Genomic DNA, 115343 nt, shown 5'->3' on the forward strand with positions numbered 1-115343 from the left:
CGTTGCCAACCGCTCAAGAATGGGTAAAAAAATTCAAGGAGCCGAAGGAAAAGGCTAAATCTAAAAAAGTAGACGCCTATTTAATTCCGTTAGAATCGCTACAAATGGTAATGAACCAGCAAATCGATGCTGTTCGTGCCTACAAAGGAATTAATACAGCTGGCGAGGAAACCTTGATGTTGGTAGGAACAGTATTGAATGCTAAAACAGGGATTTTTGAAGATGTTTTTCCAGAAAATGCAGGAGTAGCTAAAACTTTAGGAGATGAGCCAATTGTTTTCGATGGTGGTCGTCCATGCCCTCCTTTTGGAGATCCAGAGAGTCCAATGAATAATTAAGATGGTTGATTTTTTTCTTTATTTAGCATATGGTATTTTATTGCTAAATTTGAGTTTATTTGCCATTAGCTTTTTCAAAAAAGAAAAGGTTAATGGCTTTTTCTTGTTCTATTTGTTATTTGTCACAATCATACAGTTAAGTATGGAAGCATTGTATCATTTGCATATAAAAAATTTATTTTTGATGAATTTATTTTTTATTGGGCAAATGATTTTGTTGGGTTTTTTTTATGGTTCTTTAACTTGTTTGAAAGTGCAAAAAAGGGTAATTTATTGCACAACAGCTTTGGTTTTAACTGGCATAGGAATACAGAGTTGGCTCGATTCTGAGCAATTTTTTCAGTATAACTTGTTCGTTATAGTGATTGCTAATTTGAGTGTCATTGTGTTTGCTGTTATACATTTGTACAATATGCTTACCACCGTAAAGAAATATTACTATTTTACTATTGGTCTTATTATTTACTTATTAGCGAGTACCATGGTTTTTGTAGTTGGAAACATCAATGCTAAATTGAGTAATGAATTCAAGTTTTTACTTTGGATTTTTAATTCAGTCTTAATTGTAATTTACTATTTATTTATTTTGTACGAATGGAAGGTGAGTTTTCTACAAAAAAAAAATGCAATAACATACTTTTATATGAAGTATAAGCAATAGTTAATCGTAAAAGCACTATTTTTGACGGTCTAAGAACATAAATTAAATACCACCTAGTGCATGACATCAGCTTCCATTTCTGAAAAAGAGATTGTTTTGGTTATTCTATACACCTCTTTCTTTTTTATGATTTTGGCGGGGATCATTATAGTGTTCTTCTATTTTTCCAGAAAAAAAATTATCCAAAAAGAAATTGAAAAAAAGGATACTGAAATTGCGCACCAAAAAAAGCTATTAAAGGCAGTAATCGAAACGCAAGAAACAGAGCGTAAGCGTATCGCACAAGATTTGCATGATGATATTAGTTCAAAATTGAATGTGGTAGCGTTGAACGCACATTTGTTAACCACTCCTAATCTTTCGGCTATTGAATTGGAAGAAATTAAAACCAATGTTATTACCTTGACCGGAAAGGCTTTGGAGAATTCAAGGAAAATTGCGCATGATTTGTTGCCCCCAGTGCTGGAAAAGTTTGGTTTGGATGCAGGCGTCGAGGAATTGTGTATGGATTTTAGCTCCACCAAAGGCGTACAAGTGGAGTATACTAACGAAGTGACTTTTGAAGAGTCTGATATTCGTAGGCAATTGCATGTGTTTCGAATTTTGCAAGAACTCTTAAATAATTCCATTCGTCACGGTAAAGCTACCAAAATGACCATTAGTTTTAGGCCCGATGGTCAATACGTTAAGTGTTTGTATACCGACAATGGTATTGGTTTTGATGAAAGCTGCGAAGAACATCAAAAAGGGTTGGGATTAAAGAATATTGAAAGTAGAGTTTCATTTTTAAATGGGAGTTTGTCTTTTCATTCTGAAGTGAACAAGGGAGTAACCGTAGAAATTATTTTTTAGCGATGAGTCAAGATATTAAAATTGTATTGGTAGATGATGAAGAATTGTTCCGAAAGGGCTTAGCGTTCATTTTAGGGCGTGAGCCTAATTTCTCTATTCTTCATGAAGCATCCAATGGACAAGAATTGATTTCTTTTTTAAGATCAACGGAGGTCCTTCCTGATATTGTGATTACAGATTTGAAAATGCCTGTTGTTAATGGAGTAGAAGCCACAAAAATCATACATAGAGAATTTCCGGATGTGAAAATTATAGCTTTGACGAGCTATGATACCAAGTCGTTTGTAGCCAATATGATTGATATTGGAGCGGTGTCGTATATGTTAAAAAATGCCTCCCCTGCAGAATTGGTTTTCACGTTGAATGAAGTCGCAAGTAAAGGATTTTATTATTCAGATTATGTTCGCAAGGTGATAAAAGAAGTGGTGTTGTCAGGTAGTAAGTTAAAAAGCCCGTTGGATAAAAGTTTGCTGTCGGATCGAGAGCTTGAAGTATTGCGATTAATTTGTAAGCAAAAAAATGCACATGAAATAGGAGAGTATCTTTTTATAAGCCCAAGAACGGTAGAGGGGCACCGTACGAATTTGTTATTAAAGACCGACTCCAGAAATGTAGCCGGCCTTGTTGTGTATGCTTTACAAAATGAATTAGTCAAATTGGACTAAACTAATTTGGTTAATTGCTCAGTAAAAACTGAAAGGATAGTACATAAAATGCGATCAACAAAATAGTCAAAAAGCAAATAAGTATTTTTTTAAAGGTGCCTGAGTTTTCCACGTGCTTTGGGGTTTGGTTATTATAGTTAACAGTATATTTCATAGGTTTTTCTTTTACTTTTCAAAAATAGTTTGTTTCATTAAATTGATAATAAGTAGTTTTACGTGTTTCTTATTTACTCCTTATTTTTTTGAAAAACAGAAGACTTTTGTTGAAATGGGATACTTTGTTTTTTAGGTATAAAATAGGATAGATCACTTCTTTAATCACTTCGAAATACAGTCGTTGCTATGAATGCTAAATATTTCTATAGTTTTATTTTTTTTACAATCTCAATTGTTGCCAATGCAGGTTTTATCTTGTTACCTATGGATGAATTTTCTCAGCAAAATCATCTAAAAGCTTATGGGATTACGTATTGGTGTTTGGATAAAGACTACAAAGCCAGTTGGTTGCTTAATTACAGAGGAGGCTCTTTTTTATTGCCCGATGCGCCTGAAATCCGTAAAGAATGTAAAATACGCGGGGTGAGTTTCGAATTGATTTCTGATACTGAAGAAGTGGAATTACTAAAACAAATAGCTAGTCCATCTCAAAACACAGAATCTGTTTTGTTAGAAAAAGCGCCTAAAATTGCCGTTTATACCCCTAAGGGGAAACAGCCTTGGGACGATGCTGTAACATTAGTGCTTTCGTATGCTGAGATTCCGTTCACGGCAGTATATGATGAGGAAGTTTTAACGGATCAATTGGTTTTGTATGATTGGCTGCATTTGCATCATGAGGACTTTACGGGACAATACGGGAAATTTTATGGTGCCTATAAAAATACACCTTGGTACATTGAGCAAAAAAAAGAAGCTGAGCTATTAGCCAAAAAATTAGGGTATGCTAAAGTCTCGGATGAAAAAGGTGCGGTGGCTCAAAAAATTAGTCATTTTGTGATTGGTGGTGGATTTATGTTTGCTATGTGTTCTGCTACCGATAGTTTTGATATTGCTTTAGCTGCCAATGGAATTGATATTTGCGAAACCATGTTCGATGGGGACGCAAGTGCATCCAATTATCAAGCTCAGTTGAATTTTGAGCGTTCTTTTGCTTTTAAAAATTTCACTTTGGAGCGTCGACCTGAACAATATGAGTTTTCTAATATCGACATGACAGGTAGACGAAAAATTCCAATGGAAAAAGATTATTTTACCTTGATGGAATTTTCTGCAAAATGGGATCCTGTACCTAGTATGTTGTGCCAAAATCACACTCAATTAGTCAAAGGATTTATGGGACAAACCACCGCTTTTGATGCCGAGTTGGTCAAATCAAACATTCTTGTTTTAGGAAGTTGTGAACTTAATGGTGAAGCCCGATACATTCATGGACAAAAAGGGAAAGGTATGTTCACTTTTTATGGTGGGCATGATCCCGAAGATTTTCAACATCAAGTGGGTGATCCAGCTACTGTACTCGATCTACATCCCAATTCACCCGGCTATCGATTGATTTTGAACAATGTATTGTTTCCAGCAGCCAAAAAGAAAAAATTGAAAACCTAATTTTTTGTTTTATATGTGAGCGTTTTATAGAATCCTTATTTGCAGGGTTTAATTCATTCTTTTTTACGTGTTTGTCAGGGATACTTCAGAAAGAGGATTTGATCTTGAAAAATGAAAACGATATAGTGACTATCAATTACTTATAACTGAGTAGGATTGGTTTTTTAGTTGTATTTTGGGGTACTTGCCTTGAAAATGTTTAAATTTGGATTTGAATAGTAAAGGGATCTATTCCAAACATAGATTCTGAATTTTAATCTTAAATACATATAAAATGTCACGTATTTTTTTAGTTCTGTTTTTATTTATTACCTATTTAAGCTCAGCACAAACTCCACAAAAAAAAGAAATTAACGATCAAGCACAAACTTGGATAAGTCTTAATACGGTACTAAAATTTAATGACCGTTGGGGAACAATGAATGATTTTCATATTAGGCGTACGGATTTTGCAGATAAAGAAAATTTTTATTTTGCAAGAACGGGGATTACGTATAGTCCGTATCCAAAACTTACTCTCGCTGCGGGTTATGCTCACTTGTGGCTTGCGCCTTCAAAACCGGAATGGTCTAATTTTGCCGACGAAAACAGAATCTTTCAACAAGTATTATATTCATCCAAAATCGGAAACGTTAGTATGTTACAACGTATTCGTAATGAACAACGTTGGCAAGATAAAATGGTAAATGATAGAGCTGTAGACACTCGGTTTACTAATCGTATTCGTTATTTGTTAAGTTTTACAATTCCCGTATTTAATGATAAAAAATTACCTTCCTTAGTTGTAGCAGACGAACTTTTAATGCATTTTGGAAAAGAAGTAGTTTATAATTCAATGGATCAAAACCGTATTTTTATCGGGATTCGCCAAAATATCAATCCCAAATGGAGTTATGATTTTGGATACATGAACGTGATACAACAAAAATATAGTGGTTATCAATATGACTCTAATCACACGCTTCGTCTTTTCTTTTACTTTACAGGAAATACCAAAGATATTTTTCATCATGACCATGCCTCAGGTGACGAGTAGTTGATTTAAGAAAGTAAAATACTATAACTTTATAAAAAGCTAATGTTTAAGATTAAACATTAGCTTTTTTTGTTTTACTTTTGTAAAGTATACATTGTCAGGTAATTGTGTTTTTTTTTTGTTTTTGATAACTTTTGACGTGCTTATGTTAACTAAATAGGTATATTATATTAATTTAAGTTAAAAAATATTTAAATTATGCTTTATTGTTATTTTTTGGCTTAAAAATTGATTTTTTGTTAAATATGTTTTATAATTTTACATTTTAATTTTAAACAATCTTAATACTTTTTTAATATGAAATCAACAAGATTAGAACATGACTTTTTAGGAGAATTAGAGATTCCAAATGATTTGTATTACGGGTTCAAACGTTTAGAGCGGTTGAGAATTTCAACATTACTGGAATTCCAATATCTAAAGAGCCTTTATTTATAAAAGCCCTAGGCTATGTGAAAAAAGCTGCGGCATTAGCTAACAAAGACTGTGGTGTTTTAGATGCTACAATTGCTGAGGCTATTTGTTATGGAAGTGATCAAGTAATTGCTGGTAAATTTGATCAAGAATTTGTTAGCGATTTGATTCAAGGAGGAGCTGGTACTTCTGTTAATATGAATGCTAATGAGGTAATTGCTAATATTGGTTTAGAATATTTAGGTCATAAAAAAGGTGAATACCAATTTTTGCATCCTAACAATCACGTTAATTGCTCGCAATCTACTAATGATGCTTATCCATCTGCTTTTCGTATTGCTTTATACCTAAAAATGGAAAGTTTTATAGCGTCACTTTCTGAATTGGAAAAATCATTCACCGCTAAAGGAAAAGAATTTAATAGTGTGCTAAAAATGGGACGTACCCAATTACAGGACGCTGTTCCTATGACTTTGGGTCAAGAGTTTCATGCTTATGCCACTACAATTAGCGAAGATATTAAGCGTCTAAAAGAGGCTCAAAGTTTAGTGCTCGAGATTAATATGGGAGCTACGGCCATTGGGACTAAAGTGAATGCACCAGAAGGTTACCCAGAATTATGTGTAAGTTATTTAGCCAAAGAGGTAGGTATTCCTTTGTCATTATCACCAGATTTAATTGAAGCTACTGTAGATACTGGCGCCTATGTTCAAATTATGGGAACCATGAAAAGAACAGCAGTCAAAGTGTCTAAAATTTGTAATGATTTACGATTGTTAAGTTCAGGGCCACGAACTGGTTTTAATGAAATTAATTTACCAGCAAGACAACCAGGTTCTTCTATTATGCCAGGAAAAGTAAATCCAGTAATTCCAGAAGTAGTAAACCAAACGTGTTTCTATGTAATTGGTCAAGATTTAACCGTTACTATGGCAGCTGAGGCAGGACAATTACAATTAAACGTGATGGAGCCTGTAATCGCCTTTGCTATGTTTACCTCTTTGGATTACTTAACTAAAGCCATTCATACTTTAATTGATAAGTGTATTGTTGGAATTACAGCCAATGAGCAACACTGTTATGATTTAGTGATGAATAGTATTGGTATAGTAACGCAGCTCAATCCAATTTTAGGGTATGAAGAAAGTGCAAGTATAGCGGGAGAGGCTCTTAAGACAGGCAAAAGCGTACACCAAATTGCTGTAGTAGAACGCAAATTAATTACTCAAGAAAAATGGGATGAAATCTATTCTATAGAAAATTTGATTAATCCAAGGTTTATTAACGCATAAGTTAATCTTACTTATTTTACAAATATAAATTTATTATGATGAAAAAAATTATTTCAATTGTATATGTTGCAATTTTGACTTTCTCTATTGCAACGAATGCTCAAAAAAATACAGATAAAAATGCACCAAGAATTATCATTTTAGCAACGGGAGGAACCATTGCAGGATCAGGTGAATCAGCTACTAAAGCAGCCTACACTGCAGGAAAGGTGCCAATTGATGATTTGTTAAATGCTGTTCCAGACATTCACAAATACGGAAAAATTTCAGGAGAGCAAATTGCACAAATTGGAAGCCAAGACATGAACGTGGTGACTTGGTTGAAATTAGCGAAAAGAATCAATCAAATTTTTAAAGATAATCTAGCCGATGCAGTAGTGGTAACTCATGGAACGGATACACAAGGTGAAACGGCTTACTTTTTAGATTTAACTGTTACGTCTGACAAACCTGTTGTTCTTGTTGGAGCAATGCGTCCTTCTACTGCTATGAGTCAAGATGGAAATCGTAATTTATTGGATGCTGTAATGGTAGCAGCCAACCCAAAAAGTCAAGGCAAAGGAGTAATTGTAGCTATGGACGAAAAAGTCTTCGATGCTAGAGATGTTACTAAAACAAGTACCACCAATTTAGAAACGTTTAGATCTACCAATTTTGGTCCAATTGGTTTGATATACGATGGTAAAGTTAGCTACTACTACCAGTCATTACGTAATCCCTCCAAAAAATTTGATGTCAGTAAATTGAATGAACTTCCAAAAGTAGAAATAGTATACGGTTATGCTGATGCTAGTCCTGAAACAGTTTCTAATTTGTCTACTATTCCCGCTTTAAAAGGATTAGTGTATGCAGGTATGGGAAATGGTAATTTTGGGGAACCTGTTGGAAAAGCCCTAGCGGATATTTCTAAAAAAGGAGTAGTGGTATGTCGTTCTGCTAGAGCAAATTCAGGAAGAATCACTTTAGAAAATGAAGTAAATGATGCTGAATTAGGCTTTGTAGTAGCCGATGATTTAAACCCACAAAAAGCAAGAGTTTTATTGATGCTTTCTTTGACTGAGACTTCAGATCGAGCTAAAATTCAAGATAATTTTTTTGAATACTAGAATCCAAATTTTTAAGAATCAAATTAAAAAACACCGTGTATGTTTTGGATAGAGTTTAGCATTCTTATAGCAATGATCCTTATCGGATCACAAATGAAAGGAATTGGTCTTGGAGTGATGGGAATGGTAGGTCTTTTTATCTTTATTACCTTTTTTAAAATGACTCCCACCAGTCCTCCCATAGATGTTATGCTCATCATAATGGCAATAGTAACCACGGCTGCAACCTTGCAAGCCTGCGGCGGATTGGACTATTTGGTAGGAATTGCAGAAAAAATTATTCGAAGCAATCCTTCCAAGATTATTTTTATTGGTCCACTCAGTGTTTTTATTCTATGTCTTTTTGCGGGTACCTCACACATTTTGTATTCCTTGTTACCAATTATTTCAGAAGTATCAGCTAAAAAAAGAATACGTCCAGAACGTGCTTTAAGTATCTCTGTAATTGCTTCTCACATGGCGCTTACCGGAAGTCCGATGAGTGCGGCAACAGCTGCATTAGTTGTAATTCTTGGCTACGAGGGAGTATTACTCGATATTATGGCAATTTGTATTCCAGCCTGTATAATTGGAGTTTTAGCAGGCTGTTTTTTCGTTTTAAGAAAAGGAAAAGAGCTCGAAGAAGATCCTATTTTTATTGAAAAGATGAAAGATCCGATTTTTGCCAAAAGTTTGGAAGTCGACTCAGAAACACATCACAGGGTGTTGAAACCGGGTTCTAAAACTTCTGTACTACTATTCTCTTTAGCAATAATTTTTATTGTAGTGTCGGGTTCAGTACCTAGCTTGATTCCGAATTTTGGAGGAGATATAGCTTCTATTGTTATAAATGCCAATGGTAATTTGAGTATGGTAACGGTCATCTGTATAATAACACTTACAGCTAGTGCCCTGATGATGCTCGCTACGAAAACTAGTTCTTCGGAGGTTGCTAAATCAAGCCTCTTTACTTCAATGGCCACCGCGACTATTTCGGTTTTTGGAGTGGTTTGGATGAGTTCAACCTTTATGAAGTATAATAGCGAAATGATTCAATCAACATTAGGTCAAATTGTAACCGACCATCCATGGACATTCGCCATTGCTGTCTTTATTATGGGAGCCCTCATGTTCAGCCAGGCCGCAGCAACAAAATCGATGATGCCTCTCGGTTTGGCATTGGGAATGTCGAATCCTATTTTAATTGCCATTTTCCCAGCGGTAAATAGTTGTTTTGTGTTACCTGGATATCCAACTTTGTTAGCCGCGATTGACTTTGATCGAACCGGAACTACAAAGATTGGAAAATACGTAATTAATCATAGTTTTATTGTTCCAGGAATAGTAGTAACCGTGGTATCGATAATTGTCGGGTTCATACTTGGCTATTTTATATTGTAAAATTTAAATTTTAAAATTTTGAAAAAATCTTTTATTTATTTCATCTTGGTTTGTATGCCATTTATTGCATTAGGCCAAACAGATCAAATAGGCAAGCAAACAAACGAAGGTGTTCTTTCAAATCGAGACACCATACGATCAATAATTCCAATAAAAAAACAATCGTTGTTAAGGGATGTCGATGTGATTTTTAACACTAGAGTGGCTTTCAATAGTGGTTTTTTAGATGGAAGCCATGCAGGGTCAAAATTCAATTACGATCAATTACGTCTTGAAATTAAAGGAAAAATTCATGAAAAAGTCTCTTTTAGATTCCGTGATAGATACACTAGAGAACCTATACCAGGAAATCTTGATAATATGAGTAGATCTGTAGATATGGCTTTTGTAAAGGTTGATCTTTCTCCAAGAACCAATTTTACTATCGGTAAAATGTGTGCCGATTGGGGAGGATACGAATTTGATTTTAACCCAATTGATATTCTTACCTATAATGATATTATCGAAAATGCCGACAACTTTTTAGTAGGGGTTGGAGTGGCTCATACTTTTGCTGATAAGAAAAATTCATTATCGTTTCAAATCTTAAACTCAAGAACGAAAACTTTTCAAGAACAATACGGGGCAACAGCACCTCCAGATATAACGCCTTCTAAAGCGCCTTTAGCTTTCGTGGCCAATTGGAGAAGTAGCTTTTTTGATGGTAAATTAGAAACTACCTATAGTTATAGTTTCTTTAATGAAGCCAAAAATTCTCATATGAATTATTTTGCTCTTGGAAACAAGTTTACTGCAAATAAATTGGTACTTTATTATGATTTCCAATACAGCAAAGAAAATATTGATCGTAAGGGCATTGTGTCAAATATCATTAGTAGTCAATACCAATATGCTGCGCAAGACGCGACATATCTTGAAAACTGGCTGCGTGCAGAATATCTAGTGGCTCCAAAAGTGAATTTGCTTTTGACAGTGATGAATAGTAATCATTCTTGGGAAGGGAATCCCGATGCTAACGGATGTTCGAAACTTTCAACTAGTTATGGGATTATTCCAACCGTTCAGTTTATGCCCTTCAAAGATCATAATATTCGATTTTACCTAGCCTATACCGCTAGAAAATTTAATTACACGAAATATGCCGAAACTACCTTTGGGGTAAAAGATTACTCTACGGGACTGTTAGGAATTGGGTTAGTAGCACCGTTGTTGGTGTTGTAGTATTTACTGCTGTAACGGTGTAAAACTAGAATAGGTTTGTGTTTTTTTGGAGGAAGTAATCGTTTTTTTTCCGGTACTGTTGTGGTGCCATAAAATGGTTCTTTTTTAACCCGTTGGGTGAAATTACCAAATAAGCGTGAGTTTGAGGACTATTTTTTATGCGGAAAAGAGCAATATAAATGACATTTGGTTTGTCAGGTTGAGCGCAGTCGAAACCTTTCTTAAACAAAAACGTCAGTTCGAGTGTTTTTTAATGAAAGTTTATCTTGTTCTAGATATATTTTTATTAAAAAACACTCGAACTAATTAAAAAAAGCTTCAAAAAACTAATTTCACCCAACGGTTTTTCTTAATATTAGATTATGAAAATTCAATACTTCATAGTGCTCTTGTTTTTTTGGTGGTGCAATTCTGGCTATGGTCAACAAATTCAAAAACAAACTACAGAAGGTGTTTTGTTAGTACCTGACTCTTTACGTTCCATTATTCCTATTAAGAAGCAAGGTTTATTGAAGGATACAGATATAATTTTTCATACTCGCTTTGGGTTAGATTCCTATAGTAATAATGCAGAGCATACGCTAACCAACTTCAAAGGCAGTCAATTGCGGATAGAATTTAAGGGGAAAATTCACGAAAAGATCCATTTTCGCTTTAGAGAACGATTCACGCAAGAACCGATTCCTGGCAATTTAGATAATATTAGCACAGCAGTAGATATCGCTTTTCTCAAAATCGACGTGACACCTAGAACACATCTAACAGTGGGAAAATTATTTGCAGATTGGGGCGGATATGAATTTGATTTTAATCCCTTGGATATTATGCAGTACAACGATATTCTACAAAACTCAGATGCATTTTTAGTTGGAGCGGGGATTGGGCATACGAATGCCAATAAACAGCATTATTTTTCCTTTCAAGTACTCAATTCTAGAACAAGAACTTTTGAAGAAATTTACGGACAATACATTCCACCGGGTATTCAGCCTGTAGCAAATCCTTTGGCTTTTGTTGGTAATTGGCGCGGGAGCATGTTTAAGGGAAAATGGCAAACTACTTATAGTTATAGTTTTTTTAATGAAGCATCAGCTGCTGCCAAAATGCATTATTTTGTGCTAGGGAATAAGTTGCAATGGGATAAGTTCTTATTGTATTATGATTTTCATTATTCCCGTGAAGGATTAGATCGAAAAGGAATCATTTCTAGAATAATAATACCAAAGTACAATTATGCTGCAACAGATGTTCGATATATCGAAAATTGGATCAGAGGTGAATACTTAGTTACTCCAAAACTAAGTTTTATACTCACTCTGATGAACAGTAATCATCGATGGAATGATAATCCAGATCCCGAAGGTAACCAATTGTTGTCGAGAAGTTTTGGATACATTCCAACGGTTGAATATTTGCCTTTCAAAAATTTGAATTTGAGATTCTTTGCTTGTTTTGTTGGTCGAACATTTAACTATACTTCCTATGCTGAAACTACTTTTGGAGTCAAAGATTATTCCACCGGACAATTCAGCATCGGAGTTGTAGCTCCTATAAATGTGTTGTAACTTTCAATTTGGAAGGAGAAAAATAGAGCTATGGGGGGTAACTTAAGTTCATAAGAAGTTCTTTTTGTTTTTAGAAATGAAATAAAGTTCTATTTCAGGAATGCCTTTTGTTATTCTAGAGTTTAAATTAGTAACGAATTAATCATGAAAGTATGGAAAGAGTATCGGGTTATGACATTTTACGGAATCCTAAGTTAAACAAGGGGACAGCCTTTTCAATGGAAGAAAGGGAAAAATATAATTTAATTGGCTTACTTCCTGAAGCGATAGAAACTATTGATAATCAAGTTGAAAGAGTGCTTAATCAGATAAGTAGGTTAAACAAACCGATTAATAAATACATTTTTTTGATGCAATTGCTCGAAAATAACGAACGATTGTTTTTTAAAACGGTTTCAACTGCCCCGAAGAAATTCTTACCTATTGTTTATACACCCACTGTTGGTGAAGCTTGTCAACATTTTGGACAAGTTTCTAGACGACCCGAGGAATGTATATTTCAATTGAGCAAAAAAATAATATCAAAGAAATTATTAAAAATTGGCCTGAAGAGGATGTGCGTTTCACTGTTGTAACAGATGGAGGGCGTATTTTAGGTTTAGGAGATTTAGGTATTTATGGAATTGGTATTTCAATAGGTAAGTTGATTTTGTATACCAGTTGTGGAGGAGTTCCTCCAGAATATACTTTGCCTATAGTACTTGATGTAGGAACAAATAATGAGGAGTTCTTAAATGATCCTTTATATCCTGGATTAAAAAGAAAAAGAGTTAGAGGAAAAGAGTTTGATGATTTTGTGGCAGCATTTGTGGCAGCAGTCAATGAAGTTTTTCCTAAAATATGCATTCAGTGGGAAGATTTTCCCGGGGTAGATGCCATTCGTATTTTGAATACGTTCAAAAATAAAGTGTGTACTTTTAATGATGATATTCAAGGAACGGCAGCTGTAGCAACGGCAGGTTTTATTGCTATCAGTCGATTAACTAGCAAAACGTTCAAAGAGCAACGTTTCTTGTTCTTAGGAGCTGGAGCCGCTGCTTTTGGAATTGCTGATATGTTGACAAATAAATTCATAAAAGACGGCTTATCTAAAGAAGAAGCTTTAAATCGAATCTGGATGTTTGACATCAATGGTCTTATTGTAGAAGAAAGAACAGATTTGTTAGAACACCAATTACAATTTGCTCATAAAGGTAAACTATGTACCAGTTTTGCAGAAGCAGTTCTTTCTGTAAAGCCAACCGCCATTATTGGGGTGAGTACTGTGGGAGGAGCTTTTAATCAAGAAGTAATTGAAAATATGTCTTTGGTGAATGAAAGACCGATCATTTTTCCTTATTCCAATCCAACCTCACATTCTGAATGTACGGCAGAACAAGCTTACAAATGGAGTAAGGGCAAGGCTATTTTTGCGAGTGGTAGCCCTTTTGAGCCAGTAGAATATGAAGGAAAGGTTTTCTATCCTGGACAAGGTAATAATATTTACATCTTTCCAGCACTTGGCTTAGCCGTTTTTGCGACCGAAGCCAAAAGAGTTACTGATGATTTGTTATTGGTTGCCGCAGAGGCGGTTGCAGAACAAGTTGCTATCGAAGATTTTGAAAAAGGCTTAATTTATCCTAATATTTCAGATATTTTAGAAGTCTCTTTGAATGTTGCGGTTAAGATTACAGAAGAAATTTTCAATGCTGGTTTAGCTACTGTAGAGCGTCCAGAAAATATTAGAGAATTCATTAAGACTAAGATGTATGTCCCTCAATATTAAAGCAAGTTATGACGCAAATACGGAAACAATAGGACTTCAGGGTCTTGAGTCTGTTATGAAATCATTGATTTTGTAATGGTTTTGACAAAAAAACATTTGCCGAGGTAAATGTTTTTTTTCTTTTCATCTCTCTTTTCGTTTTATATAAATCAAAAAGTTAGTGAATCGCATATTCTTTTACAATTGGAACTAGTATATTTTTTTTGGGAATAATTCTATGTTTTCATTCTAAGGAACTAATTGCTTCTAAAAAAATTATAAGTAATGAAGAAATACTTTATTTATATCGTATTGTTTTTTTGTCCAATTTTAGCAATTGGACAAGTTGAACAAATGGGACAAATGGAAAAACAATCAAATGAAGGGGAACAGTTTGTTGTTGATTCTGTTCAATCTTTGTTTGCTGTTTCAAAACTGACTTTGCTACGGAATGTTGATTTTATATTTAATTCTCGTTTCGCTTTTGGCAGTAACTTTTTAGATGGAAATCATAACGTATCAAAATTTAATGTGGATCAATTTAGATTTGAAATTAAAGGAAGGATTCATGATAAAATCCGGTTTAGATTTCGGGATAGATTTACTCGAGAATCCGAAATTGGTAATCTTGATAATGTCAAAAGATCTATAGATTTGGCTTTTGTAACTGCTGATTTAACTCCAAGAACCAGTATTTCTATCGGAAAGTTAGTGGCCGATTTCGGGGATGGGAGTTTGATATGAATCCAATTAACATATTGGCATACAACGATATTGTGGGGAATTCGGATAATTTTTTAGTTGGAGTCGAAATTTCACATTCTTTCAAGGATAAAAGTAATGCTCTTTCTTTTCAAATTTTAAATACTAGAACAAAAACTTTCGAAGAACAATATGGTGAAACGGCTCCACCTAATATTGCTGCTTTAGACTATCCCTTGGCATTTGTGTCGAATTGGAGGGGCAGTTTCTTTAATAAAAAAATTGAAACTACCTATAGTTATTCTTTTTTTTACGAAGCAGATGGGGTTAGCATGAATTATATTGCTCTAGGAAATAAATTTAAATCAAAGAATTTTATTTTGTATTATGATTTTCAATACTCTCATGAAGGGTTGGATCGTAGAAAAATTGTGTCTAACATTATCAATAGCCAATATCCATATGCTGCTGAAAAGGCGCTTTACATCGGACATTGGATGAGGGCTTGTTACTTGATTAAACCAAAAATTAATTTACTTTTAACGCTGATGAATACCAATTTTTATTGGGAAGGCAATCCTGACCCTATTGGAGAATCTAGACTAGCTTCCAGTTATGGTGTAACGCCAACAGTTGAATATTTGCCTTTTAAGAATCTTAACATGAAATTTTATGTAGGTTATGTCGCTAGAAAATTCGAGTACACCAGCTATGCTAAAACGGCTTTTGGCGCAAAGGATTATACAAGTGGTATGCTGAGTTTTGGGATTATTGCGCCATTATTAGTATTGTGATTGGTATGGCTAGCCTCGTAATAAAATCGAATCATTTGATTCTATTGTTTGCACAATTTGAATAGGAATGGGCTTTAGCCCATTCACTAAAATAAGTTTCGTATTCGGGGCTTTAGCCAAAATCTTCCACTTTAATTTAAAACGATAGTAAGCCAACAAAGGGAAGTCAATTCCAAAAAGTCATAAAAAAAACCCGAACAAATGTTCGGGTTTTTCTATATAAGTAAGTAATCTAAATTGAGTTGATAAAACGTTTATTTTACTTTATTAAGTATTGCTTTGAAAGCTTCTGGGTGGTTCATCGCTAAATCTGCAAGAACTTTACGGTTCAATTCGATATTGTTAGCTTTTACTTTACCCATGAATTGTGAATAAGACATTCCTTCTAATCTAGCTCCAGCGTTGATACGTTGAATCCACAAAGCGCGGAAATTTCTTTTGTTCACTTTTCTATCGCGGTAAGCGTAGCACATTGCTTTCTCAACCGCATTCTTAGCAACTGTCCAAACGTTTTTACGTCTACCAAAGAAACCTTTGGCTTGCTTCATTATTTTTTTTCTTCTTGCTCTTTTAGCAACTGAATTTACCGATCTTGGCATAATTTTACTGTTTTTTTGTAGCAGGCGTCCTGAATTGAATCAAAGGAACTTAAGGCCATACTCCAAGGTTATTAAATTTGTTTTAACCTAAAGAATTCTGTAAAGCAATAGTCTTAATATTTAATTCTCAAGACTTGATACTTTTATTAGATAATTCTTAATTGTTGTTTGATGCTTTTCATATCTGTAGTGTGAACTAGCGCTGAGTGAGTCAAAGCTAATTTACGTTTTTTAGATTTTTTAGTCAAGATGTGACTTTTAAAAGCATGCTTTCTTTTAATCTTTCCAGAACCAGTAACTTTGAAACGTTTTTTGGCGCTAGATTTGGTTTTCATTTTAGGCATTTTTTCCTAGATTTTTAATTTATTCTTACTTACTTATTTTTCTCTTCCAAGTCCTCCCCGAAGGGTAGAGTGCTAGGAAGCTTATATGGTCTATCCTTTTTTTGTTCCCCTCCTTTGGAGGGGCTAGGGGAGGCTTTACTTTTTCTTCTTCGGCGCAATGAACATGATCATTCGCTTTCCTTCCAATACAGGCATAGCCTCTACTTTTCCAAATTCTTCTAAATCAGTAGCCAATCTCAAAAGTAAAATTTGCCCTTGATCTTTGTAAATGATAGAACGTCCTTTAAAGAATACAAATGCTTTTAATTTAGCTCCTTCTTTTAAGAATTTCTCAGCATTTTTTCTTTTAAATTCGTAATCATGCTCATCAGTTTGAGGACCAAAACGGATTTCTTTAACCACAACTTGAGAAGACTTGGCTTTTAAAACTTTATCTCGCTTCTTTTGCTCGTAGATAAACTTCTTATAATCCATGATCTTGCAAACTGGTGGTTCAGCATTTGGAGAAATTTCAACTAAATCCAATTCAAACTCATCTGCAAGACGTAATGCTTCGGATAATTTAAAAACACCAGGTTCTATATTTTCTCCTACTAGTCTTACTTCTTGTAACCCACGAATATTGTTGTTTATTCTGTGAGCATCCTTTTTCTCTACTCGAGGTTGGTAACCTCTGTTGCTTCTTATTGCTATGACTTTATAATTTAAGTTAAACTGTAAATACTTTTAATGTTTTGCTGATTTCTTCTTCAACAATAGCTGCAAATTCCTCTATTGTTACGCTTATATTTCCTTTGCCTTCTTGACCGTGACGGCGGATCGAAATGGTGCCGTTTTTCTCTTCTTCCTCACCTACAATTAACATAAATGGGGTTTTCTGCATTTCGGCATCTCTGATTTTCTTTCCAATAGTCTCGTTTCTATTGTCTAGCAGGGCGCGAATTTCGTGATTTTCTAGCAGATTTAAAACTTTTTTTGCATAATTTTCATATTTCTCACTCAAACACAAGATTATAGCCTGTTCCGGCATTAACCAAAGAGGGAAATTTCCTGCTGTGTGTTCTAGTAGAATAGCAATGAATCTCTCCATAGAACCAAAGGGGGCTCTGTGAATCATTACAGGTCTATGTAATTCGTTATCAGAACCTTTGTAAGTCAATTCGAAACGCTCTGGTAAGTTATAATCAACTTGAATTGTTCCTAATTGCCATTGTCTACCCAAAGCATCTTTGACCATGAAATCCAATTTTGGACCATAAAAAGCAGCTTCACCATATTCAACAACAGTATTTAGTCCTTTGTCTTTGGCGGCATTGATAATGGCATTTTCTGCTTTTTCCCAGTTTTCGTCACTACCAATGTATTTTTCTCTATTTTCTTTATCGCGCAAAGACACTTGAGCAGTAAAGTTTTCGAATCCTAATGAGCCAAAAACGTAGAGAACTAAGTCAATTACTTTCTTGAACTCTTCGTCCAGTTGTTCTGGAGTACAAAAGATATGAGCATCGTCCTGAGTAAACCCTCGAACACGAGTCAATCCATGCAATTCTCCACTTTGCTCGTAACGGTAAACTGTTCCAAATTCTGCATAGCGTTTTGGTAAATCTTTGTAAGACCACGGGCGTACATTGTAAATCTCACAGTGATGAGGGCAGTTCATTGGTTTTAGTAAGAACTCTTCTCCTTCTGCTGGGGTGTTGATAGGTTGAAAACTATCGGCACCATATTTAGCATAGTGTCCAGAAGTCACATACAATTCTTTTTGTCCAATATGTGGAGTTACTACTTGCTCGTAACCTGCTTTTTTCTGTGCTTTTTTCAAAAATTGTTCCAAACGATCTCTTAGTGCAGCTCCTTTTGGTAGCCACAACGGTAAACCTTGTCCTACTTTCTGTGAAAAAGCGAACAACTCTAGTTCTTTGCCTAGTTTTCTGTGGTCACGACGTTTTGCTTCTTCAAGAAGTTCTAGGTATTCAGTTAACTCTTTTTGTTTTGGGAATGAAGTACCGTAAACACGTGTCAATTGCTTGTTTTTTTCATCACCTCTCCAGTAAGCACCGGCGACACTCATGATTTTTACCGCTTTAATAATGCCGGTATTTGGAATGTGACCTCCTCTACATAAATCTGTAAAAGTGGCATGATCACAAAAAGTAATGGTGCCGTCTTCTAGGTTGCTAATCAATTCTGTCTTGTATACATTGTTTTTGTATACTTCCAATGCTTCCGCTTTGGTCACGGCGCGCATTTTAAATTCATGTTTTTCTTTCGAAATTGCTAACATGCGGCTTTCGATAGCTTTGAAGTCGGCTTCAGTAATTTTGCTGTCGCCAAAATCCACATCATAGTAAAAACCATTAGCAATTGCAGGTCCAAGAGTCAGTTGAATGCCAGGAAACATTTCTTCTAGTACTTGCGCCATTACGTGCGAAGTCGAGTGCCAAAATGCTTTTTTACCCTCAGCATCATCCCAAGTATATAAAATAAGACTCCCGTCAGTGGTCAGTGGCGTGCTCGTTTCAATAGTGGTGCCTTCAAAAGATGCCGAAATGACATTTCTTGCAAATCCCTCACTAATGTTTTTGGCAACCTCCATTGGAGTAGTGCCTGGCGCAAACGCTCTAATCGACCCATCGGGTAAAGTAATATTAATCATTGTTCTTTGTATTTTAGGAATGCAAATATAAACGTTTACCAAAACACATACAATATAAAGGACTTGTTTCTTTTTCAGGAGCTATTTCCGGCTGTCCGCTATATCTCTTAGGGCGAACCCCGCCCCAAGAGGATGCCGCTCCCATCCGGGCTAGGGCATTTGTACTCACAAGAGGTTTCTGTCTTTGTTTTCACATATAATCTATACTTTATGCTTTGTTCTGAAATTTCACAATGAAGTTTAAGTTGCTATTTTGTCATTCCGACAAAGGAGGAATCACATAGTGCAATTAAGTAGTGTGGTTTTTAGATTGTATTTCTGTTTATTCCTAATGTATCTTGCGGTGTCTAGTAACTCTCGAGGCTGTCCATCAGGATAAGCTGGTGTGTTTGTTGTAGAAAGGTGTTCTGTATTTCTTTGTTATATTTAATGTATTGTTCTTTATTGCAACATATATAATGTATGGATAGTGTATGAAGACACTATATATAGTATGTATACAATAATGGAGTAATTAGTTTTACTATATATAAGGATTAATTAACTCCTGAATGTTTTCAATACGTCCTGTAAACAGAGTAAGAACAGGGTATAATATGCGCAAAATGGGGCTTTAAGAGTAGAGTGTCTGTAGTGAACCATTTTTTTGGGACGCTAATGTTTGTGTTAACTAATGATTATCAGTGATTTATTGGGTTAATAGAAAATAAATCAAAAAAAGTTTCAAAAAGGGCTTGTTTAAACGAAAAAAGGGTCTACTTTTGCACCCGCAACAACGGCAACGTTCTTTTAAAAACTGGCAAGCGATTGATACAAAAGAAAAGAGATTTTCAAAAATAAAAATCAAAAAAAGCTTGTGAGAAATAAAAGAGTTATTTACCTTTGCACCCCGCAAAACACGGGAAGTTCCTTGAGAGATTGATAAGAGAGAGTGATTTAAGAGAGATAAAAATCTCAAAAAAAACTTCATTTTTTTCTTGCCAGTTAAAAAAAGAATTTCTACTTTTGCACCCGCTAATCGCGACAACGAAAAGCGCAGAAAACAAGAAGAATACGTTCCTAGACATATTGAATTGACAGCCGTCTTATTGAAAGATAAGACAAAGAAAAAAAGAGTAAGATAATCGAGAGATTAGAATAAACACCGATAGAATTGGATTCGCATAAAAATAGCTTAATTTATTAAGCGCACAATATACGATGAAGAGTTTGATCCTGGCTCAGGATGAACGCTAGCGGCAGGCTTAACACATGCAAGTCGAGGGGTATAGTTCTTCGGAACTAGAGACCGGCGCACGGGTGCGTAACGCGTATGCAATCTACCTTTTGCAGAGGGATAGCCCAGAGAAATTTGGATTAATACCTCATAGTATGTGAGAATGGCATCATTTTCACATTAAAGTCACAACGGCAAAAGATGAGCATGCGTCCCATTAGCTAGTTGGTAAGGTAACGGCTTACCAAGGCAACGATGGGTAGGGGTCCTGAGAGGGAGATCCCCCACACTGGTACTGAGACACGGACCAGACTCCTACGGGAGGCAGCAGTGAGGAATATTGGACAATGGGCGCAAGCCTGATCCAGCCATGCCGCGTGCAGGATGACGGTCCTATGGATTGTAAACTGCTTTTGTACAGGAAGAAACACTCCCTCGTGAGGGAGCTTGACGGTACTGTAAGAATAAGGATCGGCTAACTCCGTGCCAGCAGCCGCGGTAATACGGAGGATCCAAGCGTTATCCGGAATCATTGGGTTTAAAGGGTCCGTAGGCGGTTTAGTAAGTCAGTGGTGAAAGCCCATCGCTCAACGGTGGAACGGCCATTGATACTGCTAGACTTGAATTATTAGGAAGTAACTAGAATATGTAGTGTAGCGGTGAAATGCTTAGAGATTACATGGAATACCAATTGCGAAGGCAGGTTACTACTAATGGATTGACGCTGATGGACGAAAGCGTGGGTAGCGAACAGGATTAGATACCCTGGTAGTCCACGCCGTAAACGATGGATACTAGCTGTTGGGCGCAAGTTCAGTGGCTAAGCGAAAGTGATAAGTATCCCACCTGGGGAGTACGTTCGCAAGAATGAAACTCAAAGGAATTGACGGGGGCCCGCACAAGCGGTGGAGCATGTGGTTTAATTCGATGATACGCGAGGAACCTTACCAAGGCTTAAATGTAGATTGACCGGTTTGGAAACAGACTTTTCGCAAGACAATTTACAAGGTGCTGCATGGTTGTCGTCAGCTCGTGCCGTGAGGTGTCAGGTTAAGTCCTATAACGAGCGCAACCCCTGTTGTTAGTTGCCAGCGAGTCATGTCGGGAACTCTAACGAGACTGCCAGTGCAAACTGTGAGGAAGGTGGGGATGACGTCAAATCATCACGGCCCTTACGCCTTGGGCTACACACGTGCTACAATGGCCGGTACAGAGAGCAGCCACTGGGTGACCAGGAGCGAATCTACAAAGCCGGTCACAGTTCGGATCGGAGTCTGCAACTCGACTCCGTGAAGCTGGAATCGCTAGTAATCGGATATCAGCCATGATCCGGTGAATACGTTCCCGGGCCTTGTACACACCGCCCGTCAAGCCATGGAAGCTGGGGGTGCCTGAAGTCGGTGACCGCAAGGAGCTGCCTAGGGTAAAACTGGTAACTAGGGCTAAGTCGTAACAAGGTAGCCGTACCGGAAGGTGCGGCTGGAACACCTCCTTTCTAGAGCCTTAGTGTTAGCGTAAAGCACGCTAAGGAAAAAGAAGAAGATTTTAAAGGTGCTATGACACCGATTATATTACTCTTGCTGTTAATTTAAAGAAATTGAATAAAGAATTAAGTAAAAAACAGAGTCTCGTAGCTCAGCTGGTTAGAGTACTACACTGATAATGTAGGGGTCGGCAGTTCGAGTCTGCCCGGGACTACTATTTACACTTAATTAGGAAATTCTAGAGGTTGAAATCCTTTTTTTTTGGAATTTGGAATTTAAAAATTTGGAATTTTACAAAAAATGGGGGATTAGCTCAGCTGGCTAGAGCGCCTGCCTTGCACGCAGGAGGTCAACGGTTCGACTCCGTTATTCTCCACAAGATAGTATCAAGATGATAGTATCAAGAATTAAGACAATAAGGTCTTAGTACTTAATACAGAATACTTAATACTTATTTAAAGTTCATTGACATATTGAGATAAGAAATAATAAAAAGTAGAAAGCAGTTTTCTCTGATTTATTAGAGAAGCGAAAAAAAACGGTCATAATTAATTTTATGATTGGTACAATAAGCAAAATAAGGGCGTATGGGGGATGCCTAGGCTCTCAGAGGCGAAGAAAGGCGTGATAAGCTGCGAAAAGCTACGGGGATTGGCACACACGAATTGATCCGTAGATACCTGAATGGGGCAACCCACTATGTTGAAGACATAGTACACCGATAGGTGGGCAAACCCGCTGAACTGAAACATCTAAGTAGGCGGAGGAGAAGAAAACAAAAGTGATTCCGTAAGTAGTGGCGAGCGAACGCGGATTAGCCCAAACCAATGTTGTTACGGCAATGTTGGGGTTGTAGGACCACGAGATTTCTTGCATAAAGAATTAGAATCTACTGGAAAGTAGAGCCAAAGAAGGTGATAGCCCTGTATAAGTAATGAATGTAAAGGATAGTGGTATCCTGAGTAGGGCGGGGCACGTGAAACCCTGTCTGAATTTGGCGGGACCATCCGCTAAGGCTAAATACTCCTGAGAGACCGATAGTGAACCAGTACCGTGAGGGAAAGGTGAAAAGAACCGTGAATAACGGAGTGAAATAGATCCTGAAACCATACGCTTACAAGCGGTCGGAGCCCTTTCGTGGGGTGACGGCGTGCCTTTTGCATAATGAGCCTACGAGTTAACGTTGCTGGCAAGGATAAGTGGTTAAGCCACGGATCCGTAGCGAAAGCGAGTCTGAATAGGGCGCTTTAGTCAGTAGTGTTAGACGCGAAACCGTGTGATCTACCCATGGGCAGGATGAAGCGCTGGTAACACAGTGTGGAGGTCCGAACCGGTTGACGTTGAAAAGTCTTCGGATGACCTGTGGGTAGGGGTGAAAGGCCAATCAAACTCGGAAATAGCTCGTACTCCCGAAATGCATTTAGGTGCAGCGTTATTTTAGTTATATAGAGGTAGAGCTACTGATTGGATGCGGGGGCTTCACCGCCTACCAATTCCTGACAAACTCCGAATGCTATATAATGATTGATAACAGTGAGGGCTTGGGTGCTAAGGTCCAAGTCCGAGAGGGAAAGAACCCAGACCATCAGCTAAGGTCCCCAAATATATGTTAAGTTGAAAGAACGAGGTTTGTCTGCCCAGACAGCTAGGATGTTGGCTTGGAAGCAGCCATTCATTTAAAGAGTGCGTAACAGCTCACTAGTCGAGCGGACGAGCATGGATAATAATCGGGCATAAACATATTACCGAAGCTATGGATTTACAAGCAATTGTAAGTGGTAGGGGAGCATTCTAACAGGGTTGAAGGTGTGTCGTAAGGCATGCTGGACTGGTTAGAAAAGAAAATGTAGGCATAAGTAACGATAATGCGGGCGAGAAACCCGCACACCGAAAGACTAAGGTTTCCACAGCTATGCTAATCAGCTGTGGGTTAGTCGGGACCTAAGGCGAACCCGAAAGGGACAGTCGATGGCCAACGGGTTAATATTCCCGTACTACTGATTACTGTGATGGGGTGACGGAGTGATGAAAGCGCCGCGAACTGACGGAATAGTTCGTTGAAGTACCTACCTATAAGCTGCGCAGGCAAATCCACGCGGCTTGGGGAAATACGATAGTACTCGGAGACTTCGGTCAAAGAGATAGTGCGCCTAAGGGCTTCCAAGAAAAACCTCTAAACTTCAGGTAATTAGTACCCGTACCGTAAACCGACACAGGTAGTCGAGGAGAGAATCCTAAGGTGCTCGAGAGATTCATGGCTAAGGAATTAGGCAAAATAGACCCGTAACTTCGGGAGAAGGGTCGCCCCGAGTAATCGGGGCCGCAGTGAAGAGGTCCAGGCGACTGTTTATCAAAAACACAGGGCTCTGCAAAATCGTAAGATGAAGTATAGGGCCTGACACCTGCCCGGTGCTGGAAGGTTAAGAGGAGATGTTATCTTCGGAGAAGCATTGAATTGAAGCCCCAGTAAACGGCGGCCGTAACTATAACGGTCCTAAGGTAGCGAAATTCCTTGTCGGGTAAGTTCCGACCTGCACGAATGGTGTAACGATCTGGACACTGTCTCAGCCATGAGCTCGGTGAAATTGTAGTAACGGTGAAGATGCCGTTTACCCGCAGTGGGACGAAAAGACCCTGTGCACCTTTACTATAGCTTAGTATTGACCTTGGATAAATGATGTGTAGGATAGGTTGGAGACTGTGAAGTGGCGTCGCTAGGCGTTGTGGAGTCATTGTTGAAATACAACCCTTTGTTTATCTGAGGCCTAACTCTCGATAGAGAGGACATTGCTTGGTGGGTAGTTTGACTGGGGTGGTCGCCTCCAAAAGAGTAACGGAGGCTTCTAAAGGTTCCCTCAGTACGCTTGGTAACCGTGCGAAGAGTGCAATGGCATAAGGGAGCTTGACTGAGAGACATACAGGTCGATCAGGTACGAAAGTAGAGCATAGTGATCCGGTGGTTCCGCATGGAAGGGCCATCGCTCAAAGGATAAAAGGTACGCCGGGGATAACAGGCTGATCTCCCCCAAGAGCTCATATCGACGGGGGGGTTTGGCACCTCGATGTCGGCTCGTCACATCCTGGGGCTGGAGAAGGTCCCAAGGGTTGGGCTGTTCGCCCATTAAAGTGGCACGCGAGCTGGGTTCAGAACGTCGTGAGACAGTTCGGTCTCTATCTACTGTGGGCGTTAGAAATTTGAGTGGATCTGATTCTAGTACGAGAGGACCGAATTGGACAAACCTCTAGTGTATCTGTTGTCCCGCCAGGGGCACCGCAGAGTAGCTACGTTTGGAAGGGATAAGCGCTGAAAGCATATAAGCGCGAAACCCACCACAAGATGAGATTTCTTTTAAGGGTCGTGGGAGATGACCACGTTGATAGGCTATAGATGTAAAGGCAGTAATGTCATAGTCGAGTAGTACTAATAACCCGTAAGCTTATGTACACCTTTTTCCCGAGAGCGAAAGCTCTCGGGAGAGAACTTTCTCCTTTCGACTTCGCTCAAGGCAAGTTGAAACTTTTTATATTCTTTATCTCAGTATGTTAAGATATTATGTAATGTTAATCAGTACAAACTGGTTACCCATTGCAAAACGACCTTAAGGTGGTTATTGCGGCGGGGCTCACCTCTTCCCATTCCGAACAGAGAAGTTAAGCCCGCCTGCGCAGATGGTACTGCAATTTGTGGGAGAGTATGTCGCCGCCTTTCTTTAGAAAACCCTTCATCAAAAGTGAAGGGTTTTTTTATAACTACTCCTAAAAGTAGGGTACCTTAGCTCAGATGGTAGAGCAATGGACTGAAAATCCATGTGTCCCTGGTTCGATCCCTGGAGGTACCACTAGTTGCTCGGATGGTGAAATTGGTAGACACGCTGGACTTAAAATCCAGTGAACAGCAATGTTCGTGCGGGTTCAAGTCCCGCTCTGAGTACAAAAACAAAAAAAACTCCATTAGAGAATATCTAATGGAGTTTTTTGGTTGTAACAATGCCTATAAATAGGCCCATTGTAGCTCCTTAACCCCGATAGCAGCGGTATCCTTGCTTGGGCGAATAAAGCCCAAGCAAGATTTAGAGGATAGCGGGAACCCTATTCACTGAAAATGCCTTTTGTGGGGGTTACTTATTACTTTTATGTATTTTGTATTCAATATTTTTGTTTACCTAATATTTTATTAACTATATTCATTTATTTTTGCTAAAAAAATAATTATGAGAAAGTTTTTTACATTTTTTTGTTTGTCCTTGTTCTTACAAAGTTATGGACAGCAAAGGCCTAAATTAGTGATTGGAGTAGTTGTGGATCAAATGAAAGCGGAATATTTGGATCGGTTTTATGATGATTATTCGCAAGAAGGCTTTAAACGTTTGATGAATGAGGGGTATTCATTTCATAATATGAATTATAATTATGTGCCCACCTATACAGCACCTGGTCATGCTTCGATTTATACTGGGGCTACACCTGCTACACATGGTATTATTGGTAATGATTGGTATATTCGAGAAACTGGAAAAAATAAATATTGTACGGACGATGCTTCTGTAAAAACATTAGTTATTGGGGCAGAAAAAGAAGGTATGATGTCTCCTAAAAACTTGTTAGCAACTACTGTAACTGACGAATTACGAATGGCTACTAATTTTAGAGGTAAAGTTATTGGTTTGAGTATTAAAGATAGAGGTGCTATTTTGCCTGCTGGGCATTTTGCAAATTGGGCTTTTTGGTATAGTAAGTCTGGCGATTTTATTTCAAGTTCTTTTTATGGAGAGAAAATGCCTGACTGGGTAACTAAATTTAATAGTGAGAAACATTATATGCCGTATATTGAGAAGGGGTGGAGTTTGTTAAAACCAATTGATAATTATAATGAAAGTCTTTCTGATGATAATCCTTATGAAGGCAGAATTGATAAAACAAAGCCTCCAGTTTTTCCTTATGATTTAAATAAATTGTATAAGGAATCTGGTGCGGATATTCTTAGAACGACTCCATTTGGTAATGATTTGTTAGCAGATCTTGCTTTGAAAACCATAGAAAATGAAGGTTTGGGGAAAGATAATATTACTGATTTTTTAACGGTAAGTTTTTCTTCTACAGATTATATTGGGCATACTTTTGGTCCAAGATCCATTGAAATTCAAGATACGTATTTACGTTTGGATTTGACCTTAGCAAGAATGTTAACATATCTTGATAAAAATATAGGTAAAGATAATTATTTACTTTTTTTAACTGCTGATCATGCTGCAGCTGAGAATCCAATCTTTTTGAGGGATAATAAGTATGATGTGACCAATGTTCCTTCAAAAGAAACGTTGAGAGCATTGGAAAAATTTTCTATAGATACTTATGGTGCAAATTTAATATTGAATTATTCTAATTTTAATATCTATTTGAATCGTGATATGTTGAAAGCAAAAGGATTAGAGCTTACTAGTGTTAAAAATACATTTAAGTCTTTTGTTTTAGGTTTTTCTTCGATTAAACGAGTTTATACCGACGATGAAGTTCTAGCATCTTCAGGAGGAGATTATTATTTAGATTTTATTTTTAGAGGTTTCGATCCAAAACAGAATGGAGATTTAGTGCTTGTTCACAAAACGGGTTACATGGAGTATAATGAAACAGGTACTACTCACGGCACGCCTAACAGTTACGATACAAACGTTCCTTTGTTGTTTTATGGTTGGCATATAGCCAAAGGGGAGTCTTATAAAAAAGAAAATATCACCTCTATAGCTCCTACTTTGTCTAAATTACTCAAAATAACTTTCCCTAATGGTACCGAAGGACAGGTATTAGAAGAAGTACTAAAGACTAGATAAAGTCATTTTAAGAAAAAAAACTCCTGAACTTTTTTTAGTTCAGGAGTTTTTTTTAAAAATTATTTTCAACTTCTGCAGCCTGTAGCATTAGATAGTGGAGATCTGTATTCTTTATAAAGGGTGATAGAAGTTCGCTTCCTGGGCCATACATGGCTAGCTCAGTATAATCTGCGGAATGATCTGTACTAATCCATCCTACAGAATTTCTTTTCTTTTGAATTTCTCCCAACGCTTTTAGCGGTAAATGCCTTGCATTATATAAACCTTCTTCAGTTTTTATGTTAGTGTAGTAGCTTAAGATTTCTTTGGCTTCGTCTTCATTTAAAACAAATTTATTAGCGTATTCAATTCTGTCGATTACTTGTTTTACACTAGTTTCTTTGCCAATACCATTTAAAATCCAGTCATTGGTTTGTGTATAATTTTGAATGGTGTCAAATTGAGCATTAGCTTCTTTTCCATAAACAATACCAGGGTTGGCATTTCCGTGATCTGTTGTAATAATTACTAACGTGTTTTTGTCTTTTTCAGCAAAATCCATAGCTACTTTTATAGCTTCATCGTGAGCAACTTGATCATAAATCAAGCCAGTAACATCGTTTCCGTGTGCAGCCCAATCTACTTTTCCAGCTTCAACTTGAAGTACAAATCCTTTTGGGTGATTTTTCATTCTGTCAATTGCTTTTTGTGTCATTTCTGCCAAAGTAGGAATGTTTTTCACAAGCTCTTTGCTACTTTCTCTATCTTTTGAATAAGGAAGTCCTTCTTTGTCAAATACACCTAAAATAGGTTGGTTAAGAGTGCATTTTTCTAATTCTGATTTATTAGTAACGACGGTAAATCCTTTTGCTTTAAATTCTTTATAAAGGTCTATTTTGTCTTTGCGAATTTCTGCAGAAAAGTAGTTGTCTCCTCCACCTAACATAACATCGAATTTTAAATCCAAATACAGTTCAGCAATCCCTTCTTGGCTATTTCTGCTTTTGGAGGCAATACAAAATCCTGCTGGTGTGGCGTGAGTAATAGGAACGGTTGTCACACAACCTGCCATTTTTCCTGCTTTTTGAAATTTTTGCCAAATAGGTAAGTATTCCTCCCATTAACTCCAATATTTAACGACCCATTCTTTACTCTGAAACCACTTCCCCATGAAGAGCTTGCAGCGGCAGAATCAGTTACTATTGACGAGGCAGAAGCCATATCCATCATGGCACGGCTCACTTTTTTGTCTTTATACAATTGTAGCCAATTGCTTCCCTTTCCTGTTTTTCTATTTAAGTAGATGTCGGTCATGTTTAGTGTGCCGATACTCATGCCGTCACTAACAATAACAATAATATTTTTTGCTTTCTTGTTTTTATGAAAGTCTTTTAAATCAAGCTCATTGGCAGTACTTTCAAATGGATTGATTAATGTAGTTCCTAATGCGAAAAGCGATCCGTTTTTGAAGAAATTCCGTCTATTCATGTGTCATTTTTTTTAATCAAATCAAATGTAAATAATTTAATTTTTGATTAGGTTAAGTTTTATTTAAAACTCGACCCCTTAAATAAAAAAATCCCATTTTGAAATGGGATTTTAAAATTAGATTGTTGTTTCCGTTGTCAATGGAATTTGATTTTGAAGTAAATCTTCAAATTTTTCATGAGCACGAATCAAGTGTCCTTTTCCATGTAACCACAAAACTTCGGCGGGTTTGTATCGGGAATTATAGTTGGAAGACATCGAGAAGCAATAAGCTCCAGCATTGTGGAAAGAAAGAATATCTCCCTCTTTTATTTCAGCGATTCTTCTATTGTTTGCAAAAGTATCTGTTTCACAAATGTAACCTACAACAGAATAGAAACGTTCTTTTCCTTTTGGATTAGAAATATTTTCGATATGATGTTGAGAACCATAAAGCATTGGTCGAATTAAGTGGTTAAAACCACTGTCAATTCCTGCAAAAACAGTAGAAGTAGTTTGTTTTACCACATTTACTTTGGTTAAGAAAAATCCCGCTTGACTTACTAAAAATTTCCCAGGCTCGAAGATTAAGGTTAAATCCTTGCCGTATTCTTCGCAAAAAGCATTGAATCTTTTGGATAATTTTTTGCCTAATTCCTCAATATCTGTCTCAATATCGTCTTTTTTGTAAGGAACTTTAAAACCACTTCCGAAATCTAAAAATTCAAGGTTTTTAAAATTTCTCGCTGCATCAAAAAGAATTTCAGCAGCATACAAGAACACTTCGATATCCAAAATATCTGATCCTGTATGCATATGTATCCCTACAATATTCATTTTTGTATTTTCTACGATACGAACCAAATGAGGCATTTGATGTATCGAAATTCCAAATTTACTGTCTATATGTCCTACAGAAATGTTAGTATTACCTCCCGCCATGACGTGAGGGTTGATACGAATACAAACCGGAACATTTGGATGTTTGGTACCAAATTGTTCTAATATAGATAAATTGTCAATGTTGATTTGAACACCTAACGCATTTACTTCTTCGATCTCTTCTAAAGACACTCCATTTGGTGTATAAAATATTTTTTCGGGCTCGAATCCAGCGTGCAACCCTAATAAGACTTCTTGGATGGATACAGTGTCCAATCCAGAGCCCATGTCTTTCAATAATTGTAAAATAGCTACGTTTGACAATGCTTTCATGGCATAATTTATGCGAAGTTTATCAACTTTTGAAAAAGCTTTGGTTAAGCGGTTGAACTGAGATTGAATTTTTTCAGCATCATAAACGTATAGCGGAGTGCCAAATTGTTCGGCCAATTGAAGTAAGTCTTTTCCTTGCATTGTCTTTTATTTTTGTGCAAATTTATTACAGTTTATTATGGTAGCCAAATATATAACGAATTATAACATAATATAACAAAATGTTTTAAATTTACGCAAAGTCTGTTTTTATACGATTTTTTATAACAAAAAAAATCCCTTGGCTTTTGGATAATAGTCAAGGGATTTAAAAAAATGGTTCGTTTATAAACTAGGCAAATCGCCATTGCCTTTTGTAGGCAAATTGGTGTATCCCATTAAAAATAAATCAACTTCTCTTGCGGCTTCACGACCTTCTGAGATAGCCCAAACAATCAATGATTGTCCTCTTCTCATATCACCGGCGGTGAAAATATGAGGAACATTAGTTTGGTAGTTATTGGCTTTGAAGTTACTTCTCATATCCAATTCTAGACCAAGTTGTTCTGCTAAAGTTTTTTCGGGTCCAGTAAACCCTAAAGCGAGTAGTGCTAAATCGCATGGCCATATTTTTTCAGAACCTTCTTTTTCGATTAATTCCGGACGCTGTCCAGGAACAATTTTCCAAGCTACTTCTACTGTCTTTAGGGCAGTTAGCTCTCCTTTTTCGTTAGCAATAAATTCTTTAGTATTAATCAACCAGTTTCTATTACAACCTTCTTCGTGTGAAGAAGAAGTTTTTAATTGTAATGGCCAAAACGGCCATGGTGTAGATTCGCTTCGACCTACTGGAGGTTTTGGCATAATCTCAAAGTTAGTTACTGATTTTGCCCCTTGTCTGTTTGATGTTCCAACACAGTCAGATCCTGTATCTCCGCCACCAATAACTATAACATCTTTTCCAGTAGCTTTAATTTGGTCTTGGATTTCTTCGCCGTATAAAACTTTAGTTTGTTGCGTTAGAAAATCCATGGCTTGAACAACTCCTTTACTATCAGCTCCTTTGGTTGGTAATCCTCTTCTTTCTGTGGCTCCTCCACAAAGTACAACAGAATCAAAACTTTTTAATTCTTCTACCGAAAAGTTGACACCCACATTTACATTGGTTTTAAAAACGATACCTTCAGCTTCTAAAACAGCAACACGACGATCTATTATTCCTTTCTCTAATTTGAAATTTGGAATTCCGTAGCGTAACAATCCGCCAATAGCATTATCTCTTTCAAAAACAGTTACAGTGTGTCCTGCACGATTGAGTTGTTGTGCAGCCGCTAAACCAGCTGGTCCAGAACCTATAACAGCAACTTTTTTACCAGTTCTAACTGCTGGCGGTTGTGGTTTAATCCATCCTTCGGCAAAACCTCTTTCAATAATATTTTTCTCGATATTTTCGATGGCAACGGGTTCTTTGATAATACCAAGAACACATGATTTTTCACATGGTGCAGGGCATAATCTTCCTGTAAATTCAGGAAAATTATTCGTTGATTGCAATATTTCTAAGGCACTTTGCCATTCTTCTTGATGTACCATATCATTGAAATCTGGAATTAAATTCCCCAATGGACATGAGCTATGGCAAAACGGGATGCCACAATCCATACATCTTGAACCTTGTTCTTTTATTTTATCTTTTGGTAATGTAATTGTAAATTCATTATAATTTGTAACGCGTTCTTCAACAGCAACGTTACTTTCATCGGCTCTACTATATTCTTTAAATCCTCCTATTTTTCCCATGACTATTGTGCTATTAATTCTTCAACTTCCTTTTCTGCTGCAATACGTTGTAATGCTTTTTTGTAATCTGTAGGCATTACTTTTACAAAATGCTTGACTTGGTTGTCCCAATCTGTTAAAATTCTCTTAGCTAATGGACTACTTGTGTATAAAGAATGATTTTTTATCAAACGTTTCATTTTTGCGATATCTTCTGCTTCTAATGGGTCAAAAGCTACCATTTCCATATTGCAAAGGGTTTGGTCGAATTTCTTATTTGGATCATAAACATAAGCGATACCTCCACTCATACCAGCAGCGAAGTTACGTCCGGTTTTGCCTAGTACCACGACAGTCCCTCCAGTCATGTATTCACAACCGTGGTCTCCAATGCCTTCAACCACTGCAGTTGCTCCGGAGTTTCTTACACAGAAACGTTCTCCAGCCATACCATTAATATATGCTTCACCAGTAATAGCTCCATAAAGTGCTACGTTACCTATGATGATATTTTCTTCAGGTTTAAAAGTTGCTGTTGGTGGCACTTTAATAATTAATTTACCTCCAGAAAGTCCTTTACCTAGATAATCGTTACAGTTTCCGTGGATTTTAAATGATAATCCATTGGTAGCAAAAGCTCCGAAACTTTGTCCAGCAGAACCCGTAAAGTCAACTAAAATAGTATCTTCTGGTAGTCCTTGTGCACCGTATATTTTTGATATTTCGTTACTCAAAATTGCTCCAACTGAACGATCCGTATTTTTGATGTCAAAGGTTACTCTTGTTCTTTCTTTTCTATAAATAGAAGGAATCGCAGCTTTGATAATATCAAAATCTAATACATGCTCTAATTCATGATCTTGAGGCATTGTATTGTGGTTAGGAACTGTTTTTGCTTTTTCTGGTTTGTAAAGAATAGTTGATAAATCCAATCCCATAGCTTTGTAATGTGTAATGGCTTTGTTTACATTCAATTTTTGAGATTGTCCTACCATTTCTTTCAATGTTCTAAAACCTAGCTGAGCCATAATTTGTCTTAATTCCTCTGCAATGAAGTACATAAAATTAATAACATGTTCTGGAGTACCTTTGAAGTTTTTACGTAGTTCAGGATCTTGAGTTGCAATACCTACAGGGCAAGTATTCAAGTGACAAGCACGCATCATAATACAACCTGAAGCTACTAATGGAGCAGTGGCAAAGCCAAACTCTTCAGCTCCAAGTAAAGCGGCAATAGCAACGTCGCGACCAGTTTTTAACTGTCCATCACACTCTAAAACAACACGGCTTCTTAAATCATTTAGGATTAAAGTTTGTTGGGCTTCAGCCAAACCTAATTCCCACGGGATTCCAGTATGAGTTAAGGATGTTAATGGTGCAGCTCCTGTTCCTCCATCATAACCTGATATTAAGATGACATCAGCTTTTGCCTTAGCAACACCCGCAGCTATGGTTCCAACTCCAACTTCTGATACTAATTTTACATTTACTCTAGCTTCACGGTTGGCATTTTTTAAATCGAAAATTAATTGTGATAAATCTTCAATAGAATAAATATCGTGATGTGGAGGTGGAGAAATTAGTCCAACATAAGGTGTGGAATTTCTGGTTGCAGCAATCCAAGGTACTACTTTTTCACCTGGTAATTGCCCACCTTCACCTGGTTTAGCTCCTTGAGCCATTTTTATTTGAATCTCTTTGGCATTGGTCAAATAATTAATCGACACTCCGAAACGACCTGAAGCCACTTGCTTGATAGCACTATTTCTTGAGTCACCATTCAATTCTTTTTGGAAACGTTTAGCGTCTTCTCCACCTTCTCCAGAATTACTTTTACCGCCAATTCTGTTCATAGCAATCGCTAGATTTTCGTGTGCTTCTTGACTTATAGAACCATATGACATGGCGCCTGTTTTGAATTTTTTTACAATTTCAGTCCAAGGCTCTACTTCGTCAATAGAAATAGGATCCAAATTATTGAATTCAAATAATCCACGAATAGTCATCAAATTAGCACTTTGCTCATTGACCATTTTAGAATATTCGGCATAACTTTCTGGGCTATTCAAACGAACGGCTTGTTGTAGTTTTGAAATGGTCGTTGGATTAAACATATGTTTTTCACCATTTCGTCTCCATCTGTAAATACCGCCAATTTCGAGCGGTAGCAAGTTGGCTACTTTTGAATTTGGGAATGCTTTTTGGAAACGCTTTTTCACTTCTTTTTCTACTTCCATTAGTCCGATACCTTCGATACGAGAGGGAGTATAAGGGAAATATTTAGTCGTAAATGATTTGTTTAAACCTAAAATCTCAAAAATTTGTGCCGCTCTATACGAGTGTAGCGTAGAGATTCCGATTTTATTCATAATTTTTAGAATTCCTTTTCCGATAGCTTTGTTGTAATTTTTTATAGCATACTCGGCTGTAATTCCAGTAATATTGCCTTCGTTTACCTGATTTCGGATAATTTCATTTACCATATAAGGATTGATGGCACTTGCACCATACCCAAACAATAAAGCAAAATGATGTGGCTCACGTGGTTCAGCAGACTCGATCACGATACCAAACTTAGAGCGAACTTTAAGTTGGTTTAAAGTGTGATGAATGTAGGAACATGCCAGTAACATTGGGATTGGAGCCATGCTTTGGCTTACGCCACGGTCAGAAAGAATGACAATATTACTGCCTTCTGAAACGGCCTTGAAAGTGGCTTGTACACATTTTTCTAAAGCGCGCTCTAAACCATTGGCACCTTTTTCAATTTTATATAAGGTAGAAATGGTAACCGATTTGAAATCATCATGCTCAATACTTCTAATTTTATCTAAGTCCTCTTTGGAAATAATTGGATTTTGAATTTTTAGCTTTTTACATTGTTTGCCTTCAATTTCAAAAATGTTATAATCTCCTCCGATGGCTAAACTGATATCGGTGATGATCTCTTCACGAATTCCGTCTAAAGGTGGGTTAGTAACTTGAGCAAATAATTGTTTGAAATAGTTATACAAAAGTTGTGGTTGATCTGATAGTACTGCCAACGGAGTATCATTCCCCATAGAGCTGATCGCTTCGTTTCCGAGGCCTGCCATTGGATTAATGATAGTTTTTAGATCTTCAATGGTGTAGCCAAACATGCGTTGTCTGGTTTCAAAATCTAAATGCTCAACAGGAGTTGCATTGTTGGTGTAAGGAATACTGGCTAATTGTATCAAGTTTTCATCCAACCATTTTTGGTAAGGACGTTTAGTAACTATGGAATGTTTTACTTCGTCATCCTCGATTATTCTTCCTTCGTTCATATCGACCAAGAACATTTTTCCTGGTTCTAAACGACCATGTTGAATTACATCTTCAGGTTTGATATCGAGTACGCCAATTTCTGAAGACATGATTACGAAACCACTTTTGGTCAAAGTGTATCTTGAAGGACGCAGTCCATTTCTGTCCAATAAGGCTCCAATAACGTTTCCATCAGTAAATGGTATAGAAGCAGGACCGTCCCAAGGTTCCATAATACAAGAATTGTATTCATAGAATGCTTTTTTCTCAGCACTCATGGTTTGATGTTTTTCCCAAGCTTCTGGAACCACCATCATCATCACTTCTGGAAGGGTACGACCCGTCATTAAAAGCAATTCTACCACCATATCCATAGAAGCAGAATCGGATTTTCCTTCTAAGATAATTGGGAATAATTTTTTTAGATCGTCTCCAAAAATATCACTTTTCATTAGCTCCTCACGGGCTCTCATTCGACTTACGTTTCCTCTCAAGGTGTTGATTTCACCATTGTGACACATATAACGGAAAGGTTGTGCAAGTTCCCAAGACGGGAAAGTATTGGTAGAAAAACGTTGGTGTACTAATGCTAAACGAGTAACTAAGTCGTCGTCTAATAAGTCAGTATAATAACGGCTAATGTCTTCTGGCATTAACAGTCCTTTATATATAATAGTTGTTGTAGAAAAACTTGAGAAGTAAAACATGTGACTCTCAGAAGTTTTTGAACCTCTAACTGCATGTTCTGCTATCTTTCTAGCGGCAAACATTTTGGCATTGAATTGTTGTTCGGTCAAGCACAAGCCATTTTTGCCCACAAAAACTTGTTTTACTGTAGGTTCCTTTTCTGCAGCGATTTGTCCTAGATTCGTTACATCAACAGGAACATCTCTCCATCCAAGGATTTCTAATTTTTGATCTGAAATTGCTTTTTCGAAGGTGGTTTTGCAAAAATCAACTTGATTTGAGCTTTTAGGTAGAAAAACCATTCCTACCGCATACTCTCTAGGTTCAGGGATAGTGAAGTCACATACTTTTTTAAAAAAAGCATGCGGAATATCAAAAAGAATTCCTGCACCATCACCGGTTCTTCCATCTGAGCTTACCGCACCACGATGTTCTAACTTAATTAAAATGTCTAATGCTTTGTGAATAATGTCATTGGATTTGATGCCGTTCAAATTACAAATGAATCCTGCACCACAATTGTCGTGTTCAAATTCGGGCAAATAAAGGCCTTGTTCTTTAACTTTCATGCTTGCTATTTTTTTTTCAAAATTAAGTATTTGTTGAATTAAATATTCTAAAATGCTGGTTTTGTCTTGTTTTTTGTGGTAAAATTAAAAAAATGTAGAATAATTGATAAAAAGGATTTTTTAAGTGCTTTCCATTTGTAAAATGATAATTTTTATTACTCAACAACGTAAAAATAGGTCTTAAAATCTTGTTTTTCCCGCTAAAATGGGGCAAGACAAATAAATATCACAAATTTTAAAGTAAGCTTTATATTTTTTCAAAAACAGCGTAGAAAAGTCTTTCCTTTTTTTGTTTTTTTTAACTTAAAAATAAATATTTTTTTTTAAGTTATATTTTATATTTTTGTCGCACTTTGACTCTAGAACGTTTTCTGAGTTTTGTAAAATCCTATACATTATGAACATACACGAATATCAAGGAAAAGAAATTTTAGCAAGCTACGGCGTACGAATTCAACGCGGAATTGTAGCGAATAGCCCTGTAGAAGCTGTTGCTGCTGCAAAACAATTAACTGCCGAAACAGGTACAAGTTGGTATGTTGTTAAAGCTCAAATTCACGCCGGTGGACGTGGAAAAGGTGGTGGTGTAAAACTTGCCAAAGGCTTAGACAAAGTAGAAGGAATTGCTAGCGAAATCATCGGGATGCAATTGATTACGCCTCAAACTTCTGCCGAAGGTAAAAAAGTACACAAAGTGTTAATTGCTGAAGATGTATATTATCCAGGTGAAAGCGAAACTTCTGAGTTTTATGTTTCTGTTTTATTGAACAGAGCTACTGGCCGTAATATGATTATGTATTCTACAGAAGGTGGAATGGATATCGAAGAAGTTGCTGAGCATACTCCTCATTTAATTTTTACTGAAGAAGTAGATCCAGCTGTTGGTTTGCAAGGTTTTCAAGCAAGAAGAATTGCTTTTAACTTAGGGCTTTCTGGAAATGCTTTCAAAGAAATGGTGAAATTCATCGATTCTTTATATAATGCTTACATTGGTTCAGATGCTTCGATGTTCGAAATTAACCCTGTGTTAAAAACATCTGATAATAAAATTATGGCTGTTGATGCTAAAGTAAATATCGATGATAATGCTTTATACAGACAAGCTAAATATGCTGATATGCGTGACATTCGTGAGGAGAACCCAATCGAAGTTGAAGCAAAAGAAGTAGGTTTAAATTATGTAGACCTTGACGGAACTGTTGGATGTATGGTAAACGGAGCTGGTTTGGCTATGGCAACTATGGATTTGATTAAGTATGCTGGTTTTGAGCCTGCAAACTTCTTAGACGTAGGAGGAACAGCTGATGCAAAACGTGTAGAAACAGCTTTCCGTATTATCTTAAAAGATCCAAACGTAAAAGCAATTTTGATCAATATTTTTGGTGGAATTGTTCGTTGTGACCGTGTAGCTCAAGGTGTTGTAGATGCTTACAAAAATATGGGTGACGCTATAAAAGTGCCAATCATTGTACGTTTACAAGGAACGAATGCTGCTATTGCAAAAGAATTAATTGATAATTCTGGAATGCCAATTCTTTCTGCAGTTGAGTTTCAAGAAGCTGCTGACCAAGTTAAAGCTGCATTGTCTTAATTTACAATCTAGTTATATATTGAAAAGCCTGTTCAGTTATTGGAGGCCACTGAAAAAGTACTTTAAGGAATAAAAGCGATAATTAAAGGAGTAGAAAGCTTAGCTTTCCTGCTCCTTTTTTATTATATTTAGCTGTAATTTTAATATTTTTTAAGTGTTAGTACAGCAACAAACAATACGATTCAGCGAGCATTCTACATTGTATGATTTAATCGTTCCAAAGGAAAATATTTTAAGAAAGATCAATGATTTGATTGATTTTTCCTTTATTTACGACGAGTTATTGAATAAATACTGCGCCGATAATGGGCGTATGGCAGAAAGTCCTGTTCGTATGTTCAAGTATCTGCTTCTTAAAACAATTTATACCGTTTCTGATGTTGATGTAGTAGAGCGTTCGCGTTACGATATGTCCTTTAAATATTTTTTGGACATGAATCCAGAAGACGATGTTATCAATTCTAGTTCGTTGACAAAATTCAGAAGACTGCGTTTAAAAGACACCGATTTATTAAATCTATTGATAAACAAAACGGTAGCCATCGCTATTGAAAAAGGTATCATCCGTTCGAGGTCTATTATCGTTGATGCCACACATACTTTATCAAGATCCAATCCATTTTCAGCTATCGATGTATTGAGAGAACGTTCAAAACTTCTTCGAAAAACAGTATACATCTTTGACGACCAATTCAAAGAACGTATGCCTGAAAAAAATACCGATAATGATTTAGAAAAGGAACTAGCTTATTGCAAAGACTTAGGAAAACGTATCGAAAATGAGCCATCGATAAGTTCAATACCCGCTGTGAAAGAAAAATTAAATCTGCTAAAAGAAACCCTAGAAGATACTCAAGAAAATTTAACGCTATCAAAAGATACCGATGCAAAAATAGGCCATAAATCTGCCGAGAGCTCCTTTTTTGGATACAAGACCCATTTGGCAATGACCCAAGAACGCATCATTACAGCGGCCGTAGTTACATCAGGAGAAAAAGGCGATGGACCGGAATTGCCTAAACTTTTAGAAATTAGTCAAGAAAACGGAATTGATGTTGACACCATTATTGGCGATGCGGCTTATTCTGGAAAAGAAAACCTAAAAATAACAAGTGAACAAAACATTAAAATAGTAGCAAAACTAAATCCATCGATAGCACAAGGATTTAGAAAAGATGAAGATAAATTTGACTACAATAAAGATGCTGATAGGTTTGTTTGCCCAGCAGGACATATGGCAATACGAAAAGCACGAGGGGGAACCAAAGATGTCGGGGCAAATCAAGTAGATACTTATTATTTTGATATCAAAAAATGCAAGTCTTGTCCTTTAAAAGAAGGTTGCTATAAAGATGGAGCCAAAACAAAAACGTATTCGGTATCTATAAAATCAAAATTACATCAAGACCAAATAGATTTTCAAGAAACAGAATATTACAAGGAAAAAGCAAAACATCGATACAAGATAGAGGCTAAAAATAGTGAGTTAAAGAATGTACATGGTTATGACAGAGCACTATCGTACGGTATAGACAATATGCAAATGCAGGGTGCAATGGCTATTTTTACAGTCAATTTAAAAAGAATACTGAAATTAATGTAGCAAATCAAGTCTACTTCCAGATTCATCTAAAATGAACTTAGATAAATCGAAATGTAGCCACAATAAAATCTCAAATAAAATTAATCAAAAAGAGAAAACGCTTATAAAAGGAAGGTAAAATTCCAATTATAAGCGTTTTTTTATTGTCTAAAAACAATGCCTATCAAATTCGACGAGGTTTTTCAGTGGCCTCAGTTAATGGACAGGCTTTTTTATTGGCTTTAATTTGAGCTTTATACTATGAAAATACATTTTCCTTTAGCTTATAAAAGTTGTATCACAGCAAATTCACAAATTTTAAAATAGTGATAATGGAATAATTTGCGAATTTGAGGTAAAAATTTGGAATCCAGTTTGTTGTGGTTTAGTTTTCGATGTTTTGAAGTTCATCCGATTCGTAAATGGTGTAGCCTTTTACGTTGGATTGTGCCAAAAGATATAAGGCTCTGGCAACTGTAGAGCTTTCTATTGGGCGGTATTTTTTTAAGCTCCCTAGGAGTAGGAAAGAAAAACCTTTAGAGAAAAAAGCACCTATTTTTTCTCCTAATCTAAATTCAGAGCGATGACCTAATAATAAGGAAGGTCTAACAATGACAGTGGTTTCAAAATTTGCTTTGGCTAATGCTGCTTCCATTTCTCCTTTTGTTTTTAAATAGAAGTTGTTCGAGTCTTTGTTGGCGCCCAAAGAGGAAACAATCAGAAATTGCTTTATGTTATTCGTCTTTGCAATTTTTGAAAATCCAATAGGATATTCGTAATCTACTTTTCGAAAGGCAGATTGACTGCCCGCTTTTTTGATGGTAGTACCAATGGTGCAAAATACATCATCGCCTTTTACCAAATGTTGATAGGCTTCGGGTGCATCAAAGTTGATGATGTGTTGCTCTAGTTTGGGATGTAATTTTCCGGAATCTCTTTTTACAAAAATTAGTACCTTTTCGTAATGCTCACTTGTTACAAGCAAATCGACAAGTTGGGAACCAATAAGACCGGTGCTTCCAATAACGAGGGCCGTTTTCATTTTGACTTATTTTTTATTTTTCCCGTAATTGAATTTTACTTTTTCAACCACTTGTATTTTGTCATTTCCCTTTGGAAATTGTTTTTTGAAAGGTTTTTTTGCCGCCGGTTTCTTTTTAGAAGGACTTTCGTCTCCTCTTCCTCTTTCTTCGTCTTTTGCTTTTGGTTTGAATTCCGCTCTTTTTGAATCTCCTTCTTTTACAGGAATTTGAGCTTTGTGTTGGGCTAAAACTTCGGTTGGTACTTTTGGGTTTTCTTTAGTGCCACGTAAATGGATGACTAGTCCATTGAGGAAATTACGCAATACTTGATCACCGCATTCTACATAATTGGGATGTTTTTCGTCACGGAAAAAGGCGCCTAATTCTGATTTTGAGATTCTGAAATCTACTAATTCTAAAATTTCAACTATTTGGTCATCACGAAGCATCAAGGCTACACGTAATTTTTTGAAAATATCGTTGTTTGTCATCTTTTTAATTTTTTACAAAGGTACAGTTTAAAAATAGAGAGACGGTATATTCGAGTCTGAATTCAGGCTGCTCTCTCAAAAAAATGAAGATGCATTGCTATAATTATCATTAATTGGCTGCTTTTTTTTAACATTTAAGGCATATAAGTTCCTATAATTTTTGGCGTGTTTTATAGGAATAAAAATAGAAGGGCATATAAGGAACACAGGTGAATCGGTATGGTTTTTAATTTGAAAAGTCTTAAGGTTGGAGTCTTTAAGTATTTCAGACTAAAACTATGAATTTATGTTTACAAGAAGGCAAGATGTTCTCTTTTAGCCCCGGTAGTAGCGGCATCCTTTGCTTTTTTTCTTTAGAAAAGCAAAGATATAGCGGATGACGGGTCCTATGATGGCATAAAAGCCTTTTTTTCTACTCCTAAAACCTATGAAAAGGAATTTAAAACTTGAACTAGTTGGTCAAGGTCTTCTTTTTGATGATTGGCCGAAATGACGATTCGGTTCAAGGTTTTTTGGTCTGAGGGATAATCAAAATGGGTGATTACGATTTTGTTTTGCAACAATATATCGTAGCTCTTGTTCCAATCTAAGTAAATGGAAGGATAGTTTGCGGTGAAATTGATTTTGGGATTGGGTTGTAAATGTTGAGCGAGATAGTTCAAATTGTTCCGTAATTTTTGAAGTTGCTGTTGTACTAAATGCCCAGTTTCTGCAATGGTTTGTACATAGGCAGGATTCATTCCAGCGGCTGCGACGAAGGTGTCGTAATTTTTGATTTCTTGAATAAAATTGGAGTCACTAGCAATTACCCCGCCTGTTAATCCAAACGCCTTGCCAAGTGAGGCGACTAAAATTTTGTGTTTGACGTTTGAATTCGTGATGCTAGAGTAAATTCCTGAGCCGTTTTTGCCAAGGATTCCGATAGAGTGGGATTCGTCTATGACCAAAGTGATTTCTTTGTGAGAGGGAATGCTATCGAGAATTTTTAGGTTTATGGGTTGGGTTTCAAATGATGGTACGGCATCTGTGAGCAGGGTAATTTTTTCTTTTTTTGTGTCTAAAATTCTAGGGTTTAATTGATTGTTTATAAATAGAGGAAGACTGTCTTTTCTTTGAATGGCAGGATGCGAATTTGGGAAATGGTAAAAAACATCTGTACTTGTGCTTAAAAAATCTATAGTTATTTTGCCTGCTAGCATTCCTGATGAAACGGTAACTACAGCATCGGCCTGAATGAATTGCGCAAGGTGAGTTTCGCCAGTGTCGTAGGCGCTCAATTGGACGTTTGCGTTTCTTGAACTTCCGTATGCGGTGCCCCAACGCTGGATATTTTTGAAGATAATTTCTTGAAATTCGGGTAAAGTTGGCAAACCAAGATAAGCCGTTCCACCAAAATAGCGGAAGGTTTCTTGGTTGATTTCGATTATACGATTAGGGAATTTATGGACTTTCATACCAATTATAAAAGTGTCACCCCAGTTCCGTTTCCGTCTGGGTAATCAATTTTGCCGTAAGTAATGGTTACTCCTGTGGCAATATCTTTATCTAATAGTAGCGCTCCGTCCATATCTACATAATCTAGCAGTGGTAATAGATGAGCAATGGCCGAGATACCTACTGTAGATTCGGTCATACAACCTACCATAGTTTTTAGCCCCAGTTTTTTGGCTTCTTCTAGCATACGTTTACCAGGAGTAAGACCGCCACATTTTACCAATTTGACATTTACGCCGTGGAAATGGTTATGGCATTTGGCAACATCGGATTCGATAATACAGCTTTCGTCAGCAATGATGGGTAAAGCGGAGTGTTTGAAAACTTCTTTATGTGCTTCCCAATTATCGGCTTTCATAGGTTGTTCCAAGAATTCGACGCCGAGTTTTTTTAAAGCTACGGAATTAGAAATCGTTTCTTCAACACCCCAACCGCAGTTTGCATCGATTCTGAAGATGGCGTCTGTGTGTTTTCGTAATTCGGTTACAATTTCGATGTCTTCTTGGGTGCCTAATTTGATTTTATAGATGGGCCAAGGGAGTTCTTTCATTTTGACGACCATTTTTTCAATAGAAGCAATGCCGATGGTATAATCTGTTAATGGATTTTTATCGGTAGTAAAATTCCAAAGTTCATATAGTTTTTTGCCTTTTTTGCGAGCATATAAATCATTATAAGCCAAGTCTAAAGCGCAAAGTGCAAACATATCGTCTTTTAAATAAGGATGTACTTTATCCCAAAATTCTTCGGGAGTTTCTGTTGTTGTGTTTTCTATCAATGAACGAATGTTTTCCAAATCCGCGCGCATCATCGGAACGGTGGTGTGGTAATAGGGATTGGAAGTTGCTTCGCCAAAACCAGAATGGCCATCACTTTGGAGTTCTACAATTAGTGAAGGTTGAAAATCGATAGATTCTCTAGAAATGGTGAAGGTGTGTTTTAGTTTGAGGTTGTATTCGCGAAGGATTAGTTGCATAACATAAATTTTTTATTGTTCTAAAAAAGGATTAGTAGCCCAACCAAAGTAAGGCTTTTACAAAACCATCTCGCCATAATTTTTCGTTGTGTTGGCCACCTTTTATGATGGTCTTTGTGTTCAAATGTTTACAGGAACAACGCTTGGTGTTGATGATGTTTTCCATTGTATTCAAGTCTTTGACCATACTGTCATCGTCACCTTCTTTATCTCCACAAAGGAAATAGTATTTTGCTTTTATCTTTTGAGTTTGTTCTGTTAATGCGATAATATCCTTTCTGTTAATCCAAAACGCAGGAGAGAAAACGCCTGCTTTGCCAAAAACTTCTGGATACTTTAGCGTAGCGTAAAAAGCAGTCAATCCACCCAAGGAGCTGCCAATTATTAGTGTGTGCGTTTTGTCGGTTTTGGTACGGTATTTTTTGTCGATGCTTGGTTTTAATGTGTTGACAATAAAATCTAGGTATTGATTTGCTTTTCCGCCGCCATATTTTTCGTGCGAATAGGGTGTGAGCTCTTCTAGTCGTTTTTCGTTACCGTGTTCAATGCCTATAACTATTACTTGTGCACTTAGACTGTCTAATTTTTCATCAATATTCCATTCGCCACTGTAGGCTGTTTTGGCATCAAATAAATTTTGAGCATCGGGCATATAAATCACGGAATATTTCTTCTTGGAAGTGCTATAGTTTTTGGGTAAGTAGAGCCAGATTTTTTTTGTCGTTTGCAACTCTGGAGATACAATACTAAAAGTACTTACTTGAGCAGAAGCAGTGGTTTCCTGTGTCCATCCTTTCGCCAGAAGAAAAAAGAAGCAAAAAAATAGGATTGTTTTTTTAGACATAATTGAATTTTGTGGATACATTTAAAAACAATAATTTAGCTAAAAATAAGAAATTGATGAATAGTTTTGAAGAAAAAAGAAGTTTACTTTTAGAAATGATAAGTTTTTCTGTGATCGATGGGAAATTACATCATCGCGAGTTTGGCTTTATCCGAATAGTAGCAAAACAACTGGGATTTACTAAAGAGCAGTATGCTGATTTGTTTCATCAAGAGTTACCTCATTTGCCCATTAAATCAGAATTTCAGCGTATTCAACAATTTTATAGATTAGCACTACTTATGCATAGTGATGGTGTTTTGCATCATAAAGAGTCGGTGGCTATTTATCAAATAGCCATTGATATGGGGTTAAATCCAGGAGCTACCAAACGAGTTTTGCAAATGATGCAGGAATCTCCTAATGCTATGATTGATGCCAAAGCATTGTTAGGAATGTTTCAAGAACAACACAATTAAGAGAGTTTCTCTTGTAATGCTTTAATTTCATCGCGGAACTTGGCAGCCTGCATAAAATCTAAATCTTTTGCGGCTTTTTCCATCGCTTTTCGTTTTTCACGAATTAATTTTTCCAATTCTGGTTTTGAAAGATAAGCCGTGTCTGGCTCTGCTGCTTTTGCAATAGTATGGCCTAATTCGTATTCCACCAGTGGATTTTTAGTAAAAGCACTGTCTATTTTTTTATCTAAAGCTTGCGGAACTTTATTGTGTTGGGTGTTGTAATTGATTTGTTTGGTACGGCGATAATTGGTTTCATCAATTGTTTTTTGCATACTCGCAGTAATTTTATCGGCATACATAATCGCTTTTCCGTTTAAGTTTCTTGCTGCACGACCAATGGTTTGGGTGAGTGAACGATGGCTTCTAAGAAACCCTTCTTTGTCGGCATCCAAAATAGCAACCAAAGACACTTCAGGCAAATCCAATCCTTCTCTCAATAAATTGACTCCAATCAATACGTCAAATAAGCCTTTTCGTAAATCTTGCATAATTTCGATACGCTCCAATGTATCTACATCTGAGTGAATATAGCGACAACGAATCGAAACTTTAGTTAAGTATTTAGCCAATTCTTCGGCCATTCTTTTGGTTAAAGTAGTAACCAAAACACGCTCATCTAACTCACAACGCACTTGTATTTCTTCGATTAAATCATCAATTTGATTCAAACTTGGACGAATTTCGATAATGGGGTCTAGTAAACCTGTTGGTCGAATGATTTGCTCTACATAAACACCATCGCATTTTTGCAATTCATAATCCGCAGGTGTTGCTGAAACATAAATGACTTGATTTTGCATTGCTTCAAATTCCTCGAATTTCAAAGGTCTGTTGTCCATTGCTGCGGGAAGTCGGAAGCCATATTCTACCAAGTTTTCTTTTCTAGAACGGTCACCACCATACATAGCTTGTACTTGCGACAAAGTCACGTGGCTTTCATCGACTACCAATAAAAAATCATTCGGGAAATAATCCAATAAACAGAAAGGTCTTGAGCCCGCTTCTCTTCCGTCAAGGTAACGAGAATAATTTTCAATTCCAGAACAATAGCCCAATTCTCGAATCATTTCTAAGTCGAAGTTGGTGCGTTCTTCAAGTCGTTTGGCTTCTAAATGTTTGCCTATTTCTTTAAAATAATCCACTTGCTTGACTAAATCTTGCTGGATTTCCCAAATGGCATTTTGTAGCACATCTGGCGAAGTCACGAACATATTGGCGGGATAAATCGTCAATTTTTCAAAGCGTTCAATGACTTGGGAGGTTTTGGTATCAAAGCTTTCTATTTCTTCGATTTCATCACCAAAAAAATGAATTCTGAAGGCATCATCGGCATAACTTGGGTAGACTTCAACCGTATCACCTTTAATTCTGAAATTTCCTGGGGTAAATTCGGCTTCGGTTCTAGAATACAAACTTTGCACTAAACTGTGTAGCAATTTAGTTCTTGAAATCATTTGGTTGACTTCGATGGCAATTACGTTCTTTTGAAATTCCACTGGATTTCCAATACCATAAATGCAAGAAACCGAAGCGACCACTATAATATCTCTTCGTCCAGACAATAAAGAAGAAGTCGTGCTCAAACGCATTTTTTCTAACTCTTCATTGATAGACAAATCTTTTTCTATAAAAACTCCCGTAACAGGCATAAACGCCTCGGGTTGGTAATAATCGTAATACGACACAAAATATTCCACCGCATTGTTTGGGAAAAACTGTTTGAATTCCGAGTACAACTGTGCGGCCAACGTTTTGTTGTGCGCCAATATCAGCGTTGGTTTTTGAACTTCTTGAATGACGTTGGCAACCGTAAATGTTTTTCCAGACCCAGTCACACCCAACAGCGTCTGAAAAGGGTCGCCCGCCACAATTCCTTGCGCTAATTTTTCTATCGCTTGAGGTTGGTCACCCGTAGGTTGGTAATCTGATACAATTTGGAATTTCATTGGTGGGCGAGCTAATAAGATTGTTGTGAAGAAATGATTCACAAAAATACAGCTAATCCTGAATTTATGAGCCTTAACAGTTGTTATTTTTAGTAACCCACACAATAGGCATTTTACCCAGCAAAGTCCCGCTATCCGCTATATCTTGCTGGGCGAACCCCGCCCAGCAAGGATGCCGCTCCTATCGGGGTTAGAGAGTTACAATTGGCTTTTTTAGCAGCATTCAAATCATAAATCATTTTTTTAAAATCAGCAATACATTGATTCTTCTATCAGAATTGCAGCTTTAAATTATTTTGTAAATTACACTCCATCAAACGCTTACTTTCAAAACTATGAATATGTATGATAATCCAGCGACGGTTGCCCATTCTTTTGACGAAAATTATCTTTCTCCTTATTTGATTCAAGCGCAATGGGCCGAATGTATTGCATTAAAAGCAGTGATTTACGAGTTAGCCAACCGTTTACAACGACCCATTAGTATTTTAGATATTGGGGTAGGGAGTGGTCGTGTCATTCAAAACCTCCACGATATTCCCGAAATATGGCAGCATGTGGCGCATTATACTGGTACTGACAATGCTGTTTTATGTTTGGACTTAGCTTCAAAAATGGTGAATACTTTAGGCATAACTGATAAAGTAACCTTGATTCAAATGGATGCCGTTCATTTACAGGAACTAACAGCCACTTTCGATTTGGTTATTTGCACTTGGTTTACGCCGGGTAATTTTTATCCCGATGATTTTGATTTTGAAAACTATCCTAAGTCCTTTCAAAAGTTAGATCTAAGTAAGAATCCTAAGTTTACGGCTATTTTTTCTCAAGCTTATAGTTTATTGGTTCCGCAAGGTGAAATTGTTTTAGGAGCTTGTTACAAAGACAACGAGGCCACTAGATTCAAACAAGAATTCAGTTATAAAAAAATGGGAATGACAGTGATTACTGCTCCTAGAGATAGTTTTACCGCCACCCTAGAACGGTTTTGGTCCCAACGTTTTACTAAAGAAAAATTAATCTCTTACTTGTCTTTTGTACCCGTTGATTGCATTTCATTTCATGATTTGGACACGTATGAATATGCCTTTCAAGTACGGGTTAAAAAGCAATAATCAATACATTTTTGTTCAAAAAAAAATTAGTCACGACCGAGCGGTTAGCGAATAGGCACGACAATAGCTTAAATTGGTACTGAATTTATTGATCTTAAGTAATTTGTGGAATAAAAAACTGTCTTGCCTGCATTAGTGTTTATTCGTGTTGTTTATGGTAAAAATTTTAAAGCGATTACGATTCAAATTTCCATTCCTTTTGTTGTTTTTCGGTCAAAAAGGTCCATGCCAAAATTCTGCTAGTTTTTTGACCTTGCGCCATGTCAATGGTTTTAATAGTGGCGGCATGTACTTTGTTTAATGTTTTGTATAAACTATTCAGATGAGATTGTTTGGACACCAAAGTAGTAAACCAAAGGCATTGCATCGGGTATTTAGCGCTTTCATAAATCATTTGGGTGATAAAGCCTAATTCGCCTCCTGGGCACCATAATTCTGCGTTTTGTCCCCCAAAGTTTAAAACAGGAGTAGTTATTCTTTTGTTTTCTAGATTGTTTACTTTTCGAACAGCGACTTTGGTAGCTTCTTCTTTGGAGTTGTGAAACGGTGGGTTACAAATCGTAAACGCAAATTTGTCCTCAGGTTCCATGATGTTTTTAAAAATAAATCGAGGTTCCGTTTGTAGTTGAAGGCTTACTGCATCGATTAGTTTTGGGTTTTTTTCGATGATTTGTTTGCAATTTTGTATGGCTTTTTCATCAATGTCTGTACCAACAAAGCTCCAACCATAAACGGCATTTCCTAAAATAGGATAAATACAATTGGCGCCCATTCCAATATCAAGTCCCTGAACGTTTTCGCCTCTTGGCACGATTCCATTATTGCTTTCAGCTAATAAATCGGCTAAATAATGCACATAATCTACACGTCCTGGAATTGGAGGACACAGGAAATCATTGGGAATGTCCCAATACTTCAAGTCGTAATACGCAATTAAAAGGGATTTATTCAAGGCTTTTACAGCTTCGGGACTACTAAAATCAAGAGTCTGAATTTGATGTTCGTTATTGCCTACAAAAGAATTGAGTTCAGGTAATACTTCAATTAAATAGTCAAAATCGTAGCCAAAACGGTGTTGATTTCTGGGATGTAAATTTTGTTTTTCGGACGGGTTTTTCGGTTTCATTTTCTGAGTTTCGAGGTAAAGATACGGATTCCTTTTTTTAAATTAATCCATGCATTCCATCAATAATAAATCGCCCTCGGCATGTTCAATGGTTACTAGGCCATCTGCAGCTACCGCATTGCTGCTTCCGGTTCTATAGCCTATGGTAAGGGTGTCGTTGGTCAAGGGATACACTAGGTTTTGGGAGTGAATTCCGGTTACTACCCCAATTGGGATTAGTGAAATCGGAGTGCGCGCCGTGTACCATTTTTGGAATTTATTGGGCAATAAAAAAATCTTTGAATGGTCGTCCAAAATCACAATTTTAATTAAATCTCGGTACCGTACAATATTGGTGAGATTGGTTATGGTGTGATCGGCACGTTTGCCAGTGGCCCAAACAATATTTACCGCAGGAATGTTTCTTTCGATGAGGTAGTCCAGTGCTTTTTCTAGATCGGTTTTGTTTTGATCGGGAGTGTGCACTATTTCTAGCGGGTACTGAGTGGTTTTGTATATTTCAGGATCAAAATCACGATCAAAATCTCCCAATAAAACATCAATTTTTACATCCAATTCCATCACTCTTACAATGGCCGAGTCGAGTACTACAACTAAAGGGGACCATTCTAATAATTGTCCTAATAATTCGGGCTGGCACGCCGCACCATTAGCAATAATTAGAGCTGGTTCTTGATCGTCGCGAACGATATGGTGTGAGGACATGTTTAGTATTTGATTTTAAATTGTAAGGAGCAAATGTACAAAAGTTATCCGTTTGAATTAATGATCAAAAAATCTGTGGTGGTAAGTGATTTGACCCAAATGATATGATAAATGAGAACTTAGATGCACTAAAAAAAAGGCATAGGTCGTTTTTGTGTCTAAAACCAAAAGCGGATAAATCTTTGTCATGTCTGCCTCTGTTAACTTGTCCAACGATTCATTAACAACAGTAATAGTGTCTTCTATTTTTTCAATCAACACATCTTTTGGAATATTTTTGGCTGAAAATTCGAGTTCCCTGTTGCGTACGAAGTTTGTTTTGCCAATTTCAGCTCCAATGTAGGTATTCAAATTACCTACGATATGCAAACAAAGATTTCCAGCCGAGTTGTTGATGTACTGATTGGAGCACCATACTGCATTTTCGTCTTGATAGGACGCTATTTCGTTTTTTAACTTTGTTAAGTCTCTAGTAAATAGTGTTTTTAGCGTTGGGATAAGCATACTGAGTTTGAAAAAGGAAGTTATTGAACCGTATAATATCTCGTATCAATTTCACTTAATGAAAAATACCCTAAAGGATAATTGGCTTTATCAGTAGTGTTAATGATGTTTCCTCGAACGGTAGCTGGGGGAGATTGAAAAGGTCCACCTCCACTATTACCAGATATATTGACTAGAATGCTCATGTAGCTATGGTAGGATTTCGATATGCCATAGTGGGTAATATTAACGATATCTCCTTTTTTAAGATCGTCAATTTGAGCAATACTAAAAAATTCATTGCCATCAAAGAATTCATCTCGATCCACATAAAGACTTGATTTTTTTTGAGACGAGGATGAAAATTTATACAAATAGTAATTGGGCGTATTGGCGGGGTCATTGTAATATGATTTTACCTCGATCTCATCTCCAGAAAAACCGCTGTCATTTTTTTGTTCAATTCTAGTAATCGCTGGCACGGGTTTAAGAGTTTCGGTCGCTGTGTAGGATTGTCCTTTGCTTAGTACCGACAGGGTGTAGGTTTCGTTTATTGCTGGGATGAAATTGGTGCAAATATATTCTCCAGTGTTTTCTTTTTCAATAAAGTTGAATACTGTATTGGAACTGTTGGTCACTTTTATGGTTGCGCCGCTTACTACAGGAATTACATTGCTGAAATAATCTGTGGTCGTAGTTAGTTTAATTACTTGGGTATTGCCAGGTGTTCCTTTTTGCCAATTGATTGACGCTTGAATCACGAGCTTTGGTGGAGCAGTTTTTAGGTTAACATCAATAACATCCTCACAACTTATGGATAAGATAGAGACTATAAATAGGAATAAAAAAGTGAATTTTTGCATGATGCTTAAAATTTAAAATTATAACTAACCGCAGGAACCATTCCGAAAATTGACGTTCGTACAGCTTCATTTAGGCCAGTGTCAATGTTTTGTCTAAAATTGATCGAGGCGGCGTTTCTTCGATTGTACAAGTTGTAAATACTAAAAACCCATTCGGTTTTGTAATTGCGATTGTTGTTTTTTCTTGGGGTCAAAGTCGCGGCAATGTCTAAATGATGATAAGCAGGTAAACGATTCGCATTTCGCAATCCGTAGCTTGGCACAATAATGTCTTCGTACTCATACTGCCCTTCAGGATAGGTAACAGGTTGTCCACTTTGTAAAGAAAAATTAGCACCAAACGTCCATTTATCATTTAAGGCGTACGAACTAGTGATGGCTAAATTATGTAATTTGTCGTACACCGAATTATACCATTGGCCATTATTGATCCCGGTTTCAAGTGCATTTCTACCAGGCGTTTGTTGCTCGGATTTGGATAAGGTATACGAAATCCAACCGTTTAGTTTTCCTTCGTTTTTCTTTAAAAGAATTTCAAGACCGTAAGCGCGCATTTGACCATTTAACACCACTTGTTCCAATGCTTTGTTGGCAATCAATTCTGCTCCGTCAATGTAATCGATACGGTTTTTTATTTTTTTGAAATAGGTTTCCACTTCTAACGAATACATGCCTTCTTTAAAGTTTTTGAAATAACCCAAAGCCACCTGATCCGCCAATTGTGGCTTGATAAAATTGTCACTCGGCGTCCAAACATCTAATGGAGTAGGTGAGGAAGTATTCGAAACCAATTGTAAATATTGTACCATGCGATTATAGCTGGCTTTGATCGATTGGTTTTCGTTCAATTGATAGGAGGCTGAAAAGCGGGGTTCAAAATTGTCAAAACTTTGAATCACATCGTTTCGTCCGTAAAATTTAGTGTCAATTGGCGTTCCTTTTTCATACAATTGAAGATCGTTGTTGAATACCACTGGATTATTGTTTGCATAAATATTGACAGTGGATTGCCCTAAACGATAAAACAAACTATAGCGTAAACCATAGGATAGACTGAAGTTTTTGGTCACATCATGATCAGCACTGATGTAGATAGCGGGTTCCAAAGCATATTTTTTGTCCAATTGATCTCTATTAATCCCTGACTCCTCGCTTGAAGGAATAATGGTACCGGGATTGAAGTCATAATAAATAGCATTCAAACCATAATTGAGTTTGAAAGAGTCTGAAACGTAATTTTTAAAATCGTATTTTATGTTGTAATTCTTAATGCCTGAGTCCCATTTGAATCCTACAAAATCCAATTGTAAACCATAATAATAATCGCTATAAATCAAGGAAAGATTGGAGAATAGTTTGTCTGAATACAAATGATTCCATCGTAAGTTCAACGTTGAATTCCCATAAGTATTGGTAAGTTGTTGACTTAAACTGAAAACATCTCTTCCAAAATATCCTGAAAAATAAAGGTTGTCATTTTCGGTAAGTTTATAGCTTAATTTAGCATTTAAGTCATAAAAATAGGCTGAATTGTCTTTTTGCTCTGGTGATAATTTCAAAAATAAATGAGCGTAGGATCCACGTCCTCCAATTAAAAACGATCCTTTGTCTTTTACCAACGGCCCCTCGGCTAATAAACGACTAGTAATAAGACCGATGCCTCCGTTCATATGAAATTTTTTGCTACTTCCATCCTTTTGATAAATATCCAAAACCGAAGAAGCTCTTCCTCCAAAACGGGAGGGAATACCTCCTTTGTATAGTTTTAAATCTTTAATAGCATCGGGATTGAATACCGAGAAAAATCCAAAAACATGTGAGGAATTGAAGATAGTGGCTTCATCTAATAAAATTAAATTCTGATCGGCTCCACCTCCTCGAACGTTGAAACCTGACGCGCCTTCACCAGCATTGGTTACGCCCGGAAGTAATAAAATTGATTTTAAAACATCGGCTTCGCCCAATACTACCGGCATTTTTTTAATAGTAGCCATCGAGAGTTTGTTGACGCTCATCTCAGGTTTTTTGATGTCGGTTTTGGTACGGTTGTCGGTGATGATCACTTCATTCAATTGATTGTTTTGATTGGAAAGCTGCCAATTGGAACGAGTATTTTGAGAAAAATCGATCGTTTCATTTACAGTTTGATATCCTAAGTACGAAATTTGAACTTGGTGTTTTCCTTTTGGAATCGTAATGGAATAAAAGCCATATTCGTTGGTAGTTACGCCTGTTTTTAATTCAGGGAAAACTATATTGACACCAATTAATGTCTCATTACTGTTTTGGTCAGTAATGGTTCCGCTTAGCGTGAATCTTTCTTTAGGTAAAGGAATGTTGCTTTTTTCTTGTGCCAAAAAATTTTGGTAAAACAACATACATAGTATAACATAAACGGTTATGTAGTAATTTTTCATAGGTTAATTTTAGAACTACAAAGTAGACGATTTTTTAAGTTATTTGTTACTGTACAAATGTTAATGATTGGTTAACAAAAAAAAAGAGAATTGTTTCCTGTCGGCTTCTTTACTAGTATATTGGTCTTATGTTAGGGTTAAATTGAAGTAGTTTAGTTATGCAAAATAAACACTTTGTCTTTATATTATAAGTACAGAATTAGGAAAAGGTTAACAAATAGTGTGCAGATTAATATTTCATGTTGTTTGTTTTACAAGTATGTTTTTAAGTTTTGAAAGGATAGGTAGAAAATGATTTGGGATCTTTTGGATAGAAAATCTTAATGTCAGAAGAAGTTATTTACCTTTGAAATAGCATATAAATTTTTAGCTTATGACAACACTTCTTCAAAAAAACATCGCAGCGCATATTTCACTTTCAGATACGGAAATGGAAGCTTTCTGCAATTTATTTGAACACAAAACGATCAAGAAAAAAAGTTTTTTGTTGCGAGAAGGAGAAATTTGCAAGTTTGAAGGTTTTGTAACAAAAGGCCTTTTTAGGGTTTATCACATTGATAAAAATGGTTTTGAGCAAATACTCTATTTTGCTATAGAAGATTGGTGGATTACAGATATTGATAGTTTTACTAATGAAATACCTTCTCAACTTTTTATAGAAGCACTTGAGGATAGTGAGGTACTTTTAATTTCAAAAAAAAACAAGGATTTTGCCTATGAAAATTTGCCGAAAATAGAAAAGCTATATAGGATAATGACTCAAAAAACGCATGTTGCACTCCAACGCAGAATGATTGATAGTATGAGTAAAACAGCAGGGTCTCGTTATGTAGATTTCGTTAAGAAATATCCACAACTTTTGCAACGCCTGTCTAATGTTCAAGTGGCTGCCTATTTGGGTATTACCAATGTTTTTTTGAGTAATATTAGAAAGAAAATTAGTTCGAAATAATAAAGATTCTTTTTTCATTTATTAAACTAGTTTAATGTTTTGATAGTGCTTTCTATTTCATCTTTGCGGTATTAATTTAAATAATGCAAATAATGAAATCACAGATTATTTCAACAGTTTTTTTAACCATTTTAACTTTATTAACTATGGAATCACAAGCACAAACTTTCAAAACAATTGAAAACAAAGATTTAAAACTTGAAGTTTACAACTCATCCGAAAACAGTTTTGGTGTAGCATCTGTAATTGTATCTGGAAAAAAAGATGCGGTTTTAATTGACACCCAATTTACATTGGCGGATGCCGAAAAAGTAGCACAAGAAATAAAAAAATCTGGCAAAAAATTAACCACCATTTTTGTTTCTCACGGCGATCCAGATTTTTACTTTGGTCTAGAAGTATTCAAAAAATATTTCCCAGAAGTTACAGCCTATGCAACACCTGCAACCATTGAACATATTAAAGCAACAGCTCAAAAAAAAATAGACGTTTGGGGCGAAAGAGTGGGTAAAAACATTACTTCAAATGTTATTTTACCTCAGGTTTTAAAAGGAATCAGCATTGAATTAGAAGGTCATCAATTAGAAATTATTGGCTTGCAAGAATTTCCTTCTAAAACTTTTGTTTGGATTCCTTCTATCAAAGCAATTGTTGGCGGAATAAATGTTTTTGGAACCACTTTTCATCTTTGGATGGCAGATGCACAAACTACAGAAGCTCGCAAAAACTGGATTTCAGTTTTAGATAAAATTACAGCTTTGAATCCTGAAATTGTAATTCCTGCTCACGCCAATTCAAATTCTCCATTTGATGTAACTGCCGTAAGTTTCACGAAAACGTACATACAATTCTATGAAGAAGCTTTAAAAACCAATACAACATCCGAAGCTTTAATTACAGCTTTGAAAACAAAATATCCAACACTAACTTTTGATACTGCCTTGATGATAGGAGCAAAAGTAAATACAGGAGAAATGAAATGGTAAAATCAATTCTATGCAGCTTGGCTTTGCTTTTGGCATTGTCAAGCTGTTCTTTAAATAAAAAAGCAATGACAAATCTTGATATTATAAAAAGCACCTACGAAGGCAAAACTTCGGAAGAAAACGGTAAAAATTTGGCTAAATATGTAGCCGATAATATCAGTTGGACCGAAGCCAAAGGTTTTCCGTATGCAGGAACTTATATTGGTTTAGAAAATGTAATCAAAAACGTTTTTAGCCGATTAGGAAGCGAGTGGATTGATTATAAATTTACTCCAGATGATTATGTTGCTAGCGATGATATAGTAGTAGCTTACGGAACTTACACAGGAACCTATAAAATTACAGGCAAATCATTCACCGCAAGAGTGGCTCATGTTTGGAAATTAAACGATAGTAAAATCATCAGTTTTGAGCAGTTTGTAGATAGCCAGCCAGTGAATGATACTATGAAATAATTAGTATAAAAATTTTCGAACTCAACATCTTTCAAAAAAAAGACAACCGTTTCCAGTTGTCTTTCATAATCAATGTGTTTTAATTTGTTAAGCTAGTTTTGCCAAAATCGTATTGAAAGTGGTACTTGGTCGCATGGCTTTACTCGTTAATTCTGGATTCGGTTGGTAGTAACCACCGATAGTTTGCGGTTTTCCTTGAGCACCAATTAGTTCACTGTTGATTTGTGCTTCGTTAGCAATAAATTCAGTCGCAATAGGCGAGAAAATTGCTTTTAAATCAGCATCTTTATCTTGAGCGGCTAAAGCTTCTGCCCAGTACATCGCCAAGTAGAAATGGGAACCTCTATTGTCAATTCCGCCTACTTTTCTTGAAGGAGATTTGTCATTTGCTAAGAATTTTTCTGTAGCTACATCCAAGGCTTCTGCTAAAACAATCGCTTTTGCATTGTTTAAAGTTTGTCCTAAATGTTCTAATGAAGCGCCCAAAGCCAAAAATTCACCAAGGGAATCCCAACGTAAGTAGCCTTCTTCGATAAATTGCTCTACGTGTTTTGGAGCAGAACCTCCAGCGCCAGTTTCAAATAAACCACCACCATTCATTAAGGGAACGATAGAAAGCATTTTGGCAGAAGTTCCAACTTCTAAGATTGGGAATAAATCGGTTAAGTAATCACGCAATACGTTTCCAGTTACTGAAATGGTATCTAATCCTTTGATGATGCGCTCTAAGGTGAAATTAGTCGCTTCGATAGGGCTTAAAATACGAATGTCTAATCCTGTTGTATCGTAATCTTTTAAATATTTTTCAACTTTTATAATCAATTGGCTGTCATGCGCTCTGTTGTTATCCAACCAGAAAACCGCTGGGGTAGCTGATAGACGTGCTCTGTTTACTGCTAGTTTTACCCAGTCTTGAATTGGAGCGTCTTTGGCTTGACACATTCTGAAAATATCATTTTTAGCTACTTTTTGTTCCATCAATACAGTGCCTTCAGTGTTTACGACACGAACCACTCCTTCTCCTTGAATTTGGAAGGTTTTATCGTGTGAACCATATTCTTCTGCTTTTTGAGCCATTAATCCCACATTAGGTACACTTCCCATTGTAGTCGGTACAAAAGCACCGTGTTTTTTACAAAAATCAATGGTTGCAGTATAAACACCAGCATAACAACGGTCTGGAATGATAGCTACAGTATCTTGTGACTTTCCTTCTTTATTCCACATTTGACCAGAAGTACGAATCATTGCAGGCATAGAAGCGTCTACAATTACATCTGATGGTACGTGAAGGTTAGTGATTCCTTTATCAGAATTCACCATGGCCAAAGCAGGTCCATTAGCAATAGCAGCATCAATAGCTGCTTCTACTTCTGCTTGTTGAGGATGTCCGGCTATTTTAGCGTAAACATCTCCTAAGCCGTTGCGAGTATCAATATTTAATTCATTGAATAACGTTGCATATTTTTCAAAAACAGCGGCAAAATAGACTTCAACGATAGCTCCAAAAATGATAGGGTCAGACACCTTCATCATAGTAGCTTTTAGGTGAACAGATAATAAGATATTTTGTGCTTTTGCTTCTTCAATCGTTTTGGCTACAAAGCTTTTTAAGGCTGCGATATTCATTACAGAACTGTCGATGATTTCGCCTGCTTTCAACGGTGTACTTGCTTTAAGAACTGTTGTGGTTCCGTCTGCACCTACGAATTCAATTTTCACATCAGTACCTTCGCTAACGGTAACAGATTGCTCGCTTCCGTAAAAGTCACCTTGTTCCATTGAAGCCACGTGTGTTTTAGACTCAGAAGACCAAACTCCCATAGCATGTGGATTGGCTTTGGCGTAATTCTTAACAGCTTTTGGTGCTCTACGATCAGAGTTCCCTTCACGCAAAACAGGATTCACAGCAGAACCTAATACTTTTGCGTATTTTGCTTTATTGTTTTTCTCTTCTTCAGTTTGTGGGTCTTCTGGAAAATCAGGTACGGCATAACCGTGTGCTTGTAATTCTGCAATAGCTGTTTTTAATTGAGGGACTGAGGCAGAAACGTTGGGAAGTTTGATGATATTCGCTTCGGGAGTGGTGGCCAATTTGCCTAATTCTAACAAGGCATCACTTGTCTTTTGATCTTCTTTTAAAAATTCAGGAAAATTAGCTAAAATTCTTCCCGCTAATGAGATATCTCTTGTTTCAATTTCTATATCTGATGTGGCTGTAAAAGCTTGAACAATTGGTAAAAATGAATATGTAGCCAATAATGGGGCTTCATCGGTAAGCGTGTAAAAAATTTTTGATTTTTGTGTCATTTTATTGTTTTTTTTAATCGAAATCACTTCAGTAATTGTCTTAGTTTGTGAATAAAGCAAAAAATAAGGCGAACAAATATATGTAAATCGGTTTTAAAAACTCTTTGATTTTAATAGAAAAATTTAATATTTAAAGTGGTTGTTGTGATATTACGAAATCGATATTTTTAAGGGGGTTAAAATTGTAAAATGATATTTATTTTTGAATTATACCTACAAAAAAAGCCTCGATAATTCGAGGCTTTTATATTTGAAAGAAAAAAGATTATCTTCTTTTGTCTTTGATTTTTGCTTTCTTACCAGTAAGTTCTCTAAAGTAGAAAATTCTAGCTCTACGAACTGCACCTTTTTTGTTGATTTCAACTTTTTGTAAAGCAGGTAAGTTAACTGGGAAGATACGCTCTACTCCAATAGCTCCTGACATTTTACGAATAGTAAAAGTTTCAGTGTTTCCTGAACCTCTTCTTTGAATCACTACTCCTTTAAAAAACTGAGTTCTTGTTTTTTCACCCTCTTTAATTTCGTAGTACACAGTGATAGTATCTCCAGCTCCGAATTCAGGGAATTCTTTTCTTGTAACAAACTCGTCTTGAACGAATTTCAATAAATCTGCCATGATAAATGTTTAATTATGGTTTAAAATAGAGCAACATTCACGGTTCTCGCCAGAGGTTGGTCCAATGTGGGTGCAAAAGTAAAAAATAATTATGAATTATGAATGGTTAAAAAATATTTTTTTGCACTACTTATTTGAAAATAGCTAAGTCTTGGTTTTCTGCGCTTTACATAATTATAGTTATTTGCGAGGTTGTTGTTGTGTTACACAATGAACCATGCCTCCATTAGCATACAAATTGCGTACATCAATCCCTACGACTTTTCGGTTTGGATAAAGGGTTTGAATGGTGGCATTTGCAAATGCATCATTAGGATCGTTATAGTTTGGAACTAAAACCACAGAATTTGCTATGTAATAATTCACATAAGAGCCTTTATATTTTAATTTTTTCCCTGTTGCTGTAACTACGTCATTTTTTGTTAATGGGAGTTTAAGAAAAGTATAGTTTTTGCCATTTTTAGAGACAGCCTTGTAGAGTGTTTGAATGTCTTTTTCTGGAACTTCCCAATACAATAAGTCATCCACAGCCATAGTTACAATTGTGGATTTGTTTCCAAATCGTGCAAAACCATCAATGTGCATGTCAGTAATATCTTTACCAGCTTTTCCATCTAACCATATGAAGTTAGTCACACCAAGATATTTTGTAAAAATGACTTCAGCTTGTGATTGCGACATTCCGGGGTTTCTATTGGAGTTTAATATAGCACTTTTGGTAGCCATTAAGGTACCTTGCCCGTCAATTTCAACCGCACCACCTTCGTTTATCATCACCGAATTTAAATCTATCATTTGTAATTGCTGGTCTTTTGCTATTCGATTGGGTATAATGTTACAATTATTATAGTCAGTTTTTTTACCCCAACCATTAAAACCCCAATCTTGAATTACAAGTTCTTTGTTGTTGTTTCTTACATAAATAGGTCCATTATCTCGTACCCATACATCGTCCGTTTTTTGAATTGTAAAGTCTATGTTTGCTACTGAAACCCCTGCTTTTTCAAGCAAAAAAAGTATTCTTGATTTTTCATTAGCGTCATATGCAATGATGTGAACTTTCTCGCTTTTTATTAATGATTTTGTCATAGTTATCCAGGTATCATCGAGTTCATTTCTATATTCTATTCCATACTGGTATTGATGGGGCCATTGCAGCCAAGTGCCTTCATGAGGTTCAGATTCTTCGGGCATAGTGTATAGGATTTCCGTTGATATTGGTTCTTCTGATGTTGTTAATTCCGAATCCTCTTGACAAGAAAGGAAAAGTGGAGATAATATAACAATGGTAAATAGTTTTTTCATAATAATTAGTTTGAATATTTAAATTATAAAATGCCTTGTTTACTAGTACTTAGACAAGGCAAATCTATTCACGATAGCTTGATTATTTGTTGTCCAAAATTGACATTCTATAAAAGAGGAATAAAAAGAGCTGTTAAGTACTCATTTTCATGGGTACAGTTTGACTCATTTTTGAGGTATTGTTCGATTACAGGCGTATGAGAGCATTCTTGTTTGCTTTCTAAAATCCATGACCCAAAAATTTGTTGATAGGTGTTTTCTAAATCTTGATAGGAGCCTTGGTGTATAAACTTAGCATAATTCCCACCAAAAATAGATTTTGAGGGTAGGTTCGTTAGAATTGAATTTGTTTCTAGGCAAGCATCATAAGTACATTTTGATTTTTCTGTGATAACCACATCATCGGCAATTAATCCATAAAATTGTGTGCTAACCTCCGAAAAGTCATTTTTTAAAATCGTTTTCCAAAGTTGCTCAATTTCGGGATTAATGTAAGAAGTTTTGCAACTTAAGTAGTAGACTGTTTTTTTAGGGATGTAAAGAATTTCAGGAGCTGTAATTGATAGTATTGAGTTTTGTACCTCGGTGTCATTTAGCAGAAGTTCTTTTTGATTTCGAGCTTGTGAAGGAGAGCAATTAAAGTGTTTTTTGAATGTTTTAGAAAACGATTGTACATCAGAAAAACCTATTTCTAAAGCTATATCTGAAATTTTAGCATTAGAATAGACTATTTTTTTATATCCATTTTCAACTTTTAATCTAGTTTGATATGCACCAATGGTTTCCTTGAAAAGCGAAAAAAAGATACGCTGTAAATTTCTATAGGAATAACAAGAAACCATTTCTAAAGATTTTATCGAGATAGTTTTGTTGTAATTTTTCTCAATATAATGCCTTGCGTTGTAAATGCGTTTTTGGTAGTCCATTAGTACAAGTGGTGCGTCTTTTTTAATTGTCCTCCAACAAATCCGGTCTTCTGTTTTTGGTGTGCTCATAAGCCATGTCTTCTCTCCATTTGTCAATTTTTGCAAAATGGCCACTCAATAAAACATCAGGGACTTTCCAGCCTTTGTAATCGGCAGGTCGAGTGTAAATCGGACCCGACAATAATCCGTCTTGAAAACTATCGGTCAAAGCCGAGGTTTCATCACTCAAAACCCCTGGAATCAATCGAATCAAGGCATCACACAAAACCAAAGCACCCAATTCACCTCCCGATAGCACATAATCGCCAATAGAAATTTCTTTGGTAATAAAATGGTCTCTCACTCGCTGATCGACACCTTTATAATGCCCACACAAAATGATAATGTTTTCATACATCGACATCGTATTGGCCATTTTTTGGTTCAGCGTGTCTCCGTCGGGTGACATATAAATAATCTCGTCGTAGGTTCTCTCGCTCTTCAAATGCGTGATACAAGCATCAATCGGTTGTACCGTCATCACCATACCCGCGCCTCCGCCAAAAGGATAATCGTCTACACTTTTTTGTTTGTTGGTCGTATAGTCTCTCAAGTTGTGAAAATGCACTTCCACCAACCCCTTGTCGATAGCACGTTTCATAATCGAAGCTTCAAAAGGACTTCTCAATAATTCAGGCAAAACGGTAATAATATCAATTCTCATTGTAGTATTTTATATCGTGCAAAGGTACAAATTAAATGATAGGACACGAATCAAGTGATACATCCGTATAGTTATTTGGGCGTGACCCCGAGACACACGACTTTGCACAACCAAAAGTCCCTGCTCCTCGGGGTCGGGCTATCCGCTATATCTCTTGGGGCGAACCCCGCCCCAAGAGGATGCCGCTGCTATCCCTCACGCAATCCCTGCAAATCAAGACACTTTTCAGTTACACCCCAAACTGTCTCAAATGATGGTCCAAGTGTCTCCACATCAGTTTGTCCCAATCCTCAAAACTCATCTTTCCCCAAAACGGATGATGCATGACCGTAATTACCGAAGTTCCTTTGGCAAATTCTTGAACACAAGCTATAAGTTGTGCTTGGCTTTTTTCAAAATCAGAATGGGCAGTGATACGGAATTCTTTTGCCGTGGGACTATTTTTTCCAAAGTCACTGTTAAAGGCTTTGTTTTTTAATAACCGTCCCAACAAACGCATAGGAAAACTAATTGTTAAATCTTGTTTTCCAAAAGCTACATTTATAGCAGCAATACAGTGTTCACACATTTGGTCCACGCTCATTTTGCCCCAAAGTGGAGTAGAGGAGGTGTTTAATTTCTGAATCCTATTGATTAACTGAGTGTTGTCTGAAGTGTCGTAAATAGAAGCCATAATGTATTCATTTTTAGATAGTATCAAAAGTAATGCTTTCGCTCAAAATTTTATATTGTTTTACAGTTATCAAATTGCTTTTCCGAGTAGTTTTATGAGGTATGACAGCTTTAAAGGCTGATTTTAAATGAGCTATAATTAAAAAATAGAATAGTCAGCAAAATTTAATGTAGGAAAAATATAACTATTTGTGTAGATTTGCAATTGAATAGAGTAAAATCTTTCAAAACCTACCTAGACATTACGAATTAAATAACTAAATTAATGGGAACCCCAAACCTACTATTAGTTGATGACCATCCTATAACCATTGATGGTTACATTACCATTCTTTTTAATCACGATGCTGCTATTGATTTTACTACAGCTAATTCCTGTCAAGAAGCCTATCTGAAAATCACAGAACGTTATGTGTCGCAAAAAGCTTTTGATGCGGCTTTCTTGGATATTAGTTTGCCTCCCTATACTGCCAAGCAAATAAATACAGGTTTAGATTTGGCAAAATTGATCCGAAACCATTTTCCTTTATGCAAAATTATTCTATTAACCATGCATAGTGAATCTGTGATAGTCAATAATGCTATACAGGAGATTAATCCAGAAGGATTTGTCTTGAAAAATGACATTGACTCCCATTCTTTTAAAGAAGCCTACCAAGTTATTATGAATGGAGAAACGTTTTACACTGCAACTATCCAGAAAGTAAGAAACGAATTCCTTGCCGAAATATTCGATTTGGATGCTATTGATTATCAAATTTTGGCACTATTGGCACAAAAAGTAAAAACCAAAGACATGCCAATGCATCTCAATCTTTCTTTAAGTGCTATAGAGAAAAGAAAAGTACATATTAAAAACGTACTCCTAAAGGATAAGGGAGGAAGCAAAGAAATAGTAGCAGCCGCGAAAAGAATAGGCTTGCTCTAAATTTTTAACTTAAAACCGTATTTTTTTAACCAAAAACCGTAAAATCATCTAAAACAGATTCTATAGTTTTGAAAAGTCTTACAAATCAAAGTTAAGTGCACGTAACCTAGGGTTTGTTAGAAAATATTTATTAGTAACTCTAAAATTAATATTTTTATGAAAAAAATTATTTTTGGCTTTTTTGCTACTGCAATGCTATCAGCAACTAGTTTTGCAAACACTCCTACTTTAGAAAATGAATTTGAAGTAAAAAGTGAGAATCAAAAAGAATGTGAAAATCAAGAAACTGAAATTGATGAAGCTTTCTGTACAATTACATGTTCAGTTGATACAGGTGATGGTATTACCATATCAGCAACTGCTGGCAATTGGTTTATGTCATGCGAAAAAGCTACAGCTAGATGTTATGGCAAATTATTAGAAGCTCTATAAATTGCATTTTGAGAGGCTGTCCGAAAACTAAAGGATAGCCTCTTTTTATGGTGAAATATTCTTATGAATATTGAAAACAATCTTCATTTAATCGATTCTAAGAAAGATAGCTCGACTTTTCGGGCAGTCTCTATTAATTATAAATTATTTAAAACATGAATTATTTAAAATATCTAATATTGTTTTTTTTGTTAGAAAATATGAATGCTCAAAAAGTAGAAATTGACTTTGTTTCAATAATAAATACTAATAATGTAATTTCTTCATCAAAAACTGACTACAAACTAATCTTAAATGACAGTACGTCATACTATTTCAATACTTTGAAGGATGAAAGTCAATATAGATATGTAAAAAATGCTTTTGAAAAAAAACAAGTTGACGACGTTACTGAAATTAAATTAAGTGATAACCATATTGCAACAATTAAAGATGATTTTTTTTATAAAAACTTCATAAAAGACACACTTATTTACAATGAGATTATATCAACAAAAAAAGTATTCGTGGGTGAAAAAAGTAATTTATTCGAATGGCAGATTAAACCAATCTCAGATACCTTAGTTTTTGGGTTTAAATGCCAAAAAGCGACAACAAAGTTTAGAGGAAGAACTTATGAAGCTACTTTTTCATCAGAAATAGCTCCTAATGGAGGCCCTTGGAAATTTGATGGACTGCCAGGTATCATTATTAGCATTAAAAGTTTAGATAATTATTTTGCAATATATCCAGTTAAAATAGTGTTAAATAAAAAACAATCTAAACTATATGAAAACATTTATAAAGATAAAAAAGTTATTAGTTGGAATGAGTATAGAAAGATGTTTAGAGAAAACATGGAAAGAAGATTGAAAATACTTAGGTCAAAATCCGAAACTGGAGAAGGAGGCAGTATAAAAATAACAGATAAAATTGAAGACTTAGAAATACCGGAAATGAAATTTTAATGAAAAAGATTTTAATTTACTTTTTTATACTCCTTCCATTATTATCTTTTGCACAAACAATAAAAGGAAGTATAAAAGATAGCAATGGTAATTCCATCCCATATGCAAACATATTAATAAAAGAAAACGAAAACACATCAAGTATAGTTGAGTTTACATATGCTCGAAATGGAAAATTTACTATAAATCTTAAAAAAAAATATCAAACAATTTTAGTTGAAGTTACATCTCAAGAATACAATAACGAAACATTTATAATTCAAAAACCAGATGTAAAGGAAATATATGAGATAGATTATGTTTTACAAAAACAAAAAGTTACCGAACTTAAAGAAGTTGTCGTAGTTTCTGAAAAAAAATCATATACAATTAAAGAAGACACTTTGACTTATAATATTGAAAAGTATAAAGACCCGACAGATAAAAAAGTACAAGATGTTTTAAAAAGATTACCCGGCATAGAGGTCAACGAAAAGTCAGGAGAAATAAAGTACAAAGGGAAATCAGTTGAAACAGTTACACTTGATGGCGACAACTTGTTTGGTTACAACTATAGTCTAGGTACAAAAAATATAAATATCGATATGCTTGAACAAGTTCAAGCTATCGATAATTATTCTGAAAATCCATTGCTAAAAGGAATTGAAGGAGGCGAAAAGGTGTCTTTAAATTTAAAACTTAAAAAAGGTAAAACAGACTATTCAGGTAATATTGATTTTGGTCTAGGAATAAACAACGATTTAAATTTATTGAATAATTCAAATGCTAATATATTGGGCATTTCTAAAAACTATAAATCTTTTGGTATTATTAGCTATAATAATATTGGTGTAAACCACTCACCTTTTGACTATTTTTCATCCAATAAAAGTATTGAACAGCAAAAAGAGAAAGATGCATCAACACACAAAATAATTCCCGAAGTTTTGTTCAATAATGGAATTGATGATGATAGAGCCAACATCAATAATATGTTTTTTTCAAACTACAACAACATCTTTAAAGTAAACAATCGCTTTTCTGTAAAAACCAATTTATATTACATAAACGACAACATAAAATTAAATCAATTAAATACTACTGAGAATAAAATTGAAAACCAAACATTTATTACAAGTGATGATTTTAACACAAAAAAAAAACCACAATTTTACAGAGGTGATATTGAACTAAAGTACAACACTTCAAAAAATTCATTACTAGAGTATAAAACAAAATTTAGTTATGAAAACATAAAATCTTATTCTTCAGTCACTGCAAACGAAATAAATTCTTTTAAATCAAATCTAAAATCAGAAAGTATATTCTTTAATCAAAAAATTCTTTACACCAATAAACTCAATGACAGCAAAGCATTACAAATACAAGTTAGCCACGCATACAACAACATTCCTCAATACCTTCAAATCAACAATAAAATCAATTCATTTACTGAAGAACAAACTAGTAGTTTCAAAAAGAATTTCTTAGACGCCATAGTAATTTTATTAGGTAATAAATCAAAAAACAAGTATTCATTTTCAACTGGAGCAACCTATGAAAACACCACCTATAACTCTATTAATAATCTAAATCCGACAGAAATAAAATTTAACGTTCCAAACTATTTCAAGAAATCTATATATGCTTTTGGTTCTACAAACTATAATTTAAAAAATTGGTCAATAATTCCATCTTTTTCGCTTAAATATTTAAACCAAGAAATAGATGAAAATCAAAGTTTAAATAATAAATCAAAATCAGATGTATTGTTTGAACCATCATTTAGTATCCGATATAAAATTAATAATAAATCGTTTATTTCATCAAAAGCAAGTTTAACACAAACTCCATTTTCAGAAGAATATATTTTTAGAAATCCAATAACCACTAATAATAGAATAAAAATAACCAATACACCAACTTTAGAAATATTAAAAGCAGAAGTTTATAATTTAAATTATTATAACAATAATATGTTTAAACAATTTTTTATTAGCATTGGTATAAGTTATCAAAAAAACAATGGAAACTATTTTTCAAATTTTATAATCAATGAAAATGAAACCATTTTAAATAACTTCTACCTTGATGAAAAAAATGATAATTTAAACTTAAATCTATCCACTGAAAAATTTATTAGTAAGCTATCCACAACTTTTAAATTAACGTCTACAGTATCAAAATCGAACTATAAAAATATAGTTAATACTTCTGAACTAAGGAATAATAGGAGCAACAACATATCAAATGAACTTACTATCAAAACTGCTTTTAACACTAAAATCAATTTTGAAAATCAATCAAACTATATTTATTCACAAAATAATTCCGAAAAAACAGGAACAATAAACAATATGACGTTTACAAATTCATTAAAAATAAAATACAAACATTCTTCATCTGTTTTTTCTGTAATTACAGGAGATTACTATATACCAAATACAGAAAACAGTAATAATGATTATTTATTTCTTGACTTTAGTGTTATTTATAAACCTAAAGACAAAAAATACGAATTTAATATAATCGGAAAAAACTTGTTGAATAATTCTATATTTTCGCAAATACAAACTTCTGATTTTTCGAAAAGTACACTTCAAAACAACCTTATTTCAAGATATATTTTTGTAAATTTCACCTATAATCTTTAAGTAGATTCTAGATTTGCTTCTTTACTGTAGAGTAAAACTATGATTTAAAAATCACAAATAAACAAATTCAATTCTTAAGTAGATTCTTAATACAGCAATAGAATAATTGAACTAATAATAAAAGGGAAAAACAGAAAACTGGTATACTCATAGTATGGAAAGAAAAAATGTATCATAAAACCTCCGTTTCGAAATATGGCTCATTTAGGCTTAATTTAAAGATGATTTTATACTTGGGACATTAATCATTAAAAATAAATCTTTGCTTCCTTAATCCACCACATCGCCAAGTGACCTAACCAATGATTTCAACTTCTTTTAAGAAAGGATGCTGAGTTTTAAAAATTCAAAATGAGACCTGCTTAAGTTTAACCAAGCGGTTAGGTTATTAATTGTAAATCTTTATACTATTATTGGTTTCTCAATAAAACGATCTTTTGCCTGCGATACTGTTTTTTTTAGTACTTTTAAAACCTAATAATTTGTAAATTTTTCAATATGAATTCTTTTTCAAAAATAGCTAGCGCAGGCTGTCTTTTGTTGTTCAGTACGCTGCTAGTAGAGAACGTTAATGCCCAAAATACTACTGCTCCTATGAATAATCCTCTTTTACAACGCAGTACTTTACAGTACCAAACGCCACCTTTTGATAAAATTAAAGATGAACATTTTAAGCCAGCTTTTGACTATGGTTTAAGAGTACACGATGAGGAAATCGAGAAAATCACGAATAATACGGCAAAGCCGACATTCGAGAATACTGTTTTGGCGTTAGAAACTTGTGGCGTAGATTTAAGTAGAGCAGCTGGAGTTTTTTATAATCTTTCAGGTTCTAATACTAATCCAACACTTCAGGCGATTGAAGCAGAATATGCACCAATTTTTTCAGCGCATAACGACAAAATTTACTTGAACAGTAAATTGTATAACCGAATCAAAAGCATTCCATTGTCGAGTTTAAAAGGAGAAGATAAAAAACTAACCGAATACTACTTGCAACAATTCGAATTAGCAGGAGCTAATCTTTCGGAGGCCGATAAAGATAAAATGAAAAAAATCAACGAAGAGTTGGCTACGTTAAGCACCTTGTTTAATAATAAATTGTTAATTGCTCGTAAAAACGCAGCCGTATTTTTTGACTCAGCTTCAGATTTGGCAGGTTTAACGCCTGATGAAATTGCAGCTGCGAAAGCCAATGCTACAGCAGCAGGACAAGATGGGAAATACATGATTGCGATTATCAATACCACACAGCAACCTGTTTTGATGAGTTTGACTAATCGTGCGTCTAGAGAGAAGGTTTTCAAAGCTTCTTGGTATCGTGCAGAAAAAGGAGATGAAGGTGATACTCGCGAAACCCTTGAAAAAATGGCTAAATTGCGTTTGCAAAAAGCAAAATTGATGGGTAAAAAGAGTTTTGCCGAGTGGAAATTGCAAGACCAAATGGCACAAACTCCAGCGCCTGCAATGGATTTGTTAGCCAAAATCGCAAAACCAGCAGTAGCGAAAGCCAACGAAGAAGCTAAAGACATTCAAGCCTTAATTGATGCCCAAAATGGTGGTTTTAAATTAGAGCCTTGGGATTGGGATTTCTATTCTGAGCAAGTACGTAAAGCCAAATACGATTTGGACGAAAGTCAAATCAAACCGTATTTTGAAATCGGTTCAGTGCTAGAAAAAGGAGTCTTTTTTGCAGCAAAACAAATGTATGGGCTGACTTTCAAAGAAAGAAACGATTTGCCGGTGTACAATCCTGACGTAAAAGTGTATGAGGTTTTCAATGATAAAGGAACTTCAATCGCGATTTATTATTTGGATTTTTATGCAAGAGACAATAAAAACGGAGGCGCTTGGATGAGTAATTTCGTCAATCAATCGCATTATTTGAATCAAAAACCTGTAATTGCTAATGTGTACAATTTTGCAAAACCAGTTAATGGTAATCCATCTTTAATCAGTTTTGATGATGTAACGACATTATTTCACGAGTTTGGACACACCTTACACGGATTGTTTGCCAACCAAAAATATGTAACACTTTCTGGAACTGCTGTACCAAGAGATTACGTAGAGTTTCCTTCGCAAATCAACGAGCATGCTGCTTTAGACCCAACGGTTTTGAAAAATTACGCAGTACATTATCAAACCAAACAAGCTATTCCACAAGAGTTGATAGATAAAATTAAAAAAGCTGATACCTTTAATAAAGGTTATGTGGTAACCGAATTGTTGGCTGCTGCAACGCTAGATATGGCTTGGCATAGTGTAGAAAAAGAATCGGATTTTAAACCTACTTTAGATTTTGAAAAAGAGGCTTTACAAAAATATGGTTTGTTAGTGAATGAAGTACCTACTCGTTATCATTCTCCTTACTTTGCTCACATTTGGGGAGGCGGTTACTCTGCAGGATATTACGCTTACACTTGGTCTAAAACTTTAGATTATAATGCTTACGATTGGTTTGAAGCCAATGGTGGAATGACCCGAAAAAATTGCGATCGTTTTGTTAAATACATCTTGTCTGTAGGGAACAGTGTAGATTTGAACAAAGCTTTCAAAGAATTCATCGGTCACGATATGAAGATTGAACCGTATTTAAAAAACGCAGGATTAGCTAAATAGTTGACTGATAGTGCATTACTAAGACTTAAAAATGACATTCGAAAGGATGTCATTTTTTTTGCTGTTTATGCTTTCTATGTTGACTTTTTTCTCTTTGAATAAAAGAATTTTGAATACATTTACTCAACAAGTTTCTTGGTTGAAACTATTTATTATTCAAAAAAAGCATTATGAATTTTTATAAAATAGTGGTGTTGGGTTGTATTCTAGTGTTACCTTTTGGGGCTTTGGCCCAAACAACATCAAGACAATGGAATGGCAAAAAGTGTGCTGTTGTACTAACTTATGATGATGCCTTGAATGTCCATTTAGATAAGGTGATTCCAGCGTTGGATGCTTTCAAGTTTAAAGGGACTTTTTATTTAGTTGGATCATCGCCAGTAGTCTCAAAACGTTTGAGCGAATGGCGTGCAGCTGCTAAAAAAGGGCATGAACTAGGTAATCACACCTTAAATCATCCTTGTGATGGGACTTTTGCAGGAAGAGATTTCGTCACTCCCGAAGCCGATTTGTCTAAATTTTCAGTAGCTCGAGCCATCAATGAGATTAAAGTTACCAACACGATTTTAGAGGCCATCGACGGCAAAAAAGAGCGCACTTTTGCTTATCCGTGCGGGGATCGTAAAATAGGAGATGTTTATTATTATGATTTGCTAAAAGAAGATTTTGTGGCAGCGAGAGGAGTCGAATCGGGGTTGTTGCAAAAACAACAAGTTGATTTGGCTAATATCAATTGTTTTGGACAAAGCGAATCCACTGCTTTACAGATGATTACTCAAATAGAAGCGGCAGAAAAGGCAGGTTCGTTTGCTGTACTTCTATTTCACGGTGTTGGAGGGGAACACGGACTTAATGTCTCTGCCGAAGAGCATCAAAAAGTATTGGCCTATCTTAAAAAAAGAGAAAAAGATATTTGGGTTGCCACGATGGTTGAAGTCGCCAATTATATCAAAAAGAGCAAGTAAAATTTTAAAGTAGTTTATTATCTGTTTAATTGTTAAATGCATGAACGAAAGTAACAAAAGAAAAAGTCAGGCAAAAACATTGAGAGTATTTAGAAAAGTGCACCGAACCACGGGCGCTTTTTTATTTATTTTCTTTTTCATTATATCCGTCACGGGATTACTTTTAGGATGGAAAAAAAATAGCGGTGGCTTACTATTGGCCGATTCGCGCAAAGGAACCACTACCGATTTGAGGCAATGGCTCCCTGTGGATAGTTTACAACAAAAAGCCTGTTATTATTTGCAAAAAGAAGTCTCACCAACTGTTTCTTTAGCATTGAATAGAATTGACATTCGTCCCGATAAAGGAATGGTGAAGTTTGTTTTTGAGGAAGACTATTGGGGCGTTCAATTGGATGGAGCTACTGGAGAACTTTTGCATCTAGAACGTAGAAATGCTGATTTTGTCGAAAACATTCACGATGGTTCCTACCTAGATGCGTATTTTGAAACCGGTAACGGCATCTTTAAATTGGTTTATACCACAGTAATGGGACTAGCTCTCTTGGTTTTTACCATAACTGGTTTTTGGCTTTGGTATGGGCCTAAGCGAATGCGTGTTGCCTAGTTTTAATTTGAAACTACTTTAGTTATTCAAATCAATTTTGTTTTGTAGATTTGTTAAGTTGTTGTTTTTTAAATGGTTGTGTTTTGTTTGTGAAAGCGAATAACACATTCTAAGACCTTATTGATTAACTATAATTTTAACAAATAAAAATATGAAAAAAGGATTTGTAATTGTCGTTTTGTTCTTTTTGTCTCAAATTACTTTTGCGCAAAAAGAATGGTTTTCCACTTTTGCTGATTCGACCGCTTTGGTCAAACAAGCCAATCAGATTTCATCAACGTTCATCAAAGACATAGCCAAAATCAAACCAACATTGGTGCTAACCTTAAAAACCAGATTGAATACCACGCCTTATCTTATTTATTATGATGATGATGGCAAACAAAAAACAGCCAATTTGCCATTGTGGGAACAAGTAATTCCCGAACAAAAAGCTTTTTTCTATGAAGTGGCTGGGGGAGAAGTAGAGGGAAAGGAGGTTTTTGGATTGTTTTTTAACGGATTTTATTTGCCACATGAGCTAGGACATGCCTTAGAACAAATGATTGAAGGGAATGTGTTCGGCTCTTATGAAAGTGAGTATTTCGCAAATGTTGTTGCGATGCTTTGGTGGAAAAAACAAGGCAAACAAAAAGAATTGGAACAATGTTACAACTATGCCAAAAGAATGTGGGCAAAACTACCTAATCCAGTACCAGAAGGAATGACTATAGAGGCTTATTTTAAGGCTAATTACCAGCAAGCTTCTCAAAATCCGTATACTTATGGTTATATGCAATTCAAGCAATTTATTTTGGTTTATGAAGATAAAAACTTGCCCAATTTTGAAGTGTTTGTCAAGAATTACCTAGCCTCAAAAGGAAAATTATAATAGAGTTTCAAAGGAATTTTTAATCTAAAATTATAATGCTATGAGAACAGTAAATGCAGTAACTTGGTTCGAAATCTATGTTGACGATATGGATAGAGCTAGAAAATTTTATGAAACTGTTTTAGGAGAAGTGATGATACCAATGCCAATGCCTGAAGGGTTTTCTGGTCAAATGGTTACTTTTCCTTGGGTAGAAGGTGCTACTAATTCGTCAGGAGCGCTTGTGCAAGATGAAACGAGGAAGCCAAGTGCAGCTGGAACTTTAGTCTATTTTGCTTGCAGAGATTGTGCAAAAGAATTAAGCAGAGTAGAAGCAGCTGGAGGCAAAGTCGTTGCGCCAAAGTTTGCTATAGGCGAACATGGTTTTTGTGGATTAGCTTCTGACACCGAAGGCAATACAATCGGTTTTCACTCGATACAATAATATAGCTCAAAAAAGAATATTTTCAAATGACTCCATTATTCAAAAAATTAAATTTTAAAAATCATAAAGCAATTTTAGTTCTGAAAGCCCCAATATCTTTTGTCTCAGAAAAAGAGGCAATGGCAAACGAAACTGTTTTTTACAACAACGAAAATGAAATAACAACTATTGATTTTGTTATGGTTTTTGTCACGCAATTGCAAGAAATAGAAACAGCAATTACGACACTTTTTCCAAAAATTAACGGAGATGCTATTGTTTGGTTTTGTTATCCAAAAGGAACTTCCAAAAAATACAAATGCGAATTCAATAGAGATAATGGCTGGGCAGTTTTAGGAAATTTCGGTTTTGAACCCGTTCGTATGGTCGCTGTTGATGAAGATTGGAGTGCTCTACGATTTAGAAAACAACAATTTATTAAAGTGCTTAACCGAAAAACTGCAATGGCTATTTCTGATGCAGGCAGGGAAAGGACAGAAAAGAAGCAGGAATAAATAAAAAAAAACAGGTATATTCGTGATTCAATTTAGATTTTGTTTTTTTATAGCATGAAGAAAATTCCCGTTTATTTTATGCCGGGTCTAGCGGCGAGTTCTACTATTTTTGAGCGTATCGATCTGCCTAAAGATGTTTTTGAGATGATTTTGTTGGAATGGGAAATTCCATTGCCGGAAGAGACGTTGGTGCAATATGCAAAACGGATGGCCTCCAAAATTACACATCCCAATCCCGTACTTATAGGTGTCTCCTTTGGTGGGATTTTGGTACAAGAGATGGCTCTTTTTTTAAAGCCGCTAAGAGTAATTATTATCTCGAGTGTGAAAACGAATTTAGAATTTCCAAGACGTATGAAAGTGGCCAAAACTACAAAAGCCTATAAACTGATTCCTACGAGTTTGATTGTAAATGTCGAGAATTTAGCTAAATTTTCTTTTGGTGAAAAAATAAAAAGCCGACTCAAATTGTATGAAAAATTCCTGTCGGTTCGAGATATACACTATTTAGATTGGGCCATTGAGCAAGTGATTCTTTGGGATAGAACAGTGGTAGATCCAAGTGTGATTCATATTCATGGAGATCAAGACGATGTGTTTCCTATAAAATACATCACCAATTGTTTGATAGTTCCAGGCGGAAGTCATGCCATGATTTTGTTTCGATTCCGTTGGCTAAACCAACATTTACCCGAAATTATTCTGAAGGGCATAAAAAAAAGGCGATTCACAAGTGTAACGTGAATCGCCTTTTTTAGGTATGATTTAAATGAGATTAGATTTTTTTCATCTGATCTTTCATCATCTTAATTTGGTCTTTTAACATGTTTTGCTTGTCTAATTTTTTAGCTTCATTTAATAAATTAGTAGCTTCTAGTTTTCTTCTTCTAGATAATGCGATTCCAGCCAAGTTAAGTTTGGCTACTGCCAAATCCATATCCATAGAAAGTCCCAATTCGATGGCTTTTTTGAAGAATTTCTCGGCTTGATTGATGTTGGTTTGTGAAACCATAATACCGTGAAGGTAATTAAAATACCCTTGTTGTTTTTGAATCAATGCAGTTTCAGGATTTTTAATGAAGGACAACCATTTTTGAGCGCCAACAAAATCTTGTTTTCTTAATTTTAAGAAGGCCAAAAGGATAAATTCGTTTTTGAAATAAAGAAAAACAGGAATGGCACTAATAAATAACAAGAAAATTCCGTTTCCAATATTTGACTCCGTAAATTGCCAAATGCCTGTCATGATGATTAATGCCGCTAAGATAAGTTTGATATTTCTGTGAAACATAATAGGTGTTTAATTTAGATTGCAAAGATAGCAAAAGGAATTAAAAATATTTTTATAAAACTACTTGCCAGAAAAAAAAGTCTTTGTATATTTGCACTCGGTTTTAGAATAAGGGATAAGCCAAAAGAGTTAGATATATAAATTACCATTTAAAGATACAAAGCAATGAGCAAAAGAACATTTCAACCATCGAAAAGAAAAAGAAGAAATAAACACGGATTTATGGACAGAATGGCGTCTGCGAATGGAAGAAAAGTTCTAGCGCGTAGAAGAGCTAAAGGAAGACACAAATTGACTGTTTCTAGCGAACCTAGACACAAAAAATAATGTTTGTTTAAACATCATATAAGGCGTTACTTTTATTTAGTATCGCCTTTTTTTATACCCTAACGCGACTTGCGTTGCTTAAATTCCTAGGAATAAATACAATAACTACACAATTTATACAAAATGCCAAAAGATACATCCATAAAATCCGTTTTAATTATAGGTTCAGGTCCCATTGTAATTGGACAAGCTTGTGAGTTTGATTATGCAGGGTCACAGTCTGCACGCTCTATTCGTGAAGAGGGAATTGAAGTGATTCTGATCAATTCCAATCCAGCTACAATTATGACGGATCCTTCTATGGCGGATCACGTTTATCTAAAACCTTTAACTACAAAATCTATAATCGAAATTCTTAAAGCGCATCCTCAAATTGATGCTGTTTTGCCAACAATGGGAGGACAAACGGCTTTGAATTTGTGTTTGGAAGCAGATGAAAAAGGAATCTGGAAGGATTTTGATGTAAAAATGATTGGTGTTGACGTAAATGCTATCAACATTACCGAAGATAGAGAGCAGTTCAAACAATTGCTTCAAAGAATTAATGTACCAACTGCACCTGCCAAAACCGCGACTTCTTTCCTTGAAGGTAAAGAAATTGCTCAAGAATTTGGTTTTCCATTAGTAATTCGTCCATCGTTTACTTTAGGAGGAACTGGAGCAGCTTTTGTGCATACTAAAGAAGAATTTGACGAAAAACTAACTTATGGTTTAGAAATGTCACCAATTCATGAAGTATTGATTGATAAAGCGCTGCTAGGTTGGAAAGAATATGAGTTGGAGCTTTTAAGAGATAAAAATGACAACGTAGTAATCATTTGTTCCATCGAGAATATGGATCCTATGGGAATTCACACCGGAGACTCGATTACAGTGGCTCCAGCGATGACTTTGTCGGATACTACTTTCCAAAAAATGCGTGATATGGCCATCTTAATGATGCGTTCTATCGGAAATTTTGCTGGAGGTTGTAACGTACAGTTTGCGGTTTCTCCTGATGAAAAAGAAGATATCGTTGCTATCGAGATTAACCCTCGTGTGTCGCGTTCTTCTGCTTTAGCATCAAAAGCTACTGGATATCCAATTGCTAAAATTGCTTCGAAATTGGCTTTGGGCTACAACTTAGATGAATTACAAAATCAAATTACAAAATCTACATCCGCTTTATTTGAGCCAACTTTGGATTATGTAATTGTAAAAATACCACGTTGGAATTTTGATAAATTCGAAGGTTCTGATAGAACGTTAGGACTTCAAATGAAATCTGTAGGTGAGGTGATGGGAATTGGACGTTCGTTTCAAGAAGCCTTACACAAAGCCACTCAGTCATTAGAAATCAAACGTAATGGATTAGGTGCTGACGGAAAAGGGTATACCAATTATGAGCAAATTATCGAGAAACTAACCTTTGCTAGTTGGGATCGTGTTTTCGTAATTTATGACGCTATCGCGATGGGAATTCCGTTGAGTCGTATTCACGAAATTACCAAAATCGATATGTGGTTCTTAAAACAATATGAAGAACTTTATAGCTTAGAAAAAGAGATTTCTAATTATAAAGTAGACACTTTGTCAAGAGAATTGCTTCTTGAAGCGAAGCAAAAAGGCTTTGCAGACAGACAAATTGCCCATATGATGGGTTGCTTAGAAAGTCAAGTACATGAGTTGAGAGAAAAAATGAACATCAATCGTGTGTTCAAATTGGTTGATACTTGTGCGGCTGAGTTTAAAGCACAAACACCATATTACTATTCTACTTTTGAGGCCGAAATTGAAAAAGCCAATGGAGAGCGTTATGTTGATAACGAAAGTATAGTTACAGATAAAAAGAAGATTGTTGTTCTTGGATCAGGACCAAACCGAATTGGTCAAGGAATTGAGTTTGATTACTCTTGTGTACATGGTGTTTTAGCAGCCAAAGAGTGTGGTTACGAAACCATTATGATCAATTGTAATCCAGAAACGGTTTCTACCGATTTTGATACTGCGGATAAATTGTATTTCGAGCCTGTTTTCTGGGAACATATTTATGATATCATCAAACACGAAAAACCAGAAGGTGTTATCGTGCAGTTAGGAGGGCAAACCGCTTTGAAATTAGCTGAAAAACTTTCTAAATATGGTGTAAAAATTATTGGAACTAGTTTTGAAGCTTTGGATTTAGCAGAAGATAGAGGACGTTTCTCTGACCTTTTGACCGAATTAGAAATTCCTTTCCCTCAGTTTGGAATTGCCGAGACTGCTGATGAAGCTTCGGCTTTAGCGGATACCTTAGATTTTCCATTATTAATTCGTCCTTCTTATGTATTGGGTGGTCAGGGAATGAAAATCGTAATCAACAAACAAGAGTTAGAAGAACACGTAATTAACTTGTTGAAGTCTATTCCAGGTAATAAATTATTGTTAGATCATTACTTAGCGGGAGCTATTGAAGCGGAAGCTGATGCGATTTGCGATGGTGAAAATGTGTACATCATAGGAATTATGGAGCACATTGAGCCATGTGGAGTACACTCTGGTGATAGTAACGCTACTTTGCCTCCTTTTAATTTAGGGGAATTCGTAATGCAACAAATTAAAGATCATACTAAGAAAATTGCCTTGGCATTGAAAACGGTAGGATTAATCAATATTCAGTTTGCGATAAAAGATGATATGGTTTACATCATCGAAGCGAATCCTAGAGCTTCTAGAACGGTACCATTCATTGCAAAAGCTTACGGTGAACCTTACGTAAATTATGCTACCAAAGTAATGTTAGGTCATAGTAAAGTTACGGATTTTGATTTCAATCCACAGTTAAAAGGATATGCTATCAAACAACCCGTTTTCTCATTTAGTAAGTTCAAAAATGTAAACAAAGCTTTAGGGCCTGAAATGAAATCTACTGGAGAGAGCATTTTGTTTATTGATGACTTGAAAGATGACCAATTCTATGAATTGTATTCTAGAAGAAAAATGTACTTGAGTAAATAAACTTTGAAGTTACGATATAGAAAGCCCCAATTAGGGGCTTTTTTTATGCCGCATTTTAATGGTTTTTGTCAAAAAAAAACACCCCAAAACAAAGGATTGCTTTGGGGTGTTGCTTTTTTTTAGCTGTTATTATTGTTGACTGCCTTCGTCTTTTTTGATTTTGTTGACAAATGTGGTCAATTTTTTTCCATACATGGATTGGGCTACTTTTGGTGTCATCGATTTTTGAATGGTGTCCAAAAATTTGATGTTGATGTCGTAGATTTCAGACAAAGCGATGTAGGGAGCTACTTCATGATCTTTGTGATTTACGGCAAAATTCGTTGCATAAAGGTATCTTCTTTTGATGTTAGATTCTTCTTTAGCAATAAGACTGTCTAATTTTTTTTGATTATTGAACTTGGTCGCTTTGAATTTTTGTTCAATAATGGTTAGATTTTCGTCTTTAAATTGAGAATTGATTTTTTTAAATTCTTCGTATAAATCATGATTTACAGATCCTGTTACTTTGGCTCCATACGAAAACTCGTCTAAATTGGTTTCAATAGTAATGTTTCCTGGTTCTGCAAAGAAAATTAGATTGTTGTCTAGCGAGTTTGAAACGCCTCTATTAAGCGATAAATAAAACATTTCGGGTGAAGTTAACGGAATGTCGGTTTCGAATTTTGAATCCCCGTTGATCGTAATCGAATCAACCGTAACTAATGTGGTATCCTTTAGGCGTTGTATGTATAGTTTTCCTTCTTTAAGACCTACAATATTACCCGTTAAATGTAAGTTATCTTTGCTTTCGTTTTTAGTACAAGCCATTAAGGTTGTTAGGGCTACAATGGCTACAATAGTTTTTTTCATTTTGATTTTTAATTTGTCGCAAAATAAAGAAAAATGTTGAAATGCCATACTATCTCGTCTTGTAAATAAAAAAAAATCCCAATCTATTACTAAATTGGGATGGTTTTGAAACTTGAATAAATTATCCTTTTAACCAAGCGTCTTTCAGATTGTTTTTTCCAGTTTCGCTGGCTTTAAAACTCTCTTGATCAACATAGGGAAGGGCAATTTTTCCTGAAAAAATTTTTTCTTTGCCCTCTCTTTTTATAGTAAGCGTTATCGGATCATTTTCTTTCCATTCTTGACTTTTGGTGACTACCTCAAAAATATTATCCTTATTGAAGGGTTGGTTGTTAATGCTTAAAATAACATCATTTCCTTTTAATTCTAGTGTATTAAAAAAAGCATTCAGTTCTATGCCAGGTAAAACAAAAATGGCACCTGTTGAAGGATTAATGTTGATATAAGGACTTTGACCTTTCACAAACACATTTCCAGGCGTTTTGATTACGCTAGGAATAACACCTACTTTGGCTAAAAAGCTAGCGTAGGGAATTGGCGTTGGACCCGCTACATAGGTGGTAAGAAATACTCCTACTTCTGGATAAGTTAAGCTAACAATTTTGCCAAACAATTCTTTGTCGTCAAAGGGTTTGGTAACGCCATATTCAGAAGAAAGTTTTTGCATAAGGTCTAAAATACCTCTTTCTCCATTTGATTTCTCGCGGATAATTATATCCAAACACATGCCTATCAATGCGCCTTTTTGGTATACATTTAAGTATTGTGATTTATAAGGTTCTTCCAATACGTTAGCACTCATTGTCGTAAAGGGCATGGTGTCGTTCATTTCATTGGCTTGTGTGATTTTTTCCGCAATTCTTTTGTAGAATTCATCTTCGGTAATTAGTCCTTGATTGATTTGAAATAGATTCGCAAAATATTCTGTAACGCCTTCATAAAGCCACAAATGCTCCGACATTTTAGGTGCGTTAAAATCGAAATATTGAATTTCTTTCGAGTGGATGGTCAGCGGTGTAACGATATGAAAAAATTCATGAGAGACAACATCTTTCATTTGTTCTTGTAGCATGGACAACGGCGCAGTTTCTGGCATTACTACAGTAGTAGAAGTAGGGTGTTCTAGTGCTCCAAAACCTTTAGCATCGTTCGGTTGCATGCTTGAAAGATATAAAATCACGGTATACTTTTTATTGGAGTTGATTTTACCTAAAAAGTTTTTTTGAGCAACCATCATTTTTTTCATTTCGGGTGTAATGCTCTCGGCTGTGATTTTTCCAGTTGGAGAGTAAACCGCAATGGTAATGTCCATACCGTCTACCGTAAAGCTGGTAAAGTCTGGCTTGGCATACATTACTGGATTTTCTACTAGTTCTGCATAACGAGAAGTGAAGTATTCATCCGAGTTGTTTTTTGGGTCTAAATCAATCATGGAGGTAGCACCCCAAAGTGTTTCGGGATGGGTAATGGTTACTCGATAAGGGGTTTCTTTTAGATCTTGAAAATACCCAACAAATCCATGCATATTTACCATGAAATTAGAACCGGCTTCAATGTTGGTGCCTGCTGGAGAAAAAACATCTCCTTGGCCGAATTCACTTCCCTTTTCAGTATCGAAAGAGTCATTAACTAAATAGGTGATTTTAGTTAATTTTTTGGCTTGGTCAATTGTCCAATTGTTTTCGTCAGTTTTTTTTGCAGTCAAAAGATTTCCTTTGGAATCAAAGGCTTGTAGGTTGTCAATAAAACGCCCGTAATTGTCATTGGAGTAGGTTCCTGGTATGATTTTAGGAATACTGAAGGTTACTTGATCGGTTGTTATTTTTGGCGCAAAAATACTTACCTGTACTTTGTCATCTTTAACATTAACAAGGTCGATGGCTACTTTTACTTCTGTGTTTTTTTTGTTAAGTGTGGCACTGCCTGTTTTACAACCTAATAAAAGCGAAGCGATCGCAAGAGTTGCTATAATTTTTTTCATAGTATTATTTTGGGTGATAAGTCGATTTAGAATCCTTTTTGTTACACTAAAAAGGTTGTTTTGTTGGAGGTAAAAAAAATACTCCTGAGCCATCAGGAGTATATATGTCATTTTAGTCTAATTTGTTTTTGAAGTAATATTTTCCATCCAAATCTTCGTCAAAATCATCTATTTTTTGAGGTTTTGGTTTTGGTTTACTTGCCATTGCTTTCTTTTTCCACATCTCAAATTTTTCAGCCGGCATCTTTTTCTTCATAATTTCTAAGGCTTCTTTTTCTGACAGGCCAAATTCTTTTTTAATGATTTCGAAAGGATTTCTTTCTTCTAAGGCTAATGTAACAAGCTTTTCTGTTTGTTCCCAGTTCAGTTCTTTGCGGTTACTCTTTTTCATTACATGAAAATTAATTCAAATTGGTGTTAAGTGATTTATAAATAGCGCTCTCAATGCTTTACCAATATTAATAAAAAATTTTAGTACTTCAATTGAAATGCTTGTTTTTTTTTGTGGGCTAATTTGCGTCAGGTGATCGGTGCTCTTGAAATGGTATGTATAATAATTTTTTTAATACATTATGCTCTTTTGGATCTTGATGGGTGTCAACGCCATACACTATTTCTTCTCTTGGAAGTGTTTTAAAAGTGCCAAACAATCGGTCCCAAACAGAAAAAATATTACCATAATTACTATCGGTGTAGGGTAATTTGTAATGATGGTGTACTTTGTGCATGTCGGGCGAAACGATGAAGTAGCTCAATACCAAATCTACTTTTTTGGGCAATGCAATATTAGCATGATTGAACTGCGTGGCGATAACGGATAAGGTTTGGTACAAAAACACCATCCACATTGGACTACCAACTATGAAAACGCCTAACAATGTAAAAGCAAATCGAATGACACTTTCTCCTGGGTGATGTCGGTTGGCTGTTGTGGTGTCAATCCAAGTGTCCGTATGATGAATAAGGTGAAAACGCCAAAGTATTTTAACCCGATGTTCGATGAGGTGAACTAAATAAGCTCCAATTAAATCCAAAAGCAACAATCCGATCATTGCGTACAGCCATAGTGGCATTTCGGGAAGCATTTGAAGGATTCCAAAATCATTTGCAACCGTCCAATCTGCGGTTACTAGTAATAAGTAAGCCAAACAAAAATTGATAACGATGGTGGTGAGGGTAAAAAAGATATTAATTCCTGCATGTTGCCATTTTTTATAATCAAAACGGATCAATGGAAACGCATTTTCGATGATCCAGAAAAAGGTAATTCCTCCAACTAAAATTAGGCTTCTATGCGAAGAAGGAATATGGGTAAAATAAGAGACAATTTCATTCATGATCAATTGGGTAAAGTTTTTTGGTTTTATGGAATAATTCTGAAAGTTAGGTTAATTCTGGGGCCAACTGGTTTGGTGGTTTTCGGAATTTGATGTTTCCAAAAGTGCTGAGTAGTTCCTTTCATTACTAAAAGACTACCGTGTGCTAAAGGTATATTTATTTTTTGATTGGCAATGCTATTGTGTTTCAATTGAAACATTCGCTCTGCTCCAAAACTCACTGAGGCTATGATAGGATTGATTCCTAATTCTTTTTCATTATCCGCATGCCAACCATTGCTGTCTTTTCCATCGCGATACTGATTGAGCAGAACGGTCGAGAAATTGGCCTCAACTATCGTTTCAATTTTGTGTTTAATTTGGAGCAACGTTGTAGTCCACGGATGTGGATGCATAGTAATATTCGAGTAGGAATAGGACTTTCCTTCGTGACCAAAAAGCGCTGTTAATCGGGGTTGTGGATACACTTTACCGTAGACTTTGATGTTGTCTTGTTGCCAAGGAATTTCCTTTTGTAAAATATCAAAAAGAACAGTTGCTTCTTCCGTCGAGAAGAAATTACGATAATAAATTATGGAGGCGTCTGGAGCTTCAAAAACAAGAGGTTCGGGATCAAAAAGAGATTTCATACAACAAAAATAAAGAGAAAAAGAACTGCATTTGGTTCTTTTTCTCTCTTTGAATTTATTCTAATTAAGCGGCAGAATGATCTTGTAAAAGATTTTTATAGATAAATCCAGCTACAATTGCTCCTAAAATTGGGGCCACCCAAAACAGCCAAACTTGGCTTAAAGGTTCGCCACCCACAAAAATAGCTTGTGACAATGAACGAGCAGGATTTACAGAAGTATTGGTGATCGGAATACTGATCAAGTGTATCAAAGTAAGGGCAAGACCAATAGCGATTCCTGCAAATTTCCCGTTGGCAAATTTGTCTGTGGCGCCAAGGATTACCAGTAAAAAGAATAAGGTCAATACAAATTCTGCAATAAAAGCGGCTTGCATCGAGTAGCCATCTGGTGAAAAGGCATCAAAGCCGTTGGAGGCAAAAGCACCAGCTTTGGTGGCATCAATAACAAAACCAACTTTACCAGCGGCAATAGTATACAATGTTCCAGCTGCAGCTATGGCACCTACACATTGTGCGATGATGTATGGAACTAAATCTTTAGCATCAAAGCGTCCTCCAGCCCAAAGACCAAAAGAAACGGCAGGATTAAAGTGTCCACCAGAAATATGACCCACAGCGTAGGCCATTGTTAATACGGTTAAACCAAAGGCTAGCGCAACGCCAGCAAAACCAATACCAAGATTTGGAATTCCTGCTGCAAATAACGCGCTGCCACAGCCTCCAAATACTAACCAAAATGTTCCAAAGAATTCTGCAAAAAGTTTTTTCATAAGTACTTGATTTAAAATAGTTAATAGATGTAATAGTTTACAATGTATATTGAAAGGACCAAAATACTAATAGCAATTGCAGTGGTAATCTTAAATATAAGACCCACAGCGGTAATCCCATCCGAACTTTAGGCTGGGTGATCATGTAAATATGTGTTGGAAAAAATACAAATAACAATATAATGATACTCCAGGCAGCAATGGATCTGGTGGGTGTCAATAGTAATCCTAGACCAAAAAGGATTTCAAGTACCCCGCTGAGTAGGTTCAGTAATTGAGGATTTGGAAAATAAGGAGGAATGATTTTTTCATACATTCTTGGCGATCTAAAATGATTGACTCCTGCCAAAATATACAGTAAAGCCATTACATACAAATGCCAAGGTGCGTTCATAACAAGTTGTTTGTTACGAATTTATGAAAAAATTAACGATGCATAGTGATTTTGTAAAAAAAACTTTGATCTAATTGTGAGAATTTAAGTTGTCGCCCGATTCTGCTGTTTTTTCGATAATCATTAAATCATGAGCTTGAGCAGCAATTATTGTTTTTTAGCCGAAGAAGTATTCATGATAATGATGGCAATAATGATCAATGCAATTCCAGTCCATTGCAAAAGAGTTACGTTTTCATTCAAAAGCATATAGGCCAAGGTTACTGAAACGGGTAACTCGATTGCCGAAACAATACTTCCTAAACCAATACCAGTTAATGGAAATCCGGCATTCATTAACAACGGTGGAATGATCGTTCCAAACAACGCTATAATAATACCCCATTTTGTAAAAATACTCCATTGGTATGGTCCAGTTTGTGTGAAATATCCAAAAGTAAAAACAATGATGGCACCACCCAAAAGCATGTAGAGGCTTCGTTGCGCCGAAGATATGTGATTGGCAATATGATTGGCAGTAAACATTGTAGCTGTAAAAGATGACGCCGCCAGCAGTCCCAATACTATGCCTCTCCAATCCAGTGTGGTTGTGGTTTCAATAACGTTTGTAGCCAATACGGTACCTATTAATACTACTATTACGGCTCCTATTTTTTTGGCTGAAGGTAACTTTTTATCAAGGCCCATTTCTACTACAACACCCATCCAAACGGTCTGCATTAATAGCACAATAGCGATAGAAACGGGGATGTATTTTACGGCCAAATAGTAAAACAAACTCGTCATACCCAGTGAAGTTCCTGCTAAAACTAAGTGTAAAATGTTTTTGGCAGAAGCTTTTACCGTAGTGTTTTTGTTTTTATTTTTTTGAATAAAGTTAATGATAAGCATTCCAAGTATTCCCAAAACAAACTGAGCAGAGGTAACTTCGGGTGTAGAGTATCCTTCATCATAGGCTAGTTTTACAAAAGTGGCTAACATACCATAGCTCGAAGCGCCCAAACCTACTAAGAAAACTCCCTTTAATACTTGATTTTTTATCATTGTTTTAATTTTTAAAAAGCGGGCAAAGGTAAGCTATTTCTTTTTACTTATGTGTTATAGTTGTGTTAGAATTTTATTTGCTATTGGTTTGAAAAACAGTGCTTTTTTGGGGGTTTAAGATACTGAACCATTTATTAATGCAAGTAAAACGACTACTTGATTTCATCATAGTTTAGGTGTTCTAACCGCTGTAATCGTTGGGTGTTTTCATCTCAAGAAATTGTAATCAATAGTTGTGAACCCAATTGAATTTATTTTTAATGATTTCGGTTTTGAATTGTTCCAAATAGGTCAAATAAGCTTGAGCCACAGGCGAAAAATTTTTGTTTTTTTGCCAAATCAAATTCCAAGTCGATTCGATAGGCAGTCCTTCAATGGGTATGATGTGAAGACTACCATTGGAGATTTCATTTTTAATGCCAATACTAGGCATGATAGCACAGCCTAATCCAGCAATAACGGCTTGTTTAACCGCTTCGTTACTGGTGAGTTCCATTTTTTTTCTCATTTTTAGACGGTTCGAAAGCATAAATTGTTCCAAAGCCTGACGGGTTCCTGAACCGTTTTCTCTTTGAATAAGAGGAATGTTTTCAAGTATTTTTTTGTCGTAACTTTTTTCAGGAAATGCCGTGATGGAATTAGAAACTAAAAATAATCGGTTGGGCATTAACTCAATTCGATTGATTTGTAATGTTTCGGGTAGTATAGAAACCAATGAAAAATCAACTTCATTTTTTTCTAGACTTTTAATAACTTTTGATTTATTGGTCACATCCAAAATCAGTTCAACATCGGGATGGAGGTTCAAGAAGTCAGCCAGAAAATTTGGCATAATATACTTTCCAGTAGAAACAATAGAGATTTTGAGCCTCCCACTTAATTTGCCCTGAAAAGCTTGCGATTTGTAATTGATGGCATGTATTTCATTGGCAATTTTTTCTGCAGCCATGGCAATTTCTTTTCCAAACTCAGTCACATACAATTTTCTTCCAATGATTTCTGTTAGTGGAATATCGAATTGTGCTTGAAAATTTTTCAATTGTATAGAAACAGCTGGTTGTGTTAAATGAAGTTCTTCGGCAGCTTTCGTGATGCTAAGGCATTGTGCAATTTTGAGAAAAACTTGCAGTTGATGTAAGGTATAGTTCATAAATTATTTTAATGATAAGTATAACAAATATAAATAAAAATTAATGAGTTGTTTTATTCAATTTTGCATCACAAAAAAATAGTAGCCATGCTTAAAGAAGACAATAATCAATTTAAACTTATTGATGGAGAATTTACACCTGCTGAAGCAGCCAAAATTCTTTTTTCATTGATTAATTATAAAATAAAGCATCACTCATTAGAGAGTTTTAGTAATGAGATTCGCTTTGAAAAAGATACCTCCAATGCTAAGAAGCGTATTGTTGAGTTACAGGAAGCTCATGCCTCTATTCAGCAAGTATTGGAGCAAGCTGAAGAAAAAGGATTAAAATTGAATGTCACTAGCCAAATCACAATAAAATTTGTTGATACCAAATAATTTTGAAGGCCGAAAAATTGTCCTTGCGACAATGCATCACAAAGAAAAGGTCATTGGGCCAATTTTAGCACAAGAGTTAGGTCTCACTTGTTTTGTACCTGACCATTTTGATACTGATGTCTTTGGTGCTTTTTCTGGAGAAATTTCCCGAGAAAATAATGCTTTGACCACCGTAAGAGCCAAGTGTCTTGCAGCCATGGTCGCTACCCATTCCGACATAGGTATTGCGTCGGAGGGATCGTTTGGCCCGCATCCTAATGCCGGATTTGTAGTCGCTAATGATGAAATAGTATTGTTGATAGATCAAAAAAATGATCTAGAAATTACAGGACGCAGTTTGAGTCTAAATACCAATTTTTTTTCTAAAGAAATTAGTCAGGAAAAGGAGTTGTGGGATTTTGCCGCTAAGGCCAATTTTCCTTCGCATGGTTTGCTGCTGCGGTCTAAAGAAATCAAAAATTTTGAAGTACGAAAAGGGATTGTTTGTGATAAAGAATTAATAGAGCAATTTCGATATTTTCAATCAAAATATGAGTCGTTTTTCGTTGAGACGGATATGAGAGCCATGTATAATCCAACTCGAATGGAGGTCATTGCACAAGCTACTCGCCAGCTAGTCAAAAATATAAAGTCCTGTTGTCCGCAATGTCAAATTCCTGGTTTCACAGTAGTTGAGGTTCGTTTGGGATTACCTTGCTCTTGGTGTAAAAGTCCTACGGAATCAGTTAAAAGCCATATTTATTCCTGTTCCAAATGCCAGTATGCTACTGAGGTATGGTATCCTCATCAAAAGAAAACCGAAGATCCAACTTATTGTAATTATTGTAATCCATAACATTCATGACTATAACTTCTGATATTCAAAAAGCGGCAAACTTGTTAACCAAAGGTGCTGTTGTTGCTATCCCTACCGAAACAGTGTATGGTTTAGCTGGAAATATTTTCAATGAAAAAGCCATTCGAACCATTTTCGATCTAAAAAAGCGTCCGTTATACAACCCCTTGATTGTGCATTTGAAATCGTATTCTGATTTGGAACAAGTAGCCGTCGCTATTCCTGACAAGGCTAGGGCGCTGGCCGAAGCTTTTTGGCCGGGTCCACTTACTTTGGTACTCAAAAAGCAACCAAACATTTCAGATTTGATTACGGCGGGCAAAGATACCGTTGCAGTTCGGGTACCCAATCATCCAGTAGCTTTAGCGCTCTTGAACAGTTTAGATTTTCCGTTGGCGGCACCAAGTGCTAATCCCTTTGGTTCTATCAGCCCAACAACGGCGTCTCATGTGTCGAATTATTTTGATACTGCTGATCTTTTTGTTTTGGATGGAGGTGATTGTGCAAGAGGAATTGAGTCGACCATTGTGGGATTTGAAGGCGATGAACCTATTTTGTATCGTGCTGGAGCTACAAATATCTCAGCCATTGAAGCTGTTGTTGGTCCTTTGAAAGTATTTACAAAAGACGATATTGCACCAGTGGCTCCAGGGATGCTGTCCAAGCATTATGCGCCATCAACCCCAACTTTTTTTACTACAAACATTTCAGAGTCACTTGAAAACTATTGCAACAAGCGAATCGGGTTATTGTCTTTTTGTCAAACGTATAATCATCCGGCGATTGTGTTTCAAAATCAATTGTCTAAGAATCAGAATTTAGAAGAGGCAGCCTCGCGTTTGTATGCCTTGTTACATGAGCTAGATGCTCAAGATATCGAAGTGCTATTAGTAGAAAAAGTACCTCATGAAGGCATTGGGATAGCCATAAATGATAAATTACAAAGAGCTTCAGTTCAATAATACTAATATTTAAATAAAAATAAACACTAATGAATTTTGATCTTTTAATTGAAAATGTTACCAATCCAGCTTTACTGTTTTTCTTACTCGGTATTATAGCAGTTTATTTGAAAAGTGATTTAGAAATTCCCAACAATACCTCGAAGTTTATCTCGCTTTATCTTTTGTTTTCCATTGGTTTTAAGGGAGGACAAGAGTTGGCGCATAGTGATTTTTCAATTCACGTTGTTTGGGAAATCTTATTTGGTATCAGTATTTCAATTGTAATTCCGCTGTATGCTTTTTTTATTTTAAAGCGAAAATTCAACATCGAAAATTCGGGAGCTATTGCGGCCGCCTATGGTTCGGTTAGTGCGGTGACCTTTGTAACTGCGATTTCATTTCTTGAGATGCAAAATTTAGATTTTAAGGGTCACATGGTAGCAGTTATGGCTTTGATGGAGGCTCCAGCGATAATTGTTGGGGTAGTTTTAATCCGAATGTATTCTAAAAGCAATAGTACTTCTTCTAAGCTTTCAGAAGTAATCAAACATTCCTTTACAAACGGAAGTGTACTCTTGATTATTGGGAGTTTGATGATTGGTTTGTTAGCAAGTGACAAAGCAGCATTGGATATCAAACCCTTTACGACTGATATTTTTAAAGGATTTTTGGCCATTTTCCTTTTAGACATGGGTATCGTTAGCGGAAAAAAATTAGGTGATTTCTTTAAGAGCGGTTGGTTTAGTTTGATTTTTGCTATCATAATCCCTTTAATCAATGGAAGTATCGTAGCTTACATAAGTCAATTTGTAACTGATGATGTTGGGAATCGTTTCATTTTTGCAATTTTAGCCTCAAGTGCCTCATACATCGCTGTGCCTGCGGCTATGAAAATTGCAGTACCGAAAGCAAATCCCGGGCTATTTTTACCGATGGCCTTAGCGGTTACCTTCCCGTTTAACATTACATTCGGAATGCCTATTTATTTGTCGATAGTATTAGCGGGTTGATCTTTGCTTTTTTCTTTATGAGTCAAATCGCTCAAGTGTAAACGTAGCGCACCTACTGAAATATTGATTTCCCAAAATGATAGCCCTAGTGAGATTAATAAAGACAATAAACTAAAGCCAAAAAAATAAATACCTGATAATTGTTGGTCAACGTATAAAAGGAGCATGGCAAAAACAGATAAAAACAAACTCATTACGCCAGCCATTTGCATGTATCTGATGAGCGATAAACGCAGGTTTAAATTTTTAAGTTCTAACAAAATCATGCCGTTTTCTTTTTCTTTGTACGCCTTTTTCAAACCGCGAATGATGGTAGCCAACGTCAAAAAACGATTGGTGTATGCAAGTAAAATAAGAGAGGTTGCCGAAAATAAAAGAGCTGGAGTTTCTATTTGAAGTGTCATGGTATTTTTTTTGCAAAGTTCGGATAACTTTGGCGGTAACGCAAAAAAAAATCTTCGTTTCAATTATTGCAACGAAGATTTTTTAGTTTACAAGTTTATGTTACATGGTTAAGTTAAAAACTATTCCATTTTCGTGAGTATACGTTAATTTATTATCACAATCACCATTCCCATAATCAAGGGTTCCGTTTAATAATGGTCCTTTTACATTTAATTTCCCTTTGGAGACATAATTGCAATCGTATTTTTTTACCAAAGGAGCTGCAACCGAAAGAGTTAATTTAGCACCATTTTCTTTGCTCACCATATGGTCTCCACTAATCATTTCGTATGTATTGTCGGCTAGTATTAATGGAGTACTTGCGCCTTCTGTTTGTCTGATGGTATGGCTGCCAGAATTAAAATATACGGATCCATCTACGCTAGTTAGTTTACCATTCGTAATGGTTCGGCTCCATTGTGGGACAGCAGCTGTGGTGGTTTCGTTGGTATATAAAATGACACCTTCTACCTTCATCCCGTTTACATAATAATTCTCTCGTTCAATTTTCATGGTCGACTTTGGTGTGCTTACTAATCCAGATAAAGTGATTTTTAATTTTCCTTTTCGGGTAATTCCGTTGGTAGTACAGCCAGTTCCAAAATCAATTGTAATTATTTTTGGAAAAGAATTGGGGGTTACATTATCGATAGTAACGACAGCGCAGGCACCTAGTAAGGATTTTACATTGGTAGCGCTTGTAGTTTTGGATAAAGCATTTTCAAAAGTAACTTGAGTTCCTGTTTGGAAATCTAATTCGTTAATCCCATCAATAGTGGCTGAGGCTACAATTGAATTAGTATCGGTAAAGTTGACAACTTCGTCTTTGGTACAAGAATTAAAAGTGAACGAAAAAACGAGTAACGAGCAAAAAGCTAATGAGAAATTTTTCATAAAAGTTGTGTTTTGATTTGGTGTGCTAAAAGTAATAAAACAAATGAATTGTCAAAAAAAAAAGCCTGTAAAATTTAATTTACAGGCTTTTATAAAGTGTTAATGAAATTATTTTATCATCTCAAAACTTCTTTTTACAAAAGCAGTTAGTGCTTCTCCTTTTAAAAGGTTTTGAGAAAGTTTAGCCAAATCCAAGGCTTGTTTGACCAAGTTTTCTTGTACAGCTTTGTCCTGATTGTTCAAAATACTGGTTGCTAATGCTGAGTTAGTGTTCACCACTAAGTTGTACATTTCAGGGAAATTACCCATTCCGAACATTCCACCGCCGCCAGTTTGACTCATTTCTTTCATACGACGCATGAATTCTGGTTGCGTGATGATAAATGGCGCTGCGCTGCTATCTAAAGCTTCTAACTGAACGGTATAGGTTTGTTTAGGAACAATAGTTTCAACTACGGTTTTTAAACTTTCTTGTTCTTCAGTAGATAATTTAGAAATGGCTGTTTCTTCTTTTTTGATTAAATTATCAATGTGGTCAGAGTCAACACGAACAAAAGTTAGTCCGCTGTTGTCTGATTCTAATTTTTGAATCAAATGAGGTATGATTGGAGAATCTAGCAACAATACTTGGTAGCCTTTGTCTTTAGCAATTTCGATATAAGAGTGTTGTGCTTCTTTGTTTCCAGCATACAATACCACCAATTTACCATCTTTATCCGTTTGGTTTTCTTTGATGGCTTCTTTTAGTTCGTCAAGCGTAAAATATTTATCGTCTACCGTTGGATATAAAACAAAGGCACCCGCTTTTTCGTAGAATTTGTCTTCAGAAAGCATTCCGTACTCTAATACAATTTTGATGTCGTTCCATTTGGCTTCAAAATCAGCTCTGTTTTCGTTGAATAATGATTTCAACTTATCCGCAACTTTACGAGTGATGTAGTTTGAAATTTTCTTCACAGCACCATCAGCTTGTAATCCAGAACGAGAAACGTTCAACGGAATATCTGGTGAATCCACCACTCCGCGAAGCATCATTAAGAATTCTGGAACAATACCTTCTACGTTATCGGTTACGTAAACTTGGTTTTGGAACAACTGAATTTTATCTTTTTGAATTTGTAAATCGCCTCCTAATTTTGGGAAGTACAAAATTCCAGTTAAGTTGAAAGGATAGTCAACATTTAAGTGAATGTGAAACAATGGCTCTTCAAATTGCATTGGATACAATTCACGATAAAAGCTTTTGTAGTCTTCATCTTTTAAATCCACAGGTTGTTTGGTCCAAGCTGGATTTGGGTTGTTGATGATGTTGTCTACTTCAATAGTTTCTGCAGTATAATCTTCTGGAGCATCTTCTGGTTTAGGAAGTGTTTCAGTTTTGGTTCCAAATTTAATTGGAATCGGCATGAACTTGTTGTATTTGTTCAGCAACTCTCTGACTTTGCTTTCTTCCAAAAATTCTAAAGAATCTTCGGCAACGTGCAACACGATTTCGGTACCGCGATCGGTTTTGTCACAAGGTTCCAATGAAAATTCTGGGCTACCGTCACAAGTCCAGTGAGCGGCTGGCTCGTCTTTGTATGATTTGGTAAAAATTTCAACTTTTTCAGCCACCATAAAAGCGGAGTAAAATCCTAATCCGAAGTGTCCAATAATTCCAGAATCTTTAGCAGAATCTTTGTATTTGTCCAAGAATTCTTCGGCACCCGAAAAAGCAACTTGATTGATGTATTTTTCTACTTCATCAGCCGTCATTCCTAAACCTTGGTCGATAATGTAAATTTTTTTCGCATCTTTGTCGACTTTAATTTCGATAATTGGATTTCCGTATTCTACTTTTGCTTCACCAATACTTGTTAAGTGTTTTAATTTTAAAGTAGCATCAGTTCCATTTGAAATCAGCTCACGTAAGAAAATTTCGTGATCGCTGTATAAAAACTTTTTGATTAGAGGAAAGATGTTTTCAACCGAAACATTAATTTTGCCTGTTGTCATAATTATAATAATATTTTAAGATTAATTCACGTCCAAGAGCTCTTCAAATAAAGTACCATTTGCCATATTAATGACAAAATGGCGGAAAAGTATGAGGGCTTTTTTTTAGTAATCGTGTTATTCTTAATTTTTTGTGTCGTATATTTAGTAATCTATTAATTTTAAACTAGTTGAGTATGAAGAAAGTTGTTTTATTGGGGGTATTGTTAATTTTGCTTGTGGCTTGTAAGTCAAGTTCGCCCGCGGCAGCACCTGCAGCTCCAGTGGCATCCACTAAGTTGGATAAAAAAGCACAAGTAGTGATCAAAGGCAATTGGCAAATTACGAACGTGGCATATCCGGGTTCTGAATTTTTCAAAGTAAATTCTTTTAATATCGCAGATTCTAAATGTTTTATCGGTAGCACTTGGAACTTTATTTCAAACAACAACAAAGGAGATATGACACTTACCGCACCGGGTTGTCCAGCGTTTGCTTCCCCTATTGTTTGGAGCATTAACAAAGAAGGCTTGTTTGTTTTGAAAATTGTCGAAGCAGGGGTGAAGTCCAAAACCGTTCAAACGGGCTATCTGTTGCGCGTAGCGAATCAAACAGAAACGTCCTTTGAATTGATTGATAGAATTGATGTTGCAGGGCAACAAAAAGACATTGTTTATTATTTTACAAAAACCAATTAATATTTTACTATGAAAAAAATTAGCACATTTACCCTAGTTATCGTTTTCCTTTTGAGCAACGTATTTACTTCGTGTACAGCAGTAAAAAACGCCAATAACACCCAAAAAGGAACAGGAATAGGAGTGGCTGCCGGCGCTTTAATTGGAGGTATTTTGGGAAATAACCTCGGAAAAGGAGGAAATGCTGCGCTAGGTGCAGCCATTGGAGCCGCCGTTGGTGGTGGGGCAGGAGCCTTAATTGGAAACAAAATGGACAAACAAGCTCGCGAAATTACCGAAGCCATTCCAGGTGCTGATGTACAGCGTGTTGGTGAAGGAATTCATTTGACCTTGAACGAAAATGCCGTACGTTTTGATACCAATAAATCAAGTTTAACGCCTCAAGCACAAGCCAATTTAGATAAGTTGATTCCTGTGTTTAAAGAATATGGCGATACTAACATCGAAATTTTTGGCTACACCGACAGTTCCGGGAAACCAGAATACAATTTGACCCTTTCTCAAAAAAGAGCCGAAGCAGTAAAAACGTATTTAATAGCCAAAGGTTTGGTGGCCAATCGTTTCAAAACCTCAGGATTTGGAATTGCAGATCCTATTGCTACCAACGACACACCCGAAGGTAAAGCGCAAAACCGTAGAGTAGAATTTGCTATAACGGCCAACAACAAAATGATACAAGACGCCAAAAGCGGAAAATAACCTATAGTGGAAAGACGCTAGTGAATGGCAACAAAAAAAACTTTTCCCCCAAAAATTTGGGCGTTACCACAAGGGCCGGGCTTTTCGTTACAATCTTTTTTAAGGCCGAAAAAGCCTTAAAAAAGGATTTTCACTGCAAACGAAGTTCACTGAACTCCTATGAAAATAGTATGAGTGAAGTAATCCCTAACGCAAAAAAAAGTCAACAAAAGACATTAGCGTATAAAAACCTAAAAGCTGTTACCAACGTAACAGCTTTTTTTGATATAAAATACAGTTTTCAACGACTTATTTTTTACAAAGCCACTATCTTTGTTTTTTTAAATTCATACCCAATATAATGCTTGAAGTTCAAAATATTTCTTTCGCTTATACCGACAAAGCGATCATTCAAAATGTAGATTTTACCGTAGAAAAAGGACAAAACATCGCACTAATAGGCGAAAGCGGCTGTGGTAAAAGTACGTTGCTGAAACTTATTTATGGGATTTATGATTTACATGAAGGAAAAATTTTCTTTAATCAAACCCGTGTTTTAGGTCCCAAATACAACTTGGTGCCCGGAATGCCGTTTATGAAATATTTGGCTCAAGATTTTGATTTGATGCCCTTTGAAACCGTAGCCGAAAATGTTGGTAAATTTTTGTCTAATGGTTTTATGCCTTTAAAAAAATTACGCATTCAAGAATTACTCGAAATGGTCGAAATGACCGACTATGCCAAAGTACGCGCCAAAGATTTAAGTGGTGGACAGCAACAAAGAGTAGCCTTGGCCAAAGTATTAGCGGTTGAACCACAGGTTTTGTTACTAGATGAACCCTTTAGTCATATTGATAACTTTAGGAAAAATGCCCTACGCAGAAATTTGTTTGCCTACTTAAAGAAAAAAGGCATTACGTGTATTATTGCCACGCATGATAGTACCGACGCTCTTTCTTTTTCTGACGAAACCATAGTCTTGCAACAAGGACGCATTGTAGAAAAAGCACCTTCTGTTGAAGTGTACCAATTTCCAATTAATAAATATGTAGCTTCTTTATTTGGAGAAGTTAACGAATTACGATTATCACAACTGATGCCCATTGACGAGAATGATGAAATGGTGTTGTTGTATCCACATCAATTAAAAGTATCTCCAGTGGGAACCATGCGAGCAGTAGTGAAACAATCTTATTTTAAAGGCAGTCGGTTTTTAATCAAAGCCGCTTTCGATCGAAAAGCTATTTTCTTTGAGCACGAAACGGCCTTAGAGGTCAATCAAGAAGTGTTTTTGAAAATATTATAATCGTTACAAGTGAACATAAAAAAAGAGACAACTTTTCCGAGTTGTCTCTTTTTTGTTAGTAGTCATTTGACTTAGTTTTTCAAATGTTTTTCTAAGAATTGATCTTGTTCCCAGAGTAAGTGCAAGATGTTTTCTTTGGCAGCATAACCATGACTTTCTTTTGGTAAAATCACCATACGAGCAGGGCCACCTAAACCTTTTATGGCTTGGAAATAGCGTTCGGTTTGTAATGTAAAAGTACCAGGATTGTTATCCGCTTCGCCGTGCACTAATAGTAAAGGAGTTTTCATTTTATCCGCATTCATAAAAGGGGACATGGCCGTGTACACCTCTGGCGTTTCCCAATAATTACGTTGCTCGCTTTGGAAACCAAAAGGCGTTAAAGTTCTATTGTAAGCACCACTTCGAGCAATCCCACAAGCAAAAAGGTTGGAATGGGTCAACAAATTAGCGGTCATAAAAGCACCGTAAGAATGGCCGCCCACCGCTACTTTTTTTCTGTTGATGTAGCCCAAAGCATCTACCGCATTGATTGCAGCCTCAGCATTGTCCACCAATTGAGTAATAAAGTTGTCGTTAGGTTCAGTTTTGTCTTCTCCTATAATTGGGAACGAAGCATCGTCTAAAACCACATAGCCTTTGGTCACCCAATACACAAACGAACCATAGTTAGGAAAGGTAAATTCGTTAGGATTTTGAGTGCTTTGTCCCGCACTATTTTTGTCTTTGTATTCGGCAGGATAGGCCCAGATCAATAACGGCAATTTTTCTTTTTTGGCTTTGTCATAGCCTACAGGCAAGTATAAGGTTCCCGAAAGTTCAACACCATCTTTACGTTTGTATTTGATCACTTCTTTGCTCACATTTTTGATGCTTTCAAACGGATTTTTGAAATCGGTGATGGGTGTGATTTTCTCTTTTTGGTTGATGTTTCTAAAGTAGTAATTTGGGTAATCATTTTTGGATTGAATTTGTACCAAAACCGTTCCTTTTTTAAAATCTTCTACCTCAATAATATCTTCTTTTTTGTCCTTATAAGTAGAAGTATACAAACGTTTGCTTTGTAACGTTTTTAAGTTCAATTCGTCAATGAATGGGAACTGACCTTCTTTCGTAAAACCATCGCCAATACGGAAGGCTTTATCATTTTCGATAGCCAAAACATAGCGGTTGTATTGATTTTTTCTAGTCTCGAAATTACCCGGATCAGCGTAAACGTCTTGTGAGTTTCTGTCGGTGATCACTTTAGGTTGTTGCGAAGGATTGGATGGATTGATCAGGTAGGTTTTGGTATTTCTAGTGTCATACCATTCATCAGAAACTATAGCAAAAGTGTCATTCCCCCAAATGATGTTGTCAAATCGTTGTGGTGTTTTTACTAGCGAAGTTGGATTGGCTGTAAAAGGCGCGTCCCATAAAAACACTTCGTCTCTAAACGCAACTTTATTTGCTGGATCCCCTTCGTCTAAAGCTTGTACAAAAGCCAAAGTTGCGGGTTTGTCGTTTCTCCATTGCAAAGCTCTTTTTCCTTTTTGCACGGCCATGAATCCTTTGGGCATAATTTCGGTTAAAGGCGTTTCGTTTACGATTTTTATTTCTTTTCCGTTTTTGTCATACACCACACTTTTCATTGGAAAGCGATTCAAAGGAACGATATAAGAAAACGGTTTTTGAATCGTAGTAAGCATAATGTAATTTCCATCAGGAGATAAACTTTGACCAGCAAACATATCCGCCGATTTGAATAGCGTTTTATTGCCATTCAAAGTGATTTTATACAATTCAGATGTGATGATGTTCTCAAAATTGATCTCGTCATTTTTGTTTTTCAACATGTCTGGATAAGTTCGGTTTTGTGATTTTGCACCACTAGCATTCGAGATAATTGGTCCCGCTGGCAAATCTTTTTTGGCATCCAATAAAGGTTTTCTGTCGCTAGGCAATAGTTTTACCAATATTGTTTCGTTGTCATCAAACCAGCTAAAAGGAGCGCCTAAATTGGCATTCAAATTCGCTTCGGTCAGTTTCTTGGCTTGAGCAGAAGCCACGTCAATTACCCAAAGTTCTACACCATTGGCAGCGGTATGTGTGAACAAAATTTTAGTGTCGTTCGGCGACCAAGATAGATTGCTGATTTTGGCATTAGCTGGTAATCCCGCTACTTGAACTTCGTTTTTGTCTTTAATTTTTCGAAGTTTTAAGTTGTTGATATAGGTTACGGTACTCGAAATGTTCGTCACAGGATTGATACGTAAACCACCCAAACGCAATTCTTCTTGATTAAGATCGTCAAGTGTTTTGTAGGTGTTTCGGTAAGAAAGTAAAAGGTATTCTTTTTTAGTATCCATCGAAACCGAAGGAGCACGTTCGTAATCCGCTAAATCTAATATGGATTTAGAAGGTTTTTGGTAGCTTAGATTCTCTTGTGCGATGACTGAAAAACTAAAGGCAAGGCATAAAAAGGCAAGTTTTATTTTCATGAAAGGAAAGTTGGTTAATGAAAGGTTTACAATAAAATTAGTTGTAAAAAACCATCAAATGTTACAAAGATTAGCGTTTTATTTTGCTGTAAAAATGGTAAAAAATAGTGTAAGTTGTAAATTTATTGAGCTTGAAATGATTATATGAAAAAAAAGACTAAATTGTGAGGAAGCTTTTTAAAAGATTTTTAATTTAGCCGATCAAAATTTAATATAAAATTAATACGTATGTATCACTCTAAAATAGCAGGATTAGGATTTTATGTTCCTTCAAATGTGGTGACTAATGATGATTTGTCAAAGATAATGGAGACGAATGACGAATGGATTCAGGAACGTACCGGAATTAAAGAGCGTCGTCATATCATAAAAGGAGAAGACACCACTACAACAATGGGAGTAAAAGCAGCAGAAATTGCCATTGAGCGCGCTGGTATTGCCAAAGAAGATATTGACTTTGTGGTTTTTGCTACTTTAAGTCCTGATTATTATTTCCCAGGGCCTGGGGTTTTGGTGCAGCGCGATTTGGGTTTAAAAACCGTTGGAGCAATTGATATTCGTAATCAGTGTTCAGGTTTTGTGTACGGATTATCAGTAGCCGATCAATACATCAAAACGGGAATGTATAAAAACGTTTTGGTCATTGGATCTGAAGTGCATTCTTCAGGTTTAGACATGACCACTCGTGGGCGTGGGGTTTCGGTAATTTTTGGTGATGGAGCAGGAGCTGCTGTATTATCAAGAGAAGAAGATTTAACCAAAGGAATTTTGTCTACGCATTTGCATTCCGAAGGGCAACATGCTGAAGAATTAGCCTTGCTTGCTCCTGGAATGGGCGGTCGTTGGGTAAACGATATTTTGGCTGATAACGATCCGAACGACGAAAGTTATTTTCCTCACATGAACGGACAGTTTGTGTTTAAAAATGCTGTAGTTCGTTTTTCCGAGGTAATCAACGAAGGTTTGCAAGCCAATAATTTGGATGTTTCAGATATTGATATGTTGATTCCACATCAAGCGAATTTGAGAATTTCGCAATTCATTCAGAACAAATTTAAGTTGAATGATGATCAAGTATTCAACAACATTCAAAAATACGGAAACACCACTGCTGCATCTATTCCAATTGCCTTGACTGAAGCTTGGGAGCAAGGAAAAATCAAAGAAGGTGACACTGTGGTTTTAGCTGCTTTCGGAAGTGGTTTTACTTGGGCAAGTGCGATTATTAAGTGGTAGTTTATTTTTGTAAGATAGTAAAGGTCTAGAATGCGAGTTCTAGGCTTTTTTTGTGGTTTTTACTGCCTATGTTGAAAAATAGACCGAATATTTTTTTTGTTTTTTGCTAAAAAGAAAGTTCATTTGGTGGGAATAATTAGTAACAATTATTGTCCAATCTAACTATTAACTTTATCTGGCCAACTTCAGTTGGCGTAGGAAAAGATGAAAGTTCCGTAGGAACGAACCATTTTGTAGCAACGGATTTTAATCCGTTGTATTTAAGTATGATGTAGTGTGAATCGTATCCATATAAATTTTAGCTACGATTGTTATTTTTTGCATTGAAGATTTGATTGTTTTTTTCTATTCAATATCCCAAGAAAACCAATTCCTAGTTTTTAGCCCTGATCGCAGCGGCATCCTTTGCTTTTTTGATAAAAAAAAAGCAAAGATATAGCGGAGAGCAGGACGATGTCAGTAAAAAAGCCCATTCTTTCCGCTCCTAAATTTTGGTATAAAAAAAATCCGTCTGGTTTTGCAACGAGACGGATTTTGTGTGGTAAGTATATTATTTTTTAAACATAGGAGTCATGTAAGATTTGTAAATCAACTTGTTTTTTCAGATGGTTAAAGCTTATATAAGTTACAAGGGTTTTGTAAATTGACCTTAAACTACTTCAATGAACTGGCGATTTTACTTAACTTATTTAAACAAAAACTTAGGTGACTTATATGTTTTAATCAAAATGTTGTTAGATGGAATTAGCAAACAGCTTCTTCTGCTAGAACGCTTTCTACTTCGTGCAAAGGTAAATCCCAAGCCTCGGCAACACCACGGTAAACTACTTTTCCGTTGGCTACGTTCAATCCTAATTTTAATTCTTTGTTTTCTTCGCAGGCTTTTCTCCATCCTTTGTTGGCCAATTGAATCGCGTAAGGCAAAGTCGCATTGGTCAACGCTAAAGTTGAAGTGTAAGGCACAGCACCTGGCATGTTGGCCACACAATAGTGAACAATATCATCGATGATGAACGTTGGGTCTTCGTGAGTGGTTGGTTTACAAGTTTCGATGCAACCTCCTTGGTCAACAGCTACGTCTACTACTACGGTTCCTGGGCTCATTAATTTTAGCATGTCGCGAGTAATTAAGTGAGGCGCTTTGGCTCCAGGAATCAACACACCACCAATAACTAAATCGGCTGTTTTGATCGCTTCGCAAATGTTGTAATGATTTGACATTTGAGTTACTACGTTAGCTGGCATTACATCAGACAAATATCTCAAACGTGGTAAACTTACGTCCATAATGGTAACTCTAGCTCCGAATCCAGCGGCCATTCTAGCGGCTTGAGTTCCTACGATTCCACCACCTAAAACTACTACGTTTGCTGGAGGAACACCTGGTACACCACCTAAAAGGATTCCTTTTCCTTTCATTGGTTTTTCTAAATATTTAGCTCCTTCTTGGATAGACATACGTCCCGCTACTTCAGACATTGGCACCAATAAAGGCAAGCTACGATCAGCTTTTTCTACCGTTTCGTAAGCTAAACAAACGGCTCCGCGCTCTAACATTGCGTGTGTTAACGGCTCAGAAGAAGCAAAGTGGAAATAGGTGAATAATAATTGGTCTTTTTTAATCAAAGGATATTCAGAAGCGATTGGCTCTTTTACTTTGATAATCATTTCGGCAATGTCATACACTGCTTCAATAGTAGGAAGAATTTCGGCTCCTGCATCTGTGTAGGCTTGGTCACCGAAACCACTGTTGCTACCAGCATTGGTTTGTACATATACAATATGACCGTGTTTTTTAAATTCGGCTACACCTGCTGGCGTTAAGGCCACACGGTTTTCGTTATTCTTGATTTCTTTTGGAACTCCGATTATCATAAGACTTTGTTTTGATTGGTTTTTGTGGGGTAAAAGTAATTTAAAAAGAAAATATTTTTTCCTGTGAATGATAGAAAGGTAAATATTAGTTTAATTTAGTATTTTAGCCTAAAATTTTTCTTTTCGAAATCGTTTTTTGCTTTTGTAAAAGAAAAATTATCTTAAAAGTGTTCCTTTTTTAAAAAGCTGCCCAAATGAATATTGATGAAACAGACAAAAAAATCTTACGCCTCTTGCAAGCCAACGCGCATTTGACGTTAAAAGACATTGCCAATCAAATCAATCTGTCTCTAACGCCTGTTCATGATCGAGTGAAACGTCTTGAAAAAGAAGGGGTTATTGATAAATATGTTACGGTGCTCAATAAGAAAAAGCTAGGTAAAAACTTGACTGTTTTTTGCCAAGTCACGCTTGTAAAACAAACCTTTGATATTTCTGAAGCTTTTAATGAAGCGATTAGGAATTTGCCCGAAGTGGTGGAATGTGATTTTGTTTCGGGTAGTTTTGATTATTTGCTAAAAGTGGTCTTACCTGATATGGAAAGTTACCATCATTTTCATCAAAAGAAATTATCGGTTTTGCCGGAGGTTAGTTTGATTAATAGTTTTTTTATCATCTCTGAGGTAAAAAGCACAACGGTATTACCGATTTAAAAAATATTGTTTGTTGTTTATAGTTTGTTGTCTAAGTCTTTGAGATCTTTGTGTTAATCTTTGCGAGTTTAGCGGTTAAATACGTTGTGAGGGGTAAAAGTGATATTTCTCTAAATATGAGTTTAAAAAAACCACCAAAAGTTGTCTCTTGATGGTTTGTTGAATTATAATTAACGTTGGTTTTATCTACTAATAGTAAGTATAACGTCTTACTTTTGAAATGTATTTGGCCAAACGAATGACTTGATGGCTGTAGCCGTATTCGTTGTCGTACCAAATGTACAATACTATGTTTTTTCCGTCTTTAGAAACAATAGTGGCATTGCTATCATAGATGGAAGGGGCTGTAGTTCCTACAATATCCGAAGAAACCAATTCGTTATTCAACGAGTATTTGATTTGCTCTACCAATTCGCCTTCTAAAGCGTATTTTTTCATAATGTTGTTAATGCCTTCGACAGAAGTTGCTTTGTTTACTTCAAGATTCAAAACCACTAAAGAGCCATTGGGAACAGGAACACGAATCGCGTTTGAAGTTAATTTTCCTTCTAAAGACGGTAAGGCTTTGGCAACCGCACTACCAGCACCTGTTTCGGTAATCACCATGTTTAAAGCTGCAGCTCTGCCACGACGGTGTTTTTTATGCATATTGTCTACCAAATTCTGATCGTTAGTATAGGCGTGAATGGTTTCTAAATGTCCTTTTACAACTCCTAAAGTATCTTCAATCGCTTTCAGAATAGGAGTAATGGCATTGGTGGTACATGAAGCTGCCGAGAAAATTGATACCTCGTCCGGATTGTATTCGTTTTGATTTACTCCGTGAACAATATTCGGCACGCCTTTTCCAGGTGCCGTAAGTAATACTTTATCGGTTCCTTTTGAAGTCAAGTGACGACTCAAAGCTTCTTGAGTAGTGAAGGCTCCCGTGTTGTCGATTACTAAGGCATTGTCAATATTGTAAGCTGTATAATCAATTTCTTCTGGAGTGTTGGCAGTAATCATATGAACGGTAGTTCCGTTGATGATTAAGGCATTATTGGCTGGATCAGCAATAACAGAACCATTAAAATCACCATGAATAGAGTCATAACGCAACAAAGAAGCTCTTTTTTCTAAGCTTGTAGCGTCGTTTTTGTCACGAGTAACAATGGCTCTCAATCGCATTTGATTGCCTTTTCCGGTTTTGGACATTAACTCACGGGCCAATAAGCGACCAATACGGCCAAAACCGTATAAAACCACATCTTTGGGTTGAATTTCCTCAGTGAATTTGGCGTCTTTTAGTTTGTCAATTACAAAATGTCTGGCATCTGGGTATTTTTCATCCAAAAGTCCGTATTCGTAAGTCAATTTTCCGATGTCCAATTTGGAAGGCGGTAGGTCTAAAGATAGAATAATACTCGCAATTTCAACCGAATCAGAAACAGCAATTGGTTTCCCAACAAATTCTCCTGCGTATTCGTGCAAGTTTAGAATTTCGCTCACATTTCTGTCGATTAAATGATTTCGGAACAAGACCAACTCGATCGATTTGTCATACCATAAATCGCTAATAATTTTGATTAATTCTACTCCCGAGCGTCTTCTGTCGGTTTGAATAGTCACTTCCTTTTCGTATAAATGTGTTGTACTCATGAATGAATTTTGTAAAAAAATAAAGTTGTGTTTTTTAAAATTTTTGCAAAAGTACCCTATTTCAATCGATTTCGTAAACTGTTTTTGAATTTTTTTTATAAAAAAAAGCCATCACACGCTAAGGTATGATGGCTGTTGGTATAAAGTTATTTTTTTTTAAATGATTATTCTGAAAATTTCACCATTTCGGTTGATCATTTCTATACGAACACTTTGTTGTTCGGATTTGTTTTTCATAATTGAAGAAACTGTTTCTACATTTGTAGCTTTCACATTATCGATGCTCAAAATGATATTGCCTTGTAATTCTTCGGCATATTGAAGGTAACGCTCGTTGGTAATGGCTTTGATTTTTACCCCATAATCAATTTTGAATTTCTTTTTGTCGGCTGCATCAATATTTTCTACTTCAATGCCTTTAAATTCAGAACTGAAATATTCGTTTTTGCTCAAGGTTACTGTGGTCGATTTGTTTTTACCCTCACGGATATAGTTGACCACTACTTTGTCATTCGGACGTTTGGTGTTAATGTATCCTGACAAGTCTGCATACGAGGTTATGTTTTGATTGTCCATTTTTACTATAATATCTCCTTTTTGTAAACCTGCTTTTTCAGCTCCCGAGTTTTTACTTACTTTATTGATGTAAAAACCTTCCGTTTCTTTTATTCCCAAATCTTTAGAAGCGGGACTATTCAATTCTCTACCTTCTACACCAAGAATGCCTCGTTGTACGTTACCGAATTCCATCAAGTCTTCAATAATTTTCCTAGCATTATTCGAAGGTACGGCAAAGGAATAGCCAGCATAACTTCCTGTTGGAGAAGAAATCATCGTGTTGATTCCGATTAATTCTCCTCTGGCGTTTACCAATGCACCACCTGAATTTCCTGGATTTACAGCGGCATCGGTTTGGATAAAGGATTGAATACCTCTCGCGTCTAAGTTTCTAGCTTTGGCCGAAACGATACCTGCAGTTACCGTTGAATTTAAGTTGTATGGATTACCCACAGCCAAAACCCATTCGCCTACTTTTACATTATCTGAATTGGCAAATACGGTGTAAGGTAATTTTTCATCGGCCGAAATTTTCAACAAAGCGATATCCATTTTGGAATCAGTACCGATCAATTTTGCTTTGTAGGTTTTTTTGTTATTGAGGGTGATTTCAATTTCTGAAGCGTCTTTAATCACGTGATTGTTGGTAACGATGTAACCGTCTTCAGAGATGATCACTCCCGAGCCCGTTCCTACTTGTTCTTGTTGTTGTCCGCCGCCATAGCCATAAAAATATTCCAAAATAGGATTGCTAATGGTTCTTCGAGAAACGTTTTTTACGTGTACAACGGAGTGTACTGTTTTTTCAGCAGCCTCGGTAAAATCTATTGCTTCAGCTGCGAGTCCCACATTTTTCCCGTAATTTTCTTGAGCAAGAGTTACTACACCTTTTTTGTTATTTGAAAAATACCCGTTGTCATCAAACAAAAGTTTGTAACCACCTAAGGTAGTGGCGCCACTAAGGACTGATACTAGTAATAAGGATGAGATTTTTTTCATAATAGATTTTAGTTTTATTAGTTATTTAGAGACAAATTTAGCACATAAAATATTTTCTAAAAACGAGTTTAACGTACTTTAACAGTGTTTAACTATAATTATTAATTGTACTTTTGTGTTTCAAAATGATATACATGACTTTAGAATTTTATAAATACCAAGGCACTGGAAATGACTTTGTAATGGTTGATAATCGATCTTTATTTTTTCCGAAACAAAATACTGAACTTATTGAAAAATTATGCGATCGCCGATTTGGTATAGGTGCTGACGGATTGATTTTGTTGGAAAATGATACCGAAACTGATTTCAAAATGGTCTACTACAATTCCGATGGAAACGAGAGTTCCATGTGTGGTAACGGCGGACGTTGTTTGGTAGCTTTTGCCAAACAATTGAACGTTATTGAGAATGCGACCACTTTTATCGCTACCGATGGTTTGCATCATGCAACTGTTGCTCCTGATGGATTGGTTTCTTTACAAATGATTGATGTTGTTGAGATCAAAATCATCCCAGAATACGTCTTTCTAAATACAGGTTCGCCACATCATGTTCAAATAGTAGAGGATTTAAAAAACTATAATATAAAAGAGCAAGGCGCAGCTATTCGTTACGGAGCATTATATGGCAAAGCAGGAAGTAATGTCAATTTTGTGAGCCAAATCAATGACGATACTTTTGCCGTTCGTACCTATGAACGTGGAGTAGAAGACGAGACTTTGGCTTGCGGCACCGGAGTTACTGCTGTGGCCATTGCCATGCATGCTACGGGGGTTACAGCAGCTACTCGAATAAATACCAATGTAGAAGGCGGAAAGCTAGAAGTGTCTTTTGAAAAAAACGGGAGCCAATACACGCAAGTTTTCTTAAAAGGTCCCGCAGCGTTTGTGTTCAAGGGACAAATTGAAATTTAAATTTTGCACCTTTAATTCATGAATACATTAAAAGGTAAAAACGTATATCTACGAGCTTTAGAACCGAATGATTTAGAGTTTGTGTATGCCATGGAAAATGACCAAAGCATTTGGGAAGTGAGCAATACACAAACGCCATATAGTAGGTTTTTGATCAAACAGTATCTCGAAAACGCACATCAGGATATTTACGAAGCCAAACAATTGCGACTGGCAATTTGTCAAGATCAAGATTTTCCAGCAATCGGATTAATCGATTTATTTGAATTTGATCCCAAAAACAGAAGAGCAGGTATGGGTATTGTCATACAGTCGGACCAAAAAAGGAATCAACAAATTGGTTCTGAGGCGCTTGAATTGTTGATTCAATTCTCGTTTTACGATTTGAATTTGCATCAAGTCTATGCAAATATTGGTACAGAAAATAGTGCAAGTGTGGCGCTTTTTACTAAATTTGGCTTCCAAAAAATAGGAATAAAAAAAGATTGGGTACTAGTCAATGGAGTGTATCAAGACGAAGCCATTTATCAATTAATTAATCACAAATTTTAATCATTTTATTTTGAACGTAAAAAAAATCCTTTCGATTGTAGCTGTTGTGGTAGCTTCGGTACTTTTAGTTTACGGTTTTGTTTTGATTCGTCAAATCTTTAGTGCCAATACTAAATTCAATGAAGATAAAGTATATGTTTATGTGCCAACAGGTTCAGATTATACAGCTGTCAAAAAACTCATAGCACCCTATGTTGAAGATATGCAACGCTTTGAAATGGTTGCAGGCAAAATGAGTTATGCTGAGAATGTAAAGCCAGGTCGTTTCTTATTGAAAAAAGGAATGAACAGTTATGAATTAGTCAAATCCATGCGCAGCAATGATCCCGTAGATTTAGCCTTCAATAATCAAGAACGTTTAGAAAATTTAGCTGGTCGTGTGGGTTCTCAAATCGAACCAGATAGTTTGTCGCTGTTGACTACCTTCAAAGATTCTGTTTTCTTGAAAGAAAATGGTTTTACGGAAGAGAATGTTTTTGTGATGTTTATTGCCAATACGTATGAGGTGTATTGGAACATTACAGCCGAGAAATTTCGTGACAAAATGATCAAGGAATATCGTAATTTTTGGAATGAAAAACGCACCCAACAAGCAGCCAAACAAGGTCTAACGCCAGTTACGGCTACTATTTTAGCATCGATCGTTCATAAAGAATCGGTTAAAAGAGACGAGAGACCTCGTATAGCTGGAGTATATTTGAACCGTTTGCAACAAGAAATGCCTTTGCAAGCCGATCCTACGGTGATTTTTGCCTTAAAGAAGAAAAGTAATGATTTTGATCAAGTCATAAAACGTGTCTTTTACAACGATTTGTTTTTAAATTCGCCATACAATACTTATAAAAACATTGGCCTACCTCCAGGACCCATTGCAATGCCTGATATCACGGCACTCGAAGCGGTTTTGACTCCTGAAAAGCACGATTACATTTATTTCTGTGCAAGTGTTGATCGTTTTGGTTACCACGAGTTTGCAGCTACTTTACCGGAACATAATATTAATGCTAAAAAATATTCAGATTGGATCAACAGCCAAGGTGTGCAACGATAATTGTTTTACCTCGAAATATAGTCTTTCGATTGATTTTATTATTTTGGAGCACTTGCCCTTTGTTGGCGCAAGTAGCTCCAAACTCTTTTTTTACCCCATCTGATTCTTTAAATATGCAAAGACGAAATACCGTTATCATCACCGAAACGGTATTGGGAGGAGGAGCCTTGTTAGGATTGAATCAACTTTGGTACGCGGACTATCCTAAATCCAACTTTCATTTTATCAATGACAATGCCGAGTGGTTACAAATGGACAAAATCGGACATATGTACTCATCCTATCATTTGGGTCGTTTTGGTGCCGAGGCCTTGCATTGGAGTGGAGTGAGTAAAAAAAATCAGTTGCTTTATGGCGCTACACTGGGATTTGTTTTTTTATCCGCAGTGGAAATCATGGATGGTTTTTCTGCCGAGTGGGGCGCCTCTACGGGCGATATCTTGGCCAATGCCGTAGGAACAGGACTTTATGTTTCGCAAGAATTACTTTGGAACGAGCAACGCATTATCCCTAAATTTTCCTTCCACACCACGTCATTCGCTGCGCAAAATCCGAACAAATTAGGCAATAGTTTTTCGGAACAACTCTTAAAAGATTATAACGGGCAAACGTATTGGTTATCGGGAAATATTTCATCTTTTTTTCCTAACGCACCGTTACCCAAGTGGCTTAATCTTGCAGTTGGCTATGGTGCCGAGGGCATGACGCAGGGTTTGAATCCAAATGATCAACGCGAACGACAATTCTACCTCAGTTTTGATATTAATTTTCAGAAAATACGGACTAATAATTCTATATTAAAGACTATTTTTTCACTAATTAACACCTTAAAAGTACCTGCGCCTACTTTGTCATTTGGCTCAAACAGTGGGGTTAAAGCCCATGTCTTTTACTTTTAACATTTTTTAACAGCTTGATTTTCAATTACTTTTTTGTTTAGTGGTATCTTTGCAGCAGTAATTTCACAAGGTGACAGCGCGTGAAGAAAATCAATTTATGATAAAGAAATGGTATTTTTTCTTGAGTTTAATTGCCCTAGTGGCCTATGTAAGCTTGAGTTTTAAAAAAGAGAAAAAGAGCCTCGCTCCCAAGGTTCAATTGGTGCAAAAGGAAGTCAAACAAGCCGAATTTCCTTTGAAAGATTCTTTAACTTTTGACATTCCCTTTACCAAAAATCAGTTTGTTGGTTTCAAAGAAGCAGTAGCTCACAAAGAATCACGAGGAAAATATAAAAAAGTGAATTCTTTAGGATACTTAGGGAAATATCAATTTGGAGTACAAACCCTCAAAGCGGTTGGCGTTAAAAGTCCTAAAAAGTTTTTGAACAGCCCAGAATTGCAAGAAAAAGCATTCGTAGCGTTGTTGTCCAAAAACAAACATCTTTTAGAAAAAGTCATTGAGAAACACGAAGGAAGTGTTATTGATGGGATTTTAATTACAGAATCTGGAATTTTAGCCGCAGCGCATTTAGCAGGCGCAGGTTCAGTAAAAAAGTTTTTCCGTTATAATGGGAAGAAATTTTTCCGAGACGCTTACGGAACTTCATTAAGAAGCTATTTGAAAAAGTTTGGAGGTTATGACACTTCCAACATTGTAGCCGATAACAACGCTACAGTTCATTCAATTTAAGTATTTCAATTTTCTTAAAAGCTATGATTCACGTCATGGCTTTTTTTTTGGAGCACACACAAAGCGCTTTTCTAGTGAGCATCGTCCCGCTATTCGCTACAATCTCTGGTCTTGTTTTGTCACAAGACCAGAGGATTTTCACTGCTATCGGGGCTAAAGACAAGCATCTTCCCTAGTAATTTTCAGGTTTACTTCTATTTATTCTCCTATCAATATCTCCAAAATACTAATCGCAGCCACACTAATTTTGGTTCCAGGGCCAAAAAGGGCAACGACTCAGAGCAAAACTGACAGGTTTTTAAAACCTGTCAGTTTTGAAAACACAATTATTCCTCCATCAATATCTCCAAAATACTAATGGCAGCCTCACTAATTTTGGTTCCAGGACCAAAAACAGCAACAGCTCCAGCATCAAAAAGGAATTGGTAGTCTTGCACTGGGATGACGCCACCCACTACGACCATAATATCTTCACGGCCGTATTTTTTAAGTTCTTCAATGACTTGTGGGACTAAGGTTTTGTGACCTGCTGCCAAGGATGAAACGCCAAGAACATGCACATCGTTTTCTACGGCTTGTTTGGCTGCCTCTTCTGGAGTTTGAAACAAAGGGCCAATGTCTACGTCAAAACCTACATCGGCATAACCTGTGGCTACAACTTTGGCTCCACGGTCGTGTCCATCTTGCCCCATTTTGGCAATCATGATTCGGGGTCTTCTTCCGTCTTGTTTGGCAAAAGCATCAGCTAGTTGCTTGGCTTTTTCAAAACTTTTGTCGTCTTTAATTTCTTTGCTATACACGCCACTAAAGGATTTAATTTGTGCTTTGTAACGTCCAAAAACCGTTTCTAAGGCATCGCTTATTTCGCCAAGGGTTGCTCGGTTTCTTGCGGCTTCTACGGCTATTTCTAACAAATTGCCTTCATTGGTTTTGGCACAATGAATCAATTTTTCGAGACTACTTTTTACTTTTTCGGAGTCTCTGTTGGCTTTGATTTTTTCCAATTGCGCCAACTGTTGTTTACGAACCATTTGGTTGTCTACATCCAAGATTTGCAAAGGGTCTTCTTTCTCCAATCGGTATTGATTCACCCCTACAATAATATCTTGTCCACTGTCAATTCGCGCTTGTTTTCTTGCAGCCGCTTCTTCGATTCTTAATTTTGGAATACCGGCCTCAATGGCTTTGGTCATACCACCTAATTCTTCGACTTCTTGAATCAATTGCCAAGCTTTTTCGGCAATTTCATTCGTAAGGCTTTCTACATAATAACTGCCTCCCAAGGGTCTACGGTTTTGGTAATTTGGGTTTCCTCTTGTAAATAGATTTGGGTGTTTCTTGCAATTCTTGCTGAGAAATCAGTTGGTAACGCAATGGCTTCGTCTAGTGCGTTGGTATGTAATGATTGAGTTCCGCCAAAAGCAGCTGCAGCCGCTTCGACTACTGTTCGTGCTACGTTGTTAAAAGGGTCTTGTTCGGTTAAACTCCAGCCAGAAGTTTGGCAATGGGTTCGCAAGGCCAATGATTTTTCATCCGCAGGGTTGAATTCTTTTAGCAGTTTAGCCCAAAGCATTCTACCCGCACGCATTTTTGCAATTTCCATAAAATGATTCATTCCAATGGCCCAGAAGAAGGATAATCTTGGCGCAAATTCATCGATTTTCATTCCAGTGGCTAAACCCGTTCGTATATACTCTAATCCATCGGCTAGTGTGTAGGCTAACTCAATATCGGCAGTAGCTCCCGCTTCTTGCATATGGTAGCCAGAAATAGAAATCGAGTTAAATTTGGGCATTTTTTTGCTGGTAAATTCAAAAATATCAGCAATGATTTTCATAGAAGGAGTAGGAGGATAGATGTAGGTATTTCGCACCATGAACTCCTTTAAAATGTCATTTTGTATCGTTCCCGAAAGTTGCTCTGGAGCTACGCCTTGTTCTTCTGCTGCTACAATATAAAAAGCCATAATTGGCAAAACAGCACCATTCATAGTCATCGATACCGACATTTCTTGTAGTGGAATTTGATCAAATAACACTTTCATATCCTCCACGGTGTCAATGGCTACACCAGCTTTTCCAACGTCTCCAACTACGCGTTCGTGATCGGAATCATAGCCTCTGTGCGTAGGGAGATCAAAAGCAATGGATAATCCTTTTTGACCCGCGGCTAAATTGCGTCGGTAGAAAGCATTGCTCTCTTCGGCAGTAGAAAATCCCGCATATTGGCGTATCGTCCACGGTCTACGAACATACATGGTCGCATATGGTCCACGTAAGTTGGGCGCAAAACCAGCCCCAAAGTCCAAATGCTCTAAGGTTTCAATGTCTTTTTCGGTATAGGTAGGTGGAATCGTAATACCTTCCGCTGTAAGGAAAGGCTCGTGACTAGGTAAACTAGCACTTTTTGTGGAATGGTCTAAGGTAATATGTTCAAGGTCTTTTCTTTTCATGGCTCGAATAGTAATGGTGAATCGTTTTGGTTGGAATAAGCTTACTCTAAGGCGAGTCGTTCTTGTTCGATTTTTTCGGCCAAACGTTTTTCGATTATTGGGGTAATCAGTGTTTTTCGTGGATTGATTTTTACAAAAGGAAACAATTCCAAATCGTGCTTCATTCGGTCAGCTTGGTTGGGATGTTTGTTGGTTCCCAATAATATTTTTTTACCAGTATCAAATAAAGCTTGTTCCTTGTCGGCACTTTCTTGGATTTTTCTTTTGACGGTACCTTCTTTCAATTGCTTTAAGAAACCTCCGTTTTTTTCGATGTCTTTAAACAATTGAAGTGCTTTTTCTGCTAACTGTTGGGTGATGCTTTCTAAATAATAACTTCCGTCAGCTGGATTGTTGACTTTGTCGAAATACGATTCGTTTTTCAGAATCAACAATTGATTTCTAGCAATACGATCTCCAAATTCGTTGTCTTTGTGGTACAAGGCGTCATATGGCAAATTAGCAACTGCATCTGCTCCTCCCAAAATGGCACTCATACATTCTGTAGTAGTTCGTAACATATTGACATTGTAGTCGTAAATCGTTTTGTTTCTTTTAGTTGGAGTGGCTAGAATATGACAATCGATATCCAATTCATAGGCATTGGATACAATTTCAAAAAGTTGACGTAAAGCTCTTAATTTTGCAATTTCGAAGAAGTAGTTACTACCTATGGCGACTTGAAATACTACACTTTTTTTACAATTCGGAACACGGTTGAAGTACTCATTGGCTTGCGCTAAACCATAAGCGATTTCCTGAACCATAGTGGCTCCTGAATTTTGATACAGTCCCATATTGACACTCAATAAAGTGCAATTTTGGGTGCTATTAAAAAGCAATTCGAGGGTTTCGAAATTGTCTTTTTCAGGGGTTGAAAACCAATTGCCGTCTTGGGCTAATTGTCCGATAGGATCCAATAAGCAGAAAATCGTAGCTTCTTTTTCTTTAGCAATTTGGTCAATTTTTGCAACGAAATCGATTGAAAGAAATTGGAAATCGAAATAAATATCGATTTTTTCCAGAGGAAGTGCTGCAAGCAATTTTTCTACAGCGATGCTCTGATTAGGAATAGTAAAACGGAGGCTCGTTGCTCCGCGTTGGATGGTATCTAAAGCTCTTTCTATGGATTTGTCTAAGTCGTAAACAAAAATATTTTGACAAATACTAAAGGCTGTGGCTTGGGTGCTAATGCTAGCGCTACCTTTTAAATCTTCTTTGTCGTAAAATGGTTTTACTTTTATTTCCTCTGGAGAATTCCAAATTACCGTTTCGTTATAATCGGCACCTTTGAGTTCAAATTGAATTTTTTGTTTCCACTGTTTAGCCGAAACAGTATTGAAATCTTCAAATAGATTTTGCGCCATTGTGTTGGTATAGGTTTGTTGTTATTGTATTGTATCGCCTTCAAATTCTATGATATAGATGTCTTCGTTTTCTTTTTTCATATAATATTTTTCTCGTGCGAATTTCTCTATCTGTTCTGAATTTTGTAATTCTTTAATGCTTTTGCTGTCCTTTTTAATTTCCTCTTGGTAATATTTTTTATTCTCTTTTAGCTCATCCATTTCCTTATTGAGCATTTGATGGTCAAAATAAGAATAATTGTCTAAAAAAGTCATCCAAACAATGAAAAATAAGCCTACCCAAATATACTTATTGCTAAGTAGTTTGAACCATTTTTTGTCTTTATATGAATTTATCATTGTTGCTAGATTGGAAAAGAATTACAAAATACGTTGGTTAATCACGGCGCGCACTACATCAATAGCTACCGTATTGAATTTGTCATTTGGAATGATGATATCGGCATAGGCTTTGGTAGGCTCGATAAATTGTTCGTGCATAGGTTTGAGCGTGTGTTGGTAACGACTCAATACTTCTTCCATATCACGGCCACGTTCTGATATATCACGACGTAATCTACGAATTAATCGTTCGTCAGAATCGGCATGAACATAAATTTTAATGTCAAATAATTCTCGAATTTCAGGATTGGTAAAAATAAGGATGCCTTCTACAATCATTACTTTTCTTGGATGGGTAATAATAACGTCATCAGTCCTATTGTGTTTGATGAAAGAATAGACCGGCTGATTGATGATGTTGCCTTTTTTAAGTTCTTTTAAATGGGCTACTAATAGTTCAAAATCGATGGCCCTAGGGTGGTCAAAGTTAATGTTGGAACGCTCCTCATAACTCATGTTTTTGTTCTCTTTGTAATAAGAATCTTGTGAGATGATGCCCACTTCGGCATCAGGTAGTTCATTCATGATTTGATGTACTACTGTTGTTTTTCCACTTCCGGTTCCTCCCGCAATTCCTATGATGAGCATATTAACTTTACTTTTAAATTTTGTTACAAAAATAAGAATTTAAAGAGATACGAATTTGTTTTTGCGGACTATTTTTGAAAGACTTGCTAATTAAATGATAGGGAATAATTGCTGAAAGAGTATTTTTTTACTGCCTATAAGAATGCCATTTTTTCTCTTTTAGCCCCGGGAGGAGTGGCATCCTTTGCTGCCGGGGTTCGGCAGTAAAGATATAACGGATCACGGGACGATGTGGCCTGAAAAGCCTAATCTTCCTGCTTCTAATAGAAATAATAGTACTAGATGTATGGGCTAGTTTACATTTTGTGCACAATAAAAATAGTAGGGCGTTTGTGTAAGTCTACTTTTTCTTTTTTCCAAGCCGCTATTTTTTTTGTTTTGATGTATTCGGTGGGTAAAGTGATATCGGTGGCTACGCAAAGATGGGTCTCGGGATGTAGGATTTGAATCAAATCTTCGAGTAGTTTGTTGTTGCGATATGGGGTTTCAATGAAAATTTGCGATTGGTTTTTGTCGAAAGATAATTTTTCTAAAAATTTCAATGCCGATTTTTTCTCTTCTTTTTCGATAGGTAAGTAGCCGTTGAAGGTAAAGCTTTGACCGTTCATGCCAGAGGCCATAAGGGCTAAGAGGATCGAGGATGGGCCCACTAAGGGTACAACTTGAATGCCTTTTTCGTGCGCAATTTTTACAATGACTGCTCCGGGATCGGCTACGCCTGGACAACCGGCCTCGCTCATTAATCCCATGTTTTTTCCCTCGAGCAAGGGTTGAATCATGGCCAAATGCTCTTTGGTTTCGGTGTGTTTGTTTAGGGTAAAAAGTACGAGTTCTGATTGTTTTTTTTCGGGTTGCACTATTTTGATTGATTTTCTGGCCGTTTTTTCGTTTTCTACGATGTAATGGTCAATAAAATCAATGCTTCTTTTGATGGTTTGTGGTAAAACATCCATAGGGTCGCAATCGCCCATAGTGGTTGGAATTAAGTATAATTTTCCTTGCGAAAGAGTTGGTTTCATTTAGTGGTTTTCTTTGTTTATTCTTTTGAATACCTCGTCAACTGTAATTTGCATTTCTGAAAACAGTGGACTTTTAATTATTTGCCCTTCAGAAAAGGGTTTTAATCCGATGTATTCTTCGTTTTGTAACGTGTACACTAAAACAAAACGTTCTTCGGGTTCTACTATCCAATATTCTTTTACGCCACTTTCTTGGTATAAATTGAATTTGGTATCTACATCATGCTTGCTGTTGTTGGGTGATAATATTTCTACAATTAAATCTGGAGCGCCATTGCAGCCTTTATCATCTAATTTGTTTTCATCACAAATAATGCATAAATCGGGTTGTACTACAGTAGTGTCTTTTTTTGAAGAGGCAATCGGAAGTCTTACGTCAAAAGGGGCAACGAAAACACTGCAAGGACGATTTTCGAAAAAGCTATAAATTTTCCAATTCAAATTCTGTGAAATCGTTTGATGCTTTCGGCTTGGGGCAGGGCTCATTTTACGGATAAATCCTTTGATTAGCTCCACTCGCTCTGAAAATT

At 36.2% G+C, this 115343-nt stretch carries 95 protein-coding genes, 4 tRNA genes, 3 rRNA genes and 3 pseudogenes (2 of these 105 running past the window's edge); 57 read left to right on the forward strand and 48 right to left on the reverse strand.

What is annotated here, in order from left to right; translation table 11 throughout:
- The 15 genes and pseudogenes from BXU11_RS05600 to BXU11_RS05665 form a co-directional block, all read left to right on the forward strand.
- Positions 1-338 carry the 3' portion of a hypothetical protein gene (locus BXU11_RS05600; protein ID WP_024982459.1) on the forward strand. Its footprint begins 37 nt before the window's first position, so 338 of the gene's 375 nt are visible here — the last part of the coding sequence; its start codon lies off the left edge, out of view; it ends in the stop codon at positions 336-338.
- A 184-nt stretch (positions 339-522) separates the two neighbouring features.
- A complete protein-coding gene (locus BXU11_RS05605) occupies positions 523-999 on the forward strand; it encodes a hypothetical protein (protein ID WP_223253675.1) in 477 nt (158 codons plus the stop codon).
- A gap of 60 nt (positions 1000-1059) precedes the next feature.
- On the forward strand, positions 1060-1851 hold the full coding sequence (locus tag BXU11_RS05610) for a sensor histidine kinase (protein WP_024982461.1): 792 nt from the start codon (positions 1060-1062) through the stop codon (positions 1849-1851).
- Between the two features lie 2 nt (positions 1852-1853).
- Positions 1854-2516 (forward strand): response regulator transcription factor, encoded by a 663-nt coding sequence (locus BXU11_RS05615; RefSeq protein WP_024982462.1) that lies wholly within the window; start codon positions 1854-1856, stop codon positions 2514-2516.
- Positions 2517-2858: 342 nt separating this feature from the next.
- Positions 2859-4121 (forward strand): hypothetical protein, encoded by a 1263-nt coding sequence (locus BXU11_RS05620; protein WP_024982463.1) that lies wholly within the window; start codon positions 2859-2861, stop codon positions 4119-4121.
- Positions 4122-4395: 274 nt separating this feature from the next.
- Entirely contained in the window at positions 4396-5157 is a 762-nt protein-coding gene (locus tag BXU11_RS05625) for a DUF2490 domain-containing protein (RefSeq protein ID WP_078211299.1), read from the forward strand.
- Positions 5158-5454: 297 nt separating this feature from the next.
- Positions 5455-6863, forward strand: a pseudogene (gene aspA / locus BXU11_RS05630) (aspartate ammonia-lyase).
- Positions 6864-6901: 38 nt separating this feature from the next.
- Positions 6902-7969 (forward strand): type II asparaginase, encoded by a 1068-nt coding sequence (locus BXU11_RS05635; protein ID WP_024982466.1) that lies wholly within the window; start codon positions 6902-6904, stop codon positions 7967-7969.
- A 39-nt stretch (positions 7970-8008) separates the two neighbouring features.
- Positions 8009-9349: an anaerobic C4-dicarboxylate transporter family protein gene (locus tag BXU11_RS05640; protein ID WP_078211300.1), complete on the forward strand. Its 1341-nt coding sequence runs from the start codon at positions 8009-8011 to the stop codon at positions 9347-9349.
- Between the two features lie 18 nt (positions 9350-9367).
- On the forward strand, positions 9368-10570 hold the full coding sequence (locus BXU11_RS05645; protein WP_139363448.1) for a porin: 1203 nt from the start codon (positions 9368-9370) through the stop codon (positions 10568-10570).
- A gap of 362 nt (positions 10571-10932) precedes the next feature.
- Positions 10933-12135, forward strand: coding sequence for a porin (locus BXU11_RS05650; RefSeq protein ID WP_078211302.1), 1203 nt, complete (start codon positions 10933-10935; stop codon positions 12133-12135).
- 152 nt (positions 12136-12287) lie between these two features.
- On the forward strand, positions 12288-12710 hold the full coding sequence (locus BXU11_RS18410) for a hypothetical protein (protein WP_255373931.1): 423 nt from the start codon (positions 12288-12290) through the stop codon (positions 12708-12710).
- A complete protein-coding gene (maeA, locus tag BXU11_RS05655; RefSeq protein ID WP_255373932.1) occupies positions 12626-13900 on the forward strand; it encodes an oxaloacetate-decarboxylating malate dehydrogenase in 1275 nt (424 codons plus the stop codon). Before BXU11_RS18410 ends, maeA begins: the two co-directional genes overlap by 85 nt.
- A gap of 264 nt (positions 13901-14164) precedes the next feature.
- Entirely contained in the window at positions 14165-14623 is a 459-nt protein-coding gene (locus tag BXU11_RS18415; RefSeq protein WP_078211303.1) for a porin, read from the forward strand.
- Positions 14620-15375 carry a porin gene (locus BXU11_RS05665; RefSeq protein ID WP_078211304.1) on the forward strand — a complete coding sequence of 252 codons (756 nt, stop codon included), beginning with the start codon at positions 14620-14622 and terminating at the stop codon, positions 15373-15375. Before BXU11_RS18415 ends, BXU11_RS05665 begins: the two co-directional genes overlap by 4 nt.
- Before the next feature lie 254 nt (positions 15376-15629).
- On the opposite strand, the gene rplT is transcribed toward BXU11_RS05665, so the two are convergent.
- The 4 genes from rplT to thrS all read right to left on the reverse strand — a co-directional run bounded on the left by rplT (position 15630) and on the right by thrS (position 18974).
- Positions 15630-15974 carry a 50S ribosomal protein L20 gene (rplT, locus tag BXU11_RS05670; RefSeq protein ID WP_024982755.1) on the reverse strand — a complete coding sequence of 115 codons (345 nt, stop codon included), beginning with the start codon at positions 15972-15974 and terminating at the stop codon, positions 15630-15632.
- 146 nt (positions 15975-16120) lie between these two features.
- Complete coding sequence (rpmI, locus tag BXU11_RS05675) at positions 16121-16318, reverse strand: 50S ribosomal protein L35 (RefSeq protein WP_024982756.1); 198 nt, start codon at positions 16316-16318, stop codon at positions 16121-16123.
- A gap of 135 nt (positions 16319-16453) precedes the next feature.
- Positions 16454-17011 (reverse strand): translation initiation factor IF-3, encoded by a 558-nt coding sequence (gene infC, locus BXU11_RS05680; RefSeq protein WP_369803201.1) that lies wholly within the window; start codon positions 17009-17011, stop codon positions 16454-16456.
- Between the two features lie 16 nt (positions 17012-17027).
- Positions 17028-18974 carry a threonine--tRNA ligase gene (thrS, locus tag BXU11_RS05685; protein WP_078211305.1) on the reverse strand — a complete coding sequence of 649 codons (1947 nt, stop codon included), beginning with the start codon at positions 18972-18974 and terminating at the stop codon, positions 17028-17030.
- A 1197-nt stretch (positions 18975-20171) separates the two neighbouring features.
- Between thrS and BXU11_RS05690 the strand changes: the two genes are divergently transcribed.
- The 8 genes from BXU11_RS05690 to pafA all read left to right on the forward strand — a co-directional run bounded on the left by BXU11_RS05690 (position 20172) and on the right by pafA (position 27502).
- A 16S ribosomal RNA gene (locus BXU11_RS05690) occupies positions 20172-21685 on the forward strand.
- 129 nt (positions 21686-21814) lie between these two features.
- Positions 21815-21888, forward strand: a tRNA-Ile gene (locus BXU11_RS05695).
- 88 nt (positions 21889-21976) lie between these two features.
- A tRNA-Ala gene (locus BXU11_RS05700) sits at positions 21977-22050 on the forward strand.
- A gap of 190 nt (positions 22051-22240) precedes the next feature.
- A 23S ribosomal RNA gene (locus BXU11_RS05705) occupies positions 22241-25119 on the forward strand.
- 155 nt (positions 25120-25274) lie between these two features.
- A 5S ribosomal RNA gene (rrf, locus tag BXU11_RS05710) occupies positions 25275-25383 on the forward strand.
- Together the 16S, 23S and 5S rRNA genes with 4 tRNA genes alongside form the textbook arrangement of a ribosomal RNA operon.
- Before the next feature lie 57 nt (positions 25384-25440).
- A tRNA-Phe gene (locus BXU11_RS05715) sits at positions 25441-25513 on the forward strand.
- 6 nt (positions 25514-25519) lie between these two features.
- Positions 25520-25605, forward strand: a tRNA-Leu gene (locus BXU11_RS05720).
- A gap of 280 nt (positions 25606-25885) precedes the next feature.
- Positions 25886-27502: an alkaline phosphatase PafA gene (gene pafA / locus BXU11_RS05725; RefSeq protein WP_078211306.1), complete on the forward strand. Its 1617-nt coding sequence runs from the start codon at positions 25886-25888 to the stop codon at positions 27500-27502.
- A gap of 52 nt (positions 27503-27554) precedes the next feature.
- Here the strand turns inward: pafA and BXU11_RS05730 are convergent.
- The 4 genes and pseudogenes from BXU11_RS05730 to gltB all read right to left on the reverse strand — a co-directional run bounded on the left by BXU11_RS05730 (position 27555) and on the right by gltB (position 36462).
- Positions 27555-28969 (reverse strand): annotated as a pseudogene (locus tag BXU11_RS05730) (alkaline phosphatase).
- A gap of 117 nt (positions 28970-29086) precedes the next feature.
- Positions 29087-30304: a diaminopimelate decarboxylase gene (gene lysA / locus BXU11_RS05735; protein ID WP_078211307.1), complete on the reverse strand. Its 1218-nt coding sequence runs from the start codon at positions 30302-30304 to the stop codon at positions 29087-29089.
- 183 nt (positions 30305-30487) lie between these two features.
- Positions 30488-31942 carry a glutamate synthase subunit beta gene (locus BXU11_RS05740; protein ID WP_078211308.1) on the reverse strand — a complete coding sequence of 485 codons (1455 nt, stop codon included), beginning with the start codon at positions 31940-31942 and terminating at the stop codon, positions 30488-30490.
- A gap of 2 nt (positions 31943-31944) precedes the next feature.
- Complete coding sequence (gltB, locus tag BXU11_RS05745) at positions 31945-36462, reverse strand: glutamate synthase large subunit (protein WP_078211309.1); 4518 nt, start codon at positions 36460-36462, stop codon at positions 31945-31947.
- 397 nt (positions 36463-36859) lie between these two features.
- Here gltB and sucC point away from each other — a divergent pair, with 397 nt between their 5' ends.
- Both sucC and BXU11_RS05755 read left to right on the forward strand, forming a co-directional pair.
- Positions 36860-38053 (forward strand): ADP-forming succinate--CoA ligase subunit beta, encoded by a 1194-nt coding sequence (gene sucC, locus BXU11_RS05750; protein ID WP_024982632.1) that lies wholly within the window; start codon positions 36860-36862, stop codon positions 38051-38053.
- A gap of 154 nt (positions 38054-38207) precedes the next feature.
- Positions 38208-39656, forward strand: coding sequence for an IS1182 family transposase (locus BXU11_RS05755; RefSeq protein ID WP_024981156.1), 1449 nt, complete (start codon positions 38208-38210; stop codon positions 39654-39656).
- Positions 39657-40020: 364 nt separating this feature from the next.
- Here BXU11_RS05755 and BXU11_RS05760 read toward each other — a convergent pair whose 3' ends face one another.
- From BXU11_RS05760 to BXU11_RS05780, 5 genes are all read right to left on the reverse strand, one after another.
- On the reverse strand, positions 40021-40677 hold the full coding sequence (locus BXU11_RS05760; RefSeq protein WP_078211310.1) for an NAD(P)H-binding protein: 657 nt from the start codon (positions 40675-40677) through the stop codon (positions 40021-40023).
- Positions 40678-40683: 6 nt separating this feature from the next.
- Complete coding sequence (locus BXU11_RS05765) at positions 40684-41148, reverse strand: DUF1456 family protein (protein WP_078211311.1); 465 nt, start codon at positions 41146-41148, stop codon at positions 40684-40686.
- A gap of 425 nt (positions 41149-41573) precedes the next feature.
- Complete coding sequence (locus tag BXU11_RS05770; protein WP_078211312.1) at positions 41574-42602, reverse strand: aminotransferase class I/II-fold pyridoxal phosphate-dependent enzyme; 1029 nt, start codon at positions 42600-42602, stop codon at positions 41574-41576.
- Positions 42603-42607: 5 nt separating this feature from the next.
- Positions 42608-43618, reverse strand: a complete 1011-nt coding sequence (locus BXU11_RS05775) for a dipeptide epimerase (RefSeq protein ID WP_078211313.1) — start codon at positions 43616-43618, stop codon at positions 42608-42610.
- A 31-nt stretch (positions 43619-43649) separates the two neighbouring features.
- Complete coding sequence (locus BXU11_RS05780) at positions 43650-44462, reverse strand: alpha/beta hydrolase (RefSeq protein ID WP_078211314.1); 813 nt, start codon at positions 44460-44462, stop codon at positions 43650-43652.
- A gap of 11 nt (positions 44463-44473) precedes the next feature.
- Between BXU11_RS05780 and BXU11_RS05785 the strand changes: the two genes are divergently transcribed.
- Positions 44474-44920, forward strand: a complete 447-nt coding sequence (locus tag BXU11_RS05785; protein WP_369803198.1) for an excinuclease ABC subunit B — start codon at positions 44474-44476, stop codon at positions 44918-44920.
- Here the strand turns inward: BXU11_RS05785 and uvrB are convergent.
- A complete protein-coding gene (uvrB, locus tag BXU11_RS05790; RefSeq protein WP_078211315.1) occupies positions 44917-46908 on the reverse strand; it encodes an excinuclease ABC subunit UvrB in 1992 nt (663 codons plus the stop codon). The two genes, BXU11_RS05785 and uvrB, sit on opposite strands and share 4 nt — an antisense overlap.
- A gap of 335 nt (positions 46909-47243) precedes the next feature.
- Between uvrB and BXU11_RS05795 the strand changes: the two genes are divergently transcribed.
- On the forward strand, positions 47244-48023 hold the full coding sequence (locus BXU11_RS05795; protein ID WP_078211316.1) for a class I SAM-dependent methyltransferase: 780 nt from the start codon (positions 47244-47246) through the stop codon (positions 48021-48023).
- A 175-nt stretch (positions 48024-48198) separates the two neighbouring features.
- Here BXU11_RS05795 and rlmF read toward each other — a convergent pair whose 3' ends face one another.
- Genes rlmF through BXU11_RS05820 form a run of 5 tightly spaced genes read right to left on the reverse strand, consistent with a single transcriptional unit; the run spans position 48199 to position 53578 of the window.
- The gene (gene rlmF / locus BXU11_RS05800; RefSeq protein ID WP_078211317.1) at positions 48199-49149 is read right to left on the reverse strand and encodes a 23S rRNA (adenine(1618)-N(6))-methyltransferase RlmF; all 951 of its coding nucleotides are present in this window, start codon (positions 49147-49149) and stop codon (positions 48199-48201) included.
- A gap of 42 nt (positions 49150-49191) precedes the next feature.
- On the reverse strand, positions 49192-49854 hold the full coding sequence (locus tag BXU11_RS05805) for a thiamine diphosphokinase (protein ID WP_024982644.1): 663 nt from the start codon (positions 49852-49854) through the stop codon (positions 49192-49194).
- A 57-nt stretch (positions 49855-49911) separates the two neighbouring features.
- Positions 49912-50358: a DUF1572 family protein gene (locus BXU11_RS05810; protein WP_078211318.1), complete on the reverse strand. Its 447-nt coding sequence runs from the start codon at positions 50356-50358 to the stop codon at positions 49912-49914.
- A 20-nt stretch (positions 50359-50378) separates the two neighbouring features.
- On the reverse strand, positions 50379-51200 hold the full coding sequence (locus BXU11_RS05815) for a DUF4249 domain-containing protein (RefSeq protein WP_078211319.1): 822 nt from the start codon (positions 51198-51200) through the stop codon (positions 50379-50381).
- 5 nt (positions 51201-51205) lie between these two features.
- A complete protein-coding gene (locus BXU11_RS05820; RefSeq protein WP_051536744.1) occupies positions 51206-53578 on the reverse strand; it encodes a TonB-dependent receptor in 2373 nt (790 codons plus the stop codon).
- A gap of 412 nt (positions 53579-53990) precedes the next feature.
- Here BXU11_RS05820 and BXU11_RS05825 point away from each other — a divergent pair, with 412 nt between their 5' ends.
- The 3 genes from BXU11_RS05825 to BXU11_RS05835 all read left to right on the forward strand — a co-directional run bounded on the left by BXU11_RS05825 (position 53991) and on the right by BXU11_RS05835 (position 56010).
- On the forward strand, positions 53991-54569 hold the full coding sequence (locus tag BXU11_RS05825; RefSeq protein ID WP_024982648.1) for a Crp/Fnr family transcriptional regulator: 579 nt from the start codon (positions 53991-53993) through the stop codon (positions 54567-54569).
- Positions 54570-54661: 92 nt separating this feature from the next.
- Positions 54662-55555 (forward strand): MBL fold metallo-hydrolase, encoded by an 894-nt coding sequence (locus BXU11_RS05830; RefSeq protein WP_078211320.1) that lies wholly within the window; start codon positions 54662-54664, stop codon positions 55553-55555.
- 65 nt (positions 55556-55620) lie between these two features.
- A complete protein-coding gene (locus BXU11_RS05835; RefSeq protein WP_078212103.1) occupies positions 55621-56010 on the forward strand; it encodes a nuclear transport factor 2 family protein in 390 nt (129 codons plus the stop codon).
- 87 nt (positions 56011-56097) lie between these two features.
- On the opposite strand, the gene BXU11_RS05840 is transcribed toward BXU11_RS05835, so the two are convergent.
- The 6 genes from BXU11_RS05840 to BXU11_RS05865 form a co-directional block, all read right to left on the reverse strand.
- Complete coding sequence (locus tag BXU11_RS05840; protein WP_078212105.1) at positions 56098-58320, reverse strand: NADP-dependent isocitrate dehydrogenase; 2223 nt, start codon at positions 58318-58320, stop codon at positions 56098-56100.
- Between the two features lie 265 nt (positions 58321-58585).
- The gene (gene rplS / locus BXU11_RS05845; RefSeq protein ID WP_078211321.1) at positions 58586-58936 is read right to left on the reverse strand and encodes a 50S ribosomal protein L19; all 351 of its coding nucleotides are present in this window, start codon (positions 58934-58936) and stop codon (positions 58586-58588) included.
- 180 nt (positions 58937-59116) lie between these two features.
- On the reverse strand, positions 59117-60241 hold the full coding sequence (locus BXU11_RS05850) for an agmatine/peptidylarginine deiminase (RefSeq protein ID WP_078211322.1): 1125 nt from the start codon (positions 60239-60241) through the stop codon (positions 59117-59119).
- A 107-nt stretch (positions 60242-60348) separates the two neighbouring features.
- Complete coding sequence (locus BXU11_RS05855) at positions 60349-61167, reverse strand: GyrI-like domain-containing protein (protein ID WP_189318507.1); 819 nt, start codon at positions 61165-61167, stop codon at positions 60349-60351.
- Positions 61168-61189: 22 nt separating this feature from the next.
- Positions 61190-61870: a tRNA (guanosine(37)-N1)-methyltransferase TrmD gene (trmD, locus tag BXU11_RS05860; protein WP_024982710.1), complete on the reverse strand. Its 681-nt coding sequence runs from the start codon at positions 61868-61870 to the stop codon at positions 61190-61192.
- Positions 61871-62099: 229 nt separating this feature from the next.
- Positions 62100-62543, reverse strand: a complete 444-nt coding sequence (locus BXU11_RS05865) for a DUF1569 domain-containing protein (protein ID WP_078211324.1) — start codon at positions 62541-62543, stop codon at positions 62100-62102.
- Positions 62544-62807: 264 nt separating this feature from the next.
- Here BXU11_RS05865 and BXU11_RS05870 point away from each other — a divergent pair, with 264 nt between their 5' ends.
- The 11 genes from BXU11_RS05870 (at position 62808) to BXU11_RS05920 (ending at position 74209) form a co-directional block, all read left to right on the forward strand.
- Positions 62808-63470 carry a response regulator gene (locus tag BXU11_RS05870; protein WP_078211325.1) on the forward strand — a complete coding sequence of 221 codons (663 nt, stop codon included), beginning with the start codon at positions 62808-62810 and terminating at the stop codon, positions 63468-63470.
- A 156-nt stretch (positions 63471-63626) separates the two neighbouring features.
- On the forward strand, positions 63627-63902 hold the full coding sequence (locus BXU11_RS05875; RefSeq protein ID WP_078211326.1) for a hypothetical protein: 276 nt from the start codon (positions 63627-63629) through the stop codon (positions 63900-63902).
- 155 nt (positions 63903-64057) lie between these two features.
- Complete coding sequence (locus tag BXU11_RS05880) at positions 64058-64849, forward strand: GLPGLI family protein (protein WP_078211327.1); 792 nt, start codon at positions 64058-64060, stop codon at positions 64847-64849.
- Complete coding sequence (locus tag BXU11_RS05885; RefSeq protein ID WP_078211328.1) at positions 64849-67482, forward strand: carboxypeptidase-like regulatory domain-containing protein; 2634 nt, start codon at positions 64849-64851, stop codon at positions 67480-67482. Before BXU11_RS05880 ends, BXU11_RS05885 begins: the two co-directional genes overlap by 1 nt.
- A gap of 498 nt (positions 67483-67980) precedes the next feature.
- Entirely contained in the window at positions 67981-70104 is a 2124-nt protein-coding gene (locus BXU11_RS05890; RefSeq protein WP_078211329.1) for a M3 family metallopeptidase, read from the forward strand.
- A gap of 170 nt (positions 70105-70274) precedes the next feature.
- Entirely contained in the window at positions 70275-71069 is a 795-nt protein-coding gene (locus tag BXU11_RS05895; RefSeq protein ID WP_078211330.1) for a polysaccharide deacetylase family protein, read from the forward strand.
- Between the two features lie 40 nt (positions 71070-71109).
- Positions 71110-71676 carry a PepSY domain-containing protein gene (locus BXU11_RS05900; RefSeq protein ID WP_078211331.1) on the forward strand — a complete coding sequence of 189 codons (567 nt, stop codon included), beginning with the start codon at positions 71110-71112 and terminating at the stop codon, positions 71674-71676.
- A 151-nt stretch (positions 71677-71827) separates the two neighbouring features.
- Positions 71828-72547 carry a hypothetical protein gene (locus BXU11_RS05905; protein ID WP_078211332.1) on the forward strand — a complete coding sequence of 240 codons (720 nt, stop codon included), beginning with the start codon at positions 71828-71830 and terminating at the stop codon, positions 72545-72547.
- A 40-nt stretch (positions 72548-72587) separates the two neighbouring features.
- Positions 72588-72971 (forward strand): VOC family protein, encoded by a 384-nt coding sequence (locus tag BXU11_RS05910; protein WP_078211333.1) that lies wholly within the window; start codon positions 72588-72590, stop codon positions 72969-72971.
- A 119-nt stretch (positions 72972-73090) separates the two neighbouring features.
- Positions 73091-73465, forward strand: a complete 375-nt coding sequence (locus tag BXU11_RS05915) for a hypothetical protein (protein ID WP_223253677.1) — start codon at positions 73091-73093, stop codon at positions 73463-73465.
- Between the two features lie 54 nt (positions 73466-73519).
- On the forward strand, positions 73520-74209 hold the full coding sequence (locus BXU11_RS05920) for an alpha/beta fold hydrolase (RefSeq protein WP_078211335.1): 690 nt from the start codon (positions 73520-73522) through the stop codon (positions 74207-74209).
- Positions 74210-74240: 31 nt separating this feature from the next.
- On the opposite strand, the gene BXU11_RS05925 is transcribed toward BXU11_RS05920, so the two are convergent.
- Positions 74241-74756, reverse strand: a complete 516-nt coding sequence (locus tag BXU11_RS05925) for a hypothetical protein (protein ID WP_024982386.1) — start codon at positions 74754-74756, stop codon at positions 74241-74243.
- 165 nt (positions 74757-74921) lie between these two features.
- Between BXU11_RS05925 and rpmH the strand changes: the two genes are divergently transcribed.
- Entirely contained in the window at positions 74922-75083 is a 162-nt protein-coding gene (gene rpmH, locus BXU11_RS05930; protein ID WP_008464848.1) for a 50S ribosomal protein L34, read from the forward strand.
- Positions 75084-75206: 123 nt separating this feature from the next.
- Entirely contained in the window at positions 75207-78059 is a 2853-nt protein-coding gene (carB, locus tag BXU11_RS05935; RefSeq protein ID WP_078211336.1) for a carbamoyl-phosphate synthase large subunit, read from the forward strand.
- A 129-nt stretch (positions 78060-78188) separates the two neighbouring features.
- Here the strand turns inward: carB and BXU11_RS05940 are convergent, their stop codons facing one another.
- The 9 genes from BXU11_RS05940 to BXU11_RS05980 all read right to left on the reverse strand — a co-directional run bounded on the left by BXU11_RS05940 (position 78189) and on the right by BXU11_RS05980 (position 86218).
- On the reverse strand, positions 78189-78911 hold the full coding sequence (locus tag BXU11_RS05940; protein WP_024982384.1) for a DUF4369 domain-containing protein: 723 nt from the start codon (positions 78909-78911) through the stop codon (positions 78189-78191).
- 121 nt (positions 78912-79032) lie between these two features.
- On the reverse strand, positions 79033-80892 hold the full coding sequence (locus BXU11_RS05945; protein ID WP_078212107.1) for a peptidase M61: 1860 nt from the start codon (positions 80890-80892) through the stop codon (positions 79033-79035).
- A gap of 112 nt (positions 80893-81004) precedes the next feature.
- The gene (locus BXU11_RS05950; protein WP_024982382.1) at positions 81005-81283 is read right to left on the reverse strand and encodes a DUF2805 domain-containing protein; all 279 of its coding nucleotides are present in this window, start codon (positions 81281-81283) and stop codon (positions 81005-81007) included.
- 118 nt (positions 81284-81401) lie between these two features.
- The gene (locus BXU11_RS05955) at positions 81402-82229 is read right to left on the reverse strand and encodes a sterol desaturase family protein (RefSeq protein ID WP_078211337.1); all 828 of its coding nucleotides are present in this window, start codon (positions 82227-82229) and stop codon (positions 81402-81404) included.
- Between the two features lie 26 nt (positions 82230-82255).
- Positions 82256-82858 carry an alpha-ketoglutarate-dependent dioxygenase AlkB gene (locus tag BXU11_RS05960; protein WP_078211338.1) on the reverse strand — a complete coding sequence of 201 codons (603 nt, stop codon included), beginning with the start codon at positions 82856-82858 and terminating at the stop codon, positions 82256-82258.
- 64 nt (positions 82859-82922) lie between these two features.
- Positions 82923-83630, reverse strand: coding sequence for an aquaporin Z (gene aqpZ / locus BXU11_RS05965; protein ID WP_078211339.1), 708 nt, complete (start codon positions 83628-83630; stop codon positions 82923-82925).
- A 37-nt stretch (positions 83631-83667) separates the two neighbouring features.
- Positions 83668-84024 carry a MauE/DoxX family redox-associated membrane protein gene (locus tag BXU11_RS05970; protein ID WP_078211340.1) on the reverse strand — a complete coding sequence of 119 codons (357 nt, stop codon included), beginning with the start codon at positions 84022-84024 and terminating at the stop codon, positions 83668-83670.
- 147 nt (positions 84025-84171) lie between these two features.
- Entirely contained in the window at positions 84172-85068 is an 897-nt protein-coding gene (locus BXU11_RS05975; protein WP_024982377.1) for a DMT family transporter, read from the reverse strand.
- Positions 85069-85294: 226 nt separating this feature from the next.
- The gene (locus BXU11_RS05980) at positions 85295-86218 is read right to left on the reverse strand and encodes a LysR family transcriptional regulator (RefSeq protein ID WP_078211341.1); all 924 of its coding nucleotides are present in this window, start codon (positions 86216-86218) and stop codon (positions 85295-85297) included.
- 87 nt (positions 86219-86305) lie between these two features.
- Between BXU11_RS05980 and BXU11_RS05985 the strand changes: the two genes are divergently transcribed.
- From BXU11_RS05985 to BXU11_RS06000, 4 genes are read left to right on the forward strand one after another with little or no spacing between them, the layout of a single operon-like run.
- On the forward strand, positions 86306-86596 hold the full coding sequence (locus BXU11_RS05985) for a hypothetical protein (RefSeq protein WP_024982375.1): 291 nt from the start codon (positions 86306-86308) through the stop codon (positions 86594-86596).
- Positions 86597-86627: 31 nt separating this feature from the next.
- The gene (locus BXU11_RS05990; RefSeq protein WP_078211342.1) at positions 86628-87431 is read left to right on the forward strand and encodes a DUF6671 family protein; all 804 of its coding nucleotides are present in this window, start codon (positions 86628-86630) and stop codon (positions 87429-87431) included.
- A 5-nt stretch (positions 87432-87436) separates the two neighbouring features.
- Positions 87437-88393 carry an L-threonylcarbamoyladenylate synthase gene (locus BXU11_RS05995; RefSeq protein ID WP_078211343.1) on the forward strand — a complete coding sequence of 319 codons (957 nt, stop codon included), beginning with the start codon at positions 87437-87439 and terminating at the stop codon, positions 88391-88393.
- A 29-nt stretch (positions 88394-88422) separates the two neighbouring features.
- The gene (locus BXU11_RS06000) at positions 88423-89385 is read left to right on the forward strand and encodes a sodium-dependent bicarbonate transport family permease (RefSeq protein ID WP_078211344.1); all 963 of its coding nucleotides are present in this window, start codon (positions 88423-88425) and stop codon (positions 89383-89385) included.
- Here the strand turns inward: BXU11_RS06000 and BXU11_RS06005 are convergent.
- The 3 genes from BXU11_RS06005 to htpG all read right to left on the reverse strand — a co-directional run bounded on the left by BXU11_RS06005 (position 89358) and on the right by htpG (position 92718).
- Positions 89358-89789, reverse strand: coding sequence for a DUF2721 domain-containing protein (locus BXU11_RS06005; protein WP_078211345.1), 432 nt, complete (start codon positions 89787-89789; stop codon positions 89358-89360). The genes BXU11_RS06000 and BXU11_RS06005 overlap by 28 nt on opposite strands.
- 100 nt (positions 89790-89889) lie before the next feature.
- Positions 89890-90723, reverse strand: a complete 834-nt coding sequence (locus BXU11_RS06010) for a hypothetical protein (RefSeq protein WP_078211346.1) — start codon at positions 90721-90723, stop codon at positions 89890-89892.
- Between the two features lie 108 nt (positions 90724-90831).
- Positions 90832-92718: a molecular chaperone HtpG gene (gene htpG, locus BXU11_RS06015; RefSeq protein ID WP_078211347.1), complete on the reverse strand. Its 1887-nt coding sequence runs from the start codon at positions 92716-92718 to the stop codon at positions 90832-90834.
- Between the two features lie 176 nt (positions 92719-92894).
- On the opposite strand from htpG, the gene BXU11_RS06020 reads away from it, so the two are divergent.
- From BXU11_RS06020 to BXU11_RS06035, 3 genes are all read left to right on the forward strand, one after another.
- On the forward strand, positions 92895-93395 hold the full coding sequence (locus BXU11_RS06020) for a lipocalin family protein (protein ID WP_078211348.1): 501 nt from the start codon (positions 92895-92897) through the stop codon (positions 93393-93395).
- A gap of 9 nt (positions 93396-93404) precedes the next feature.
- Positions 93405-94094: an OmpA family protein gene (locus tag BXU11_RS06025; RefSeq protein WP_078211349.1), complete on the forward strand. Its 690-nt coding sequence runs from the start codon at positions 93405-93407 to the stop codon at positions 94092-94094.
- A gap of 340 nt (positions 94095-94434) precedes the next feature.
- Positions 94435-95379 (forward strand): ABC transporter ATP-binding protein, encoded by a 945-nt coding sequence (locus BXU11_RS06035; RefSeq protein ID WP_024982365.1) that lies wholly within the window; start codon positions 94435-94437, stop codon positions 95377-95379.
- Positions 95380-95450: 71 nt separating this feature from the next.
- Here the strand turns inward: BXU11_RS06035 and BXU11_RS06040 are convergent, their stop codons facing one another.
- Positions 95451-97859, reverse strand: a complete 2409-nt coding sequence (locus tag BXU11_RS06040) for a prolyl oligopeptidase family serine peptidase (RefSeq protein ID WP_078211351.1) — start codon at positions 97857-97859, stop codon at positions 95451-95453.
- Positions 97860-98087: 228 nt separating this feature from the next.
- Between BXU11_RS06040 and BXU11_RS06045 the strand changes: the two genes are divergently transcribed.
- Positions 98088-99095 carry a 3-oxoacyl-ACP synthase III family protein gene (locus BXU11_RS06045; RefSeq protein ID WP_024982363.1) on the forward strand — a complete coding sequence of 336 codons (1008 nt, stop codon included), beginning with the start codon at positions 98088-98090 and terminating at the stop codon, positions 99093-99095.
- 744 nt (positions 99096-99839) lie between these two features.
- On the opposite strand, the gene ald is transcribed toward BXU11_RS06045, so the two are convergent.
- Positions 99840-100970 carry an alanine dehydrogenase gene (gene ald, locus BXU11_RS06050; RefSeq protein ID WP_078211352.1) on the reverse strand — a complete coding sequence of 377 codons (1131 nt, stop codon included), beginning with the start codon at positions 100968-100970 and terminating at the stop codon, positions 99840-99842.
- A 194-nt stretch (positions 100971-101164) separates the two neighbouring features.
- On the opposite strand from ald, the gene BXU11_RS06055 reads away from it, so the two are divergent.
- A complete protein-coding gene (locus BXU11_RS06055) occupies positions 101165-101623 on the forward strand; it encodes an Lrp/AsnC family transcriptional regulator (RefSeq protein WP_024982361.1) in 459 nt (152 codons plus the stop codon).
- A 189-nt stretch (positions 101624-101812) separates the two neighbouring features.
- Here the strand turns inward: BXU11_RS06055 and BXU11_RS06060 are convergent, their stop codons facing one another.
- The gene (locus BXU11_RS06060) at positions 101813-103261 is read right to left on the reverse strand and encodes a glyceraldehyde-3-phosphate dehydrogenase (protein ID WP_078211353.1); all 1449 of its coding nucleotides are present in this window, start codon (positions 103259-103261) and stop codon (positions 101813-101815) included.
- A gap of 156 nt (positions 103262-103417) precedes the next feature.
- Complete coding sequence (locus tag BXU11_RS06065; RefSeq protein WP_078211354.1) at positions 103418-104818, reverse strand: Do family serine endopeptidase; 1401 nt, start codon at positions 104816-104818, stop codon at positions 103418-103420.
- A gap of 134 nt (positions 104819-104952) precedes the next feature.
- Between BXU11_RS06065 and dapF the strand changes: the two genes are divergently transcribed.
- From dapF to BXU11_RS06090, 5 genes are all read left to right on the forward strand, one after another.
- On the forward strand, positions 104953-105735 hold the full coding sequence (gene dapF / locus BXU11_RS06070; RefSeq protein WP_078211355.1) for a diaminopimelate epimerase: 783 nt from the start codon (positions 104953-104955) through the stop codon (positions 105733-105735).
- 18 nt (positions 105736-105753) lie between these two features.
- Entirely contained in the window at positions 105754-106287 is a 534-nt protein-coding gene (locus BXU11_RS06075; protein WP_078211356.1) for a GNAT family N-acetyltransferase, read from the forward strand.
- 10 nt (positions 106288-106297) lie between these two features.
- Complete coding sequence (gene mltG, locus BXU11_RS06080; protein ID WP_078211357.1) at positions 106298-107338, forward strand: endolytic transglycosylase MltG; 1041 nt, start codon at positions 106298-106300, stop codon at positions 107336-107338.
- Between the two features lie 113 nt (positions 107339-107451).
- A complete protein-coding gene (locus BXU11_RS06085) occupies positions 107452-108237 on the forward strand; it encodes a DUF2279 domain-containing protein (protein WP_078212109.1) in 786 nt (261 codons plus the stop codon).
- 97 nt (positions 108238-108334) lie between these two features.
- On the forward strand, positions 108335-108967 hold the full coding sequence (locus tag BXU11_RS06090; RefSeq protein ID WP_078212111.1) for a peptidoglycan-binding protein LysM: 633 nt from the start codon (positions 108335-108337) through the stop codon (positions 108965-108967).
- A gap of 326 nt (positions 108968-109293) precedes the next feature.
- Here the strand turns inward: BXU11_RS06090 and scpA are convergent.
- The 6 genes and pseudogenes from scpA to BXU11_RS06120 all read right to left on the reverse strand — a co-directional run.
- Positions 109294-111419: pseudogene (scpA, locus tag BXU11_RS06095) on the reverse strand (methylmalonyl-CoA mutase).
- A 41-nt stretch (positions 111420-111460) separates the two neighbouring features.
- Positions 111461-112825, reverse strand: a complete 1365-nt coding sequence (locus BXU11_RS06100; RefSeq protein ID WP_078211358.1) for a methylmalonyl-CoA mutase subunit beta — start codon at positions 112823-112825, stop codon at positions 111461-111463.
- Positions 112826-112846: 21 nt separating this feature from the next.
- Positions 112847-113164: a septum formation initiator family protein gene (locus BXU11_RS06105; protein ID WP_035717872.1), complete on the reverse strand. Its 318-nt coding sequence runs from the start codon at positions 113162-113164 to the stop codon at positions 112847-112849.
- 21 nt (positions 113165-113185) lie between these two features.
- Positions 113186-113794, reverse strand: coding sequence for a uridine kinase (gene udk, locus BXU11_RS06110; protein ID WP_078211359.1), 609 nt, complete (start codon positions 113792-113794; stop codon positions 113186-113188).
- A 296-nt stretch (positions 113795-114090) separates the two neighbouring features.
- Complete coding sequence (locus BXU11_RS06115; RefSeq protein WP_078211360.1) at positions 114091-114813, reverse strand: SAM-dependent methyltransferase; 723 nt, start codon at positions 114811-114813, stop codon at positions 114091-114093.
- Positions 114814-115343, reverse strand: the 3' portion of a protein-coding gene (locus BXU11_RS06120; RefSeq protein WP_078211361.1) for a Uma2 family endonuclease. Its footprint extends 73 nt past the window's final position; 530 of the gene's 603 nt are visible here — the last part of the coding sequence; the start codon falls outside the window, past its right edge — the gene reads right to left on this strand; it ends in the stop codon at positions 114814-114816.

Origin of the sequence: Flavobacterium sp. LM5 (assembly GCF_002017945.1) — a bacterium.
Lineage (GTDB): Bacteria > Bacteroidota > Bacteroidia > Flavobacteriales > Flavobacteriaceae > Flavobacterium > Flavobacterium succinicans.

Coding starts and splice junctions, on each gene's coding strand:
- BXU11_RS05605 (WP_223253675.1), top strand. CDS start 523: ATGAATTTATTTTTTATTGGGCAAATGATTTTGTTGGGTTTTTTTTAT.
- BXU11_RS05610 (WP_024982461.1), top strand. CDS start 1,060: ATGACATCAGCTTCCATTTCTGAAAAAGAGATTGTTTTGGTTATTCTA.
- BXU11_RS05615 (WP_024982462.1), top strand. CDS start 1,854: ATGAGTCAAGATATTAAAATTGTATTGGTAGATGATGAAGAATTGTTC.
- BXU11_RS05620 (WP_024982463.1), top strand. CDS start 2,859: ATGAATGCTAAATATTTCTATAGTTTTATTTTTTTTACAATCTCAATT.
- BXU11_RS05625 (WP_078211299.1), top strand. CDS start 4,396: ATGTCACGTATTTTTTTAGTTCTGTTTTTATTTATTACCTATTTAAGC.
- BXU11_RS05635 (WP_024982466.1), top strand. CDS start 6,902: ATGAAAAAAATTATTTCAATTGTATATGTTGCAATTTTGACTTTCTCT.
- BXU11_RS05640 (WP_078211300.1), top strand. CDS start 8,009: ATGTTTTGGATAGAGTTTAGCATTCTTATAGCAATGATCCTTATCGGA.
- BXU11_RS05650 (WP_078211302.1), top strand. CDS start 10,933: ATGAAAATTCAATACTTCATAGTGCTCTTGTTTTTTTGGTGGTGCAAT.
- BXU11_RS18410 (WP_255373931.1), top strand. CDS start 12,288: ATGGAAAGAGTATCGGGTTATGACATTTTACGGAATCCTAAGTTAAAC.
- maeA (WP_255373932.1), top strand. CDS start 12,626: ATGTATATTTCAATTGAGCAAAAAAATAATATCAAAGAAATTATTAAA.
- BXU11_RS18415 (WP_078211303.1), top strand. CDS start 14,165: ATGAAGAAATACTTTATTTATATCGTATTGTTTTTTTGTCCAATTTTA.
- BXU11_RS05665 (WP_078211304.1), top strand. CDS start 14,620: ATGAATCCAATTAACATATTGGCATACAACGATATTGTGGGGAATTCG.
- rplT (WP_024982755.1), bottom strand. CDS start 15,974: ATGCCAAGATCGGTAAATTCAGTTGCTAAAAGAGCAAGAAGAAAAAAA.
- rpmI (WP_024982756.1), bottom strand. CDS start 16,318: ATGCCTAAAATGAAAACCAAATCTAGCGCCAAAAAACGTTTCAAAGTT.
- thrS (WP_078211305.1), bottom strand. CDS start 18,974: ATGATTAATATTACTTTACCCGATGGGTCGATTAGAGCGTTTGCGCCA.
- pafA (WP_078211306.1), top strand. CDS start 25,886: ATGAGAAAGTTTTTTACATTTTTTTGTTTGTCCTTGTTCTTACAAAGT.
- lysA (WP_078211307.1), bottom strand. CDS start 30,304: ATGCAAGGAAAAGACTTACTTCAATTGGCCGAACAATTTGGCACTCCG.
- BXU11_RS05740 (WP_078211308.1), bottom strand. CDS start 31,942: ATGGGAAAAATAGGAGGATTTAAAGAATATAGTAGAGCCGATGAAAGT.
- gltB (WP_078211309.1), bottom strand. CDS start 36,462: ATGAAAGTTAAAGAACAAGGCCTTTATTTGCCCGAATTTGAACACGAC.
- sucC (WP_024982632.1), top strand. CDS start 36,860: ATGAACATACACGAATATCAAGGAAAAGAAATTTTAGCAAGCTACGGC.
- BXU11_RS05760 (WP_078211310.1), bottom strand. CDS start 40,677: ATGAAAACGGCCCTCGTTATTGGAAGCACCGGTCTTATTGGTTCCCAA.
- BXU11_RS05765 (WP_078211311.1), bottom strand. CDS start 41,148: ATGACAAACAACGATATTTTCAAAAAATTACGTGTAGCCTTGATGCTT.
- BXU11_RS05770 (WP_078211312.1), bottom strand. CDS start 42,602: ATGAAAGTCCATAAATTCCCTAATCGTATAATCGAAATCAACCAAGAA.
- BXU11_RS05775 (WP_078211313.1), bottom strand. CDS start 43,618: ATGCAACTAATCCTTCGCGAATACAACCTCAAACTAAAACACACCTTC.
- BXU11_RS05780 (WP_078211314.1), bottom strand. CDS start 44,462: ATGTCTAAAAAAACAATCCTATTTTTTTGCTTCTTTTTTCTTCTGGCG.
- uvrB (WP_078211315.1), bottom strand. CDS start 46,908: ATGAAATTCCAAATTGTATCAGATTACCAACCTACGGGTGACCAACCT.
- BXU11_RS05795 (WP_078211316.1), top strand. CDS start 47,244: ATGAATATGTATGATAATCCAGCGACGGTTGCCCATTCTTTTGACGAA.
- rlmF (WP_078211317.1), bottom strand. CDS start 49,149: ATGAAACCGAAAAACCCGTCCGAAAAACAAAATTTACATCCCAGAAAT.
- BXU11_RS05805 (WP_024982644.1), bottom strand. CDS start 49,854: ATGTCCTCACACCATATCGTTCGCGACGATCAAGAACCAGCTCTAATT.
- BXU11_RS05810 (WP_078211318.1), bottom strand. CDS start 50,358: ATGCTTATCCCAACGCTAAAAACACTATTTACTAGAGACTTAACAAAG.
- BXU11_RS05815 (WP_078211319.1), bottom strand. CDS start 51,200: ATGCAAAAATTCACTTTTTTATTCCTATTTATAGTCTCTATCTTATCC.
- BXU11_RS05820 (WP_051536744.1), bottom strand. CDS start 53,578: ATGTTGTTTTACCAAAATTTTTTGGCACAAGAAAAAAGCAACATTCCT.
- BXU11_RS05825 (WP_024982648.1), top strand. CDS start 53,991: ATGACAACACTTCTTCAAAAAAACATCGCAGCGCATATTTCACTTTCA.
- BXU11_RS05830 (WP_078211320.1), top strand. CDS start 54,662: ATGAAATCACAGATTATTTCAACAGTTTTTTTAACCATTTTAACTTTA.
- BXU11_RS05835 (WP_078212103.1), top strand. CDS start 55,621: ATGACAAATCTTGATATTATAAAAAGCACCTACGAAGGCAAAACTTCG.
- BXU11_RS05840 (WP_078212105.1), bottom strand. CDS start 58,320: ATGACACAAAAATCAAAAATTTTTTACACGCTTACCGATGAAGCCCCA.
- rplS (WP_078211321.1), bottom strand. CDS start 58,936: ATGGCAGATTTATTGAAATTCGTTCAAGACGAGTTTGTTACAAGAAAA.
- BXU11_RS05850 (WP_078211322.1), bottom strand. CDS start 60,241: ATGAAAAAACTATTTACCATTGTTATATTATCTCCACTTTTCCTTTCT.
- BXU11_RS05855 (WP_189318507.1), bottom strand. CDS start 61,167: ATGGACTACCAAAAACGCATTTACAACGCAAGGCATTATATTGAGAAA.
- trmD (WP_024982710.1), bottom strand. CDS start 61,870: ATGAGAATTGATATTATTACCGTTTTGCCTGAATTATTGAGAAGTCCT.
- BXU11_RS05865 (WP_078211324.1), bottom strand. CDS start 62,543: ATGGCTTCTATTTACGACACTTCAGACAACACTCAGTTAATCAATAGG.
- BXU11_RS05870 (WP_078211325.1), top strand. CDS start 62,808: ATGGGAACCCCAAACCTACTATTAGTTGATGACCATCCTATAACCATT.
- BXU11_RS05875 (WP_078211326.1), top strand. CDS start 63,627: ATGAAAAAAATTATTTTTGGCTTTTTTGCTACTGCAATGCTATCAGCA.
- BXU11_RS05880 (WP_078211327.1), top strand. CDS start 64,058: ATGAATTATTTAAAATATCTAATATTGTTTTTTTTGTTAGAAAATATG.
- BXU11_RS05885 (WP_078211328.1), top strand. CDS start 64,849: ATGAAAAAGATTTTAATTTACTTTTTTATACTCCTTCCATTATTATCT.
- BXU11_RS05890 (WP_078211329.1), top strand. CDS start 67,981: ATGAATTCTTTTTCAAAAATAGCTAGCGCAGGCTGTCTTTTGTTGTTC.
- BXU11_RS05895 (WP_078211330.1), top strand. CDS start 70,275: ATGAATTTTTATAAAATAGTGGTGTTGGGTTGTATTCTAGTGTTACCT.
- BXU11_RS05900 (WP_078211331.1), top strand. CDS start 71,110: ATGAACGAAAGTAACAAAAGAAAAAGTCAGGCAAAAACATTGAGAGTA.
- BXU11_RS05905 (WP_078211332.1), top strand. CDS start 71,828: ATGAAAAAAGGATTTGTAATTGTCGTTTTGTTCTTTTTGTCTCAAATT.
- BXU11_RS05910 (WP_078211333.1), top strand. CDS start 72,588: ATGAGAACAGTAAATGCAGTAACTTGGTTCGAAATCTATGTTGACGAT.
- BXU11_RS05915 (WP_223253677.1), top strand. CDS start 73,091: ATGGCAAACGAAACTGTTTTTTACAACAACGAAAATGAAATAACAACT.
- BXU11_RS05920 (WP_078211335.1), top strand. CDS start 73,520: ATGAAGAAAATTCCCGTTTATTTTATGCCGGGTCTAGCGGCGAGTTCT.
- BXU11_RS05925 (WP_024982386.1), bottom strand. CDS start 74,756: ATGTTTCACAGAAATATCAAACTTATCTTAGCGGCATTAATCATCATG.
- rpmH (WP_008464848.1), top strand. CDS start 74,922: ATGAGCAAAAGAACATTTCAACCATCGAAAAGAAAAAGAAGAAATAAA.
- carB (WP_078211336.1), top strand. CDS start 75,207: ATGCCAAAAGATACATCCATAAAATCCGTTTTAATTATAGGTTCAGGT.
- BXU11_RS05940 (WP_024982384.1), bottom strand. CDS start 78,911: ATGAAAAAAACTATTGTAGCCATTGTAGCCCTAACAACCTTAATGGCT.
- BXU11_RS05945 (WP_078212107.1), bottom strand. CDS start 80,892: ATGAAAAAAATTATAGCAACTCTTGCGATCGCTTCGCTTTTATTAGGT.
- BXU11_RS05950 (WP_024982382.1), bottom strand. CDS start 81,283: ATGAAAAAGAGTAACCGCAAAGAACTGAACTGGGAACAAACAGAAAAG.
- BXU11_RS05955 (WP_078211337.1), bottom strand. CDS start 82,229: ATGAATGAAATTGTCTCTTATTTTACCCATATTCCTTCTTCGCATAGA.
- BXU11_RS05960 (WP_078211338.1), bottom strand. CDS start 82,858: ATGAAATCTCTTTTTGATCCCGAACCTCTTGTTTTTGAAGCTCCAGAC.
- aqpZ (WP_078211339.1), bottom strand. CDS start 83,630: ATGAAAAAACTTTTTGCAGAATTCTTTGGAACATTTTGGTTAGTATTT.
- BXU11_RS05970 (WP_078211340.1), bottom strand. CDS start 84,024: ATGAACGCACCTTGGCATTTGTATGTAATGGCTTTACTGTATATTTTG.
- BXU11_RS05975 (WP_024982377.1), bottom strand. CDS start 85,068: ATGATAAAAAATCAAGTATTAAAGGGAGTTTTCTTAGTAGGTTTGGGC.
- BXU11_RS05980 (WP_078211341.1), bottom strand. CDS start 86,218: ATGAACTATACCTTACATCAACTGCAAGTTTTTCTCAAAATTGCACAA.
- BXU11_RS05985 (WP_024982375.1), top strand. CDS start 86,306: ATGCTTAAAGAAGACAATAATCAATTTAAACTTATTGATGGAGAATTT.
- BXU11_RS05990 (WP_078211342.1), top strand. CDS start 86,628: ATGCATCACAAAGAAAAGGTCATTGGGCCAATTTTAGCACAAGAGTTA.
- BXU11_RS05995 (WP_078211343.1), top strand. CDS start 87,437: ATGACTATAACTTCTGATATTCAAAAAGCGGCAAACTTGTTAACCAAA.
- BXU11_RS06000 (WP_078211344.1), top strand. CDS start 88,423: ATGAATTTTGATCTTTTAATTGAAAATGTTACCAATCCAGCTTTACTG.
- BXU11_RS06005 (WP_078211345.1), bottom strand. CDS start 89,789: ATGACACTTCAAATAGAAACTCCAGCTCTTTTATTTTCGGCAACCTCT.
- BXU11_RS06010 (WP_078211346.1), bottom strand. CDS start 90,723: ATGAAAAATTTCTCATTAGCTTTTTGCTCGTTACTCGTTTTTTCGTTC.
- htpG (WP_078211347.1), bottom strand. CDS start 92,718: ATGACAACAGGCAAAATTAATGTTTCGGTTGAAAACATCTTTCCTCTA.
- BXU11_RS06020 (WP_078211348.1), top strand. CDS start 92,895: ATGAAGAAAGTTGTTTTATTGGGGGTATTGTTAATTTTGCTTGTGGCT.
- BXU11_RS06025 (WP_078211349.1), top strand. CDS start 93,405: ATGAAAAAAATTAGCACATTTACCCTAGTTATCGTTTTCCTTTTGAGC.
- BXU11_RS06035 (WP_024982365.1), top strand. CDS start 94,435: ATGCTTGAAGTTCAAAATATTTCTTTCGCTTATACCGACAAAGCGATC.
- BXU11_RS06040 (WP_078211351.1), bottom strand. CDS start 97,859: ATGAAAATAAAACTTGCCTTTTTATGCCTTGCCTTTAGTTTTTCAGTC.
- BXU11_RS06045 (WP_024982363.1), top strand. CDS start 98,088: ATGTATCACTCTAAAATAGCAGGATTAGGATTTTATGTTCCTTCAAAT.
- ald (WP_078211352.1), bottom strand. CDS start 100,970: ATGATAATCGGAGTTCCAAAAGAAATCAAGAATAACGAAAACCGTGTG.
- BXU11_RS06055 (WP_024982361.1), top strand. CDS start 101,165: ATGAATATTGATGAAACAGACAAAAAAATCTTACGCCTCTTGCAAGCC.
- BXU11_RS06060 (WP_078211353.1), bottom strand. CDS start 103,261: ATGAGTACAACACATTTATACGAAAAGGAAGTGACTATTCAAACCGAC.
- BXU11_RS06065 (WP_078211354.1), bottom strand. CDS start 104,818: ATGAAAAAAATCTCATCCTTATTACTAGTATCAGTCCTTAGTGGCGCC.
- dapF (WP_078211355.1), top strand. CDS start 104,953: ATGACTTTAGAATTTTATAAATACCAAGGCACTGGAAATGACTTTGTA.
- BXU11_RS06075 (WP_078211356.1), top strand. CDS start 105,754: ATGAATACATTAAAAGGTAAAAACGTATATCTACGAGCTTTAGAACCG.
- BXU11_RS06085 (WP_078212109.1), top strand. CDS start 107,452: ATGCAAAGACGAAATACCGTTATCATCACCGAAACGGTATTGGGAGGA.
- BXU11_RS06090 (WP_078212111.1), top strand. CDS start 108,335: ATGATAAAGAAATGGTATTTTTTCTTGAGTTTAATTGCCCTAGTGGCC.
- BXU11_RS06100 (WP_078211358.1), bottom strand. CDS start 112,825: ATGGCGCAAAATCTATTTGAAGATTTCAATACTGTTTCGGCTAAACAG.
- BXU11_RS06105 (WP_035717872.1), bottom strand. CDS start 113,164: ATGATAAATTCATATAAAGACAAAAAATGGTTCAAACTACTTAGCAAT.
- udk (WP_078211359.1), bottom strand. CDS start 113,794: ATGCTCATCATAGGAATTGCGGGAGGAACCGGAAGTGGAAAAACAACA.
- BXU11_RS06115 (WP_078211360.1), bottom strand. CDS start 114,813: ATGAAACCAACTCTTTCGCAAGGAAAATTATACTTAATTCCAACCACT.